General features: G+C 57.6%; 99 protein-coding genes, 7 pseudogenes and 1 riboswitch (1 of these 107 running past the window's edge). Of the genes and pseudogenes, 40 read left to right on the forward strand and 66 right to left on the reverse strand.

What is annotated here, in order from left to right; translation table 11 throughout:
* The 6 genes and pseudogenes from ACFOFO_RS01920 to ACFOFO_RS01945 form a co-directional block, all read left to right on the forward strand.
* Nucleotides 1–320 (forward strand): annotated as a pseudogene (locus ACFOFO_RS01920) (hypothetical protein); the annotation flags it as partial.
* A 290-nt stretch (nucleotides 321–610) separates the two neighbouring features.
* Entirely contained in the window at nucleotides 611–769 is a 159-nt protein-coding gene (locus tag ACFOFO_RS01925; protein WP_390322959.1) for a DUF3309 domain-containing protein, read from the forward strand.
* Between the two features lie 35 nt (nucleotides 770–804).
* Nucleotides 805–1,290, forward strand: a complete 486-nt coding sequence (locus tag ACFOFO_RS01930; protein WP_390330691.1) for a CHRD domain-containing protein — start codon at nucleotides 805–807, stop codon at nucleotides 1,288–1,290.
* Between the two features lie 421 nt (nucleotides 1,291–1,711).
* Nucleotides 1,712–2,176, forward strand: a complete 465-nt coding sequence (locus ACFOFO_RS01935; RefSeq protein ID WP_390330693.1) for a ProQ/FINO family protein — start codon at nucleotides 1,712–1,714, stop codon at nucleotides 2,174–2,176.
* A gap of 648 nt (nucleotides 2,177–2,824) precedes the next feature.
* The gene (infA, locus tag ACFOFO_RS01940; RefSeq protein ID WP_390322954.1) at nucleotides 2,825–3,088 is read left to right on the forward strand and encodes a translation initiation factor IF-1; all 264 of its coding nucleotides are present in this window, start codon (nucleotides 2,825–2,827) and stop codon (nucleotides 3,086–3,088) included.
* A gap of 15 nt (nucleotides 3,089–3,103) precedes the next feature.
* Nucleotides 3,104–3,421, forward strand: a complete 318-nt coding sequence (locus ACFOFO_RS01945) for a hypothetical protein (RefSeq protein WP_390322952.1) — start codon at nucleotides 3,104–3,106, stop codon at nucleotides 3,419–3,421.
* Nucleotides 3,422–3,996: 575 nt separating this feature from the next.
* Here the strand turns inward: ACFOFO_RS01945 and ACFOFO_RS01950 are convergent.
* The 14 genes from ACFOFO_RS01950 to ACFOFO_RS02015 form a co-directional block, all read right to left on the reverse strand.
* Nucleotides 3,997–4,998 carry a pyridoxamine 5'-phosphate oxidase family protein gene (locus ACFOFO_RS01950; protein ID WP_390322951.1) on the reverse strand — a complete coding sequence of 334 codons (1,002 nt, stop codon included), beginning with the start codon at nucleotides 4,996–4,998 and terminating at the stop codon, nucleotides 3,997–3,999.
* A gap of 90 nt (nucleotides 4,999–5,088) precedes the next feature.
* Entirely contained in the window at nucleotides 5,089–5,727 is a 639-nt protein-coding gene (locus ACFOFO_RS01955; RefSeq protein WP_390322949.1) for a glutathione S-transferase family protein, read from the reverse strand.
* Nucleotides 5,728–5,834: 107 nt separating this feature from the next.
* Nucleotides 5,835–6,398, reverse strand: a complete 564-nt coding sequence (locus ACFOFO_RS01960) for a TetR/AcrR family transcriptional regulator (RefSeq protein ID WP_390322947.1) — start codon at nucleotides 6,396–6,398, stop codon at nucleotides 5,835–5,837.
* Nucleotides 6,399–6,688: 290 nt separating this feature from the next.
* Nucleotides 6,689–6,814: a hypothetical protein gene (locus ACFOFO_RS01965; protein ID WP_390322945.1), complete on the reverse strand. Its 126-nt coding sequence runs from the start codon at nucleotides 6,812–6,814 to the stop codon at nucleotides 6,689–6,691.
* 2 nt (nucleotides 6,815–6,816) lie between these two features.
* Nucleotides 6,817–7,653, reverse strand: a complete 837-nt coding sequence (locus ACFOFO_RS01970; protein ID WP_390322944.1) for an HDOD domain-containing protein — start codon at nucleotides 7,651–7,653, stop codon at nucleotides 6,817–6,819.
* Between the two features lie 104 nt (nucleotides 7,654–7,757).
* The gene (locus ACFOFO_RS01975) at nucleotides 7,758–8,492 is read right to left on the reverse strand and encodes a glutathione S-transferase (protein WP_390322942.1); all 735 of its coding nucleotides are present in this window, start codon (nucleotides 8,490–8,492) and stop codon (nucleotides 7,758–7,760) included.
* A gap of 20 nt (nucleotides 8,493–8,512) precedes the next feature.
* Entirely contained in the window at nucleotides 8,513–9,724 is a 1,212-nt protein-coding gene (locus tag ACFOFO_RS01980; RefSeq protein ID WP_390322940.1) for a beta/gamma crystallin-related protein, read from the reverse strand.
* A 128-nt stretch (nucleotides 9,725–9,852) separates the two neighbouring features.
* Entirely contained in the window at nucleotides 9,853–10,185 is a 333-nt protein-coding gene (locus ACFOFO_RS01985) for a cytochrome C oxidase subunit IV family protein (protein ID WP_390327957.1), read from the reverse strand.
* An 8-nt stretch (nucleotides 10,186–10,193) separates the two neighbouring features.
* Nucleotides 10,194–10,904: a heme-copper oxidase subunit III family protein gene (locus tag ACFOFO_RS01990; RefSeq protein WP_390330695.1), complete on the reverse strand. Its 711-nt coding sequence runs from the start codon at nucleotides 10,902–10,904 to the stop codon at nucleotides 10,194–10,196.
* 25 nt (nucleotides 10,905–10,929) lie between these two features.
* On the reverse strand, nucleotides 10,930–11,580 hold the full coding sequence (locus tag ACFOFO_RS01995; protein WP_390322938.1) for a cytochrome c oxidase subunit 3 family protein: 651 nt from the start codon (nucleotides 11,578–11,580) through the stop codon (nucleotides 10,930–10,932).
* Nucleotides 11,577–13,331, reverse strand: a complete 1,755-nt coding sequence (gene ctaD, locus ACFOFO_RS02000) for a cytochrome c oxidase subunit I (RefSeq protein ID WP_390330697.1) — start codon at nucleotides 13,329–13,331, stop codon at nucleotides 11,577–11,579. The genes ACFOFO_RS01995 and ctaD overlap by 4 nt, the downstream gene beginning before the upstream one ends.
* On the reverse strand, nucleotides 13,321–14,586 hold the full coding sequence (locus tag ACFOFO_RS02005) for a c-type cytochrome (protein ID WP_390322936.1): 1,266 nt from the start codon (nucleotides 14,584–14,586) through the stop codon (nucleotides 13,321–13,323). Before ACFOFO_RS02005 ends, ctaD begins: the two co-directional genes overlap by 11 nt.
* Before the next feature lie 120 nt (nucleotides 14,587–14,706).
* The gene (locus tag ACFOFO_RS02010) at nucleotides 14,707–15,210 is read right to left on the reverse strand and encodes a hypothetical protein (RefSeq protein WP_390327955.1); all 504 of its coding nucleotides are present in this window, start codon (nucleotides 15,208–15,210) and stop codon (nucleotides 14,707–14,709) included.
* Between the two features lie 230 nt (nucleotides 15,211–15,440).
* Entirely contained in the window at nucleotides 15,441–17,228 is a 1,788-nt protein-coding gene (locus tag ACFOFO_RS02015) for an ABC transporter ATP-binding protein (protein ID WP_390322934.1), read from the reverse strand.
* A gap of 248 nt (nucleotides 17,229–17,476) precedes the next feature.
* Here ACFOFO_RS02015 and ACFOFO_RS02020 point away from each other — a divergent pair.
* Nucleotides 17,477–17,683, forward strand: a pseudogene (locus ACFOFO_RS02020) (flavin reductase family protein); the annotation flags it as partial.
* A gap of 167 nt (nucleotides 17,684–17,850) precedes the next feature.
* Here ACFOFO_RS02020 and ACFOFO_RS02025 read toward each other — a convergent pair.
* Nucleotides 17,851–19,557, reverse strand: a complete 1,707-nt coding sequence (locus tag ACFOFO_RS02025) for a methyl-accepting chemotaxis protein (RefSeq protein ID WP_390330698.1) — start codon at nucleotides 19,555–19,557, stop codon at nucleotides 17,851–17,853.
* Between the two features lie 692 nt (nucleotides 19,558–20,249).
* Between ACFOFO_RS02025 and ACFOFO_RS02030 the strand changes: the two genes are divergently transcribed.
* From ACFOFO_RS02030 to ACFOFO_RS02040, 3 genes and pseudogenes are all read left to right on the forward strand, one after another.
* Nucleotides 20,250–21,176, forward strand: coding sequence for a DedA family protein/thiosulfate sulfurtransferase GlpE (locus tag ACFOFO_RS02030; protein ID WP_390330700.1), 927 nt, complete (start codon nucleotides 20,250–20,252; stop codon nucleotides 21,174–21,176).
* Between the two features lie 121 nt (nucleotides 21,177–21,297).
* On the forward strand, nucleotides 21,298–22,032 hold the full coding sequence (locus tag ACFOFO_RS02035; protein ID WP_390322932.1) for an SDR family oxidoreductase: 735 nt from the start codon (nucleotides 21,298–21,300) through the stop codon (nucleotides 22,030–22,032).
* Between the two features lie 190 nt (nucleotides 22,033–22,222).
* A pseudogene (locus tag ACFOFO_RS02040) lies at nucleotides 22,223–23,856 on the forward strand (amidase).
* 71 nt (nucleotides 23,857–23,927) lie between these two features.
* Here the strand turns inward: ACFOFO_RS02040 and ACFOFO_RS02045 are convergent.
* Nucleotides 23,928–24,260: a hypothetical protein gene (locus ACFOFO_RS02045; RefSeq protein ID WP_390330701.1), complete on the reverse strand. Its 333-nt coding sequence runs from the start codon at nucleotides 24,258–24,260 to the stop codon at nucleotides 23,928–23,930.
* A gap of 10 nt (nucleotides 24,261–24,270) precedes the next feature.
* Here ACFOFO_RS02045 and ACFOFO_RS02050 point away from each other — a divergent pair, with 10 nt between their 5' ends.
* Together ACFOFO_RS02050 and dbpA are read left to right on the forward strand one after the other, a co-directional pair.
* On the forward strand, nucleotides 24,271–24,417 hold the full coding sequence (locus tag ACFOFO_RS02050) for a hypothetical protein (protein ID WP_390330702.1): 147 nt from the start codon (nucleotides 24,271–24,273) through the stop codon (nucleotides 24,415–24,417).
* 150 nt (nucleotides 24,418–24,567) lie between these two features.
* Complete coding sequence (gene dbpA, locus ACFOFO_RS02055) at nucleotides 24,568–25,998, forward strand: ATP-dependent RNA helicase DbpA (RefSeq protein WP_390322929.1); 1,431 nt, start codon at nucleotides 24,568–24,570, stop codon at nucleotides 25,996–25,998.
* Nucleotides 25,999–26,213: 215 nt separating this feature from the next.
* Here dbpA and ACFOFO_RS02060 read toward each other — a convergent pair whose 3' ends face one another.
* Nucleotides 26,214–27,164: a Tim44 domain-containing protein gene (locus ACFOFO_RS02060; protein ID WP_390322927.1), complete on the reverse strand. Its 951-nt coding sequence runs from the start codon at nucleotides 27,162–27,164 to the stop codon at nucleotides 26,214–26,216.
* Nucleotides 27,165–27,372: 208 nt separating this feature from the next.
* Between ACFOFO_RS02060 and ACFOFO_RS02065 the strand changes: the two genes are divergently transcribed.
* Nucleotides 27,373–27,897, forward strand: coding sequence for a YgjP-like metallopeptidase domain-containing protein (locus ACFOFO_RS02065; protein ID WP_390330704.1), 525 nt, complete (start codon nucleotides 27,373–27,375; stop codon nucleotides 27,895–27,897).
* 162 nt (nucleotides 27,898–28,059) lie between these two features.
* Here the strand turns inward: ACFOFO_RS02065 and ACFOFO_RS02070 are convergent, their stop codons facing one another.
* From ACFOFO_RS02070 to ACFOFO_RS02085, 4 genes are all read right to left on the reverse strand, one after another.
* On the reverse strand, nucleotides 28,060–28,461 hold the full coding sequence (locus ACFOFO_RS02070) for a chromate resistance protein ChrB domain-containing protein (protein ID WP_390327953.1): 402 nt from the start codon (nucleotides 28,459–28,461) through the stop codon (nucleotides 28,060–28,062).
* Nucleotides 28,462–28,632: 171 nt separating this feature from the next.
* Nucleotides 28,633–29,217 carry a superoxide dismutase gene (locus ACFOFO_RS02075; protein WP_390327951.1) on the reverse strand — a complete coding sequence of 195 codons (585 nt, stop codon included), beginning with the start codon at nucleotides 29,215–29,217 and terminating at the stop codon, nucleotides 28,633–28,635.
* 80 nt (nucleotides 29,218–29,297) lie between these two features.
* Nucleotides 29,298–30,479 (reverse strand): chromate transporter, encoded by a 1,182-nt coding sequence (locus ACFOFO_RS02080; protein WP_390322925.1) that lies wholly within the window; start codon nucleotides 30,477–30,479, stop codon nucleotides 29,298–29,300.
* Nucleotides 30,480–30,488: 9 nt separating this feature from the next.
* Entirely contained in the window at nucleotides 30,489–31,466 is a 978-nt protein-coding gene (locus ACFOFO_RS02085; RefSeq protein WP_390322923.1) for a chromate resistance protein ChrB domain-containing protein, read from the reverse strand.
* Nucleotides 31,467–31,865: 399 nt separating this feature from the next.
* Here ACFOFO_RS02085 and ACFOFO_RS02090 point away from each other — a divergent pair, with 399 nt between their 5' ends.
* From ACFOFO_RS02090 to ACFOFO_RS02100, 3 genes are all read left to right on the forward strand, one after another.
* Entirely contained in the window at nucleotides 31,866–32,492 is a 627-nt protein-coding gene (locus tag ACFOFO_RS02090) for a LamG domain-containing protein (protein WP_390330705.1), read from the forward strand.
* Nucleotides 32,493–32,521: 29 nt separating this feature from the next.
* Nucleotides 32,522–33,700 carry an MFS transporter gene (locus tag ACFOFO_RS02095; protein WP_390327949.1) on the forward strand — a complete coding sequence of 393 codons (1,179 nt, stop codon included), beginning with the start codon at nucleotides 32,522–32,524 and terminating at the stop codon, nucleotides 33,698–33,700.
* Nucleotides 33,701–34,323: 623 nt separating this feature from the next.
* On the forward strand, nucleotides 34,324–36,531 hold the full coding sequence (locus ACFOFO_RS02100) for a YgiQ family radical SAM protein (RefSeq protein ID WP_390327946.1): 2,208 nt from the start codon (nucleotides 34,324–34,326) through the stop codon (nucleotides 36,529–36,531).
* A 373-nt stretch (nucleotides 36,532–36,904) separates the two neighbouring features.
* Here ACFOFO_RS02100 and ACFOFO_RS02105 read toward each other — a convergent pair whose 3' ends face one another.
* Nucleotides 36,905–37,639, reverse strand: a complete 735-nt coding sequence (locus ACFOFO_RS02105) for an rRNA pseudouridine synthase (protein ID WP_390322919.1) — start codon at nucleotides 37,637–37,639, stop codon at nucleotides 36,905–36,907.
* A 195-nt stretch (nucleotides 37,640–37,834) separates the two neighbouring features.
* On the opposite strand from ACFOFO_RS02105, the gene ACFOFO_RS02110 reads away from it, so the two are divergent.
* From ACFOFO_RS02110 to ACFOFO_RS02140, 7 genes are all read left to right on the forward strand, one after another.
* On the forward strand, nucleotides 37,835–38,860 hold the full coding sequence (locus ACFOFO_RS02110; protein ID WP_390322918.1) for a M14 family zinc carboxypeptidase: 1,026 nt from the start codon (nucleotides 37,835–37,837) through the stop codon (nucleotides 38,858–38,860).
* On the forward strand, nucleotides 38,857–39,669 hold the full coding sequence (locus ACFOFO_RS02115) for an alpha/beta fold hydrolase (RefSeq protein ID WP_390322917.1): 813 nt from the start codon (nucleotides 38,857–38,859) through the stop codon (nucleotides 39,667–39,669). Before ACFOFO_RS02110 ends, ACFOFO_RS02115 begins: the two co-directional genes overlap by 4 nt.
* A gap of 209 nt (nucleotides 39,670–39,878) precedes the next feature.
* On the forward strand, nucleotides 39,879–41,069 hold the full coding sequence (locus tag ACFOFO_RS02120; protein WP_390322916.1) for an efflux RND transporter periplasmic adaptor subunit: 1,191 nt from the start codon (nucleotides 39,879–39,881) through the stop codon (nucleotides 41,067–41,069).
* 3 nt (nucleotides 41,070–41,072) lie between these two features.
* Complete coding sequence (locus tag ACFOFO_RS02125; protein ID WP_390330706.1) at nucleotides 41,073–44,294, forward strand: efflux RND transporter permease subunit; 3,222 nt, start codon at nucleotides 41,073–41,075, stop codon at nucleotides 44,292–44,294.
* A 322-nt stretch (nucleotides 44,295–44,616) separates the two neighbouring features.
* Entirely contained in the window at nucleotides 44,617–45,213 is a 597-nt protein-coding gene (locus ACFOFO_RS02130) for a cation diffusion facilitator family transporter (RefSeq protein ID WP_390322915.1), read from the forward strand.
* Nucleotides 45,214–45,522: 309 nt separating this feature from the next.
* Nucleotides 45,523–46,392, forward strand: coding sequence for an oxygen-dependent tRNA uridine(34) hydroxylase TrhO (trhO, locus tag ACFOFO_RS02135; protein WP_390322914.1), 870 nt, complete (start codon nucleotides 45,523–45,525; stop codon nucleotides 46,390–46,392).
* Nucleotides 46,376–47,320 (forward strand): pseudouridine synthase, encoded by a 945-nt coding sequence (locus tag ACFOFO_RS02140; protein ID WP_390327944.1) that lies wholly within the window; start codon nucleotides 46,376–46,378, stop codon nucleotides 47,318–47,320. The genes trhO and ACFOFO_RS02140 overlap by 17 nt, the downstream gene beginning before the upstream one ends.
* Nucleotides 47,321–47,343: 23 nt before the next feature.
* On the opposite strand, the gene ACFOFO_RS02145 is transcribed toward ACFOFO_RS02140, so the two are convergent.
* The 7 genes from ACFOFO_RS02145 to ACFOFO_RS02175 form a co-directional block, all read right to left on the reverse strand.
* A complete protein-coding gene (locus ACFOFO_RS02145) occupies nucleotides 47,344–48,660 on the reverse strand; it encodes a DUF445 domain-containing protein (RefSeq protein ID WP_390330707.1) in 1,317 nt (438 codons plus the stop codon).
* Between the two features lie 323 nt (nucleotides 48,661–48,983).
* The gene (gene dusA, locus ACFOFO_RS02150) at nucleotides 48,984–50,027 is read right to left on the reverse strand and encodes a tRNA dihydrouridine(20/20a) synthase DusA (protein WP_390322912.1); all 1,044 of its coding nucleotides are present in this window, start codon (nucleotides 50,025–50,027) and stop codon (nucleotides 48,984–48,986) included.
* Nucleotides 50,028–50,534: 507 nt separating this feature from the next.
* Nucleotides 50,535–51,182: a SorB family sulfite dehydrogenase c-type cytochrome subunit gene (gene sorB, locus ACFOFO_RS02155; RefSeq protein WP_390322911.1), complete on the reverse strand. Its 648-nt coding sequence runs from the start codon at nucleotides 51,180–51,182 to the stop codon at nucleotides 50,535–50,537.
* A 9-nt stretch (nucleotides 51,183–51,191) separates the two neighbouring features.
* On the reverse strand, nucleotides 51,192–52,445 hold the full coding sequence (sorA, locus tag ACFOFO_RS02160; RefSeq protein WP_390330708.1) for a SorA family sulfite dehydrogenase catalytic subunit: 1,254 nt from the start codon (nucleotides 52,443–52,445) through the stop codon (nucleotides 51,192–51,194).
* 394 nt (nucleotides 52,446–52,839) lie between these two features.
* The gene (locus ACFOFO_RS02165) at nucleotides 52,840–54,354 is read right to left on the reverse strand and encodes an AMP-binding protein (protein ID WP_390330710.1); all 1,515 of its coding nucleotides are present in this window, start codon (nucleotides 54,352–54,354) and stop codon (nucleotides 52,840–52,842) included.
* A gap of 75 nt (nucleotides 54,355–54,429) precedes the next feature.
* The gene (gene sauS, locus ACFOFO_RS02170) at nucleotides 54,430–55,839 is read right to left on the reverse strand and encodes an acylating sulfoacetaldehyde dehydrogenase (protein WP_390330712.1); all 1,410 of its coding nucleotides are present in this window, start codon (nucleotides 55,837–55,839) and stop codon (nucleotides 54,430–54,432) included.
* Between the two features lie 209 nt (nucleotides 55,840–56,048).
* The gene (locus ACFOFO_RS02175; RefSeq protein WP_390330714.1) at nucleotides 56,049–57,359 is read right to left on the reverse strand and encodes an MFS transporter; all 1,311 of its coding nucleotides are present in this window, start codon (nucleotides 57,357–57,359) and stop codon (nucleotides 56,049–56,051) included.
* Between the two features lie 543 nt (nucleotides 57,360–57,902).
* Here ACFOFO_RS02175 and ACFOFO_RS02180 point away from each other — a divergent pair.
* From ACFOFO_RS02180 to ACFOFO_RS02200, 5 genes and pseudogenes are all read left to right on the forward strand, one after another.
* Entirely contained in the window at nucleotides 57,903–58,796 is an 894-nt protein-coding gene (locus tag ACFOFO_RS02180; protein WP_390322908.1) for an IclR family transcriptional regulator, read from the forward strand.
* 734 nt (nucleotides 58,797–59,530) lie between these two features.
* Nucleotides 59,531–60,478 carry a YeiH family protein gene (locus tag ACFOFO_RS02185; RefSeq protein WP_390330715.1) on the forward strand — a complete coding sequence of 316 codons (948 nt, stop codon included), beginning with the start codon at nucleotides 59,531–59,533 and terminating at the stop codon, nucleotides 60,476–60,478.
* A gap of 29 nt (nucleotides 60,479–60,507) precedes the next feature.
* Nucleotides 60,508–61,839 carry a D-amino acid dehydrogenase gene (locus ACFOFO_RS02190; protein WP_390322905.1) on the forward strand — a complete coding sequence of 444 codons (1,332 nt, stop codon included), beginning with the start codon at nucleotides 60,508–60,510 and terminating at the stop codon, nucleotides 61,837–61,839.
* A gap of 48 nt (nucleotides 61,840–61,887) precedes the next feature.
* Nucleotides 61,888–61,983: riboswitch (TPP riboswitch) on the forward strand.
* Between the two features lie 211 nt (nucleotides 61,984–62,194).
* On the forward strand, nucleotides 62,195–62,992 hold the full coding sequence (locus ACFOFO_RS02195) for a thiazole synthase (protein ID WP_390327942.1): 798 nt from the start codon (nucleotides 62,195–62,197) through the stop codon (nucleotides 62,990–62,992).
* 23 nt (nucleotides 62,993–63,015) lie between these two features.
* Nucleotides 63,016–63,108 (forward strand): annotated as a pseudogene (locus tag ACFOFO_RS02200) (thiamine phosphate synthase); the annotation flags it as partial.
* A gap of 97 nt (nucleotides 63,109–63,205) precedes the next feature.
* On the opposite strand, the gene ACFOFO_RS02205 reads toward ACFOFO_RS02200, so the two are convergent.
* From ACFOFO_RS02205 to ACFOFO_RS02215, 3 genes are all read right to left on the reverse strand, one after another.
* The gene (locus ACFOFO_RS02205; RefSeq protein WP_390330716.1) at nucleotides 63,206–64,927 is read right to left on the reverse strand and encodes a cobaltochelatase CobT-related protein; all 1,722 of its coding nucleotides are present in this window, start codon (nucleotides 64,925–64,927) and stop codon (nucleotides 63,206–63,208) included.
* A gap of 2 nt (nucleotides 64,928–64,929) precedes the next feature.
* Nucleotides 64,930–65,910, reverse strand: coding sequence for an AAA family ATPase (locus ACFOFO_RS02210; RefSeq protein WP_390330718.1), 981 nt, complete (start codon nucleotides 65,908–65,910; stop codon nucleotides 64,930–64,932).
* A gap of 174 nt (nucleotides 65,911–66,084) precedes the next feature.
* Nucleotides 66,085–66,903, reverse strand: a complete 819-nt coding sequence (locus tag ACFOFO_RS02215; RefSeq protein ID WP_390330719.1) for an IclR family transcriptional regulator — start codon at nucleotides 66,901–66,903, stop codon at nucleotides 66,085–66,087.
* A gap of 165 nt (nucleotides 66,904–67,068) precedes the next feature.
* Here ACFOFO_RS02215 and xsc (ACFOFO_RS02220) point away from each other — a divergent pair.
* From xsc (ACFOFO_RS02220) to ACFOFO_RS02240, 5 genes and pseudogenes are all read left to right on the forward strand, one after another.
* Nucleotides 67,069–68,843: pseudogene (gene xsc / locus ACFOFO_RS02220) on the forward strand (sulfoacetaldehyde acetyltransferase).
* 205 nt (nucleotides 68,844–69,048) lie between these two features.
* Nucleotides 69,049–70,053, forward strand: coding sequence for a phosphate acetyltransferase (gene pta / locus ACFOFO_RS02225; RefSeq protein ID WP_390322904.1), 1,005 nt, complete (start codon nucleotides 69,049–69,051; stop codon nucleotides 70,051–70,053).
* A gap of 34 nt (nucleotides 70,054–70,087) precedes the next feature.
* Nucleotides 70,088–70,846 (forward strand): TSUP family transporter, encoded by a 759-nt coding sequence (locus tag ACFOFO_RS02230; RefSeq protein ID WP_390322903.1) that lies wholly within the window; start codon nucleotides 70,088–70,090, stop codon nucleotides 70,844–70,846.
* Nucleotides 70,847–70,913: 67 nt separating this feature from the next.
* On the forward strand, nucleotides 70,914–71,783 hold the full coding sequence (locus ACFOFO_RS02235) for an NAD(P)-dependent oxidoreductase (protein ID WP_390330721.1): 870 nt from the start codon (nucleotides 70,914–70,916) through the stop codon (nucleotides 71,781–71,783).
* Between the two features lie 827 nt (nucleotides 71,784–72,610).
* Entirely contained in the window at nucleotides 72,611–73,558 is a 948-nt protein-coding gene (locus ACFOFO_RS02240; RefSeq protein WP_390330722.1) for a YeiH family protein, read from the forward strand.
* 414 nt (nucleotides 73,559–73,972) lie between these two features.
* Here the strand turns inward: ACFOFO_RS02240 and ACFOFO_RS02245 are convergent, their stop codons facing one another.
* From ACFOFO_RS02245 to ACFOFO_RS02320, 16 genes are all read right to left on the reverse strand, one after another.
* Complete coding sequence (locus tag ACFOFO_RS02245) at nucleotides 73,973–74,110, reverse strand: hypothetical protein (RefSeq protein WP_390322901.1); 138 nt, start codon at nucleotides 74,108–74,110, stop codon at nucleotides 73,973–73,975.
* 68 nt (nucleotides 74,111–74,178) lie between these two features.
* A complete protein-coding gene (locus ACFOFO_RS02250; RefSeq protein ID WP_390322900.1) occupies nucleotides 74,179–75,120 on the reverse strand; it encodes an electron transfer flavoprotein subunit alpha/FixB family protein in 942 nt (313 codons plus the stop codon).
* A gap of 243 nt (nucleotides 75,121–75,363) precedes the next feature.
* The gene (locus tag ACFOFO_RS02255; RefSeq protein ID WP_390322899.1) at nucleotides 75,364–76,113 is read right to left on the reverse strand and encodes an electron transfer flavoprotein subunit beta/FixA family protein; all 750 of its coding nucleotides are present in this window, start codon (nucleotides 76,111–76,113) and stop codon (nucleotides 75,364–75,366) included.
* Between the two features lie 116 nt (nucleotides 76,114–76,229).
* Entirely contained in the window at nucleotides 76,230–77,426 is a 1,197-nt protein-coding gene (locus ACFOFO_RS02260) for a 3-oxoadipyl-CoA thiolase (protein ID WP_390322898.1), read from the reverse strand.
* Between the two features lie 75 nt (nucleotides 77,427–77,501).
* On the reverse strand, nucleotides 77,502–77,933 hold the full coding sequence (locus ACFOFO_RS02265) for an acyl-CoA thioesterase (protein WP_390330724.1): 432 nt from the start codon (nucleotides 77,931–77,933) through the stop codon (nucleotides 77,502–77,504).
* A 176-nt stretch (nucleotides 77,934–78,109) separates the two neighbouring features.
* Nucleotides 78,110–79,297: an acyl-CoA dehydrogenase gene (locus tag ACFOFO_RS02270; RefSeq protein WP_390330726.1), complete on the reverse strand. Its 1,188-nt coding sequence runs from the start codon at nucleotides 79,295–79,297 to the stop codon at nucleotides 78,110–78,112.
* A gap of 39 nt (nucleotides 79,298–79,336) precedes the next feature.
* On the reverse strand, nucleotides 79,337–80,857 hold the full coding sequence (locus ACFOFO_RS02275; protein ID WP_390330727.1) for a 3-hydroxyacyl-CoA dehydrogenase: 1,521 nt from the start codon (nucleotides 80,855–80,857) through the stop codon (nucleotides 79,337–79,339).
* Nucleotides 80,858–80,881: 24 nt separating this feature from the next.
* Nucleotides 80,882–81,286 carry a RidA family protein gene (locus tag ACFOFO_RS02280; protein WP_390322896.1) on the reverse strand — a complete coding sequence of 135 codons (405 nt, stop codon included), beginning with the start codon at nucleotides 81,284–81,286 and terminating at the stop codon, nucleotides 80,882–80,884.
* A 56-nt stretch (nucleotides 81,287–81,342) separates the two neighbouring features.
* Complete coding sequence (locus ACFOFO_RS02285; RefSeq protein ID WP_390330729.1) at nucleotides 81,343–81,777, reverse strand: acyl-CoA thioesterase; 435 nt, start codon at nucleotides 81,775–81,777, stop codon at nucleotides 81,343–81,345.
* A 13-nt stretch (nucleotides 81,778–81,790) separates the two neighbouring features.
* Nucleotides 81,791–82,966 (reverse strand): acyl-CoA dehydrogenase family protein, encoded by a 1,176-nt coding sequence (locus ACFOFO_RS02290; RefSeq protein ID WP_390322895.1) that lies wholly within the window; start codon nucleotides 82,964–82,966, stop codon nucleotides 81,791–81,793.
* 9 nt (nucleotides 82,967–82,975) lie between these two features.
* Nucleotides 82,976–83,830 (reverse strand): enoyl-CoA hydratase family protein, encoded by an 855-nt coding sequence (locus tag ACFOFO_RS02295; protein ID WP_390330731.1) that lies wholly within the window; start codon nucleotides 83,828–83,830, stop codon nucleotides 82,976–82,978.
* 11 nt (nucleotides 83,831–83,841) lie between these two features.
* A complete protein-coding gene (locus ACFOFO_RS02300; protein ID WP_390322894.1) occupies nucleotides 83,842–84,414 on the reverse strand; it encodes a MarR family winged helix-turn-helix transcriptional regulator in 573 nt (190 codons plus the stop codon).
* Between the two features lie 10 nt (nucleotides 84,415–84,424).
* Nucleotides 84,425–85,207 (reverse strand): SDR family NAD(P)-dependent oxidoreductase, encoded by a 783-nt coding sequence (locus tag ACFOFO_RS02305; protein ID WP_390330733.1) that lies wholly within the window; start codon nucleotides 85,205–85,207, stop codon nucleotides 84,425–84,427.
* A gap of 2 nt (nucleotides 85,208–85,209) precedes the next feature.
* On the reverse strand, nucleotides 85,210–87,591 hold the full coding sequence (locus ACFOFO_RS02310) for a bifunctional salicylyl-CoA 5-hydroxylase/oxidoreductase (protein ID WP_390330734.1): 2,382 nt from the start codon (nucleotides 87,589–87,591) through the stop codon (nucleotides 85,210–85,212).
* Nucleotides 87,592–87,775: 184 nt separating this feature from the next.
* Entirely contained in the window at nucleotides 87,776–88,945 is a 1,170-nt protein-coding gene (locus ACFOFO_RS02315; RefSeq protein WP_390322893.1) for an ABC transporter substrate-binding protein, read from the reverse strand.
* Between the two features lie 64 nt (nucleotides 88,946–89,009).
* On the reverse strand, nucleotides 89,010–90,641 hold the full coding sequence (locus ACFOFO_RS02320) for an AMP-binding protein (RefSeq protein WP_390322892.1): 1,632 nt from the start codon (nucleotides 90,639–90,641) through the stop codon (nucleotides 89,010–89,012).
* A gap of 320 nt (nucleotides 90,642–90,961) precedes the next feature.
* Between ACFOFO_RS02320 and ACFOFO_RS02325 the strand changes: the two genes are divergently transcribed.
* From ACFOFO_RS02325 to ACFOFO_RS02340, 4 genes are read left to right on the forward strand one after another with little or no spacing between them, the layout of a single operon-like run.
* A complete protein-coding gene (locus ACFOFO_RS02325) occupies nucleotides 90,962–91,882 on the forward strand; it encodes a branched-chain amino acid ABC transporter permease (protein ID WP_390322891.1) in 921 nt (306 codons plus the stop codon).
* A gap of 12 nt (nucleotides 91,883–91,894) precedes the next feature.
* Complete coding sequence (locus tag ACFOFO_RS02330; RefSeq protein ID WP_390330736.1) at nucleotides 91,895–92,854, forward strand: branched-chain amino acid ABC transporter permease; 960 nt, start codon at nucleotides 91,895–91,897, stop codon at nucleotides 92,852–92,854.
* Nucleotides 92,851–93,618: an ABC transporter ATP-binding protein gene (locus ACFOFO_RS02335; RefSeq protein WP_390322890.1), complete on the forward strand. Its 768-nt coding sequence runs from the start codon at nucleotides 92,851–92,853 to the stop codon at nucleotides 93,616–93,618. The genes ACFOFO_RS02330 and ACFOFO_RS02335 overlap by 4 nt, the downstream gene beginning before the upstream one ends.
* Nucleotides 93,615–94,325, forward strand: a complete 711-nt coding sequence (locus ACFOFO_RS02340; protein WP_390322889.1) for an ABC transporter ATP-binding protein — start codon at nucleotides 93,615–93,617, stop codon at nucleotides 94,323–94,325. The genes ACFOFO_RS02335 and ACFOFO_RS02340 overlap by 4 nt, the downstream gene beginning before the upstream one ends.
* 145 nt (nucleotides 94,326–94,470) lie before the next feature.
* Here ACFOFO_RS02340 and ACFOFO_RS02345 read toward each other — a convergent pair.
* Together ACFOFO_RS02345 and ACFOFO_RS02350 are read right to left on the reverse strand one after the other, a co-directional pair.
* Nucleotides 94,471–95,147 (reverse strand): IS6 family transposase gene (locus ACFOFO_RS02345; protein ID WP_390330760.1). Its coding sequence is split into 2 segments (ribosomal slippage): nucleotides 94,471–95,093 and nucleotides 95,093–95,147, totalling 678 coding nucleotides; the frame shifts between segments, so codons are not numbered across the junction.
* A complete protein-coding gene (locus ACFOFO_RS02350) occupies nucleotides 95,040–95,279 on the reverse strand; it encodes a hypothetical protein (protein WP_390330762.1) in 240 nt (79 codons plus the stop codon). Before ACFOFO_RS02350 ends, ACFOFO_RS02345 begins: the two co-directional genes overlap by 108 nt.
* An 8-nt stretch (nucleotides 95,280–95,287) precedes the next feature.
* Here ACFOFO_RS02350 and ACFOFO_RS02355 point away from each other — a divergent pair, with 8 nt between their 5' ends.
* Entirely contained in the window at nucleotides 95,288–95,620 is a 333-nt protein-coding gene (locus ACFOFO_RS02355; protein ID WP_390322888.1) for a YiiD C-terminal domain-containing protein, read from the forward strand.
* A gap of 264 nt (nucleotides 95,621–95,884) precedes the next feature.
* Here the strand turns inward: ACFOFO_RS02355 and ACFOFO_RS02360 are convergent, their stop codons facing one another.
* From ACFOFO_RS02360 to ACFOFO_RS02380, 5 genes are all read right to left on the reverse strand, one after another.
* Complete coding sequence (locus ACFOFO_RS02360) at nucleotides 95,885–97,492, reverse strand: carboxylesterase/lipase family protein (protein ID WP_390330738.1); 1,608 nt, start codon at nucleotides 97,490–97,492, stop codon at nucleotides 95,885–95,887.
* A gap of 471 nt (nucleotides 97,493–97,963) precedes the next feature.
* On the reverse strand, nucleotides 97,964–98,140 hold the full coding sequence (locus tag ACFOFO_RS02365; protein ID WP_390322886.1) for a hypothetical protein: 177 nt from the start codon (nucleotides 98,138–98,140) through the stop codon (nucleotides 97,964–97,966).
* A 152-nt stretch (nucleotides 98,141–98,292) separates the two neighbouring features.
* Nucleotides 98,293–99,525 (reverse strand): MFS transporter, encoded by a 1,233-nt coding sequence (locus ACFOFO_RS02370; RefSeq protein ID WP_390322885.1) that lies wholly within the window; start codon nucleotides 99,523–99,525, stop codon nucleotides 98,293–98,295.
* 38 nt (nucleotides 99,526–99,563) lie between these two features.
* Complete coding sequence (locus tag ACFOFO_RS02375; protein WP_390322884.1) at nucleotides 99,564–101,060, reverse strand: carboxylesterase/lipase family protein; 1,497 nt, start codon at nucleotides 101,058–101,060, stop codon at nucleotides 99,564–99,566.
* 84 nt (nucleotides 101,061–101,144) lie between these two features.
* Nucleotides 101,145–102,224 (reverse strand): porin, encoded by a 1,080-nt coding sequence (locus ACFOFO_RS02380; protein ID WP_390322883.1) that lies wholly within the window; start codon nucleotides 102,222–102,224, stop codon nucleotides 101,145–101,147.
* Nucleotides 102,225–102,567: 343 nt separating this feature from the next.
* Here ACFOFO_RS02380 and ACFOFO_RS02385 point away from each other — a divergent pair, with 343 nt between their 5' ends.
* Nucleotides 102,568–103,515, forward strand: a complete 948-nt coding sequence (locus tag ACFOFO_RS02385) for a LysR substrate-binding domain-containing protein (protein WP_390330740.1) — start codon at nucleotides 102,568–102,570, stop codon at nucleotides 103,513–103,515.
* A gap of 64 nt (nucleotides 103,516–103,579) precedes the next feature.
* On the opposite strand, the gene ACFOFO_RS02390 is transcribed toward ACFOFO_RS02385, so the two are convergent.
* The 10 genes and pseudogenes from ACFOFO_RS02390 to xsc (ACFOFO_RS02435) all read right to left on the reverse strand — a co-directional run bounded on the left by ACFOFO_RS02390 (nucleotide 103,580) and on the right by xsc (ACFOFO_RS02435) (nucleotide 113,990).
* Nucleotides 103,580–103,690 carry a toxin-antitoxin system HicB family antitoxin gene (locus ACFOFO_RS02390; protein WP_390322881.1) on the reverse strand — a complete coding sequence of 37 codons (111 nt, stop codon included), beginning with the start codon at nucleotides 103,688–103,690 and terminating at the stop codon, nucleotides 103,580–103,582.
* A gap of 265 nt (nucleotides 103,691–103,955) precedes the next feature.
* A pseudogene (locus ACFOFO_RS02395) lies at nucleotides 103,956–104,255 on the reverse strand (DDE-type integrase/transposase/recombinase); the annotation flags it as partial.
* Nucleotides 104,256–104,544: 289 nt separating this feature from the next.
* A pseudogene (locus ACFOFO_RS02400) lies at nucleotides 104,545–105,001 on the reverse strand (methyl-accepting chemotaxis protein); the annotation flags it as partial.
* 235 nt (nucleotides 105,002–105,236) lie between these two features.
* On the reverse strand, nucleotides 105,237–106,676 hold the full coding sequence (locus ACFOFO_RS02405) for an amino acid permease (RefSeq protein ID WP_390330741.1): 1,440 nt from the start codon (nucleotides 106,674–106,676) through the stop codon (nucleotides 105,237–105,239).
* A 335-nt stretch (nucleotides 106,677–107,011) separates the two neighbouring features.
* Nucleotides 107,012–107,827, reverse strand: coding sequence for an ABC transporter permease subunit (locus ACFOFO_RS02410; protein WP_390327938.1), 816 nt, complete (start codon nucleotides 107,825–107,827; stop codon nucleotides 107,012–107,014).
* A gap of 43 nt (nucleotides 107,828–107,870) precedes the next feature.
* Complete coding sequence (locus ACFOFO_RS02415; RefSeq protein WP_390330742.1) at nucleotides 107,871–108,689, reverse strand: taurine ABC transporter ATP-binding protein; 819 nt, start codon at nucleotides 108,687–108,689, stop codon at nucleotides 107,871–107,873.
* Between the two features lie 89 nt (nucleotides 108,690–108,778).
* Entirely contained in the window at nucleotides 108,779–109,798 is a 1,020-nt protein-coding gene (gene tauA / locus ACFOFO_RS02420; RefSeq protein ID WP_390327936.1) for a taurine ABC transporter substrate-binding protein, read from the reverse strand.
* A gap of 121 nt (nucleotides 109,799–109,919) precedes the next feature.
* Complete coding sequence (locus ACFOFO_RS02425; protein WP_390330743.1) at nucleotides 109,920–111,359, reverse strand: NAD(P)/FAD-dependent oxidoreductase; 1,440 nt, start codon at nucleotides 111,357–111,359, stop codon at nucleotides 109,920–109,922.
* Between the two features lie 37 nt (nucleotides 111,360–111,396).
* Nucleotides 111,397–111,813 (reverse strand): nuclear transport factor 2 family protein, encoded by a 417-nt coding sequence (locus tag ACFOFO_RS02430; protein WP_390322879.1) that lies wholly within the window; start codon nucleotides 111,811–111,813, stop codon nucleotides 111,397–111,399.
* A gap of 356 nt (nucleotides 111,814–112,169) precedes the next feature.
* Nucleotides 112,170–113,990 (reverse strand): sulfoacetaldehyde acetyltransferase, encoded by a 1,821-nt coding sequence (gene xsc / locus ACFOFO_RS02435; protein ID WP_390322878.1) that lies wholly within the window; start codon nucleotides 113,988–113,990, stop codon nucleotides 112,170–112,172.
* Between the two features lie 94 nt (nucleotides 113,991–114,084).
* Here xsc (ACFOFO_RS02435) and ACFOFO_RS02440 point away from each other — a divergent pair, with 94 nt between their 5' ends.
* Nucleotides 114,085–114,396 carry a hypothetical protein gene (locus ACFOFO_RS02440; RefSeq protein WP_390322877.1) on the forward strand — a complete coding sequence of 104 codons (312 nt, stop codon included), beginning with the start codon at nucleotides 114,085–114,087 and terminating at the stop codon, nucleotides 114,394–114,396.
* 512 nt (nucleotides 114,397–114,908) lie between these two features.
* Here the strand turns inward: ACFOFO_RS02440 and gap are convergent.
* Nucleotides 114,909–115,343: the end of a type I glyceraldehyde-3-phosphate dehydrogenase gene (gene gap / locus ACFOFO_RS02445; protein ID WP_390322876.1), read on the reverse strand. 576 nt of this gene lie beyond the right edge of the window; the window shows 435 of its 1,011 coding nt (coding positions 577–1,011); its start codon lies off the right edge, out of view — the gene reads right to left on this strand; the stop codon is at nucleotides 114,909–114,911.

Raw genomic sequence — 115,343 nt, forward strand, 5'->3', positions numbered from 1 at the left:
AAGCCCAGTACAAAAATACCCCCAAAGCGCACATGAAGGCGCGCATTGCCGCGGCAGATGCAGACTATTCGGTGGCCAAAGAGAAATGCAAAGCCCAAAGCGGTAATGCCAAAGACGTCTGTATCAAAGAAGCCAAGGCAGTGCACACCAAGGCAGTCGTCGACGCAAAATCCAGCCAGAAAATCAAGGAAGTGAAATCGGACGCGACGCAGGATAAGCGCGATGCAGACTACAAAGTGGCGATCGAAAAATGCGACGCTTTGGCCGGCCCTGCCAAGGATGGATGCGTTGCCGAGGCCAAGTTGAAATATGGCAAATAGGTCTGCGTAAAAACCTGGCCGATCGCTGATTTTCTGAAAAAAACTACCCGGCCCGGCGGGCGGCGATAGGCGGGCCCGATGTTCGCTGCCCGTTGCGCTGCTCCCATTGGGAACGACTGCAGAATCGGTATTGGCGATGCCTGGTGGGCTGTTACTTGTTGGCCTACATCGTCTATCGCGTAAGTTGTTTTGTCTGCTGGCTCGTACGGTTCCATTAGTGCCATGTATTCCGCCGTAAAAAAAATGCCGATGAGCTGCTGTCGGCAATCCAATAAACATAGGAGGCTCACATGAGTATCGGAACAATCCTACTAATCATCCTGGTCCTGATCCTGATCGGCGCGCTGCCGAGCTGGCCCCACAGTCGAAGCTGGGGCTATTATCCAAGCGGGATTGTTGGAATTGTGGTCGTGATTCTGCTCATCATGCTGCTGACGGGTCGGCTCTGAAGCCGGCGCACTCTTTTCAACCTAGGAGGACGCACATGAATACCATGTCGAGAAAAATGATGCCTGTCGTATTGAGCGTGCTGACCGTCATGGTGGCGGCAGGCTGCGCCTCGAAAGCGGGCACGTCGGATAGCGACAAGGCGCCAGCCATGTCGGATAGTAGCAAGATGCAAGGCATGACCGCCATCAAACTGGACGGCAGCCATGAAGTTCCACCGGTCAACACCACCGCCACTGGCAATGGCACGATTACGGTGTCAGCAGATAAATCGGTACGTGGCAGTATCATGACCACAGGCATCGAAGCGATGGCCGCCCATATCCACCAAGGCGCTGCCGGCGCCAATGGCCCGGTCATCATTCCGCTGACAAAAGGCGCCGACAACTCATTTGCTGTTCCGACAGGCGCGGTACTGACCGATGCGCAATACGACAGTTATATGGCAGGCAATCTGTACGTCAACGTCCACAGTGCAGCCAATCCGAACGGCGAAATCCGGGCACAGTTAAATCCGAAGTAAGCATGATCGTGCTCTGTTACGGTTATCAGGCTATTTCGAAATGGACGAGCATAATGGCCGTTATGGAAGCTTTTCATAACGGCCAACTGCGAAGGTTCGAATGAGCATTTCAATGACTGGTGGAGTCACTACACAGTTGAGGGACGGTTGAGGGTTAATCCGTAGATCAGTAGTTCACCGTCACCGTGATGGTGTCCGCATAGGGACCCGCTGGCGTGTTCTGGCCGGCGGTAGCCCGCCATAGACCGGGTAGTCGCGTACCACGGTCAGTAAACCCAGCAGATAGCCGAGTGTGCTGATCTGCGTCACATCACCGCAGCGCCTTTGTTGAATGTCCGTTTAGAGTCCAACAGGCACTCATGTTCGCGGTATGGAGCGGCTCCGTGATATCCTCAGTCCCTCAAATGCCAGATTATTGTTGATGAATACTGCCAATCCTACTCCCAGCCCTTTCCTGTCCGCGCGCGCACTGCTCAAGGAATTTCAAGAAAAATTCGCGGTTTTTCGCGAGTGCATGCCACTGGCTATTGGCATCGACAAGCAGCTGATCGCGCAGCTCCCGGCGCTTGATCGCAAGGCGCTGCGGACTGCGTTGGGAATTCATACCAACTCATTGCGATATCTGAAGGGAATGGCCAAGGCGACAGTCAGATTTGACCTCGACGGCAACACCGCGGGCGAAGTCACGGAAACGCATCGCACCCATGCTTCCACGACACTGCAAGAGCGCATCAAGAAAGATGCCGAGCGGCGCAAGGCCCAGCGTAAGGAAGAAGATGCTCAGCGTAAAGCCGAAGATGCTCAACGTGAAGCAGATCAGGCCGCACGCCAACGCAGCGAGAAGTTGAACCAGCTCACTGCGAAATTCTCTCGCCGCGGCAGCTGATTCGGCATGCCGAGGAAGGCATGACTGTCGTCATGCCAAGCGGTGGCTTATCGATCAAGGGTGTAGGTTCGCCACTGGCTCAGTTCCGACAGCAGTCAATTAAGCGCGCCATCTGAAGGATCTGTCTCATCACACCGTATCGTTCAGATCGCCGGCAAGCTCCGTATCGCACGAACGCGTTGTTGGCACTGGACCGGCCGCCCCTTCCAGTTCGTGGACCAGAGCCGGCACTGCATGTCGGTCACGGACAAGTTTCACGGCAACCGCTGATCGCTGTCGCCATTGACGCCATCCGTAGGGTCGATTCCGGTTATGCGGTATACTGAGGATTCGCTGGGCAGATTCCTCTTTGTCAAATTGGTCGTTAGCCCGCGAATCTTTCACCGTCTTCAGTCGCACGCATGTTGGAGCCTCAAGCGTGCTGACCGGTCCCAATGTCTACCGTCGTGCAATGAGGGTGCGCTAATGCGGCCCCTTAAAAGCTCTCTATTTCTGTCCAGCAGACGAGGCATGCGACGAGAGCGAAATCGTAGCGACCTGCTCGCAGGCCGGCTTATCCTCCACGGGTCACAAACAAGCTCAATGCACAATTGCCGCTTGTGGCCGCTTGCTTCGGCAACGGCAGCCCCCTTTATATGGAAATGAATGATGGCTAAAGAAGAACTTCTTGAAATGAACGGCCTTGTTGCCGAAGTGCTTCCGGATTCTCGCTTCCGCGTGAACCTTGACAATGGCCACCAGCTTATTGCCTACACGTCAGGCAAGATGCGGATGAACCATATCCGGATCCTTGCGGGAGACAAGGTGACACTTGAGTTGTCTCCATACGATCTGAGCAAGGGACGCATTACTTTTCGCCATATCGAGCAGCGCGGGCCGGCTAATTCGGGGCATCAACGTCGCCGGTATTAATGTGAGGCAGGCATCATGATCAAACAAAGCGACATGATGATTGACCGTTTGGCGGGTGCCGAGGCCATATCCGCAAAAGCTAAGGCTATCGGCATGGATCATGACGTGGTTATCTCTGAATGCGTCTGGGACATAGGGGAAGACCTCGGACACGAGCATGCTCACCGGCTCGATCTCATCACCGCAACCAAGACGGTACGGCTGTATTTCCCCGATCTGGAGTTAACTGGATCGGCTAACGCGTCACGCGCCAAGCGGACGGAAGACCGGCTGCAACGGGCGGTTGCCCAAATATTGTCGCGCTCTCCGCTACCAACCTATACCTACCAATAACGCAATCAGCCCGAACCATTGCCGCGCCTCCTTAATTGCAAGGCTTGTCAAGGCGGTCGCAGGGTTGCGGCATGGGAGCGCTCAAATCCGAGTTAATACTCCTTAACTCGATGCCAATCACCGCAATTAAAACGCCGGGATATTTCATATACTGGCAAGAATCTGGCCTGATGCGTGACTAACTGGCGGCCGACAATCGTCGCAAATCAGCCGCGGGTGCAGTGGCATCGGCGCAATCTCCAGAGTCGGATGGTGGTGACGGACGGAGTGCGACCTCCCGTAGACAGCCCGGCGGGTGGCGTGTCGCCTGCCTGAGACCTGGCTGAAAAAACTGAAGCGGTCAGTCGGCGCAGCGAGCTGCAAAAATATACTGTATATAGCAGTATGTAAGATGCGCCGTATGTAATTGGAAAATTTACATATACTCCTACTTAAATCCGAATTTAGGATTAAAGCAGCGGCGCCCAATGCGACGACCTGGTGATCGTCCCTCGGCGTGATACTTGCGTCACGCCATTCTTACGCCGTGCTTCCTCTTTGCCTGCCCCTATTCCAGACTTGCCGGCGTGCCACCTTTATTCCTGCCACGGCCCGGTAGCATCGAGCACCGGCGATTGCTGCGGCGCCGACCACCGCAGCGGCAGTGCGCCATCAACCCGAATCGATTGCAGCACGTGAAAGCGCAGCACCCGTTGCGCGCCGGCGTAGCGGCTCAGCTCGGCGCCGTCCCAAATGATCTCGACCCGCCCCGACAGGTACAACACATCGCCATTGCTGAAATCGATGAATAGCAAACCAGCGCGTGGATCGAGCAGCAGATTGCCAAGCGTATTGAATAAATAATTCCCGACGAAATCAGGAAAGCTCAGCGTCCGCTCGTCGTCGATCCGGACGAAGCCCGGCTTGCCGCCGCGGTGCGACACATCGGCACCGGCACGGTCGGCGCTTGCGCCACCGCCGTCGTCGGGTTTGCGCCGATCTCCTGCTTGGTAGCTGGTCGCGATGAACAGCGTGTCGGCCACGGCGACGATGGCCTGCGCCCGCGCATCCAGCCGGTCGCTGCGTGCTACCGGCTTCGGCGCGGCAATGTGCGCCAAACCCTCGGTAAGCACGGTGTCGCGCTGCTGGATGTACTTCGGACAGTTGCCAAAGCTCTCCAGCACCCGTACTGACCAGCCGTCGGGATCGCGCCGTTCGACCGTCCCGTTCATCCGATTGCGGCGGCGCGTGTGCAACTCGATGCCCAGCAGGCCGATAGCCGCGCCTTCGGCCAGATTCTGGTTCAGTGGATCGCCGAAACACGGCTGTGCAGTGATCCGCAAATGTGCCGGATCCGGCGATTGCAAGAACCCCGGTGGTCCGACCAGCATCGATGCCCAAGGCTGCCCTTGCGCATCGAGCGAGGCCACCACCACGAATGGCAACTGCGGGAAAAACTGGCGGTGCTGCTCCGGCATGCTGGCGCGAATCACCTGCCGTCCGATCGCCTCCATCCGCTCACGTACGCCGAGCCGGGTTTGAATGCTGATCTCGCCCGGATGGAACGGGGAGACCGTGTGTGTGGTATCTGTTTCCATGACATGATTCCTTCCGTTCGATTCAGGTTTATCCGCAGCGGATTGCAAGTGAAACTACCAACGAAATGTCGTCCATCAGCCCTGCCGCGTTCAGGCTGCCAGGCCGACCCTGGTCACACACATCGGTACAAAACCGGGCAAGGCTTCGATCCGCGCGATCCACGCCAGAACCTGCGGATACGCGTCGAGGGCAATGCCAGCTTCCGGCGCATGCGACAGATAGCTGTAGCAGGCGACGTCGGCGATGCTCGGCCGTTGCCCGGTCAGGTAAGGGGATTGTGCCAGCAACTGGTCGAAGATCGCGAGCAGACGATGAGCACGGGCCTGCACCGTTGCATGATCGAACGGGGCGCCGAAAATATTCGCTACACGGGCGGCGGCGACGCCGAACGCGATATCGCCGGCCGCAATCGACAGGAAGCGCTGGACCTGGGCAGCGCCTTCCGGCGTGCGCGGCAACCAGCTTTCATCGCCGTACTTGGTCGCCAGATACACCAGGATCGCGTTCGAGTCGGACAGGGTGACATTACCGTCCTCGATCACTGGAATCTGGGCAAAGATATTCTTGGCCAAGAATGCTGGCTGCTTATGCGTCCCAGCGGCCAGGTCGACGTCGATCAGCGTGGCCGGCAAGCCAAGCAGGGACAAAAACAACTCGACGCGGTGCGCGTGACCGGAGATTGGATGGCGATACAGGAGGATCGGTGCCGCTGGTTTTACGGTGCTCATGGCGATGCCTTTGCTGGTGAATGAATCGATTGATGTCAGGCTCATTTCTGTACCGAACAATCGGTACAATAATCATTTAAAAAAAGACTGTCAATCAAATTGAAGAATTATTTTTCGGTGCCCAGCACACGATCCGGCAACTCGGCCAGCACCCGGCGAAACGGATCGCTTGACGCCAGTCCGCGCGACACGATCAGGGCCCCTTCGATCGCGATCAGCGCGTCTTCGCCACGCCGCGCCGCCTCTGCCGGCGACGCGCCGGTCGACGCGGCGAGATCGGTGATGGCCTGAATGAAAGCGCGGTTAGTCTGGCGCAAACGGTCCTGAAATAGCCGCGCCGCGTCGCCGACACTGAATACATCCAGCAGACAAGGCTGGCGTCCATCTGCGTAAAAGCCGGAAATTTTGGCGCCAAAATCGGCCAACCGCTGGCGCGCGCTGCCCGGTCCGGCCAGCGGCCCGAGGATGTCGCCCCCCATCAGGATGCCGAGCCGGTCCAGCGCGGCGTTGGCCATGTCTTCTTTACCCATCGGGAAATGGTGGTACAAGCTGGAGCGACCGAGTCCAGTGGCCTCCGACAACTTGGCCAGGCTGGCGCCTTCATAGCCTTCGCTACGGAACACCGAAATGATTGAATCGACCATGTCGTCACGCGTCTGATTTATTGCCATAAGGATTTACTGTACCGATTGTTCGATACCAATATGGTAGCCGGTCGGCGGCGATCGCACAAGAAAACGTCGGCTGTGCCCGCTGGCCCAACGCACCGCTCACCGGGTTTTTGATAAAACAGGACAACTCGCCGCATCAAATGACAAGGCCGGCATCAGTCTTGATCTGATGTCGAATGGAATCCTGGCCCGGCGATTGATCAGCGACAAGCAGCGGTCGACGATCCGTTATGGCGTGGATCTGCGCAAGAACAGTTCGGAATCATCCGGATCGCCTGCGCCGCATGACCTCACGGTAGATGCGAGGCGTCGGCGCCGAGGCAGGCGGAGAACAGCAGCAGCAGCAGCAGCAGCAGCAGCAGTAGCAGTAGCAGTAGCAGTAGCAGTAGCAGTAGCAGTAGCAGTAGCAGTAGCAAGCCTAAGCCAGTAGTGCCGACGTCAACGACTTCACCTCGTCGGCGGACTCTTCGAGGATGCTTTGCATGGTCCCCTCGCCCACCGCGTAATCGATGGTTGACGCCGATTCCTTGCTGGTGGCACCGGCGCGCTGGTGCAAGGGCGACGCTACCGGCGCCAGATCGTTGGCCAACAATAATGTGTCGCCCAGCGTTTCCGGCGGCAGCGCCAGAAAGCCGTACCACAGCGATTCCACCGCCGACATCACCGCATCAGGTACGGCCAGTTTTTGCAACACGGCGCGGCCGATGTCAGCTTCGCCATTATCGACCCAATCGTCCGGATCGCTGTCCAGCAAGCCGGGAAATTGTTCCGCGCGCGACAGCAGGTAAAAACCGCCGACCTCATGCACGATAGCGGCAAACATTGCGGTTTCCGGGTCGAGATGGGTGACCCGGCGCGCGATCACATGCGCCAGCGCGGCGACGTGGGCGGTATGCTCCCATAACTTTGCTGCTTTCGCGCGCAATGCCGGATCGGTAATCTTGCTGCTGAACTGGCGCACCACCAACGACGCCGCCAGCGACTGCATGGTTCGAAAACCGAGACGCATCACAGCCGTACGGACATTGGTAATCTGGTCGCCGGAGCGGTTGTAGGCCACCGAATTGGCAATTGCCACGGTCCTTGCCGCCAGCAGCGGCTCGGTCAACACCAGCTTGGCGGCGGTCTCGATATGGCAATCGGGGTCGTCCAGCGTGCGCTGAATCTTGAGTGCGGCGTCAAGATTCGTAGGGAAAGTCAGCTCGCCCTGGCTAGCTTGCGCGGCGATACTCTTGATGGCGTCAGATCGGTTCATGCAATAAATTATACCCGCGCTTTACCGAATTGACTGTGGGCAATAGTGCACAATTTGCGTCGATTTAGTTGCCGCTAACACAACATGCGCAACATACGCAATGATCACAATGGTTGATCCAGTTCCGGGTAGTGCCGGAAAATTCCCTGCTGATTGAAAGCTATGCGGCGTTTGGATGCCAGATAGGCTGCAATCCGCGGCCGAATCGCGACCCGGTCATGCAAGTCGAACAAACCCCGATATTGCGGGGCCAGGCCAGTCATCAGCCGCGGAAACGCATAGCGCAGGCCGGCGATCAGCTGAAACACCGACAAATCGACATACGACAGCCTGGCGCCGACCATATAGCTGCCACGGCGCGGGTTGCGTTGCAGCACCTGCTCGAAATAGTCGAGAAATTTCGGCAGGCGTTGCTCGCGAAAATCAGCAGTGCGGCGCCTGGCTTCCAGTTTCTGGTCTTCGTAATACAGGCCGCTGGCGATCGGGTGATGCGTATCGTGAATCTCGTTGATCAGATCGGCCAAGGTCAGCTGCAACTGGTGGGTCCAGATGCGCCCGGCTTCTGCCCGTGGCGCCAACCCGAGTCGCGGGCCCAGGTATTGCAGGATGTTGGCGGTCTGACCAATCACCAGTTCGCCCACCTTCAGGTAAGGCGGCGCGAACGGCGGCCGCTCAATGGTGGCACCGTCAAGCCAGCGCATCAGCGCCGGCATGCCCATGCCATGACGGGCCGGTAATCGCGCGACATCGACATAATCGGCGCCGGCCTCCTCCAGTGCCAGCCGGACAAACTCGCCGCGGCCCTGAATCGATGGCCAGTAATACAGTTCATAGCGCATACGCTACGCTCGGGCCGCCGTCATTCGACGCGTCGCAGCGACGAGATCTGGTTGGACAGTCCGCCGATGCCGGCATAGCGACCCGGCCCGAACACGCTGCAACGGCCGCCGAAGCCGTCATCGGTGCACAGCTCCCACTGCCCCGAATAGACGATCAGCGATGCCGTGCGGTCGTTGAAACCGACGCTGTTCAGATTGGGTATATCCTGCCGCGCGCTCAAACGGTCGCCGCCGAAATTGGTCGCGCTGAACAATTCGATATCGGCGCGCCCGGCCGACGCTCGATTGACCACTGCCGGTTGCCCCGACGCGACGCGGATGGACGAAATTGTGCGATACAGCGCCGGTTCCAGACGCCGGTATCGACCCGGTCCGAACACCCGGCATTGGCCGCGGAAATACGACTCCGAGCAGAATTCCCAATAACCGCTCTGGATCTGCAGCGACGCGCCAGCGTCATTGAAGCCGGTCGGTCCCAGATCGACTACATTGCCCGATATTGCGATGCTGCGGCCCCGCAAAGCGTCGTCGGCGTACAGTACGACCGGCGCATCGTCGTCGCTGTCATGTGCGCGCCAACCGCCGCCGTGTACCGGGCGCCGCTCATCTCGATCGGGCATCATGCGCGCCGACGAAACGCTGCGATTCAGGCCGTAACCCAGGTCCGGATAGCGGCCCGGCGCATAGGTATGGCAGTTGCCTTGGTAACCGGCATCGCTGCACAGCAACCAGGTGCCTTCATGGACTACGATACTGGATGCGCTGTCATTGAAACCGCTACCATCCAAATTGCTGGCATCGCGATCCAGTCGGATCGAACGGCCCCCGAAGCCGGGCTGGCCGAACAACTCGATCGCACCGCGGCCGCGGTTGGAGCTTCCGCTCGCGGTATCGCCTCGACCAACCGGTCCGGTAGTACCAGCTTCGCGCACCGACGAGATACTGTCGTTGAAATTCGGATCGAGGTTGCGGTATTCACCGTGCTCGAAGATGGCGCAGTGCCCCCTGAAGTCGACGTCGCTACAGACTTCCCAGCGGCCGGAGCGGACCACGATGCTCGAAGCCGTGTCGTTGAAACCGACATCCGACAGATTCGGCGTGTAATCGCGCACGCTGACCTGACGGCCGCCGAAACCGCTATGTTCGAACAGTGTAATTTCTGCCGCCTGGGTTACCAGACTCAGCGCCGCGAGCGCCAGCAATCCCGCGATCTTGCCCAGTTTTTTTGTCATATCAGCTTCCTCCCGATTTGCCCGGTCACCACGACCACGCCTTGAGTGCATCACCGCTAATGATACTCAAACCGGAACATCTACGGCGGTTCTTCCCGCCCATGCAAGCAAGGCCACGGCGCGGCCAATCAGCGGAAAAACAGCAAGCGCGTAGCCTGGGTGTAATCGGCCTCGGTCACCATCAGGCCCATCAGCACCAGCAGGCACAGCGGCGGCACCAGGATCGCATACACCAGCGCCAGCCGTTCCCATGCCATGTGCATGAACACAGCGATGATCAAGCCGGCCTTGAGCAGCATGAACAGCAGGATCAGGGACCAGCGCAAATAACCGTGAAAATGGAAGTAGTCGACCATATACGACATCGTACTGAGCACGAACAACAGGCCCCAGATCTTCAGATACAGACTGATCGGGTGGTCTTGCTGGTGCCGGGATGGTTGCGTGCCGGAGGATTCCATGTGCGACCTCACCATAGGTAAAAAAGAGCGAAGATGAATACCCACACCAGATCGACGAAGTGCCAGTACAGCCCGACGACTTCGACGATGCGGTAGCCAGAACCTTCATAGCGGCCGCGCATCATCCGTATCGCGACCGTCAGCAGGGTGATCACACCGGCGGTGACGTGCAGGCCGTGGAAGCCGGTGATCATGAAGAAACTGGAGCCGAATTGCGGCGCGCCGATCGGGTTGCCCCATGGCCGTATGCCTTCATGCAGGATCAGCTTGCTCCACTCAAATGCCTGCATGCCGACAAAAATTTCACCCATCACGGCGGTCACAAACATCAGCGTGGCGGCATTGACACGGTCGCCCCGGTTGGCACAGTGGACCGCCATCGCCATCGTGCCGCTGCTGCTGATCAGCACGAAAGTCATCAGCGCAATCAACAGCAGCGGCACCTCGGCGCCGCCGATGTTGAGGCTAAATACCAGGCTGGCATTGGGCCACGGCACCACCGTAGCGGTGCGCACCGTCATGTAGCCGATCAGGAAGCAACTGAAGACGAAGGTGTCGCTGACGAGGAAGATCCACATCATCGCCTTGCTCCATGGCACCGCGAACGCCTCGCGGTCGGATGACCAGTCCTTGACCATACCGGACCAGCCGGCGACCGGCACGACGGTGCCGGGTGGCACATGTGGCGACGGCGTAGTCGGTGTAGCCGGTGTAGCCATATCTCCTCCGAACCGGGTCATGATGTCAACGCGTACCGCAAATAGTGCGTATCAATTCCGGCGTCACCCACCCCAATGCCCCAAACAACACGATCCACACCACCAGCAGGAAATGCCAGTAGCGCGCACACAATACGGTCAAACGCGCGATCCGCGCCGGCTCGGCATTGCGCCAGGTTGCGCTTACCGTCATTGCCCAGCCGACCAGGCCGCCGGCGACGTGCAATCCGTGCATCGCCGTCAGCAGGTAAAAAAAGCTGCCGGCCGGATTGCCGTTCGGTCCGACCTGCCCGATCAGCAGCACACGCCATGCCCAGCTTTGCACGATCAGGAACGCCAATGCGCACGCGCCACCCGCCAGCAGCAAGCTGCGGAAATGGCTCCCACCAATTGTGCCCGGCGTCCGGGTCGCGACACTGGCGCGCTGCAGGACGATGCTGCCGGCCAGCAGCAATGCGCTGCTGAGCCACAACTGCCACGGCAGCGCGATCGGCGACCAGTCGCTGCTGTCCATCCGCATCAGATAGGCTGCAATGAACAGCGAAAACAGGCTGCTGGCGACGCCGATGAAGACCCACAGGCCGATGTCTCCGGCCGAGCGACCGTGCCCGCGATCGGGCCTGGGCTGAGTCGGGGTCCGAGCCGGCCCGGACGGCAGCGTCACGAAAGGATTCATGGCATTACCTCCGTTCCGACGTATGCCTGCGGTTCCAGGCCACCCTCCTCCGGCGGCGCATTCTGCGCAATGAAGTCCTGCCGTGCGCCCGGCACGCTGTAGGCATAGGCCCAGCGATGCGCCACCGGCAGCACCGGCCCCCAGTTGCCGTGGCCGGGCGGCGTCTGCGGCGTCTGCCACTCGAGCGAAGCGGCGCGCCACGGGTTGCCGTCGGCAAGTTTGCCGCGGAAGGTACTCCACACCAGATTGAAGACAAACAGCAGTTGCACTACGCCGACGATGATCGCGACCACGGTGATGAAGGCGTTCATGGTCTGCGCCGAGGCCGGGATGAACTGGTAATTATCGAAATTGTAGTAACGCCGCGGCATGCCGAGGATGCCGAGGTAATGCATCGGGAAATAAATCGCATAAGTGCCGAGAAAAGTGACCCAGAAATGGAACTTGCCGATCCGGTCGTCCAGCATGCGGCCCGTGACTTTGGGAAACCAGTGATAGATGCCGCCGAACACCACCAATATCGGTGCCACGCCCATCACCATATGAAAGTGTGCGACTACGAAATAGGTATTCGACAAGGGAATGTCGACACTGACATTGCCAAGAAACAGTCCGGTCAGGCCGCCGATCAGGAAGGTGCTGATGAAGGCCAGCGCAAACAGCATCGGCACCGTCAGATGGATATCGCCGCGCCACAACGTCAGCAGCCAGTTATAGACCTTGATCGCAGTCGGGATCGCGATGATCAGCGTGGTGGTAGCGAACAGGAAACCGAAATACGGATTCATGCCGCTGACGAACATGTGATGCGCCCACACCACCACCGACAGCACGCCGATCGACAGAATCGCCCATACCATCATCCGGTAGCCGAAGATGCATTTGCGGGCATGCACGCTGATCAGGTCGGATACGATGCCGAACGCCGGCAGCGCGACGATATAGACTTCGGGATGACCGAAAAACCAGAACAGGTGCTGAAACAGCAGCGGGCTGCCACCCTTGTAATTGGTCGCTTGCCCCATCGTCACAAGCGCCGGCATGAAGAAACTGGTGCCGAGCGTACGGTCCATCAGCATCATCACGCCGCTGACGAATAACGCCGGGAACGCCAACAGCGCCAGGATGGTCGCCACAAAAATCCCCCACACCGTCAGCGGCATGCGCATCAGAGTCATGCCCTCGGTCCGCGCCTGCAATATCGTGGTCACGTAATTGAGGCCGCCCATGGTCGTCGCCACGATAAAGATCACCAGCGACACCAGCATCAGGATGATGCCCCAGTGGTACCCTGGCGTTCCGGCCAGAATCGCCTGCGGCGGATACAGCGTCCAGCCGGCACCGGTCGGGCCGCCCGGCACGAAGAAGCTGGCCATCAGCACCACCACCGACAGCAGATAGACCCAGAAGCTCAGCATGTTCAGGAACGGGAACACCATGTCGCGCGCGCCGACCATCAGCGGGATCAGGTAATTGCCGAAGCCGCCCAGAAACAGCGCGGTCAGCAGATAGATCACCATGATCATGCCGTGCATGGTGACGAATTGATAGTAATGGGTGGCGTCGATAAAGGCGAAGCGACCGGGAAATCCCAGCTGCAGGCGCATCAGGTTCGACAGCACCAGACCGACCAGTCCGGCGAGGATCGCAACACAGGTATACTGGATCGCGATCACCTTGTGATCCTGGCTCCAGACGTATTTCAGCCAGAAGCTCTGCGGGCCATCGTGGGTGTCGTGGTCAGCGTACATGGACTTCCTCCTTCGGCGGCGCAACGGTGACGCGCGCCGGCTGCGATGGTGCGGACTGCGATGGTACGGACTGTGCCGCTGCCGGCGCGGTGGTAGCGTTGGTGCCAACCGCGCGGATATAGGCAATCAGGGCGGCCAGCTCATCGTCACTCAGCGCGATCAGCGGCATCATCGGTGCGAATCCCTTCACCACCCGCGACTGCGGGTTGCGAATGAAGTCTTTCAGATACGCATCATCGACCAGTGCGGTCGAGCCATCGGCCATGGTCTCGGTCTTGCCGAACAGACCTTTCCAGGTCGGCCCCACACTAGCACTGCCATCGACCGTGTGGCACGCGATGCAGCCCTTCGACTGCGCCAGCGTCTTGCCGCGTGCTGCCTGCGGATCGAGCAACACGACATTGGCACCAGCCGCCTGCATCCGTGTCATGGCAAAGGTCGGCTGCGCCGCCAGCCAGCGCCTGAATGCAGCTTCACTTTCGACCACCACGTAACCGCGCATATTGGCATGACCGATACCGCACAATTGTGCGCACAGCGCTTCATACCTGCCAGGCTTGGTCGGCGTGAACCAGAACGAGGTCACCATGCCGGGTACGATGTTTATCCGTGCGCGAAACGGCGGCACAAAAAAATCGTGCAACGTATCATGCGACCGCAGCAACAATTTGACCGGCTTGTCGATTGGCAGATGGACTTCATTGCCATTGATCAGGATATCGTCGTGGCCGGCGGGATCGTCCGGATCCAGGCCGAATGGATTGGCTGCACTCACGAAGCGGACATTGCTCAGTCCCAACTTGCCATTGTTACCGGGGAAGCGATAGCGCCATTGCCATTGCTGGCCCACCACTTCCAGCACCAGCGCATCGCGCGGCGCCCGAATGTAGTCCGCATACACGAACAAGCCCGGCGCCAGCAGGGCCATGATGGCGACCGCCGTGCCGCCGGTCAGCCAGCGTTCCAGCGTCCGGTGTTCCGGAATATAGGCCGCAGCATGCGGAGCAAAAGTCTCGGCAGCGCCCGCAGCGCGATGCCCTGCGAGCGGCGTGTGGCGTCGATGAAAGCGCAGCAATGTGTAGATGATGAACAGATGGATGCCGACGAAAAAGATGCCTGTGATCACCAGGGTGATCGTCAACGTGTCATCCATTGCGCGCCAATTTGAGGCCAATGGGGTGGCCCACCAAGGACTGACGAAATGAAACAGCAGCGCGCCCACGACGATGACAACCAGCGCGACAGCCATAGACATATCGACCTCTTTTCAGTAGGCGAATCAGTAGGCGAAACTCTCAGAAGCGACACACACCAGATCGCCTGAGCCGTTCAACGGCTCCGGCGATGTTCGATGCCCGGCGCAGTGATGGCGCAGTTATTGTGCCGCCCCGCGACGTTCCAATTGGTGATACATCAGCGCGGCAACAATACCGAAGATCAGGTGTGTTGCCAATGCGGCCCAGCCACGCATTTCGACAAACCACGGGAAGACGTTGACCATGCCATAAAAATTGAACAGGTACAGGACCAACCCGAATATCGCGCCCACCAGCGTCAGCATGCCGGCACTCGAATCGAAATGGAACGGGGCGATGATCGCAGCCAGAACCAACGCAAAAATGATCCCTAGGACATAGTGCGTAACCAAGGCTGTTGCAACGATGGCGACGTCAAAACCGCTCGATTGCAGAGTGTCCCGTCCCATCACGATGGCGGCCACCATGTGCGACGTGCTCCATTGATCGGTGCCAAGCACCAGGCTTGACCAGATCAACTCCAGCACCATGACAACCGCACCAGCGACGAAGCCGCCGACAGCCGCCGCAGCCCAGTCCGGAAGACGATGCTCCCAGCGATGAGAATGCATATGAAGTTCCATACCCACCTCCTGAAATGCGACGACAGCAAACAAATTGCTGCCAGCCGACGCCGCCGTAGCAAAATTGCTACGGTACGCGGCCAATTTCAGTGTAGAACAGTTTTAACGACATGCAAGCGGGCGGCACGACTTGTTGATTCGAAGCAAATTGGTCGCCGTCCGCCTATACGGGCGCGTCACATTCTAGTTCAAGCCTCGCAGGGCGGTCGCAGCGTGAAATCACCGATCCCTTAGTGCATCGCATAAACCGGCTCCGTTGCCGCCATCTTCTCACCGGTCTGCAGCCGCCACAGGCTGGCATACGTGCCATTACGATTCAGCAATTGCTCATGGGTGCCGGATTCGACGATCTTGCCATGCTCCATCACGTGGATCATGTGTGCGTGGCGCACCGTCGACAGCCGATGTGCGATCACCAGCGTGGTGCGACCCTGCGAAATCACGTCCATCGAGCGCTGGATCGCCGCTTCGGTCTCGTTGTCGACCGCGCTGGTGGCTTCGTCGAGCACCAGGATCGGCGGATCTTTCAGGATCGCGCGCGCTAGCGCCAGCCGTTGACGCTGGCCGCCGGACAATTTCTGGCCGCGCTCGCCGATCTGCGTGTCATAGCCTTGCACCAGTCTTTCGATGAAGTCGTGCGCCTCGGCGGCGCGCGCCGCCGCGATCACCGCTGCGCGCGGGACGCCTTTGACACCATAAGCGATATTGTCGGCGATCGTGCCGTCGGTCAAAAATACGTCCTGGCTGACGTAACCGATGTTGCGCCGCAAGTCGGACAGATTGAGCTGCTGGATATCCTGGCCATCGAGCCGGATCGCGCCCGATGTCGGCTGGTAAAAACGCAACAGCAACTTGACCAGCGTGCTCTTGCCGGAGCCGGTCGCGCCGACAAAGGCCACCGTTTCACCGGCGCCGACGGTGAGGCTGACGTTCTTCAGGGTCGCCGTCGCGCCATACGCAAACGACAGGTTATCGATCGCCAGCGCACCGGCCACGCTGCCGTCCGGTAAATGCGCGCCTTCGTACGGAATGGTCAGCGGCGTCGCCAGCACGTTCAGTACGCGTTCGATCGACGCCATCGAGCGCTGGTACAGGTCGGCGATATCGGCCAGTCCGGTCAATGGCCACAGCAGCCGTTGCGTCAGGTACACCAGCACCGAGTAGCTGCCGACGCCGATCTCGCCGTGGGTCGCCATCCAGCCGCCATACACTAGCGTGGCGACGAAGCCGGCCAGGATCGCCATCCGGATCACCGGCGTGATCGCGGCCGACAGGCGGATCGCGCGTGCGTTGCTGTTGCGGTAATGGTCGCTGGCGGCGCGGATGTGCTCGGCCTCGAACTCTTCCGCGGTGAACGCCTTGATGGTGGCGACGCCGAGCAGGTTATTGTTGAGCCGGCCATTGATCACGCCGGCCGCCTCGCGTACTGCGGCGTAGCGCGGCGCCAATCGCTTCTGAAACCAGAACGTGCCATACAGGATCAAGGGCACCGGCAACAGCGAGATCAGCGCCAGTTTCGGTGCCAGCGCGAAGAACACGGCACCCACCATGATCGACGAGCACAACACCTGGAGGATGCTGTTGGCGCCGCCGTTCAGGAAGCGTTCCATCTGGTTGATATCATCGTTCAGCACCGACATCAGATTGCCGGTACTCCTGCGTTCAAAATACGACAGTGGCAGCTTCTGCACATGCCGGTAAGCATCGAGTCGCAAATCGTGCTGCAAGGTTTGCGCCAGATTGCGCCATTTGACTTCATACAGGAACTGGAACAGCGACTCGCCGCCCCAGATCAGCACGGTCAGGATACCGAGCAAGCTCAGCTGCTGCATGGTGTCGATAATGCCAAAGCGCGCCAGAAACGAAGCCTGTTTGTTGACCACCACGTCCACCGCAACGCCGATCAGCACCTCCGGCAGCACATCAAAGAATTTATTGACGCACGAGTACAGACTGGCGGTATAGGCATCGCGCCGGTACTGGCGCGCATAGTTGAAAAGGCGGGAAATCGCTTGCATGATGCCTTCAGGAAAGAGGATTAGCCATGCATTTTAATGGAGCGGTCGATGTTGTGCGGACGGGCGGGCGACCGTAAGCACCGGATCGATGGCGTCGGCCGGCCTTCGACCGATCGGGCAGCTGCAGCTTCCTCACCCATACTCCACAGAATTATGTGCAGAACCCATCATATTTTGTTGGGAATAAGCGCATACCCAAAGAAAATCATTAGATTAGTCATGAATAGTACGAAGAAGTAGCGTGATCCATCCTGGCAAATGGCGAGCCGAACCGCATCGATCCGGACAAATGGCGGCCGCTGATCGTGAGCTTTCAGAAATTTTACGGCCTCGCACCGGATCAGCTGCACGATTCGAGGCTGTCGCAGATACGGGAATCGTCATATCGCAGCCCTGATGTCGACCGAGCGCGCGAGGTGCGCGGCGCGGCCGCCGTGTTGTCGGATGCGGCTTGAAGCCGGTGGGAATAGCGGCCAGCGTGCATGTCAGAGGCGAACGTGGAAGTGACTCCCGTCCCTACAGGAAGCCACTTCCCGGATTCATTCTAGAGGCACCGATTTGGGGGCGCAGTTATCGACCAAAGTGTCCGCACGACAAAGGCGATGCCCGAAATCGAGGCGGCTTAGAATTCTTCCCATTCTTCGCGATGCGCCAATTTGAGACTGGCACCCTTCCGGGCGTTGTTCGTACTGCCCGACTCAATCCGCCGTCTGGCAGGCAATGGCGCGCTCGGTTTGACCAGGGCGACATTTTTTGGGGGGCGTGGTGCCGCCATCGTTTGCCGAGCGTCGAGCTTGAATACGCTGACCACCCGGGACAGATTGGTGGCCTGATCCCGCAGGCTCTCGGCTGCTGCAGCCGCCTCTTCCACCAAGGCCGCATTCTGTTGCGTTACTTCGTCCATTTGGGCGATCGCCTGGCTCACCTGTTCGATCCCCATGCTCTGCTCCCGACTCGCGGCCGTGATCTCGCTCATGATGTCAGTTACCCGTTTGACGCTTGCCACTACCTCGTCCATGGTGGCACCGGCCTGCCCCACCAATTTACTGCCAGCCTCGACTTGCTCCACCGAGTCCCCGATCAGGGCCTTGATCTCCTTCGCGGCCGACGCGCTGCGCTGTGCGAGATTGCGCACCTCGGTGGCGACCACCGCAAAGCCTCGTCCCTGCTCTCCCGCCCGTGCCGCTTCCACGGCGGCATTCAATGCCAGGATATTGGTCTGGAACGCGATGCCGTCGATGACGCTGATGATATCGACAATTTTTTTGGCGGATTCGTTGATCAAGCCCATCGTGTCAACCACCTGCGATACAACGGCCCCGCCCTTGACCGCAACGTCGGACGCGGACACCGCCAGTTGATTGGCCTGCCGCGCGTTGTCGGCATTCTGTTTCACGGTGCTGGTCAGCTCTTCCATCGACGACGCGGTTTCTTCGAGCGAACTGGCCTGCACTTCGGTGCGCGACGACAAATCAAGATTGCCGCTGGCAATTTGGCTCGACGCGGTGGCGATGGTATCGGTACCGGTGCGCACTTCGCCGACGATTCTTACCAGGCTGTCGTTCATGTTTTTCAACGCCTGAAGCATTTGCCCTGTTTCATCTTTCGATTTAACGACAATGGTGCTGGTGAGATCGCCATCCGCTACGCGGCGCGCAATGGCGACCGCTTCATTCAACGGACGCGTGATGTCGCGTGTGGCCAACGTGCCCAGCACGATACTGATCGCGGCTGCCAGAAGCGCGAGGGTCAGTACCAGCATGCGGGTTTGACTTGCCTGTGCATCCGCTTCCTTTCCCGCTGCTTCCATCAGGCCGGACTGGAACTCGATCAGATTGTCGAGTACATCGAAATAGGCCAGCTGAATCGGACGCAGTTCTTTCAGCAGCACGGTCTTGGCTTCGTCTTTTTTGTCTTCCTTTGCCAGCGCGATGAAGGCCGCCCTTCGCGTGAGGAATCGTTGTCTTACGTCGATCAGTGCCTTAATATCCTCTCTACCTTTTAGCGTGGTAATCGACTTGTCCAATTTGTCGATCGACTCGGTGATGATGCGCGAAGCCTCATCAATGTTAGCAAGCTCCTTCTTGATCTCGTCAGCATCCGTCATCAACAGGATGTTGCGCATGTTGCGGGCCGTCTCGTTCAATTCGTCTTTGATCTTGTGCGCAAGCACCGTCTTCGGATAGCGGTCCGCATTCATCAGCCTGATGTCCTCGCTCAAGCCTCCCACCCTGGTGTAGGCGATGGTTGCCAACATAAGCAGCAACGCGATGACAGCGCCAAAGCTCAACATTAACTTTTGGCCAATCCTTAGATTTTTGATGTTCATTTTAGTTTTTCTCTGTCGGCAAGATAAGGTTGTGGATCTGATTCGTCACGTGCTCGGGTGGCGATCGTTTAGCATTCCAATTTCGGTACCGGACATCTCTGCCAAGATAATGTTGTGCTGCGGCAATGCTGCGCCACTTTTCGAAAATTTGATCATGAGATTAGCGCGTATTCCGCAAAATACAACGGACCGAAAGGCGTTTTCCATTGATGGAATGGCAATAGCAGCTGGATGATGTGTACGTCTTGGCAAGTCGATGAGCGCGAAATAAATTAATGCTGCAACGCAGTCTTTTCGCGCTACCGTATCGCGCGTCTCCTTGCGATCCCCCTGGCCAACATACGCTTACCGACGGTACCGCCCCTGGGGAATCGGGACTTTGCTGTTTTTTTTGCGCTGTTTATTGCCAGCACTCTTCAACCAAGTTCTCTGAAATGTCGGACAATGTGCAGGAAATGCACAGCAGAAAACACCGGCGAGACACGGCGCTCGTCGTTGGGTGACTTGTCCGGAACCTTGTCTGATTTCGCACCGACAGCATTGGGTGCTATGGATATTGAAGTGGAATATGGAGCGCTAGTATGTCGCGCTGATGAATGGTCCGTTGCGCCCCTGCCCTCCACCGACCCACCAGGATGTCATCCCGAGACCCAGCGCAGGCAGACATGCGCGGAAAAGCGCAGCGAAATCCGATGACCTATTTATTTCACCTGATCGAGCAGTACGGCCTGATTCTGGTATTTGCCAACGTCCTGCTGACCCAGCTCGGTGCACCGCTGCCGTCATATCCGACCCTGGTGATAACCGGCGCCATGCTGAATCGGGGCGACTATTCGGCACCGGTGCTGCTGCTGACCGCGGTCGGCGCGTCGCTGATCGCTGACCTCACCTGGTTCACGGCCGGGCGGCTGTATGGTCGCAAAGTCATGTCGACCCTGTGCCGGATCTCGCTGTCGCCGGATTCCTGCGTGCGCCAGACCGAATCCATTTTTCTGCGTTGGGGCGCTCCATCACTGTTGGTCGCCAAATTTATTCCCGGTTTCGCATCGGTCGCCAGTGCATTGGCGGGAACGGTCGGCAGCACCAGCCGCCGCACCTTTGTGTTGTTTGACGGGATCGGCGCTGCGTTGTGGGCCGGGACCGCAATTTTTCTCGGATCATTATTCAGCGCTGCTCTGGAGGATTTGTTGCAGCTGCTGGAATCGCTGGGCAAATGGGGCGGCATCCTGTTGGGCGGTGCATTGGTTATTTTCATCGCCTCCAAGTGGTGGGAGCGTTACCGTTTCTTGCAATCCTTGCGGATGGCGCGCATCAGCGTGGCCGAACTCGACCAGTTGATGCAACGCGGGGAGACGCCGGCCATTGTCGATGTCCGTTCGTCGCTGTCACAGCAGGATGGCCGCATACCCGGCGCGGTGATGCTTTCCCTGCACGACATGGCAAACGCAACACTTGAAGTGCCGACCGATGGCGAGGTGATCGTGTATTGCGCCTGTCCGAACGAGGCATCGGCCGCGGTGGTCGCCCAGCACCTGATGCGGCGTGGCTATAAGCGGGTCCGGCCGCTGGCCGGTGGCATCGACGCGTGGATCGCTGCCGGCTATCGCGTGGAATCGTGACGCCAAGGGGCGATCGACATGCACCGCGAAATCGCAGTCGTCGCATCGGCGGCCGCGGCCGCTATCGTAGTATTGCGAGTGACGACCATCTTGCTACCCACTTCCGAGCCTGAATCCAATGATGAAAGCCATCGTAACCGGACACAGCCGCGGCCTCGGCGCAGCGATTGCCGCTGAGCTGCTGGCCCGAAATATCCGCGTACTCGGACTAGCCCGGCGCAGCAATGTCGCGCTGGGGCAAAGGTTTCCGGCCATGCTGGAACAGCTCGAGCTGGACTTGTCCGACTCGGCTGCCGTTGCGCTCTGGCTGGCCGGCGACGCCTTGCGTCAGTTCCTGTCCGGCTGCGAATCCGTGCTGCTGATTAACAATGCGGGCAGCCTGCAGCCAGTCGGACCGATCGCGAGTCAGGATTTGCTCGCAATTGCGCGGACCGTCAGCTTGAATGTGGCGACGCCGATGATGCTTGCCAGCGCGGTAGCGGCTGCCAGCATTGACGCTGGCGACAGGCGCATCGTGCATGTGTCCAGCGGCGCCGCTCGCAACGCCTACCCCGGCTGGAGCATCTATTGTGCGAGCAAGGCCGCCCTCGACCACCACGCCCGTGCGGCGACGCTGGACCAGACGGCGGGTCTGCGCATTTGCAGCCTGGCCCCCGGCGTGATCGATACCGACATGCAGGCAGAAATCCGCGCCAGTGCATCCGAACTATTCCCGCTGCGCGAGAAATTCGACGCGATGAAACGCAAGCGCGAACTGTCGAGCCCCCACGATACGGCCCAACGCCTGGTGGATTATCTGCTCAGCGAGCAATTCGGACAGCTGGCCGTGGCGGACCTGCGGCTGCTGACGCCGTAACAGGCGCGTGCTGGCTGCCCGCGGCAATGCACGATGACGGAGGGATCGCGCTGCCGGCGCAAGCACGCTTGCGCACTGACTTGGGCTTGACAAACGCAACTGCATGCCGCTCTGGTTAAGGCGCGTATTTTCCACTATGGTGTGGGCTTTGTTACCCTCTGCCCAACCCAATTCAGTCCGGATATATTCGATGAATCGTCGCGATTTTGTGCGTATTGGTGTTGCTTCCGCCGCCGCATCCGCCGGCACATCGGCCAGTGCAGCCACCCATGTCACGCAGGCCGGTAAGGCCAGACACGCGGGCGGCGCCCAAACACTGATCCTGGAGGCCGGCGTGCTGCAATTGCAGGCAGCCATGGCAGCCGGCAAATTGAGCGCACAGATGCTGACCACGATGTACCTGACGCGCATCGACGCGATCGACAGGAACGGGCCGCGGCTGAATTCGGTGATCGAGCTCAATCCCGATGCGCTGGCGATTGCCGCCGATCTGGATCGCGAGCGCGCCAGCAAAGGCGCGCGCGGGCCACTGCACGGGATTCCGGTTCTGTTGAAAGACAATATCGCGACCGCCGACCGGATGAGCACCACCGCCGGTTCATTGGCGCTAATGGGAATCAAGCCGGCCCGTGACTCGCATGTGGCGGCGCAACTGCGCGCCGCCGGTGCCGTGATTCTAGGCAAGACCAATCTGAGCGAATGGGCCAATATGCGCTCGCCGCGCGCTACCAGCGGCTGGAGCGGACGCGGCGGACTCACGCTCAATCCTTATGCGCTCGACCACAACACCAGCGGTTCCAGCTCCGGTTCGGCTGCTGCGGCGGCGGCCAGCCTGGCGACGCTGACGGTCGGCACCGAGACCGATGGCTCGATCGTGTCACCGGCGTCGATCTGCGGCCTGGTCGGGATCAAGCCGACGCTGGGCCTGGTCAGCCGCAGCGGCATCATTCCGATTGCGCAATCGCAGGATACCGCCGGACCGATGACGCGCAGCGTCACCGATGCGGCGCTGTTGCTGTCCGCGCTGGCTGGCGTCGATGCACGCGATGCCGCCACGCAGGGCAGCGCCGGCAAGCTGGCCGATTATTCCCGCTGTCTGGACAAGGATGGTCTGAAGGGCGCGCGCATCGGCGTCGCGCGTAATTTTTTCGGCAACAACGATGAACTCGATGCGGTGATCGAACAGGCCTTGCTGGTACTGAAAGCGCAAGGAGCAATCCTGATCGATCCGGTCGAGATTCCGAATGTCAGCAAGTACCAGGAGTCCGAGCTGGAAGTGCTGCTGTACGAATTCAAGGCCGGCATGCAAAGCTATCTGGCCGGCTATGCACCCGGCGCGCCGATTGCCAACATGGCCGACGTGATTGCGTTCAATCTGAAGCAGCACACCGGGAGCTGGCGCATTTTGGCCAGGAATTCCTGCAACGCGCGAATGCCAAGGGCGGGTTGGACAGCAAGGAATATCTGGACGCGTTGGCGACCAATCAGCGCTATGCGCGGACCGAAGGGATCGATCAGGTGATGCAGGCGCATCGGCTCGACGCGCTGGTGGCGCCGACCGGCAGTCCAGCCTGGCTGACCGACTTCATCAATGGCGACCATGCGGGCGCGGGCTTTTCGACACCGGCCGCGGTGGCCGGTTATCCGCATATCACGGTACCGGCGGGTTCGGTGCACGGCTTACCAGTCGGCTTGTCGTTTGGCGGTGCCGCCTACAGCGAGCCGATCCTGATCAGGCTGGCGTATGCGTATGAACAGGCCAGTCTGCAACGGCGTGCGCCGACGTTTCCACATACCGTGTCGACGCGGCTGATGCGCGCTTAAGGCTGCCGGCACCGCGCGATCAGGCGGTCGTCCTGGCCGCCGTCGCAGGGACGGCGCTCACTGCCCCGACCCTACATTCCCACTGCCCGCCTGCTACGCTTGTGCGCCAATTCCGGGCGCGACTTATTTCTCTGTTCAAAAATGGTTTTCGCATCGTGCTCGGCCCGCTCCTGAGTCCGCATCGTGGGCTCTTCGTCGTGCCGCGCAAAAAAGTTGTCTGCCTGCGCCCGCATCACATGCTTGATCGCGGCGACGTCACTCAAGTCATACAATTCGGTGATCAATGTGGTGACTTCATCCAGGTATTCTTCATAGGTCATTATTTCATTCCAATCCAGTTGACGGTTTGACGGCAGATCGACGGAGAAAAGTGCCGACCCTGCGAGCTCGATAGCTACGGCCAAAGGTGTATTGATGAAAAAAGATGCAACGCGCGACGACATCATCGACGCAGACGGTCTGGCATTTGGCGCAAGCTCGGCACAGATGCGTTACGCTCGACTTGGCCAGTATATGCAATTTCCTGTTGTTGAACCGTGGAAATTGATTTACGGCAAGTAGAGTATATGACCAAGGTGCTATTCTACGCCAATCCGAAGGCCTTGTTACAAATCCAACCATAGCCGCCGCGCTCGCATTGCCATTGTGTCATGATGGCTCGATCGCGCCCCGCCTGTTAGACTGCCCTCCCCTTTACGCCGGTCCGTCAAAATGAATTCCACCCCTGTTTCCAGTTCCGACTATCCTGCTTCGAGCTCTTTCGAGAGCCTGCCGCTACCGCCGGCATTGCTGACCAATCTCGACCAGCTTGGCTACCGGCAAATGACCAGCATCCAGGCGCAGAGCCTGCCGCTGATACTGGAGCGGCGCGACCTGATCGCGCAAGCCAAGACCGGCAGCGGCAAGACCGCCGCATTCGGCATCGGGATGCTGGCGCGGCTCAATCCGAACTGGTTTGCGATTCAGGGGCTGGTGCTGTGCCCGACGCGCGAGTTGGCCGATCAGGTCGCCAACGAATTGCGCCGGCTGGCGCGCTTTGCCGACAATATCAAGGTGCTGACGCTGTGCGGCGGCGCACCGATGCGGCCGCAGATCGCGTCACTGGAACACGGCGCCCACATCGTGGTCGGTACGCCCGGCAGGATTCGCGACCACATCTCGCGCCAGACCATCGATCTGTCGACGGTGCAAATGCTGGTGCTGGACGAGGCCGACCGGATGACCGATATGGGATTTTATGAAGAGATCAGCGGCATCGCCAGTGCCTGCCCGACGCGACGACAGACCCTGCTGTTTTCCGCGACCTATCCTGACGACATCCGCCGCGCCAGCGCCGAATTCCTGCAGCAGCCGGCCGAGGTCAAGGTCGAGGCCCAGCACAGTGCCAGCCGGATCGAACAGCGCTTTTACGAGATCGGCTTCGACCAGCGCAACGCTGCCGTGGCGCAATTGCTGCGCCATTTTCAGCCAGTCTCGACGCTGGCGTTCTGCAATACCAAGGTGCAATGCCGCGAACTGGCGGCCGAGTTGCGGGCACAGGGTTTTTCTGCGCTGGCCCTGTATGGCGAACTGGAACAGCGCGAACGCGACGAGATCCTGGTGCTGTTTGCCAACCGCAGCTGTTCGGTACTGGTGGCGACCGATGTCGCTGCGCGCGGTCTGGATATTACGACGCTCGACGCGGTGATCAATGTGGATGTGTCGAAGGACACCGAGGTGCATATCCACCGCATCGGACGCACCGGCCGCGGTGTCGATTCCGGCTTGGCGCTGAGCCTGTGCGCACCGAACGAAAAGAAGTGGGTCAAGCTGATCGAGGACTATCAGCGCGGGCCGGTCGGCTGGTTCGATCTGGCCGAGGTAACAGCCGGAGCAATGGAGGTGCCGGCGGCGCCGATGGTGACCTTGTGCATCATGGGCGGCAAGAAGGACAAGCTGCGTCCCGGCGATCTGCTCGGCGCGCTGACCGGCGACGCCGGCCTGACCAAGGAGCAGGTCGGCAAGATCAATGTGTTTGAATTCATGACCTATGTCGCGCTCGACCGGCGCATCGCGCAGCAGGCGTTTGATCGCTTGTGCGGACGCGGTGACATCGGCAGCATCAAGGGCCGCGGCTTCAAGATGCGCTTTATCGACGCCTGACGCTGTGGGGGTGCGAGGCGGTAGTACCAAACCGCATCTGTTCAACGTTGGGGGCGCATTGGCGCGTTGTTGCTGCCAAATCGCATCGTACCGCTAAAAAAACCTCCCGCGCTGCACTGCGGGAGGCGAGGCCGTGCGCTAACACGGAGAGAGACAGCAATACCAGGCCGTGCCGATGCGCGATCAGTTGCACATCGGATCGGGCAATCGAGGGGTCAGGATAGAGACTGGATGCCGGCCAGAATCCAGCCGCCCTGGCCGCTGGTCGGCTTGGACAGATTCCAGACTTCGGCGAACGGTACCGGTGCTGCATGTTCGTCTTCGCGGACCATGCCGCTGAACTTGACGCTGGCCAGATAATCGCTGCCGATCGTTTCGATACCGAGCAGTTCCGCATCCAATGCCACCACATCGGTCACATTGGCGATGGCACCGCGTTCCTGCAATTGCAGCCGCAGCTCGCCGAACATTTCAGGCGTCGTAAATTCGCGGATGTCGTTGATATCGGCCTTGTCCCACGCCGCTTGCAGCCGGATGTAATAAGTCTTGCTGTGGCGCAAAAATCCGGGCACGTCAAAATCAGCCGGAATACCCCACGGTGCCGCGTTGCTGGCAGCGGTGCCAGATGCCAGCGGCAGCGATTGCAAGGCGCTCGGCTGGGCTTGCGGCTCCAGGCGCGAACCGATCACCGAGGTCGATGACGCCGGCGCGACGCCTGCAGTGCTATAGGCGTTCGCGAATCCCGCTGCGGCCTGATTGCCATTCTTGCGGTTCTGAAACATGCGGAACGCAAACAAGGCCGCCATCGCCAGCAAACCGATCATCAGCATGCTGCTCAACATACTGCCCATCGCGCCGCCCAGACCGAGGCTGGAGAACAATGCGCCCAGACCGAGGCCGAGCAAGGCGCCGCCCAGCATGCCCTTCCAGCGGCTGGGCGGTTTTGCCGCAGCGGCCGCAGTGGCGCCTGCCGCGGCGGCCGGCGCAGCTTGCGCGCTATTGGTCGCGGTATTGGCCTGACTCTGTTGCAGCGGCGCCTGGCGCGACACATTTTGCGACTGCTTGCCGATCGAGCCGCCACCGCCCATGCGCCGGGCTTGTGCCTCCGGCAGTACGAGCGACATCGCAGTCACTGCAAGCATGAGGGTGAGCAAAAATTTTTTCATGGCAACTCCTAGAGTGGGTTCTGCAGTGCAGGCCGAGCCTGCATCGCCCCGGTTCCGAGACGACCAACAGATGGTAGCCAAATCCTGGCTATTGAAAAATGGAAGATATTTGAATAATTACTTCGCAAAAACAGAAGTGTTGATTTACCTGCAATTTCCAGGTTCATGCCACAATCGCGCTTTTCCAGCGTAACAACACTTAATTTCCATGCAAGCACTGAAATACCTGTCCGGCTATTCGGATCACCTGCAACAGCAAGTGCGCACCCTGATCGCGCAGGAACGGCTGTCGGCGCTGCTGTTAAAAAAGTATCCGATGCGGCACCAGATCCGCACCGACAAGGCGCTGTATGACTATGTGATGGAGTTGAAGAACGCCCACCTGCGCGGCGCCGAACCGATCAGCAAAGTCACGTTCGACAGCAAGATCCATGTGATCCAGCATGCGCTTGGTCTGCACACCACTATCTCGCGCGTGCAAGGCGGCAAGCTCAAGGCCAAGCACGAAATTCGCATCGCCGGTTTGTTTCGCGAGGCGCCGCCGGAATTTCTGCAGATGATCGCGGTGCATGAACTGGCGCACCTGAAGGAAAAAGAACACAACAAGGCGTTCTACAAGTTGTGCGAGTACATGCAGCCCGACTATCACCAGGTCGAGTTCGACCTGCGACTGTATCTGACCCACCTGGACCTGTTTGGCGCGCTGGCATGGGCCGGGTCTGAGCCGGTCTAGCCCTTCTGCGAGGCAGCAATTAGCGCCTGAAACCGTCGACCATCATTACCGTGCTGCAAGTCTGTTTAAGGCCCTATACCGTTCGACCAGGACGATGCGCGGGCCAGTCAATTTATTGTTCACGAACATGATGCTCCTAAAGGCCGATGGCGGGGAGCAGCGTTAGCTCATTTTCGGTGGCCACTTGTGCGTTTCGGCCTGACAGTGCTGGCACCAGGCGTACAGCGCGTCGTACATCACCACACCGTGTTTAAGCGTCTCATGATCATCGGAAAACGTTTGCGATAGCCCAAGCGAAAGTGCATGCAGCCCTGGCGATTGCGGTGTCAGATCCAGCTGCGACGTATCTGCACCGCGAACGATGACGGCCAGTTGCTGCAAAGCCGGATCGGTAAGGCCGTATTTTTTGAGGAAGGCATCGAAGCTGCACAGATCGCCATCGTGCGACATCTCCACGCCGGGAATATCGTAGGGAATCGCGCCGGTCTCCTCGGCGACCTTGAGCACGTCCTGCGCCGACACATAGAGAAATTCCGGTTCCTGGTCGATGAAACGCGCAATCAGTCACGGACAGGCAATGCGGTCGATCTTCGGACGTTCACGGGTGACCCATTTCATGGGTTGACCTCCTCTTTGTTAATCTATCAGGTTTGCCGTCAAGCGTCCAAGCGCACAGCAGACCGTGATCCATCCCGCGGCACGCGGTGCGTTCCACAGCCGGCAGTGGCACACCGATCAGTCAATCTGTCCACACCTTGCATAACGTTCCCCCACTTTGGCCCAGTGGATGTTCTGCATAAAGGCATCCACGTACGCTGCCGCTTTCGCGCCATAATCGATGTGATACGAGTGCTCATACATGTCGAGTGCGAGAATCGGCGTGGCGCCGGCGAGCGTGTGCGCATGGTCGCAGGCCCACTGGTTGACGAGCCTGCCATCGCGCGGCGAATATGTCAGCAATACCCACCCCGAACCGCCACCCAATGCCTTGCCCATGGCGGTGAATTCCGCTTGCCAGCGCTCGACGCTGCCGAAATCCTTTGTGATGGCTGCGGCTATGTCACCTTGCAAGGAGCCAGGTTCACCGAGGCTGTCGAAATACACTTCATGCAGAATCATCGAATTGGCAGCAATTAATTCTTCACGCTTGAGGCCGTTCAACACGAACACTGGGGCAGCCGCTACATCAAGGGCGGCGAGTTGCGCGCTAATGGCGTTGAGCCGCTTTACCGCGCCGCCGTAATTGTTTTCGTAGTGACTGACGATCAGTTTTTCCGACAGGCCTGGAAGTTTGGCGGGATCGCATGAGAGTGGCTTCATCTGATACGTTGCGGTAGATGGGGTCGTCATGGTAATCCTCTCGTTTCGTTCGATACATGCCGAAGGCACAATGCCGCGGTTTAGTGCTTCAATAGCGGATAAATGATCAAGCCGAGCACCGCCGCCGCGGCGACGATGACCGGTTCCTGCAGCTTCTTGAATTTCCACAGCAGCGCGACCGTGATCACAGCGATCAGCGCAGTGGGAATGTCGATGATCGATCGCTTGGCGATCACAATCACCGACCCGGTGATTGCGCCAATCGCCGCAGCGGTAATGCCATCGACAAAGGCGAGCATGCCGGGCACCTTGCCGTACTTCTTGAAATACGGTGCCGCGATCACAGTAACCAGGAAACACGGCAGGAATGTTGCGAGCGCTGCGATCGTGGCACCGCCCAGGCCGGCAATCAGATAACCGATGAAACCGACGGTGATGACCACCGGGCCGGGGGTAATCATCGCGACGGCGACGGCGTCGACAAACTGCTTTTCGGTCAGCCAGTGATGTTCGGTAACCAGGCCGCCATACAGGAATGGGACGATGGCCAGGCCCGAGCCAAACACGAAGGCGCCGGCCTTGGTGAAATACACCCCAATCTGCACCAGCAAGGAGGCGTCCACACCACCGAGCCAAGCGCTTGTCATCGGTAGTTGCGTCAGAGCGGCAGCATTGAGACTGCTTTTGTTGAGCCATTTCGGCGGTGCGCGCAAGAACCAGACCAAGACGCCCGATGCAAGGAACAGCCACGCCATTTCGGATTCGGTGATTACAGTAACCGCAACGAGCAAAAGATAAATCGCCCACAGCAATTTGTCCTTGCGCACGCTTTTGACAGTCAGCTTCTGCGCACTGATCGCGATGATGCCGATGACAGCAGCACCCACGCCGTAAAAAACAGCTTGCATCCACGGCAGCCCGCCAAAATGCAGATAGGCCCAGCCTAGCGCGACCACCATCAGAAAAGAGGGTAGGACGAAGGCAATGCCGGTCAGCGTCGCGCCGAGCAGCCGGTAATGCACGAAACCAAGATAAATGCCCAATTGGGCCGCCAGCGGCCCGGGCGCGAGCTGCGACAATGCGAGCCCTTCCTTGTAATCTTCGTCGCTGATCCAGTGACGGGCATCGACCAGGTCACGGCGCATATAGCCGACCAACGCGACCGGGCCGCCGAATCCCCATGTGCCCAGCTTCAGAAAGTAGAGGGCGAGTTGCCACAAGGTATAGGTTGGTTTCGATACGGTTTGTTTGGCAGTCTCCATGCGTTCTCCCTAGCGTTTTGTTTGCGAGGTTTGCGGATCATTGGAAAAATGCGCGTACAGCGAATCGAGTACGACGCTGATCTCCGCTAACAGTTGGTCGTCGTCGACCGTGCGTTGACGCGCACCGGCCAGCATCGCTTCGAAGCCATTGGCTTCCGGCACGAAACCATTGCCTACGTCGAGCACATGCACCATCGCACCAAGTCGAAACAAGCCGCGATCTGCTTCCAGTCCAAAACTGGCGAGCAATACCTCGAAGCTCACGCGGTCCCCAATATGGGTGAATGCCGCGCCGTCGAAATCGAAACCTAACGCGTCAGCCGGGCAATGCTCAGGAGAGTCCAGCCAAAGGAAGCGCGCTTCTCGATCGATAAAGCGCCGAATCAGCCATGCGCTGGCCACCCGATCTACCCAGAGACGGCAACGAGTCGCCCAGGTGCGTCCTTGGTAATCGCTTATGTTCCGGCGCGCAATCGGGGCACTCACCGCGTGCGGCTCGTCAGGAGACAAGATGCTGTCCGCTGCATTCACAAAATCGATCCAGACTACTTCTGCCTGCGTACTAGTGTCGGCAGGAAAATAATCAATTGCGCGAACTGTTTCGTAGTCACGGCGCAGCTTACGCATCAATTTTGTAATTTCCTGTGGCGTCAATCCCGTCAAGGTCTTGCGGGCCTGTGAGATGGCCTGAAGCAGTTCGGCATAGTCACCGTTGCGGTCGAACAGAGATCGATAGGCTTCGTTCTCCTCTTCGGACTGGCCATGGACAGTCAGCAGCCAGGCGCTTCCCCCTTCGCGCATCGTTTCGGCAGATAAATCGCTAAACGCCTGCTGTAGGTGCGTGCGGTGAGGAAGCAGGTAAGCGCCGTCACGTAACGAAGCACAACCGAGCGATTTCAGTGCGCGCCAGATGCGCATGCGCGCTGTAGCGCCATTTGTTGGCAAACTGATAACCAACAGCAGCCATTGCGTTGTTTTGTGATCCATGAATCGAATTCTATATTACTGTCCTTGTATTTACAAATTTTGTAGACTAATTTATTAAACAGTCATAACTGATAGCTGCATCGATGATGGAGGTGGCTATGGGTGCATCAAAGGACAATGAAAAGCCACCGAACACCCGCAAAGTAGGCATCGGAAAAATAACTGCATCAGTGCTGGCTGCGGCAAGGATAGTCGGGACCGGGGTTTTTAGCGCCTTGGGGCAGCGTTGCGGGAATTGCGTATTTGTTTGAAGGGATTATTGGGTTGGGCAAGGGCAAGGGCAAGGCCGTGGAACTGGCAGGGGCCGTCAAAACAGCATTGGCTGTGCAAGCCGGCGTGCGTCGATAAGCGGGCACGGCAGGCTTGGACGGGCATGCAATCACATTTCAGGAAAATCGAATGAAGCCTACTTTAGTTGCCGCCAGTCTTTTTGCCGTCGCAACGTGCGCATTGTCGGAAACAGTCAATTTTGACACCGACGCAGTCGGCCATGCACCGTCTGGCTGGACGTGCGGCACAACCGGGAAAGGCCTGTTTCGCTGGACGGTTGAAACCGACGCATCCGCACCAAGTCGCCCCAACGTGTTGAAACAATCAGGCATTGCGACATTCCCCTGGTGCGTAAAAAACGACATTGCAATCGCGGATGGCATGGTCGAAGTCAAGTTCAAGCCAATCTCCGGCAAGGAAGACCAGGCAGGCGGGGTGGTCTGGCGCTGGAAGGATGGGAACAATTATTATGTTGCGCGGGCCAACGCGCTGGAAGGCAATGTGTCGCTGTATCACACGACCAATGGCTCCCGCCAGACGATCGAGTACAAGGATGCGCCGGTGGCGCCTGCTGTTTGGCACACGTTGCGGGTTGAGTTCAAAGGGAGTGCGATTCAGGTTTCCCTCGATGGAAAAACGTATATCAACGTCAACGATAGCCATATTGCCGGCGCCGGCAAGGCTGGCGTGTGGACCAAAGCGGATAGCGTGACGCTGTTCGATGACTTCACTTACGCTACTGCTTCGGGTAAGTGAATTCGCTAGTTCTTTCCCGTCTGTTATGGGTGCGAGGCTTGCGGGCATTCGCCGACGGCTACGTCAGCTTGCTGCTGCCGCTTTATCTGCTCGCATTGGGAATGCGGCCGTTTCAGGTTGGGATGATCGCCACCGGCACGTTGTTCGGCTCCGGCGTATTGTCGCTTTTGGTCGGACTCTACGCTTACCGTTTTACCTCCCGCATGTTGTTGCTGATGGCAGCGCTGCTCATGGCGGGAACCGGTTTTGGTTTTGCGGCTGTCACCCATTTCTGGCCTTTGCTGGTGATCGCCATCGTTGGAACATTGAATCCTTCCAGCGGCGACGTCAGTGTCTTCTTGCCGCTTGAACATGCGGTGCTCTCTGGTGCAGTCGAGGAGCGCCAGCGCACCACCCTGTTCGCTCGCTATAGCCTGATTGGCGCGCTGGCGGGCGCATCAGGCGCGCTCTTCGCCGGCGCTCCCGACGTGATGGTTGCGACATCAAGGTTTGGCATGAAAACAGTGCTGCAATCGATGTTTATCCTGTATGGCTTATTGGGATTAGTATCGGCGCTGATTTATTCCACGCTGCCCCGAGAGATCGGCATAGGCGATCGGAAAGCGCCGGCTGCGCCGTTACAGAAATCGAAACGCATCGTCTATATCCTTGCAGCTTTATTTAGCCTGGATGCGTTCGGAGGTGGCTTTGTTGTGCAGTCTATGGTCGCGTTGTGGCTTTTCGAGAAATTTCAGCTTTCCACCACGGTCGCAGGAGTGATCTTTTTCTGGAGCGGGGTATTGACGGCCTTCTCATATCTGGCGGCCAATCGTATTGCCGATCGATTCGGGCTCGTGAATACGATGGTGTTTACGCACTTACCCTCCAGCCTGTTCCTGATTCTCATTCCTTTGATGCCGACGTTGAGCCTGACAATCATCATGCTGCTTGCGCGCAGCGCGTTGTCGCAAATGGACGTCCCGACCCGTAGCTCCTATGTCATGGCAATCGTGCAGCCCGGAGAGCGCGCCGCCGCGGCAAGCATCACGTCGGTTCCACGGAGCCTGGCGTCAGCGGCGAGCCCGCTGCTTGCCGGTTATTTACTGGGGGTGTCAACCTTTGGTTGGCCATTGGCGATCGCAGGCGTTCTAAAAATTATCTACGATTTGCTATTGCTTGGCATGTTTCGGGATATACGGCCACCGGAAGAAAGCGACCAAAAGCACTAATCGATGCTGCTGATCGGGCACAAGCGAGGACCGCTGCCGCGCGATGATATGGCACGCGGCGTTTGCCTGTTTTCATTGGACTTATCTTGCCTTCTGCTTCGAAGGGGACGGTGCCGATTCGACCAGCACCAAGTTGCAGTTTTCCGAGAAAAATATACTGCTGCCAGTATTTTTAAAGGCCGAATGAATTCTGGCCCGCTACCATTGTTTTGCACTGATACTCCCCTCGCATTTACTGCCACCCGGATGGCTACGGCACCGTTGGCCGGAACGCGCGTAACAAATAGCGCCCACGCCGAACCAATACCGACCGCAATGGTCTGCCCCTGCCCTCACACCCAGCAGCGCCAAGTTGCCGGCCGCCAATACCGATTGGCCGACAAAATCGCACAAACCACCCGGAATTAGTCCAAAACTGCCCGCAAACATCGCACTCGATCCCGCAACACGGTATACTGTCGGCCTTCCCTGCTCGCTACGCCCCGCGCCCGCCTTCTGACGGAGCAGCACTGGCGTTTTTTCATTCACGCCGGTAACCAAAGTCCATGACCTCATCGCCCAAAAACCTGTTTTCCTATCCCCGCCATCGGGCCGCAGCGGTCAAGCCGGCGCCTTTCCTGCCGATGTCGCGCGCCGAAATGGATGCGCTCGGCTGGGATAGCTGCGATGTGATCCTGATCACGGGCGATGCGTATATCGACCATCCGAGCTTCGGCATGGCACTGGTCGGCCGGCTGCTGGAGGCGCAAGGCTATCGCGTCGGCATCATCAGCCAGCCGGACTGGCTGTCAGTCGATGCATTCCGCGCGCTCGGCCGGCCCAACCTGTATTTCGGCGTGACCGCCGGCAACATGGATTCGATGGTCAATCGCTATACCTCCGAGCGCAAGATCCGCTCCGACGATGCGTACACGCCGAACGGCGAGCCGAACAAGCGTCCCGACCGCGCCGTGGTGGTGTATGCACAGCGTGCCCGTGAAGCGTATGCGGATACCAACGTCGTGATCGGGAGTATTGAGGCAAGCCTGCGCCGTATCGCGCATTACGATTACTGGTCGGACAAGGTGCGGCGCTCGGTGCTGCCCGATTCGAAGGCCGACATCCTGATCTTCGGCAATGCCGAACGGGCGCTGGTCGAGCTGACGCATCGCGTCGCCGCCGGCGAGCCGATCAAGTCCATCCGCGATCTGCGCGGCACCGCCTTCATGGTGCCGTCCGGCTGGAAACCGGGCCCCGACTGGGCCGAAGCCAACTCGACCCGGGTCGACACCCCCGGCCGCGTCGAGGCGCATCCCGATCCGTATGAAATGAAGGACAAGGCAGCGGCCAGTTGCGCCACCAGCGATGGTGCCAACGGCGGCGGCGCCGAACCGGTGGCCAAACCGGTGCTGATCCTGTCGCGCGAAGAGCGCCAGGCCGCGTTGCGCGAGATCCGCGACAAGACCGTGGTGCGGCTGCCGTCGTATGAAATGGTCAGCACCGACCCGGTGCTGTACGCTCATGCGTCGCGCGTGCTGCATCTGGAAGCCAATCCCGGTAATGCGCGCGCGCTGGTGCAGGCGCACGGCGAACGCGACGTCTGGCTCAATCCGCCGCCGCTGCCGCTGGCGATGGACGAGATGGACGGCGTGTACGACATGAATTACGCGCGCGCGCCGCACCCGATCTATGGCAAGGCCAAGATCCCGGCCTGGGACATGATCCGCTTCTCGGTCAACATCATGCGCGGCTGCTTCGGCGGCTGCACCTTCTGCTCGATCACCGAGCATGAGGGCCGCATCATCCAGAGCCGTTCCGAGCCGTCGATCCTGCGCGAGATCGAACTGATCCGCGACAAGACCAAGGGCTTCACCGGCACCATTTCCGACCTCGGCGGCCCGACCGCCAACATGTACCGGCTGGCCTGCAAGGACAAGAAGATCGAGGAATCCTGCCGCCGCCTGTCCTGCGTGTACCCGACCATCTGCTCCAATCTCGGCACCGACCACAGCAAGCTGATCCAGCTGTATCGCAAGGCGCGCGCGATCCCCGGCGTCAAGAAGATCCTGGTCAGCTCCGGCCTGCGCTATGACCTGGCGGTGCGTTCGCCCGAATACGTGAAGGAGCTGGTCACGCACCACGTCGGCGGCCTGCTGAAGATCGCGCCCGAGCATTCCGAAACCGGACCGCTGTCGAAAATGATGAAGCCCGGCATGGGCGCGTATGAAGAATTCAAGAAATTGTTCGACAAGTTCTCGAAGGAAGCCGGCAAGGAGCAATACCTGATCCCGTACTTCATCGCGGCCCATCCCGGCACCACCGACGAAGACATGCTGAACCTGGCGCTGTGGCTGAAGAAACACGATTTCCGCCTGGATCAGGTGCAGAACTTCATGCCGACCCCGATGGCGCTGGCGACCACGATGTATCACACCCGCAAGAACCCGCTGCGCAAGGTCACCGCAGATTCGGAAGCGGTCGAGACGGTGCGCAGCGGCAAGATCCGCCGCCTGCACAAGGCCTTCCTGCGTTATCACGACCCGGCCAACTGGGACATCCTGCGCGAAGGCTTGCACCGGATGGGGCGCGCCGACCTGATCGGCAACGGCGAGCAGCATCTGGTGCCGCGCGCCACGCCGGGAGTGCTTGGCAATGGCGCAGGCAAGGCCGGCTTCGATCGCCAGAAAGAAACACCGACGGTCAACCAGTTGGCGAAGAAATTCGGCCAGAACAAGCCGCGCGCCGGTGCGGCGGTGCAGCGCACGCCGGTTTCACGTGCGGCGCCTGTGCGTGGCCCGGCCGCGCCGGCGCGCAAGGGTGGGGCGACGGTCGCACGCAGCGGGCGGAAATAGGCGAGACGCAATACTGATCAGCGCGAATCAGTACTGGTCGGGTGTTCGTCCGACCTTGCCGCCACCGAAGCCTAACAACATTCAGCCCATCCATCCTTAGATACGTCGTCCCAGCGCACGCTGGGACCCAGCGTCGTTTGCCGCACATGGCGACGAAGATTCGCAGTAATACATCCGACACGATCTAAAGGATTAAAGGACACGCTCGGTGCGTATAGCGTCCCCCAGCGACGAACGCCTCTGGGTCCCAGCGTTCGCTGGGACGACAGGCTACCTATTTTTGACTGAAGTCCCGATCCCCACGCCGGCAGTCGGATCGCCTCTAGTTAGCCATCAGCACACACGCTGATGCAATAGCGGCACAACGCCCACATCAAAACCGCTCATACCCCAGCAAATACCGCCACTGCCCCACCGCCAAACTGGCCATCGGCACGCGGCCGATGCGGATGCGTTTCATCGCTTGCACGGTCAAGCCGACCTTCTCGCACATATGCGGAATCAGCCCGCGCGGCGGCGTCTTCAGTGCGAAGCGCAAGCGGGTTTCGTTTTGCCAGCTGACCTTGATTGGGGGCAGCGGCTTGCCATTGAAACTCAGCCCGTGATTCAACAACGCCAAGCCGTCGGGCACCAGGTCGCCGCTCACTTCGACGATGAATTCGTGCTCGACGCGGGCCGCATCATCGATCAGCTTGCGCGCGATCTGCCAGTCCTGGGTCAATACCAACAGGCCGCTGGCACGCGCTTCCAGCACATCGGTCAGCTGCAGCCCGGTCACATGACGCTTCAAGAAACGCAGGCCGGAACGGTCGTCGGCGGCCAGGCTGTCCGGTTGAATCAACTGCAGCGCCGCGCTGATGCCATCGGCGTCCGGCAACACCGATAGATCGGCCGGTTTGTGCAGCAAGATGGTGACCGGCGCGATCGGATCGGGGCTGGCACCGGGCAGCAGGTCGACCCGTTGACCGGGCTGCAGCCGGTAGCCGGGCTCTTCGATCACGCTGCCGTCGACCTGCACCCAGCCGCCTTCGATGTAGTTCTCGGCTTCACGGCGCGAGCAGGCGATTTGTTCGGCGAGGTGTTTGGCAAGGCGTACGGAGTCTGTCATGGTGGCGGGGTGGGTTGGAGTGGACTGGATCGAAGGCGGATATTGTAACCGGCGGGTGCTCGCGGCCGTCTCCTATTGCGAGACCCGGGGGCCGAATTTATTGCAATGTCATATTTGGATGACTACCGCGTGCTATGGTTTCCAATTGAATTGGCACATTCGCTGCCGGTTCATTCCTGCTCAATCCATGACGCGATGACCGCACCTAGGCTGCCCGAACTGCTGGAACTGGAACGCCTGATCGAGGAAGGCGCGGCCGATCTGGACGTGCGTATCGCGTGCGAAGTGAACAGCCGCGGCGAGCGATTGCCGGTGTATGCACTGGCGCTCGGCAATCCGAGCGCGCAGGTGCCGGCGGTTGGCTTTTTCGGCGGCGTGCACGGGCTGGAACGCATCGGTACCCAGGTGCTGCTGGTGTATCTGCGCAGCCTGCTGGCGCGGCTGCGCTGGGATCATGTGTTGCACCAGCAACTGGCGACGGTGCGGCTGGTATTCATGCCGCTGGTCAATCCGGGCGGCATGTCGCAATCGACGCGCTGCAATCCGCAGGGCGTCGACCTGATGCGCAATGCGCCGATCGACGCCCTCGACCAGGTGCCGTTCCTGCTCGGCGGCCAGCGCCACAGCCCGCGGCTGCCATGGTATCGCGGCGTGGCCGGAGCGCCGATGGAGGCGGAGAACCAGGCAGTCTGCCGCATCGTCGAGGACGAATTGCTGACGCGCCGCTTCAGCCTGGCGCTCGATTGCCACTCCGGGTTCGGGCTGCGCGACCGGATCTGGTTTCCGCATGCGCACACCACGACGCCGATCCGGCATCTGGCCGATATCAACGCGCTGGAAGACTTGTTCAGCCAGACCTACCCGAATCACAATTACCTGTTCGAGCCCCAGAGCCGGCAGTATCTGACCCACGGCGACCTGTGGGATTACCTGTATCTGAAGGCCACCGAAGACGGTCAGCGCGTGTTCTTGCCGTTCACGCTGGAGATGGGCTCGTGGCTGTGGGTCAAGAAGAATCCGCGCCAGTTGTTGACGCGCCAGGGCCTGTTCAATCCGAAACCGGTGCATCGCCTGCAACGGGTGCTGCGCAGCCATCTGGTATGGCTCGATTTTCTGGCACGCGCCGCCTGCGGCCATGAACGGTGGCTGCCGTCCGGCGCGGCCCGCACCCATCATCAGCAACAGGCGTTCGCGCGCTGGTATCCGGACGCGCTGTTATGACGAGCTGGGTCCTGCTGCGCGGCCTGATGCGGGAAACCCGCCACTGGGGCGAATTTCCAACGTTCTTGCGCGACATGTGCGGCGACGACGCGATCGGGCTGGTGACGCTCGATCTGCCCGGCAACGGCGGCCGGCATCAATTACGCAGCCCGCTGCGGATCGCACAAATGACCGACGATTGCCGTGCTCAATTACGGCAGCGCGGCATCGCCCCGCCCTACCGGCTGCTAGGGCTGTCGCTCGGCGCGATGGTGGCGGTCGACTGGTGCACGCGCTTTCCGGGTGAATTGCAAGCCTGCGTGTTGATCAATACCAGCCTGCGCCCGTTCAGTCCGTTTTACCACCGACTGCGGCCGAGCAATTACTGGACGCTGTGCGCACTAGCGCTGCGCCGTGACGCCGCCCTCCAAGAGCGACGCATCCTGCACCTGACCAGTCGCGATGGCGACGCAGACTCCAGCAGGCACAGACGCATCCTCATAGAATGGATAGGCTATCGGCAGCAATACCCCGTCACGCGCCGCAACGCGCTGCGGCAACTGCTGGCCGCTGCGTGTTTTTCCGCGCCACGCCACAAGCCGGACGTGCCACTGCTGATCCTCGCCAGCTTTGGTGACCGGCTGGTCGATCCGCGCTGTTCGCAGCGACTGGCGGCATGCTGGCACACCACGCTGATCATGCATCCCGACGCCGGTCATGACCTGCCGCTGGACGCCGGCCGGTGGGTCGCGGCACAAATCGACGGCTGGCTGGCGGGCCAGGTTTGGGACCAGACCGCGGCACCATCCGTATCGGTCAGAACGCCATGACTATTGGGGTCGGACGTCCATGACAATTTCAATTCGCCAAGCAGGTCAAGGGCGCTAGCAGATTGCGGTTGACCGCATCAATTATCCTGCCTTGCCACTCGGAAAATGGTCGTTGACACTGGATCGCGGGCTCATGGATACTTTGCGCCTTGCGGTCGCATGTCCCCTATCTCCACCGCCCAAAATAACATCGCTATCGGGAGCTCACAATGCTGCGCCAAACCCTACTTGCTGTCGCCGTTATGTTATCGCTTGCCGCCTGTAGCAAGGGCCTCAAGAGTGCAGACGGCGTCGACAAAAATGCGCGCGCCAGCGCATCTGCCAAGCTGCTGATTGCGGCGGAAGACCTGCTGACCGTGCGCACCAACGCGCTCGGTTCCGGCCCCGTGATCACCGGTTCGGTACAGCCCGAGCGGCGCGCCGACCTGCGCGCCGAAGTGTCATCGGTGGTGCTGCAGGTGTTGAAGGAAAACGGCGAGAGCGTCCAGAAAGGCGATGTGCTGGTGCGTCTGGACGATACCTCGATTCGCGACAGCCTGGCCTCGGCCCAGGAGGGCGTACGGGCATCGGCGCAAGCGCTGGATCAGGCCGAACGGCAGCTGCAACGGCTCAAGACCCTGCGCAACTCCGGCATGGCGTCGATCCAGCAGCTCGACGATGCAGAAACCCGCCGCAACAATGCACAGAGCGACCTGTCGGCAGCCAAGACGCGCGCGGTGCAGGCCCGTCAGCAATTGCAACGCACCGAAGTGCGCGCGCCATTTGCCGGCGTGGTCAGCGAACGCAAGGTGTCAGCCGGCGATACCGCGCAGATCGGCAAGGAACTGGTGAAGGTCATCGACCCGACCAGCATGCGCTTTGAGGGGCTGGTATCGGCTGACAAGATCAGTAGCGTCAAGATCGGTCAAGCGGTCAACTTCCGCGTCAACGGCTACGCTCAGCAGGAATTTTCCGGCAAGGTCAAACGGGTCGATCCGGCCGCCAATGCCACCACCCGCCAGGTTGAAGTGCTGGTCGGCTTTGCCGACGGCAATCAGCCCGGCGTGTCCGGTTTGTACGCCGAAGGTCGGATCGAGGCCGGCAGCACGCCGACCCTAATGATTCCGGACGCGGCCCTGGTACGCAACGGCGACAAGACCTTCGCGTGGCGCGTCGCTGGCGGCACCGTCCAAAAAATCAGCCTCGTCCTCGGCGAACGTGACCAGCGACGCGGTGATTACGTGGTCCGCAGCGGCTTGGCCGAAGGCGACCAGGTGCTCCGCAACCCGGGCTCCAGCCTGAAAGACGGCCAGAAGGTCGAGGCTGCGAATGGCGCCGCTCCTGCGCCGGCAGCGGCGCCGGCCGCAGCGACCGTGACTGCCGCTGCGTCCGGCACTGCCACCGCCACCGCGGAGAAATAGACCATGTTCCTGTCTGACTTCAGTATCAAGCGTCCGATCGCGACGATCGTCGTCATCATCGCGCTGATGTGCCTGGGTTTATTGGCGCTCAAGAAATTGCGCGTCAACCAGATTCCCGACGTGCAGCAGCCGGTGCTGGTGGTCAGCGTGCCCTATCCGGGCGCATCGCCCGAGACGGTGGAACGCGAGGTCATCAACCGCATCGAAAAATCGCTGCAGAGCATTTCCGGCGTCTACCAGGTCCGCTCCACCGCCAGCGAGAGCAACGCCAGCATTGTTCTGATTTTTAATTTCAACAAGAACATGATCGAAGCGTCGGACGAGGTGCGCAATGCGATCGCGTCGGTGCGTTACAAGCTGCCCACCGAGATGCGCGAACCCATTCTCGAGCGTGTCGATCCGTCGGAACAGCCGATCATGCAGCTGGCGCTGTCGTCCAAGACGCTGAGTCATGCCGAAATCTCGCGGCTGGCGGAAGACGAGCTGTCAGATAAATTCCGCGGCATCGACGGCGTCGCCACGGTCAGCGTCGGCGGCTCGCTGAAGCGCGAGCTGAGCGTGCTGTTGCGTGCCGAGAAGCTGCGTGAATACAACGTATCGATCACCGATGTGGTCAATGCGCTGCGCAACCAGAACACCACGGCCCCGGTCGGCAAAATCCGCGGTGCGCTCGATGAACAAAGCATCCGGCTGGTCGGTCGCATCGAATCGCCTGCCGAGTTTGAAAAAATCGTGATCAAGCGCCGTGGCGATGAAGTGGTGCGGCTGTCCCAGGTCGCCACCACTGCCGACGGTTTCGCCGAACTAAATAGCGTCAGCCTGCGCAACGGCCGCCCGAACGTCGGGATCTCGATCACCCGTGGCCGCACTGCCAGTACCGTCACGGTCGCCAACAAGGTGCGCGACATGGTTGCCGAGGTCAACAAGACCATGCCCAGCGGCACCAAGCTGGAAGTGACCCAGGACGGCGGCAAGGATGCGCAGAGCAACCTGAACAACGTGATCGAATCGCTGCTGTTCGGTGCAGTGCTGACCATCCTGGTGGTGTATATATTCCTCAATTCCTGGCGCTCGACCTTGATTACCGCGCTCAGCCTGCCGACTTCGGTCATCGCCGCCTTCATTGCGGTCTGGCTATCCGGCTTCACGCTGAACTTCATGATCCTGCTCGCGCTGTCACTGGCGATCGGCGTGCTGATCGACGATGCGATCGTGGTGCGTGAAAATATCGTCCGTCACATGCAACTGGGCTCCGATCGCCGCACGGCAGCCATCGAGGGCACGCGCGAAATTGGCTTGGCGGTTGCCGCCACCACCTTCTCGATCATCGCGGTGTTCATCCCGGTGGCGTTCATGCCCGGCATCTCGGGCGAATGGTTCCGTCCGTTCGCGTTGACCGTCGCCAGTTCGGTACTGGTCAGCCTGTTCATTTCGTTCACCCTCGATCCGATGCTGTCGGCTTATTGGGGCGACCCGGTGGGTCATCACCTGGAACCGAAACGCGGCCTCAGTCTGTTGCTGTCGAGATTCAACCATTGGTTCGACCATCAGGCCGACCGCTACGGACGCGTGATTGCGTGGGCCTTGCATCATCGCAAGTGGATGGCCATCATCGCGGTACTCAGCCTGGTTGGTGCACTGTTATTGCATGTCAAGTTTGGCGGTTCGAGCTTCATGCCGGCGGCCGATAATGGCACCCTCGCGATCGACGTCCGCACGCCATCCAGCGCCAGCCTCGAATACTCGCGACTGAAAGTGGAAAAGGCCGCGGAACTGGCACGCACGCTGCCGGAGACTGTCGCCACCAATAGCCGTGTCAATGCCGGCGGCGGCCGCGTGTATGTCGATATCGGCAAAAGCACCGATCGCAAACGCTCCGCCATCGAGGTCGCAATCGCTCTGCGCAAGTTGATGGAGCGTATTGTCGGCGCCGAATATGTGGTGCTGGACGACTTGAACAACGGTGCCCGCAAGCCGGTGCAGATCCAGTTCTCCGCCCCGGATTCGCGCAAGCTGATGGAGATCGCCACCGCCTTCATGGAACAACTCAAGCAAGTCGACGGCGCAGCCGACGTTGGCCTGTCCGAGCAGGAGCCGAAGGACGAGTTGAAGATCGAACTCAATCGCGGACTTGCCAATGCACTCGGGATTTCGGCCGGCGATGCGGCGCAGGCTCTGCGGGTCGCATTTGCCGGCGTCGAAGTGGGCGACTGGGTCGACCCGACCGGCGAATCACGCGACGTCGCCGTGCGCCTGCATCCGGATGACCGCGTCAGCGCCGAGAATATCGAGCATCTGCCGATTGCGGTGACAGGCAGCAATATGATGGTGCCGCTGGATCAGATCGCGACCGTCACGATGGGCAAGGGGCCGGCGCAAATCCAGCACATGGACGGCAAGCGCATGATCGCGGTGTCGGCCAATGCGCAAGGACGTGCGTCGGGCGAAGTGACCACCGATGCGATGAAGATCGCCAAGGCGATCGACTTCCCGCCGGGCTATGGCATTGCGCTGGGCGGTGCGGCGCGCGACCAGAAGGAACTGTTCACCGAGATGCTGATCGCGCTGGTGATGGGCATCGGTCTGATGTACCTGATCTTGGTGATGCAATTTGGTTCGTTCACCGCGCCGGTGGCGGTGATGCTGTCGCTGCCGCTGAGCCTGATCGGTGTCGTGATCAGCCTGTTGCTGACCAAGGGCACGCTCAACCTGATGAGCTTCATCGGCGTCATCATGCTGATGGGACTGGTCGCAAAAAACGCGATCCTGTTGCTCGATTGCGCCCGCAAGCATGAGGCCGAGGGCCATGGGCGCGAAGAGTCGCTGATGTATGCCGGCCGCATGCGTCTGCGTCCGATCCTGATGACCACCTTCGCGTTGATCGCCGGCATGATGCCGGTCGCGATCGGCATGGGCGAAGGCGGCGAATTCTACCGCCCGCTGGCAGTCGCGATCATCGGCGGCACCATCACCTCGACCTTGCTGACCTTGCTGGTGGTACCGACCTTCTACGACAGCATCGAGATCGCCCACGATCGCATGCTTGCCAAGTTCCATCGGCGCGACGCGCGCTGGAATTCGATGGTCGCGTTCGCGCTGACGTTGATCGAAGCGTTGCTGACACTGACGCTGGTCAGATTCGTGTATCGCCACCTGAAGAAACTGGTGATGCTGGTTGTGGGCCGTGGTTCAAGAGCAGCGCGCCCGGCGGTCGAATCGCAATAATCGCTTGATAATAAAAAAAAGGACCGCTCCAAACCTAGCCTATCGCTTAATCTGTTGATAAATGCAGTTTGATTTGCCAAAATACCCTTGCGAGTGAGCAACTTACAGGGGCATTTTCATGTCAGCTCTTCCCACCGAAGATGAAAGCGGTAAGGTTTTACCGGATAAGTCTCCGCCATTGGCAGGGGCAACCCCTGCAATGCGATTAGGATTAGCCTCACACCTAGTAGAGTTCGATGAGCTGCTTGGAATTGATTAAGTCCTTAGACGGGGTATCGAAATGGGTAGTTGCTGCGAGGATAAAAGCTGCGAAGTCACGGCGATGCGGGAAAGTCATGGGCGCGTGCTATGGATTGTGCTCGCCATCAATGCGCTAATGTTCGTGGTAGAGGGTTGGGCTGGCCTTGTAGCGCATTCGACCGCATTGATGGCCGACGCGCTGGATATGCTTGGCGACGCATTGGTCTACGGGTTCAGCCTCTTTGTCTTGGCGCGCTCGACACGGTGGCAGGCCGGCGCTGCCTTGGCAAAAGGCGGATTTATGCTTGTGTTCGGCCTTGGCGTGCTAGGCGAAGCAACCTACAAGGCCTTTAACCCGATTTTGCCCAGCGTACAAATGATGGGAGTCGTCGGAGGAGCGGCTCTCGCAGCAAATCTGGTGTGTTTCTTCCTGCTGTATCGGCATCGCAGTGACAACCTCAACATGACCTCGACTTGGCTTTGTTCTAGGAACGACCTTATTGCCAATCTTGGCGTATTGCTTGCCGCAGGCGGCGGCTATGCCTTTCACTCGCGCTGGCCAGATACCCTAATCGGCGCGATTATCGCAGCTCTCTTTCTCAGCTCCGCGCTTAGCGTACTCCGGGAATCGGTCAAACAGCTACGGAGCCCTACCATTACCGCGTTAAAACGGATTTAGTTTAGTTTTTTAGTTTAAGAGGGCTTTATCGAACCTTGCCGTTAACTTCCTTTGCCCCAAAAACAAAGCCCCTTGGAAATCCAAGGGGCTCAAAAATCAAACTTCAGCGGAAAAAGCCGTCACCAGGTTAAGCGATAGGCTTGGCTCCAAGCGGTCTTTTTTCGTCGTCAATGTTGCCTCGTTTCAAAACCAGCCATCGTCTCCCAGCGCGCGCCATCAGACATCGGCGGGCGGTCCCCTGCCAATCTGGCAATATTGCCGGACCGACATTGCATCCGTCGGTTGAATTCTGCGACAATTCGGCTGACCATGACACCGATTACCCGCCGACCAGAACCAACCGCCCAGCTCGACCCTGGCGCACTATTCCATATCGCCTTCTACAAGTTTGTCGAGCTGAACGATCCCGACGCGGTGGTCGCACGTCTACGCGAGCTGACCCGGCATCTGCTGGGCAGCATCCTGGTGGCGACCGAGGGTATCAATGGCGTGCTGGCCGGCACTGCGGCCGCGCTGGATGCGTTTCAGCAGGCACTACTGATTGATCCCTGCTTCGACCATCGTTTTGCCGGTATCGTGTTCAAGCGCAGCGCCTGCATCACCAAGCCGTTTGGCCGGATCAAGGTCCACAAGAAAAACGAAATCGTCGCGCTCGGCGTCAATGGCGTCAGCCCGGTTAACACCAGCAACCATACCGGCACCAATGTCAGCCCGCAGGAGTGGCGCAGGCTGATCGCCGAGGACGATGTGGTCGTACTCGATAACCGCAACAGCTTTGAGTACCGTCTCGGCAAATTCAAGTCGGCGATTGATCCGCAAGTGGCTAATTTCCGCGACTTCCCGCAGTACATCGCCGACCATGCCCCTGCCTGGCAAGCCGCCGGCAAGCGCGTGGCAATGTATTGCACCGGCGGCATCCGTTGCGAGAAGACCAGCGCCTGCCTGCACGACCTGGGCATCGAGGTGTACCAGCTCGACGGCGGCATCCTCAACTATTTCCAGTCGATACCAGATGCGGAACGGGACTGGGAAGGCGAATGTTTTGTGTTCGACAACCGCATCGCGCTCGACACTCGACTGCAAGAGACCGACACCACACCGGAACAGGTGTACGAAGACGAACCGGATGGCGAGTGGCGCCTGCAACGGGCTCGGCGGCTGGATGCGGCGGCGGATTAAAGTGTCCTTTAAGACGTCCATTAGGCCGTTCGTACCACCCAGCAGGAACGGGGTCGGCTGCAGTTGCATCGCGCTGACCAAAGGACCGTGGCTGCGCGTGCTCGACTTTCTGGCAGATCGCTTCCCCGCGGTGCCGCGCGCAGAATGGCTGCGGCGCATGATGGACGGCGAGGTGCTGGACGCGGATGGCGCACCGGTGCCACCGGATCGGCCCTATCGGCCGCACGCCAAGCTGTACTACTACCGCAGCCTGCCACCTGAAACCCGCATCCCGTTTGATGAAACAGTGCTGTTCCAGGACGACTATCTGGTGGTGGCCGACAAACCGCATTTCCTGCCGGTCACGCCGTCGGGTCGCTATCTGCAGGAAACCCTGCTGATCCGTCTGAAGCGCAAGCTTGGCATCGATACGCTGACGCCGATGCATCGCATCGACCGTGAAACTGCCGGCCTGGTGCTGTTCACGGTGCAGCCGCACACGCGCGACGCTTATCAGTCGCTGTTTCGTGACAAGGCGGTGCGCAAGACCTATGAAGCGATCGCGCCCTCGCGCCGGGATTTGGGGCTGCCGGTCCGGTATGCCAGCCGCCTGATCGAGAGTCCGTCGTTCATGCAAATGTGCGAGACGGACGGCTTGCCGAATGCCGAGACCAGGATAGAACTGCTGGAAGTCAAAGGCGCCTTGGCGCGCTACCGCCTGCTCCCTGTCACTGGCCAGAAGCATCAGCTGCGTGCCCACATGAACGCGCTCGGCATCGCTATCCTGAACGACCAGATTTATCCGCACTTGCTGCCCGCGGCAAGCGGCGACGGCGGCGACCCCGATTATGGCAAGCCGCTGCAATTGCTCGCCAAATCGGTCACATTCACGGATCCGATTTCAGGTCAATTGCGGCAGTTCGAGAGCGCGCGACAGCTCGATTTCTAGCCGCTCTTGCAAACTCGGCAAACTCACAGGAATAGAAACAAGCCGTGCAGTATCAATCCGATCAACCCGCCCACCAGCGTGCCATTGATGCGGATGAATTGCAGGTCGCGCCCGATGCTCAATTCCAGTTCACGCACCAGTTCACTGTCTTCCCATTTTTTCACCGTGCTGGCGATGTGGTGGCTGATGGTCTCGCGCAAATCAAACACCAGCGCGCGCGCGGCGTCGGCCATGTGCTGGTTGACACTGTCGCGCAGCTGCGGATTATCGGTCAGCCATTGTCCTAGCTGCCCCGCACCCGCGGCAATCTTGCGGCGAACCGCGGAATCATCGCGCGCCAGATCGTCCCGCAACCATGTTTTCAGTTGATCCCACAAGCCGTCGATGTACTGCGCCACCAGTGGTGCGCTCAACAACTGGTGTTTCCATTGCGCAATTCTGGCGTGATAGGCGGGATCGTGTTTCAGGTGTTCGATGAATTCAGTCACCGTGTCATCGAATTGGCGGCGGCGCGGATGTTGCGGGTCGTCGCTGATGTCGTGCAGCCAGCGGTTGACGCCGGCGACCAGCGACGCGGCGATTTTCTCGCTCAGTTCCTCGGTATTACTGACCACGCCGACCATCCTGAGCATGGTGGGATATTCGCGCCCTGCCACTTCGAGGATCATGCCGGCCAGGACCTTCTGGTTGTCGGGATCATCCAGCAGTCGCGCACATCGGCGCAAACCGGCGTCGAGCAGGGCCTGGTGCCGGTTATCCTCGGTCAGCGTATCGAGCAGACGACCAGCCAGGACGCCGACGTCAAGCTGCTGCAGACGTTGCGCCACGGCGCTGCGCAGCAGCTGGCGCACCTGCAGATCATCGATGAAATCGAGCGCGCCGACAAAAACCGCCACCAGCTTGTCGGCCAGTAGCGCGGCATTGGCGCCGCGCGTCAGCCATGCGGCGATCTTCAAGGTCGGATTGAACTCGCGCACTTTTTCGACCAGCACCTCAGTGTCGAGAAATTTGTCACGTACGAAGGCCGCCAGATTGTCGGCGATCCGTTCCTTGTTGCGCGGAATGATCGCGGTGTGCGGGATTGGCAAGCCGAGCGGATGTTTGAACAACGCGACCACTGCGAACCAGTCGGCCAGCGCACCGATCATCGCCGCCTCGGCAAACGCCGCCACCCAGTCCCAGGCATGGTGGCCATGCCGGCTGCGCGCCAAGATATACAGCGCCGCCACCAGCAGCAGCAAGCTAGTGGCAAACAGCCTCATATTGGCGAGTGCCTGCTTCTTGTCGATATTTTTCATTTGTGTTGTGAGGTTGTGCGAGGGCCCGATTGGCTTGGCCATTGTATTCTGCGGCGCCGGCAACGATGATGCGGCTTGTGGTCAAGGCGCTTACTTCAGGCGGCTCACCTCAAACGCTTGATGTCACGCGGCTCGCGGCCTGCAGAGGGGGCTTGCGGCTAATCGCGCGCCTGATTGTGCAGCACAATCGAGGGTCGCATTTTTCGGTTCCCCTTAGGGGCGAAAAAAAAGCCCGCAAGCGATAACGCTGCGGGCTAAATCCAATACTTTAGGAGTTTGGAGGAGACAGACGCACTATATCGCGCTGCAGCATCCGCGTCTGCTTTATTGTCCTGATAATAGGTATTCGCCAAACGAATAATGTATCAATCTGCTGCGAGCGCAGCCGGCATTCTGGCCAGCGCTTCCAGCAACAGCGCCGGATCCCCGCTCGCCAGTTTTTTGGAATCGGACAAGGTCTGCCGGAAATGACGCGCTCCCGGCAGTCCCGTCATCAGGCCCAGCATGTGGCGCGTGATGCTGTTCAGCCTCAGGCCGCCGCCAATGGCATCGGCAGCGCCCTTGCCGTAGCGCTGCAGCTGGTCGCGGATATAGGGCAGCATCGCATCGAGCACTTCGGCGCGCGATTTCGGCGAGCCTGGCTCACCGTAATAACGGGCGTCGAACGCCGCCATCAGATACGGATTGTGATAGGCCTCGCGGCCGAGCATCACGCCATCGACCTGTTGCAGATGCAGGTCGATTTCTTCCAGTGTCTTGATGCCGCCGTTGATGATGATTTCAAGATCAGGAAAATCGCGTTTGAGCCGGTATGCGTAGTCGTACTTGAGCGGCGGGATTTCACGGTTCTCCTTCGGGCTCAAGCCTTTCAGGATCGCATTGCGCGCATGCACGACGAAGGTACGACAACCCGCATCGGCGATCGCACCGACGAAATCGCGCACAAAGTCGTACGATTCGCTGTCGTCTATGCCGACCCGGTGCTTGACGGTGACGTCGATCGACACGGCATCGCGCATCGCCTTGACGCAATCGGCCACCAGTTGCGGCTCGGCCATCAGGCAGGCACCGAATGCACCCTTCTGCACCCGTTCCGACGGGCAACCACAGTTCAGGTTAATCTCGTCATATCCCCATTGCTCGCCGAGTTTCGCACTCCTGGCCAGATCGGCCGGTTCGCTCCCGCCCAATTGCAATGCAAGCGGATGTTCGACCTCGTTGAAGTCGAGATGGCGCGCAACATCCCCAAACAGCAGCGCGCCGGTGGTCACCATTTCGGTATAGAACCAGGTGTGGCGCGTGATTTGACGATGGAAGGTACGGCAATGGCGGTCGGTCCAGTCCATCATCGGGGCCACGGATATTCTACGACCAGGTTTTATTGGGATTTCCCCTATGACGACAGGCATGTTTGAATTCTCGAATCTTACTTAAACTTAACTGGAACTATCCCATTTTGCGGCCCCATTCCGGAGGCGCATGGCTTCCATCGGCAACGACGTACCGGCTGCGGACATATGGCGCAAGGGGCATAAGTCTATCAGCAAATCGTTTTACACCAAGGGCATGGCGCAAGAGTGGTCACACCGGCCACTGTCCATGATAGCGAGCCCTTACCCAAGCTGCTGCACGGTAGCGAAACACCGGTGTGGGGCGATTCGGCGTACATTGGTCAACACGAGGCAGTTAGCAAAATGGCAACGCGCTCACTCGTTCATGGTGGGTGGCAAATTGCTGCGCCTTCAAGAGGCGAAACGCGCCCCACGTGCGAAACATCGCACGGGGATGCCGTAAATCCGGCGCTCGCGTGCCGGATTCAACTTGAATGTCGCCGTCTTGAAGGCGCATTGTCGTTTCAAAGAATTTGTTTCATCGACATCGCAATTGCGGGGAATTTATTGAGACGGTTGTTCAGATTATTGCGACAACACATAACGTGCCAGCGTCTGCGCATCGGCTTCGCGTAACTGATCAAATGGTGGCATCGGCGCTGGTCCCCATTTCCCGGCGCCGCCCGCGCGTATATTGCGTGCTACCTGGACAAGGGCATCGGGTTTGCCGGCGTACTTCGCCGCCACTTCCTTGAACGCCGGACCGACTACCTTCTTATCAATCGCATGACAGGCCATGCAATTATTGGCTGTGATCAGTGCCTGCGCGTCGGTGGGGCCAACAACTGGCGCAGCGGGGGCGGCTGTTGCACCGGTCGACACCTTTTGCGCGACTGGTGCAACTGCCGTTCGCTCGGCGCCGTAAGTCTTGGCCAGGTAATCCACCATCGCCGGCACCTCGTCGTCCGGGAATTGTGCGCCAAATGGCTTCTTCATTTTCTTGACCGTGGCCTCCCAGTAGCCGCGCGGTGAGGCTGGCGGCTGTGATTGCACATACTGTGCCGAATGGCAGGTCATGCAGTTGCGCTGTACCAGTTGATAGCCCGGTAGCTGGCTCGGTCGATATGTCGCGGTTTCCGGAGGGAGCTGAATATCCAGCGCAAGAACCCCGCCTGTGAAGAGTGCCATCGCGAAAAACAAGATGCCGCCAGTGATCTTATTATGCGTGTTCATATTGGTCTCCTAAGCAGCAAGCACGCGGGTGGACTCGACGACATTGCGCATGTACCCCATTGGATTCCACAGCGCGGTCATGGGCTGGCTCTGGCCGATGCGGTTGACTGCGCGTACTTTCAGATCGTAGGGTCCCTTGCGCTGCGGTTTAAAGGAGGCAGTCCATTCACGGAACGAGTATTTGCCCAAGTCCTTGCCTAGGCGTGCGGGGTGCCAGCTGTTCCCGCCATCAGACGAAAACGCGACTTCGGTAATACCATAGCCGCCATCGAAGGCGATGCCGCGCACTACCGTTTCCCGACCGACTTTTACCTGCGTACCCTCCGCCAGGCTGGTGATAAACGAGCGCACGTTGAAGCGGTTGATCGGCGTGGTTTTGGTCGGTGCCGTACCCGGCTCGATACAGGCGCAACTGTTATCGGGTATGCGATAGGCAGTACTCATCCAGAAGCCATCGAATACCTTGTCAGTGACGGTAATATCGGTTACATGCTTAACCCAGTAGGTTCCGTAATACCCTGGCACGATCAAGCGTACTGGATAGCCGTTCAACAACGGCAGATCGGCGCCGTTCATTTGCCAGGCCAGCATGACTTCGCCGTCGAGCGCATGATCGATATTGAGCGCCTTGACGAAATCGGGGCCGTCGCCCACCGGCGGCTTGTCGAGACCGTTGAAAGACACCTGTACCGCGCCGGCCTTGATGCCGGCTTTCTCCAATACTTTTTTCAGAGGCACACCGGTCCAGCGCGCATTCCCCATGGCGCCGTTGGACAACTGACCACCGTTGGCGCGTGGAGTGAAGTGCCCACGACTATTGCCGGAGCACTGGTTGACAGCAATCAGTTCCACCGCATCGGCCATTTGTTTGAGCTCGGCGAGCGTCAATTCGAGCGGTGTATTGACATTCCCCCCGATGCGCAGCCGGTAGCTTTGCGCATCGATCGACGTCGGAATGCCGCTCCAGTGATAACGCACGAAAAACGCGTCATTGGGGGTCAGCACACCCTCATTGAACACGGCAAACGGCGTCTCAAGTTGCGGTGGACGACTGGTCAGGACAATCAGAGGCCGTTTCTGCGGAAACGCGATCAGTTCACGCTCGCCATTCTCGAACGACAGCGTCACGCTACCGGGGTTAGCTGCCAATGCCGCTAGTGCCGTACTACCCAGCGCCGACGCCGCGCCCAGGGTACTGGCTTGTATGAGAAAGGCGCGCCGTTGTGCTGTGTGCGCGGTGAGCGCTTGGGGAGTCTTTGCCATTCTTGTCTCCGTTATCGGTGTTCGGATTGATTAGCGTGTTATCGATTGGAAATTAGTATCGCGCAATCTTGCTTTATTGCATTGGTCATCACTGCCTTCGTTGCATCAGCGAATGCATCACCTGCCATGGCGATGATCGTGCCCGGTGTCCCCTCCCTGTCCTATAGCGCACTCGATACCTTACCCAGGGGTGCTATCGCAGTCTCGTTGGCGCCACCCGTCGGATTGGTTCTTAAACTGGCAACCGACTATTTCTGGCCGGTGACATCCTCACTATAGACGGTATGCGACGTCAGTTTCAAGCGCGACACTTCCACGGCATCGACCACGCCAAGTTTGCGTGCAACGATGAAACCTGAGCGCTGCGCGAAGGGCTGAATCCGTTGATCAGCGGCTAACCTGCCGCTGTTTCCAGCAACTTGAGGCGTTGCACCTTGCCTGACGGCCCTTTCGGCAACTCGGCCTGGAAACGGAACAGCTTGGGCGTCTTGTAGGCTCCGAGTTCATTCTGGCAAAACGCTCTGAGTTCATCCTCGGAGCATTGCTCGCCAGCCTTGAGCACGACGCACACCATAATCTCCTGACCGTAATGCTGATCCGGGATGCCAACGGCGGCGGCCTCAAGCACCGACGGGTGCTTGAGCAGTGCCTCGTCGATCTCCCGCGGTGCAATGTTTTCACCCCCCTTGATGATCAGCTCCTTGATCCGGCCGGTGACGAACACGAATCCATCCTCGTCCAGGTGGCCGAGGTCACCGGTGTGAAGCCAGCCTTCGGCCGTCATGGATCTGGCGGTCTCTTCCGGATTCTTGTAATACCCTTTCATGACGTTCGGCCCGCGCACCATGATTTCACCGGTTGCGCCGGATGGCAGGCTATCTCCTTCCGGATTGATGATCTTGGCCTCATTACCAAAAGCTTGCCCCGGGCTGCCGATCTTGCGCTGCGCAGATTCGAGCGGATTGGTGAAGCACGGCGCCGCGGTTTCCGTGAGACCCATGGTTTCAATCACGCCAATTTTGAACCTGTCTTCAAAAGCACGATGCTGGCTGGGCGGCAGCGGAGCGGAAGCCGAACGGCAGAAGCGGACGCGGCTGAGATCCAGATCATTTTTCGCCGCTTCCTGACCATTCAACAGGTATGAAATCATGGTCGGAACCAGGTTGATCCAGCTACACTGATACCGCGCCACCAAGCTCCAGAAATTCGAGACACCAAACCGATGCGGCAGAACCAGGCTACCACCATGCACCAATGGCGCTGTCGCAGTCACGATCTGGGCATTGATATGGTATAGCGGCAGGGAAGCCATGACCCGGTCTTGCGGCCCCAACTCGTGCGCGGCGGAAACGAACTGCCCGCCCGACACGACCGACCGGTTGGTCAGTACCACGCCCTTCGGCTTGCCGGTGGTGCCTGAGGTGTACATCATCAGCGCATCGTGCTCCTCGCTGACGGGTGGCATCTCTGCGATGCGATCCGGCGCAGCGATGAATTCCTCCGCATCGACATCACACACAACGATTTGAATCTCCCGCGCCACATTGACCAGCGCAGCATTGAGGCGTTCCAGCTGGTCGGGCGTGACGAATATGATCGTGGCATCGCTATGGTTCAGTACATATTCGAGCTGTGATGCTTGTGCCAGCAAATTGAGCGGGGTCACGCAAAAGCCGCCATACATGGCGCCGATGAACAAGCGACAGGTTTGGTAGCCGTTGTGCATCAACAGCGCCACTTTCTCCCCAGGCCGAATCCCGCGCTCGACCAGATAGTGCGTCAGCTTGCGGGAGGCTTTCTGCAGGCCACCGAACGTCATGCGTAATTTCGGTTCCGGCGCAATCAGATAGACCGCATCAGGCCGTTCCTTAGCCTGAAAATCGACATATTCACGAATCGTGCGCAACATGGTTTTGATTCCTAAAATCAGTACAATTCATCAAAAGAATTCTGCCCGGTGTGCTCCGGAATGCTGGATCATTGATTAGCTGTATTTGCGCAGATATTCACCGAATATTTCCTCTTCAGACGGCATGCGTTCCGGGATCCTGCGCACGATGCGGGTGATGTTAAGGTAGTGCTTGTAATTCATATTGTCGGAAAAATTATTCCCGCCCCATGTGCCGCAGCCCATCGAAAGTGAAAACGGCAGGCCGTTTTCGAAGCTGCCTCCGGTCGCAAAACAATGGGCCTGATTGACGATGACGCGGCACACCGGCAACTCGTTGCCAAGACGCAGCACATGTTCATCATCCGAGGTATGTATCCCCACCGAATGTCCCGCGCCCTGATAGCGATACACTGCATTGACTACCTGGCAGGCATGATCAAAGTCGTGCGCGCGATACACAGTCAGCACCGGGGAAAGTTTTTCGCCCGAGTACGGGTACTCCGGACCGGTCCCGACTTCCTCGACCATCAGAAACTTGGCCTGTGCAAAACGCGACCCGGTCAGTCCGGCCAGTGATGCGATCTTGGGGGCGAGCTGCGCGGTCACGGCGGCGTCCAGTTTGCCTCTAGGCCACATGGTTTCTTGCAGCCGGCGCTTCTCTTCAGGATTGAGCAAGACACCGCCGGCTGCGATCAGCTCGGCGATGGCCGAGTCATATACCGAATCAAGAATGACCACGCTGTTTTCGGACGAACAGCTGGTTGCGTTATCGAAGGTTTTCGAGCTGCTTATTTTTTGCGCCGCCTCACGCAGATTGGCAGAACTATCGATGATGACGGCGACGTTGCCAGCGCCCACCCCGAATGCAGGCGTGCCGCTGGCATAAGCCGAGCGGATATTATTTTGTGAGCCGGTCGCCACCACCAGGTCAGCCTGGCGCATCAATTCCTGAGTCCCCTCCTTGGTGATCGGCGCAGGCAGGTATTGCACCAGGTCCAGCGGTGCACCGACTTTTTTCAGCTCGGCATGGATGTAAGCCACCAGGGCAGCACAGGTGCTCAGTCCTTTGGGCGAGGGTGCAATGATGACCGCGTTGCGTCCCTTGAGGGCATTGATCACCTTATTGGCAGGTGTTGCCGCCGGATTGGTCGAGGGTGTGATTGCCGCGACTACGCCCACAGGGCGTGCAATCTCTACCAGGCCGCGTTCTGGATATTCGGCAATGACGCCGACGGTCTTGACATTTTTCAGGTCACGCAACAGACCCAGTGTCTTGCGGTAGTTTTTCAGGATTTTGTCATCGACGTTTCCCAAACCGGTATCGTGCACGGCCATCTCGGCCAGGGTCCGGTTGCGTTCCGGTTGCATGATTGCCCAGCCTGCTGCGGCTACCACATCGTCTACCTGCTGTTGCGAATAATGCTCATAATCGCGCTGCGCTGCTTGCGCCTTCCTGATCAGATCAGAAACCATCTCTGTGGCAGCTGCCGGATTAGTTTTCATGTGGTTCTCAATCGACATTTTTCATCTCCATCCATGCATTGTTTTTAACTCGACCCGGAAACACTTGATTTCGCGGGCTGCTATTCTCACCCCCTCGCTCTGGCTGAGCGACGGGGTGAGAGAATCCGGTTCCAGCCATATTCGTTGCGGATCCCGATATCAGGATTGCCGCATCCGGGCCATGCGCCCTACCGGGCGCATGGCATCGGTTATTTAGCGATAAGCGTTCGCGCGATCCCCCCGTTGAATGACGGCGCCTCCGGCGGCGCCTCCTTCAGCTTGTTGGTCGGATCGATCCACAGCGAGCAAATTGCTGCGACCCCCAATAGCCCGGCTGAAATCAGGAACGGCACTTCATAGCTTCCGGTCGTTTGAATCAGGTAACCAAACGCCACTGGCGAGACCATTCCTGCCACCCCGAAGCCGGTGTTCATCATGCCGCCCGCAGTTCCCGCAAACTTGCCGGCAATGTCGAGCGGTAGGCTCCACAACACGGCATTGGTCAATTCCAGGAAGAAGAACGATGCGGCCAGCAGGGCGACTGCGGTCACTGGAGTCTCTGTATAGATTGCCGGCATGATGAAGGCCAATGCCCCTCCCAGCCCGACCACCAGCAAAGTGCGGCGCGCCAGCTTGAGGTTTCCAGTCTTCTTATAGATATAGTCGGAAAGAATGCCACCCAGCGTGTCGCCGACAACACCGGCGAGCAGCGGCAGCGCCGTGAACAATGCAAGCTGCTTCATGTCAAACCCGCGCGCATCCTTGAGATAAGAAGGTAGCCATGTCAGGAACACCCAGAGCGACCAGCCGTAGCAAAAGTCCACGAAGGTGACCAGCCACATCCGTTTGATCATCTCTTTCCAGGGCGTTTTTCCTGCCGCCGCCTTTTTCATTTCAGCCGAATTGACGCCGATCTCCTTCATCTCCGCGGGCTTGACCCATTTATGCTCGAGCGGCGTATTGCGGTACAGGAAAACGAAGAAACTGGTCCAGACCAGGCTGATCGCGCCAAGGATGATGAAGGATTCGCGCCACCCGTATGCGGCGACAATGACGAGCACGATAGGCGGCGTCACAGCACCACCCAAACGGGCAAAGCTATGCGTGATGCCTTGGGCAAAGCCGCGCTCCGTCGCGGGCATCCAATAAGTGAAGGAGCGCGTCGCCGCCGGAAATGCGCCGCCCTCGCCGATCCCCAACAGAATGCGGAACATGATCAGCGACCACAGGCCCCATGAAAAACCGCAAAGAATCGTCGCGATGGCCCAGATCGTACTGAGGATGCCCAATACCAGGCGCGGGCCATATTTATCGGCAAACCATCCACCCAGGATTTGCATGGCAGCGTACGGATAAGCGAAAGCCGAAAAAACCAGGCCCAACTGGGTCGGCGTGAATCCCATCTCTTGCTTCAGCATCGGGGCAATGATCGAGATGTTGACACGATCTATATATGCGATGAAATACATCAAGCACATGAGACCCAATATTAGATGTCTGACTTTCAAGAACTTTTTCATGTCTCCGCCTTATCGTTGTAAGTGGTAATCATTACTTTGTACGGCTTACGGCCATCTTGCCGTTTGTAAAGCTGCCGGTAACAGCTGATTGGCGCCCGTATTGCCGACCAGCTATTGTTGTTGACTCTTGTATTTCGGTTTCTTACACCTTCCTTCAAAAAAAATTGCATCAAGGGGGGTCGACATTCATGCTGTTTGGCAGGACGCCAACTATGTCGTGATGCTGCGCTGTGCTGGCTAGAGAAAATTGGCGGCTGACATCAGCCAAGCTTGCGAGTAGTCGCGCCACCCTGCGAGAACATCAAGTTTTCCCGCACGCTTGCCTGATTGCCCATGCCGCACTCCTTTGCACCCCAGATTCACAAACAAAACGAAACGGTGCATTTCGTTTTTTTAAATATACTTTGCACTTAATCGAATTGCAAGGAGAAATTCTTGAATTGAAATGCACGATTTCAATAAATGAAAAATCGCACTCTGCGAACTTGTTGCAGAATTTGTAATCTGCGACAATGAAACGAGAAATTTCGAAATGTGAAGCTTATGAAGAACAATGAAAAGCAATCAGGTTCGGCGGCATTACGGGCGTTCACCGTATTGGAAGCGGTGGTCCGCGCCGACAAGTCGGTTTCCCTGGACGATGTCGCATCGGCCTGCGGTCTCCCCAAGCCCACGGTCTACCGCGCTCTGGTCATGCTGGAACAGGCTGGAATGCTGTTGCGGGAACCTGTCAGCAAGCGCTATACCGCAGGCGCCAGGTTATCGACGTTTGCGCTGGACGTGCTGAAAAACTCCATCGTCCGGGCCCCGGCCCACATGATTCTGCAAAGGCTGGTGGACGAAATCGGGGAAACCTGCAATGTCTCCATGTTGGACGGCAACGCGATGGTCTATCTCGATCGGGTGGAAACCCCGTCGCCGCTGCGCCTGAATCTGCAGCCAGGGTCGCACGTGCCACTGCACTGCACCTCCAGCGGCAAATTACTGCTGAGCCAACTGTCGCGCAGCCAGCGCCAAAAACTGCTCGGCAATGGGCCGTTGCAGCGTTGCACCGTCAACACGATCACGGATGTGTCTCTCCTGGAGCTAGAACTCGAACGCTTCACGGTGGACAGGGTCGCCACCAACAACGAGGAGTTTCACGTCGGCATGATCGGTGTGGCGGTCCCGATACTGGACAGGAATGGCCGTACCTGCGCCTCGCTAGCGGTACAGGCGCCGGTGGTCCGCATGAGTTTGGAACAGGCATTGCAGCACGTCGCCAGCTTAAGGCTTGCAGCACAAGCCCTGTCGGATGCCTATTTCGGGGAAGCACCCAGCGCGCCGGACACGGAAGTAAATGCGCAGCTTGCGACCACCGACAGCAAAGCGCCTGGCCCAAAACGCACCCGTTCCGGCACGACCCGATCGGCCAAGAATGCCGATTTGTCGCACTAACTGTCAGCTAAAGGATTCGTTACCACGGAATCTTCAGCCCCACTCACGACGCCAGCAAGTCGACACATACCCGGATTTTCTGGCAAGAAATAGCGCAAAATAATTTCTCCGACAGGCTTGTGGCCTATCCTGCTGAGGCAATGAAACCCCTTCTGCTGGGCAATCGTATTTGCTCGTATTCATGGCGCAAAAAACGGCGCGCATATTCAGCGTCTTCTCAAACAGCGCGTTGGACAACAGCGGTTCTCTGCTTCTTTTTGCATTCCCGGAGCACCGCCCTGCCATGCAGGTGAAACTCGTCGATCTCAGTTCTTAACGCCATCCGCGCATTCTGGCCAGCGTTGCAGCAGGGTTTGGCCAACCGTGCCGGGCGAATGCACTCGGCGCCTGGCTATGCTTCACCCAACCAATTCGGGGGCACAACGCGCAGCCGGGATGTCCCTGCACCAGTCCCAAAGATGCTCAGGTCGAGCCAGCGACACAAATATAGATTATTCGGAACATTTTGTTTCAAAATATCGAAAAATCTATTTACAAGCGCCCTCTCTAGTGTATTATCCAAAAAACGAGATGAATCACATCAATATTTGAAATATATTTCATTTTTGAGTTCCCCAATGAAAACACAAACTGCAATCGCGTCACGCGTATCCGACAAGGACATTCTCTATCTATCATCTGCGGTTGCCATCTGGCGTCCCAGCGCCGTGCGGCGAAATTGGCCAGGCGTGGCCGTGGCGACTGCAATTGCATTGTCCGCGTCGTTTATTTCGATGAATTATGGCGGGCCGCAACTGTTATATGCCTTGTTTTTTGGCCTGGCATTTCATTTCCTGTCCCAGGATCCGACGTGCCAGCCCGGAATCGAGTTCTGCAGCAAGGTATTGCTGAGAACCGGCGTCGCATTATTGGGAGTACGCATCACACTGGCGCAAATCGTGTCGGTCGGGATTGCGCCGTTGGCTATCGTGATTGGCGCTTTGCTGGCAACGATAGGATTCGGGTATCTACTGTCGAAGTGGCTGAAACGCCCGATCGCGGAGGGTTTGCTCTCGGGCGGTTCGGTCGCGATTTGTGGTGCGTCAGCGGCGATGGCGATTTCCGCAGTATTACCACAGACCAAGGAAAACGAAAAATTCACATTGCTGACGGTGGTCGGTGTCACCAGTCTGTCGACCATGGCAATGATCGTGTATCCGCTGCTGGTAAAATTAATCGGCCTCGATGCGACCGAAGCCGGCGTGTTTATCGGCGGTACCATCCATGACGTTGCGCAAGTCGTCGGCGCCGGTTATCTGGTGTCTAACCACACTGGCGACGTCGCAACCTTCGTCAAGTTGACGCGGGTCGCCTGCCTGGTGCCGGTAGTGCTCGGCCTGTCGATCGCGTTCAAGACCAAAAGTGGTAAAACGGAATTCGATGCACCGCCGCTGGTGCCGTTCTTCCTGATCGGCTTCGTATTTCTCGTCATCGTCAATAGCATCGGTTTCATCCCTCACCAGGTCGGCGGCTGGATCAGTGACGCATCGCGCGCTTGCCTGGTGACCGCCATTGCTGCGCTGGGAGTAAAGACTTCATTCCAATCATTGGCATCGCTGGGCTGGCGGCCGGTCATCATGCTGGTGATGGAAACGATATGGATCGCGGTGCTGGTGATCGGCGCGCTGCTGCTGAGCCGGTAACACCATCCCTGCGGATAACGGGAGACCCCATGAAAGTCATCGTGTTAGGCTCCGGCATCGTAGGTACGGCGTCCGCCTGGTTCCTGCGCAAGGCAGGCCATGAGGTGACGGTACTCGAACGGCAGCCCGGCGTTGCGCTGGAGACCAGCTTTGCAAACGGCTGCCAGATCTCGGTGTCGCATGCGGAACCGTGGGCAAATCCGCATACCCTGCTCAAAGTGTTGAAATGGCTAGGCCGTGAGGATGCGCCATTGTTGTTCCGGCTTCAGCCCGATCTGCTGCAATGGAAATGGTGCCTGCACTTTCTGCGCGAGTGCATGCCGGGTCGCGTCGACGACAACATCCGCCAGATTGTCGCGATCGCGGAATACAGCCGCCAGACCTTGCATGCCGTCCGTGTCGAAACCGGTCTCGATTACGATTGCCTGACACGCGGCATCCTGCATTTCTATACCGACCAAAGAGAATTCGACAAGTCGCTCGCGGCCGCGGCATTGATGCGCGAACTGGGTTGTCCACGCAACCCCGTCAGCACAGACGAAATCTTGGCGCTGGAACCAGCACTGGCTGGCATGCGCGACCAGATTGTCGGCGGCGACTTCACTTCAACCGATGAATCCGGCGACGTCTACAAGTTCACGGTCGGCCTGGCTGCAAAAGCGGCCGAAGCCGGTGTACAGTTCCGTTTCAATACCACGGTCACGCGCTTGCTCTCTGAAGGCAGCGGCGCTGGTATGCAGATTACCGGTGTCGAAGTGATCGATGCAAACGGTCGGCACCGGACGCTGCAGGCTGACGCGTTCGTGGTGGCGCTCGGCAGTTTCTCTGCGCCGCTGCTGAAGCCGCTCGGCATCGAGCTGATGATCTATCCCGGCAAAGGCTATTCCGCCACTTACCGGATCATCAATGCACAAGCCGCGCCGACCGTATCGCTGACCGACGACAGCCACAAGCTGGTACTGTCGCGCCTGGGCGACCGCCTGCGCGTGGCCGGAACCTGCGAATTGAACGGCTACACTCGTGAACTCAACCCAGCGCGCTGCGATGCCATCACGCGGCGCGTTCGCGCGTTGTTTCCGGGTGCTTGCGACTACGACAACCCGACCTACTGGGCCGGCTTGCGTCCGCTGACACCGTCGAACGTGCCCTATATCGGCAAGACGAAATTCGCCAACCTGTTTTTGAACACCGGGCACGGCACTCTGGGCTGGACCATGGGCTGCGGCTCCGGACGCGCGATTGCGGATATCGTTGGCGGCCGTCAGCCTGAGCTTGATTTTGCATTTACCGGAATGCCGCGTCGGGGGTCCGCACAAATGGGCCACGGGTCTTGCAAGAGCAGGTCCGCCATGAAGCACTGAACATCGCAGGTGAAATTGGAATACCCCATCTCCCTGAAGGAGGTGGCGCCGCAAAGCTAGGGGTCCTGACTGAACCAGTCGGGTGAGAAATACCCTTGACCTGATCTGGATAATGCCAGCGTAGGAAAGCAGACTTGTCGTAGTTCGTACTGTCTTCCTTCTTGTTGCTGGCCGCCAAAGAGCAACGAACCTATAAGGAAGCACTATGAACGCCAATCCAAAATTCCTGTCCGCTACTGCTACGGTAGACGAGGCGGCGGTCCAGCCCTTGCCCAATTCCGGCAAAGTGTATATCACGGGTTCGCGCCCGGATATCCGCGTGCCCCGATGCGCAGAACAAACAGAGAAAATAGAAATGAATTCTGCTGAAAGTACGCAAGAAAATTTAACGATCGCCGGCAAAACCTATGGCTCACGGCTGCTGGTGGGAACCGGAAAATACCGCGATTTCGAGGAAACACGCGCCGCAATTGAAACCAGCGGCACCGAAATCGTCACCGTCACCATCCGGCGCGTCAACATCGGCCAGGATGTCGACGAACCGAATCTGCTGGACTTCATCCCGCCGTCAAAGTACACGATCCTGCCAAATACCGGCGGCTGTTATAACGCGAAAGATGCGGTGTACACCTTGCAACTGGCACGTGAATTACTCAACGGCCACAAGCTGGTCAAGCTCGAGGTGCTGGGCGACGAGAAGACGCTGTTTCCCAACATGCCGGAGACCTTGAAGGCGGCCGAGACGCTGGTGGCGGACGGCTTCGACGTGATGGTGTATTGCAGCGACGATCCGATCCAGGCCCGGATGCTGGAGCAGATCGGCTGCGTCGCGATCATGCCGCTGGCGTCCTTGATCGGCTCCGGCATGGGCATCCTGAATCCGTGGAACCTGTCGCTGATCATCGAACAGGCCACCGTACCGGTGATCGTCGATGCCGGCGTCGGCACCGCGTCCGATGCGGCGATTGCGATGGAACTCGGTTGCGACGGTGTATTGATGAACACCGCGATCGCCGGTGCGCGGGACCCGGTCCGGATGGCGCGTGCGATGACGCTGGCGGTGCAAGCCGGACGCGACGCCTACTTGGCGGGCCGCGTTCCGAAACGCTTCGCGGCCTCGCCGTCGTCGCCGATGGCAGGGCGCGCGACCTGAATCACGCCATGGAAGGAGTAACGATGAACGGACTGTATATTGTCACGCCGGACTGGGACGACACGCTGAAGCTGCTGGCGGTCACCGAGCAGGCGCTGCTGGGCGGCGCCTCCATAGAACACACGACGCTGATCGGCAGCGTCAACTCGTGTTCTGGATAGGCGCGCAACATATATGGCCGCCCCACTGGTCAGAGCGGGCATAGTTGGCGCCTTACTGACGACCACGGGCACCGATCAACTGCGCGATCTCAAGCAATAGCGCATTGTTAAGCGAGTGCGGAAGATCGGTGGCCAGGCTGCGGCTGTAATACGTGCTGAGATCGAGGCCAACACCTAGTCCGCAAATCTCCACCTCACCGCGGTGTTCCTGACGCGCCACCACTTGTTTCAAATGATTGGCAAGATAGAACTCGTCATTTGCCAGGTTGGTTGCGCTATCCATCGGGCAGCCGTCGGAAATGACGACCAGAATCCGTCTTTTTTCGTTACGCAGTTGCAAGCGCCTGCAGGCCCAGTCGACCGCCTCGCCGTCGATGCCCTCGCGATACAAGTCGGCTTTCAAGAGCGCCGTAATATCGGGCCGGGCACGCCGCCATGTCTGGTCTGCACTCTTGAATACCATGTGCAGCAATTCATTGAGCCGGCCCGGATTTTTGGGGGATCTGGCACGCATCCAGTCGCGCTGGACCCGGCCGCCGTTCCACGCGCCGGTGGTAAAGCCCAGCACTTCACTGCTGACCCCGGCCTGTTCCAGCGCACGCACCATAACATCGATCAGGATGGTGATTGATTCCGCGTGTGTCTTCATCGAGCCTGAGCAGTCGACCAGAAAGCTGACCAGGCAGTCGGCATCGGGCTTGTGCTGCTCCTGACGAAACAGGCGGCGTTCGGCCGGCGAAGTGATGAGCTGCGCCAGACGACGGCCATCGATATAACCATCTTCTTCGCCAAATGACCAGCCGTCGCGTTGCGGCACGGCCAGCAATATCATCAAGCGGCGCGCCAGGCGCGGAATGTTGATGCCCAGTTCGGAAATGCGATGGTCGATTCGGTCCCGGTATTCCCGTAACAGCGCCTTGCGTACTAGTGAGCCAGCCTCTGCCTGCCGATCGTATTGGGTCGAAAAGACCGCATAACCGTGTTCCGCATCGTCCAGCACCTTGCTTTGGCCGGTAGCCGCGACGGCAATGGTGTCGCTTTCGTCACTGTCAAAGTGCAGCAGCAGCCTGAATGCAGACTTGGCGTCGTCGCCCTCGCTGGATTTTTGGTTGTCGCCCTGTTCGGTGTCGGCAGAACGAATCATCTCGCCGACAATGCCGGCGATCGAGCGCGCGTGGCGCGCGTAGGCCGACTGATCGCCGCAATTGCGACGTATGCCCAGCAGATCCTTGCCCAACATGGGCGCGATCGCGGCACGGGTGCTCTCGATCAGGTCTTCGGTTTTTTCAAGGACCGGTTGGCCAGTGAGGCGCGACCAGCAGATCTGGAAAACGGTATACAGCAGGATGCCGGAAGCGCTGTCGGTCAGGCCGGACTGATGGAATGCATGCGACCAGGCAGAAAACCGATGGTGCAGGTTCTGTGTCATTCCCGGCATGGTCTGGGGCACCATGGTTTCCACGCGTAATTGCTCCAGCAATTCGAACACCAGCCGTTCGACCGGATCGGTGGGACAGAATTGGCGATGCAGCACCGGGTCGGTGTATTGCAATCGCAACGCGATGCTGTCTGCGGTACCCCGAAACGAGGAAAAATCGTCCTGTTCCGGGTCGGGTTGGAGGTGTGGCGCATGCACCGGGAATTGTCGTTGCCCTTTATGCAGACGCTGCCCCCGGTAATGAACGTCCGCCTCTCCGCTCAGCGCGCGAATGATGGCAGCGCAAAGGTCTTCGACTTTCTGCTGCTGGCGCGTCCTGTCATGGGCCGTGCTCATCACTATGCGCCTCGGAGCTCGCTCAGGTGTGATTCCGTTAATTCTTCGCCGAAGCAACGTTGAAAGTACTCAGCGACAATAGTACGCTCGGCCTCATCGCACTTATTGAGAAAGGAGAGCCGGAACGCCAAGCCGGTATCGGGGAATATCTCGCAATTCTCGGCCCAGGTGATCACAGTCCGGGGCGACATCAGGCAAGACAAGTCGCCGGCAGCAAAACCCTTGCGGGTGAGTTCGGCGACAGCCACCATTGATGCGACCAGCTTGCGTCCCTGTTCATTGCCCAAACTCGGCACGCGCGCCTGTACGATCGCGACCTCTTCGGTGGCGGGCAAGTAGTTCAGCGATGCCACGATATTCCAGCGATCGATCTGGGCGTGATTCAGGGCCTGGGTGCCGTGATACATGCCATTGAGATTGCCCAGGCCAACGGTATTGGAGGTAGCAAAAAGCCGGAAAAATGGGTGTGGATGGATCACTCTATTCTGGTCGAGCAGGGTGAACTTGCCATCTCTTTCCAGGATGCGCTGGATCACGAACATCACGTCGGGCCGGCCCGCGTCGTATTCATCGAAGATCAGCGCCAGCGGGCGTTGCAGCGCCCACGGCACGATGCCCTCCTGAAACTCGGTGATTTGTTTTTCCTCGCGTAGGACGATGGTGTCTTTCCCGACCAGGTCGAGGCGACTGATATGCCCGTCCAGATTGACTCTGACACATGGCCAGTTAAGGCGCGCGGCAACCTGCTCGATGTGCGTCGATTTGCCGGTTCCGTGCAGTCCCTGCACCATCACCCGGCGGTTACGGGTAAAGCCGGCCAGAATTGCCAGCGTGACGTCGGCATTGAAACGATAAGCGCCATCGATATCCGGCACATGATCATCGCGCTCGCGAAATGCCGGCACCATCAGATCCGAGTCGATACCGAATAGCGTTCGAATCGACACCATGTGATCCGGCTTCAGATGCGTCAGCTCTGTCACGATAAGCTCCCGTCGAGCAGCGAAGCGCGCGCCACCGGTGCAAATTGCGTGACATCGATCCGGAAATGGCGATCTGTCTTGTGCGGTGCCGGCAAGGTTTGCGCGCACAGAGTGAACAAATGGGGAAATAAATGGGGAAATATCGGCACGTCTTGATCCTGTATGGTCTGAAGTCTATGGCTTGTCATCCGATGGCGGTAAGGTATCGGCTTCAATCGCAGCGAGCGCCTGGGCTGCCCGCTGCAATGCAGGCAGAAAATGCAATGCCTTTTCATGCGTCAGGCGCATGATCGGCGCCTGTATCGCAACTGCCAGATTGGAGCGACCGGTGGCGGAAGGCACCAGTACCGCCACGCACAGCAAACCAGGCAGGAATTCCTCATCATCGATTGCATAGCCGTTGCGCCGCACAATTTCCAGTTCCTGCTCCAGCTTGATGGGATCGTCTTCCGTCTTGCTGGTGTATTTGGTCAGCGGCATATGCGCCAGCAGGCGGCGCCGCTGCGCCGGGCTCATCTGGGCTAGAAACAGCTTGCCGCTGGATGAGCAATGTGCCGGGACCCGGGATCCGGAATGCAAGTAAAAACGCAATGGCGCAGCTGTTTCCATCCGATCCAGATACACCACTTCACTACCTGTAAATGCGGTGAGATTGCAACTCTCGCCCACCTCTTCCACCAAGTGACGCAGTACGGCATGACGCGCGCCGTGGTAAGTGTTATTGATTAGCAAGTTCGACGCCAAACGGCGCAGGCGCACGCCGGTACTGTAATGGCGGCCGTCACCTTCCCTGTGGAGTACACCCACGCTTTCCAGCTGTTGCAGCATCCGGTGCAAGGTCGGCTTGGGCAAACCGGTCTCCTCGACCAGCCCCTGGAGCGAGAAAGTCTGATCCTTTTCAGCGATCACTTCCAGCAGCGAGAACAGCCGCATGGTCGGCGTATCACCATCAATCTTGTCGTGCTTCGGAATATGTTCAGGCATCGCATTCATAATGTTCCAATATGTGGATATTTCATTTTCAACTTCAAATTGTACCGATATTTTGAGAATTCAGTTGACATTTGATTTATCAGGTCGTAAATTGTAATCTATCTTAAATATTGGAACTCACCGTACCATTTTCAATAACTCTATCACATCAGGAGACAAAATATTATGACCGATCATGTACAAGGGGCGAATCGCACGGTAACCGTTGGCCTGCAGAAGATGACCCCGTCCGAAGCGATGGTGGAAACCCTGGTGGCCAACGGCGTGACCGACATGTTCGGCATCATGGGGTCGGCCTTCATGGATGCGATGGATATTTTTGCGCCGGCCGGCATTCGCCTGATTCCGGTGGTGCACGAACAGGGTGGCGGCCACATGGCGGACGGCTACGCGCGCGTGTCCGGGCGCCATGGCGTGGTGATCGGCCAGAACGGCCCCGGCATCAGCAATTGCGTCACCGCCATTGCCGCCGCGTACTGGGCCCACAGCCCGGTAGTCATCATCACCCCGGAGACCGGCACCATGGGCATGGGCCTGGGCGGTTTCCAGGAAGCGAACCAGTTGCCGATGTTCGAAGAGTTCACCAAATACCAGGGGCATGTGACCAACCCGGCCCGCATGGCCGAGTTCACCGGCCGCTGCTTTGACCGCGCGATGTCGGAAATGGGCCCGACCCAGTTGAATATCCCGCGCGACTACTTCTACGGTGAAATCAAGGCCGAGATCCCGCAGCCGAGCCGTCTGGACCGTGGCCCGGGCGGCGAGAAGAGCCTCGACGATGCCGCCGCACTGCTGGCGGACGCCAAGTTCCCGGTCATCATCTCCGGCGGCGGCGTGGTGATGGGCGATGCGATCGAAGAATGCAAGGCCCTGGCCGAGCGCCTGGGCGCACCGGTCGTCAACAGTTATTTGCACAACGATTCGTTCCCGGCCAGCCACCCGCTGTGGACCGGCCCGCTCGGTTACCAGGGGTCCAAGGCGGCCATGAAGCTGATGGCGCAGGCCGACGTGGTGATCGCGCTCGGTTCGCGCCTGGGGCCTTTCGGTACCTTGCCGCAACACGGCATGGATTACTGGCCGAAGAATGCCAAGATCATCCAGATCGATGCCGATCACAAGATGCTGGGCCTGGTCAAGAAGATCTCGGTCGGTATCTGCGGCGACGCCAAGGCGGCCGCGACGGCGCTGACCCAGCGCCTGGCCGGCAAGACGCTGGCGTGCGACGCCACCCGTGCCGCGCGGGCAGCGACGATCCAGGCCGAGAAGGATGCCTGGGAGAAGGAGCTCGATGGCTGGACCCACGAGAAGGATCCGTTCAGCCTGGACATGATCGAAGAGCAGAAGCAGGAAAAAACGCCGTTCGGCGGCACCTACCTGCATCCGCGCCAGGTGTTGCGCGAACTGGAAAAGGCGATGCCGGACGATGTGATGGTATCGACCGATATCGGCAACATCAACTCGGTGGCCAACAGTTACCTGCGCTTCGAGAAGCCGCGCAGCTTCTTTGCGGCGATGAGCTTTGGCAATTGCGGCTATGCGTTCCCGACCATTATCGGCGCCAAGGTGGCGGCACCGCACCGTCCGGCGGTGTCGTATGCCGGTGATGGCGCCTGGGGCATGAGCCTGATGGAAACCATGACCTGCAGTGGGGTGCGGAGAAGAAGAACCAGGTGGACTTCTATAACCGCCGCTTCGTGGCCGGCGAACTGGAGAACCAGAGCTTTGCCGGGATTGCGAAAGCGATGGGGGCCGAGGGCATCGTGGTGGACAAGCTGGAAGACGTCGGACCGGCGCTCAAGAAAGCGATCGACCTGCAGATGAACCAGGGCAAGACCACCATCATCGAGATCATGTGCACCCGCGAGCTGGGCGATCCGTTCCGCCGCGACGCCCTCTCCAAGCCGGTCCGCCTGCTGGAAAAATACAAGGACTATGTCTGAAAATTGCATGCTGAAATGCACTAATCGGTAATGTGTACATCCCCGTACGTCCTCATGAGGCGTTGATTGCCGGAGCCGAGGTGCAAATCGCACTGAACGGTTCCGGCAATTTTTTTACCAGTGGCTGCACTGCCTATTCCTGTCGCTGCCGGACCGCATGGACAGCCCACCTGCTTTCTGGAAATTCACTTAGGAGCAAACACTCATGCAAGCCCTTCACCGCATCATCGAGCAGGCGTGTACTACCCCCAAAAAGATTGTACTGTGCGAAGGGGAAGATCCTCGCGTGCTACAAGCGGCGGCACGCGCCAGTCAGGAAGGGATCGCCGACATCACGGTCGTCGGCGATCGCGCCAAGATCCACGCGCTTGCCAGCGATCAGGGGATCGATCTAAGCCGGATTGAACTGCTCGACCCGGTCAATTCGGAATACACCGCGGATTTTGCCCAGGAGTTGTTTGCCTTGCGCCAAGCCAAAGGCATGACTCTGGAAGAAGCCGTAGCCAGGGTGCTGGACCCGCTCTGCTACGCCAACCTGATGGTGCGGCTCGGCTATGCCGACGGCTCGGTCGCCGGCGCCGTTCGCACCACCGCTGACGTGGTGCGCAATGCGATCCAGATTATCGGGGTAAAACCGACATTCAAACTGGTCTCCAGCTTTTTCTTGATGATGTTTTGCGAGCCTTTCCAGTCCTTCACGGGTGGCCTGATCTTTTCTGATTGCGCGCTGGTGGTGGACCCGACTGCAGAAGAACTGTCCGAGATCGCCATGGCCGCAGCCGACAGCGCGCGTCACCTCCTGATGGAAGAACCGCGGGTAGCAATGCTGTCGTTTTCAACCAGCGGAAGCGCTCACCATGCATCGGTCGACAAGGTGGTCGCCGCAACCAAGCGGGTAAAGGAGCTACGCCCCGGACTGGCGATCGATGGCGACATACAGCTCGATGCTGCGCTGGTGGCTGAAATTGCGCAGCGCAAGCTCAAGGAATCGGCGGTCAAGGGCAGAGCCAATGTGCTGATTTTTCCGAATCTGGATGCCGGCAATATTGGTTACAAGATGGCCGAGCGCGTCGGCGGCGCGGTGGCGATTGGACCATTGCTGCAAGGCTTGAAGAAGCCCGCCAACGACCTGTCGCGCGGTTGCAGCGCCGAGGATATCTTTAACGTCATCGCCGTCACGGTGGTGCAGGCGCAAACGGTGCACCATTGAAAAACACTGCCGCCCGCCGGACGGCAGTAGCGTGATGCACATGCATATACTCATCCCGTATCTGGCGGTGATCGCGGTCGCCACCTATTTCCAGACCGTCACCGGTTTTGGCTTGGGGATGATAGTAATGGGCGCGGCAAGCGGCCTGGAACTGGTTCCGGTAGCAACGATAGCGACCACCATTAGTCTCCTTTCGCTTGTCAATTGTGCGGTCGCGCTGCCCGGTACGCTGCACCATATCGATTGGCGCACCGCACGTACCGTGATCTACGGCATCGTGCCGTCGGTGATCGGGGGCGTGTTGCTGCTCAACTATCTGGGCGGTTCCGCGTCCCATGTCCTGAAGCTGCTGTTGGGGCTGGTCATCATCCATGGCGGCATCAGCGTCATGCTGAAAGTCACTCCCGACGAGCAGCCCTTGAGCAACGGCAGCTTCTTTTTCAGCGGTTTTTTTAGCGGTCTATTCTCTGGCATGTTCGGCATTGCCGGCCCGCCACTGGTGTATCAGTTCTATCGCCAGAAGATGGATCTGGTCAGCATCCGCTACAGCCTGATATTCCTGTTTGCCGTCACCGCCGGCATCCGTACGCTGTTCGTCGCCAGCCAGGGCGGACTCAGCCCGGAAATCGTGGCCCTCAGTCTTTCCGCATTGCCGGTGGTGGGCTTGGCTACGCTAGCGGGCAAACGTTATCCACCGCCATTGCGCTATCGCAGCATGCAATGCATCGCCTTTGCGGTGCTGATTGGAATCGGCTTGTCGTTGATGGTATCGGCCGCACAAAAACTGCTCTAGCGCCGACCGGAATCTATGCCACAATTTCAACCGGCAGATTGGATTGACCAATAACAAGGGGCTAAAAATGGCAAAAGTGGCATTTATTGGATTGGGCGTCATGGGCTTTTCCATGGCCGGGCATCTGGCAGCACGAGGTCATGCTGTGACGGTATTCAATCGCACACCGGCACGTTCGCAGTCGTGGCTGACAACGCATGCGGGGCGCAGCGCGGACACGCCGGCAGCGGCAGCGGAAGATGCCGAATTCGTGTTTACCTGCGTCGGCAACGACGCCGATCTCTTCCATGTGACACTGGGCCCGGACGGCGCGCTGGCACGCATGCGCCCGGGCAGCGTCTTGATCGACAACACCACATGCTCTGCCGAGGCGGCGCGCAAGCTAGACCAGGAGGCCAGCAAGCTGGGCATACACTTTCTGGATGCTCCCGTATCGGGGGGCCAGGCTGGCGCCGAAAATGGCAAGCTCACCGTGATGGTGGGCGGCGATGCAGAGGCATTCGCACGGGCCGAGCCGATCATCGCGTCCTATGCGCGCGCGGTGGTGCATATGGGCTTCGCCGGATCGGGGCAGCTGACCAAGATGGTGAACCAGATTTGCATTGCCGGAATGGTGCAGGCGCTGGCCGAAGGCTTGGCATTTGCTAAAAACGCAGGGCTGGACGGCGAGCGCGTGATCGATGCCATCTCCAAAGGAGCGGCGCAATCGTGGCAGATGGAAAACAGGGGGAAAACCATGCTGGCATCGCAATTCGACTTTGGCTTCGCAGTCGATCTGATGCGCAAGGATCTGGGTATCTGCCTGGAAGAGGCGCAACGCAACGGCAGCCAGCTGCCCGTCACCAGTCTGGTCGACCAGTATTATGCGGAAATACAAAAACTCGGTGGCGGAAATCTGGATACCTCCAGCCTGATGATGCTGGTGGATCGCCACTGAAATACGTACTGCGACTGGAGCGACCATCTTCAGTTGCAGGATCGTATCACCGGCGGCGGCCCGGCTTCAGCCCTGGCTGCGACCGCCCGCCTCGCCAGTGGCGGGCGCGGCGCAATAGGCAGCCGGCAGCCCGCCTGCCCTGCTCGCCTAAGCGGCTCTTGATCTGCAATCGCTGTTTTGCGCCGTAGCGTACCGAAAATCACCTTCGGGCAGATTTTACAGTGAGATAAATACTGGGGCGTGTATTTTTTAAGGGCCGCAATTACTATGCGGAAACATGGCGATTATTGCATATACTCCCTCCTCATCTGATATGGGTTAGCTAATATGCGACACTTCCGAATCCGCCCGCAGTGATCATCTCGTATTAGCAGGCAATTTTCAGCCTGAACCCGTCCGGCATCGCCACTCTCCCATACACACAAGCATTGAATTAACGCGTTATCGGAACAATTTGTTTCGATAACCATTAAAAAACATGTTCCCGCTCCCAATTACTGGTATATTATTAAATAACGATATGATTTGTATCGTTTTTTTATGAAATGCGCTCAAGCCTGATCGTTGGACGCATGCGAACGATGCGCGACTTTCTGCTGGCAACAGCGAAACGCGGGTCTGGCGGTCATGCGCATGAGGGCTGAGGTATTTCAGGTTAGTAAATTTCCGCATCTCAACCGGTAAGATCGACCTGACTCACAGCATGAAAAAGCATGCGTGTTGGTCCGCTCGCCCAGTGGGTCTTTATTATGCGCATCCCTTACTTAGCTTCCGTCGTCTCCACTTGGCATCCACATGCTGTCCGGCGGAACTGGCCAGGTGTGGCAGTGGCGATTGTCATCGCGATATCGGCAACCTTCATTTCCGCCAGTTACGGCGGTCCGCAATTACTCTACGCACTGTTCTTCGGCCTGGCATTTCACTTTCTGTCGGATGAACCAAATTGTCGGCCGGGCATTGATTTTTGCAGCAAAATTTTGCTCAGAACAGGCGTCGCCTTACTCGGCGTGCGCATCACCTTTGGGCAAATAGCATCGGTGGGTGTCACGCCACTGGTAATCGTCGTCTGCGGATTATTGGTGACGCTGGGGTTTGGTTATCTGTTGGCAAAATGGTTGAAGCGCCCGGCAACCGAAGGTCTGTTATCCGGGGGAGCGGTCGCCATTTGCGGCGCATCAGCAGCATTGGCAATTGCCGCTGTTTTACCGCAAAACAAGGAAAATGAAAAATTCACGCTCCTGACGGTGGTGGGGGTCACTACCCTGTCAACCTTGGCAATGATTGTGTACCCGCTGCTGGTAAAACTGTTTGGACTCGATCCCACCGAATCCGGGGTTTTCCTGGGCGGCACGATCCATGACGTGGCACAGGTGGTCGGCGCCGGTTACATAATATCGAACCACACCGGCGATGTCGCGACCTTCGTTAAACTGACGCGCGTAGCCTGTCTGGTGCCGGTGGTGCTGGGTCTGTCCATCGTCTTTAAAAGCAGGGATGGCAAAACCGAGCTGGATGCAGCGCCGTTGGTGCCATTTTTCCTGATTGGTTTTGTCGGGCTGGTGATTGCCAACAGCATGGGATTCATATCGCACGACGTTGGCGGCTGGATCAGCAATGCATCGCGCGCATGCCTGGTGACTGCCATCTCGGCGCTCGGCGTAAAGACTTCGTTTCAATCCCTGGTGTCGCTAGGCTGGCGTCCGGTAATCATGCTGGTAATGGAAACCGTGTGGATTGCGGCGTTCGTGGTAATCGCGCTGATGCTCGCCCGATAATAGACGCGGCACTCTCGCTACAAACGGGATGGGGTAGCGCGCACTGCAGCCAGTGAAAATCACGGCGCACGCAAGTCATCGCATTGGGTGCGGGCATTCCCGGCGCAGCGTTCTCCCGGTTTTTTGAACCACGCAGGGCACGATGTGGCCGTGATTGAACGCCTGCCGGGGGTTGTCGTACTTTTGGTGCAGATTGATACGGTTAGCCCAGAAATTAATCGACGAATCAACAACTTACAGTTTGCATAGAATTTCAAGTTGCTGTGATTTGTAACTCGTTGTTGCACAACGGTTTTTGGTCGCGCTCCGTGTCAATCTGCACCAAAAGTACGACAACCCCGGAAAGCAAGTTTTAGCAGCATGAAGTGTCAACGGAGGTTGCAGTCTTATATGCGGCCTGTTTGCGCAGGCGTTTCATCCTGCTGGCCCTGATGGCAACCGCTGCTCCTCCCGCAGCGCCGATGGATCGACGGTCAGATCAAACAGCGTGATGTGATCCGGCAAGTCGTCGTCAAGGATCGCTCTAACGATGTCTGGTGCCAGGGTAGTCACGTTGACCATCCTATCGAAAATTTGCGACGAAACCTTTATGGGCGGGGCTCCTTGCAAACCTGATCGATTTATCCGAGTTCATCCACGAGTTGCGGCACCAGCTCAAACAGATCCCCGACGATGCCATAGTCCGCTACCGAGAAGATCGGCGCTTCCGGGTCCTTATTGATCGCGACGATGGTCTTCGAGTCCTTCATCCCGGCCAGGTGCTGGATCGCGCCGGAAATGCCGACCGCGACATACAGCTGCGGCGCGACGATCTTGCCGGTCTGGCCAACTTGCCAGTCGTTCGGCACATAGCCGGCATCGACGGCGGCGCGGGAGGCCCCCATCGCGGCGCCGAGATTGTCGGCCAGCGGTTCCAGGATCTTGAAGTTGTCGGCGGAACCCATGCCGCGGCCACCGGAGACGATGACCTTGGCCGCGGTCAGTTCCGGGCGGTCGGACTTCGCGACTTCGCGCTCGACGAACACGGATTGGCCGGCATCGGCTACCGCAGCGACACTTTCCACGGCGGCAGAACCGCCGGTCGCCGCCGAGTCAAAACCGGTGGACCGCACGGTGATGACCTTGACCGCGTCGCTCGATTGCACGGTGGCGATCGCGTTGCCGGCATAGATCGGGCGCTCGAAGGTATCCGGTGCATCGACCTTGGTGATTTCCGAGATCTGGCCGACATCAAGCCTGGCGGCGACGCGCGGCAGGATGTTTTTGCCGTAGGCGGTGGCCGGCGCCAGGATGTGCGTGTAGTGTCCAGATGCGCCACCGGCCAGCGCCAGCACTTGTGCTGCGACATTTTCGGCCAGGCCGTCGGCAAACGCGGGGGCGTCGGCGACCAGCACTTTGGTGACGCCGGCGATGTGGGCGGCGGCTTCGGCTGCTGCACCACAGTGGTGGCCGGCGACCAGCAGATGGACCTCGCCCCCGCATTGGATGGCGGCGGTGACGGTATGCAGGGTGCTTCCTTTTAACGAAGCGTTGTCGTGTTCAGCGATGACGAGTACGGTCATGATGGGTTCCTCATTTGATGGCAATGGAGGCCTAGCCGCCGGTTGTGTTGATTGGTAAGTTATGTCGGACTCAGCGAATGTTCCGCGGTTGTTCAGAGAATCGCCAGCCCAACCGAAGCCGTATCTGCTCTATATCCGGCAACGGTTCGCGGTTGGCCCTGCGTTCGCTCAAACATTCCCTGACTTGCTGCTTGGTTGGTTGATTGATCCTGTCCCTCGCTTTATTCACCATGTTCGAAAGCGTTAAATGACTTTTGCTTCGTTCCTGAGCTTGGACACCAGCGTCGCGACATCCGGCACTTTGATCCCGGCGCTGCGCTTCGGTGGCTCGACCACTTTCAGCGTCTTCAGGCGCGAGCTAACATCGACGCCCAGATCGGCTGGCTTGACGACGTCCAGCGGCTTCTTCTTGGCCTTCATGATGTTCGGCAGCGTCACGTAACGCGGCTCGTTCAGGCGCAAGTCGGTGGTGATGATGGCCGGCAGCGTCAGCGCCAACGTTTCCAGGCCGCCGTCGACTTCCCGAGTGACGGTGACCTTGCCGTCTTCCAGCACCACTTTCGAGGCGAAGGTGGCTTGCGGCCAGCCCAGCAGCGCGGCCAGCATTTGGCCGGTCTGGTTGCAATCGTCGTCGATCGCTTGCTTGCCGAGGATGATCAGCTGCGGTTGCTCCTTGTCGGCCAGCGCTTTGAGCAGCTTGGCGACCGCCAGTGGCTGCAGCTCGGCGTCGGTCTCGACCAGGATGGCGCGGTCGGCGCCGATCGCCATCGCAGTGCGCAGGGTTTCCTGGCATTGCGTGACGCCGCACGAGACCGCCACCACTTCAGTGACCTTGCCGGCCTCTTTCAGGCGCATCGCTTCTTCCAGCGCGATCTCGTCGAACGGATTCATCGACATTTTGACGTTGGCGATATCCACGCCGCTGCCGTCCGTTTTGACGCGCACCTTGACGTTGTAGTCCACCACGCGTTTGACTGGGACCAAGACTTTCATTAACCGCTCCATTTAAAAAAAGCAGGCCTAACTTATAGGCCTGAAAAACAACCTATGGAGACAATAGGCCGTAGAACACTCTAAAATAAGAACTCAAAAAATTCGTTGTTTTCGATCTAAACCCGCTCGATAACAAGTGCAATCCCTTGTCCCACACCAATACACAAACTAACCACCGCGTATCGTCCCGCCGTCCGGTGAAGTTGTCTCGCAGCCGTTAGCACCAGCCGTGCGCCCGAGGCGCCTAGCGGATGACCAACTGCAATTGCGCCACCATTCGGATTGATTCGTGAATCATGGAAGTCGAGCCCAAGAAGTTTTAGACAACCCAGCACTTGTACTGCAAATGCCTCATTAATTTCGATAACGTCCATATCGGACAGTTTCAGTCCAGCTCTTTGGAGCGCTTTCGGAATCGCGTAGGCCGGTCCAACCCCCATTACTCGCGGTTCGACTCCCGTTACTGCGGCAGCAAGCAAACGTGCCATCGGCGCGCGTTTCAATCGCTTGCCACTGGCTTCATTTCCTAACAGTAGCAATGCCGCACCGTCATTTATCCCAGAAGCATTGCCAGCGGTAACGACACCGCTTATATGAAGAGGCTTTAGCTGGCTTAAAGCGCCAAGATCACTTTCCGGACGAGGGTGTTCATCTTTTAAAATGATCTCTCTCTTTTTACGTGTGACGACGGTGGTCGGAGCGATTTCATCGTTAAAAAAATCATCGACGACTGCGCGATGAAATTTCGATTGTGACGATGCGGCAAACCGGTCCGCTTCGTCCCGTGTAAGACCAAGGTCTACAGCTATGTTGTCTGCGGTCTGCGGCATAGTTGGATCACCGTAGCATGCAACAATGTTCGGGTTCGGAAAGCGTGAGCCAATGGTTGAATCGAAAAGATGCAGATCTCGACCAAATGGATTGTCGGACTTGGCAAACACAAACGGCGCTCGGCTCATGCTTTCGACGCCTCCCGCAAGGAATATATCGCCTTCATTTGTTTTGATTGCGCGTGCGGCATCGATGACGGCCGCCAGGCCGCTGCCACACAAGCGGTTGACGGTTTGCCCTCCAACCGAAATTGGCAAGCCAGAGGCAAGTACGGCGTGTCTGGCGACATTACGTGCGTCTTCGCCCGCCTGGTTGGCGCAACCTAAAATCAAATCTTCGATCTCATGGCCATCGATATCCGATCTTGTAATCAGCGCTTGCGCTAACCCCGCTGCCAAGTCGTCTGGACGTATGCGAGAGAGGGCACCGGCATAGCGACCAAAGGGTGTGCGCAAGCCATCGTAGAGATAAGCATTATTCATGCTTCACCTGTCATCGGAAGTTCTTGCGTAGCCGACAATAATTTAGTCTGGAGAATATTCATTGAAATATTTTTGTCAGTTCAACATTGCGAATCGCTGGAGCTGAGTTTGCAGGTCCAGTGGAAGGGGAACCGATTGATTGGTATCCAACGAGGTGGTCATCAATGTTTTACGGGCGAAGACACGCAGTTCATTGTCGGTGTGACAGATCATCTCCAGTGAAAAGGAATTCAAGCCAATTTCGCTCACGCCCAGACCTAACATTACCTTCTCACCCATTTTGCTCGGTGCTTTGAAATCACATTCGAGCTTGACGATCAGCAAGCCTATTCTGCGCTGGCCTATGAATTTTGCGTAGTTCATGCACAGGCATTGATTGAACCAGTCTTCAACGTGCTGGTTGAACAGGACGAGGTACTGCGGAAAGAAGACGATACCTGCCGGATCGCAATGCGAGAACCTGATCAATACATCGCGCTCAAAACTCGGATGTAGATTATTGGACATTCCTTACACTCCACGAAAACGGTACCAATGTCGATCAGTCGCAAAAGGCTCGTCGTCTTGTATCAAACCACTTGCATTCGTTGATTTGCATCAAAAGGGGGCTTCAATCGATTGCAGCCGTCGGTCCGAAGATGATCGGTGAAAAGTCTGTAATCTGCATCCGAGCCGTCGCCAGCTCAATTGGCAAACGCGGCGATCCCGGTCTGTGCGCGGCCCAGGATCAGCGCATGAACATCATGTGTGCCTTCATAGGTATTGACGACTTCCAGGTTGACCATGTGACGGATCACGCCAAACTCATCGGAAATGCCATTGCCGCCCAGCATGTCACGTGCGGTGCGTGCGATCTCGAGCGACTTACCGCACGAGTTGCGCTTCATCATCGACGTAATTTCTACCGCTGCAGTGCCAGCGTCTTTCATGCGACCAAGACACAGGCAGCCTTGCAGCGCCAGCGTGATTTCAGTTTGCATGTCAGCCAGTTTTTTCTGGATCAATTGATTTGCCGCCAGCGGCCGGCCGAACTGCTTGCGGTCGAGCACGTACTGGCGCGCACGGTGCCAGCAGTCTTCGGCCGCGCCCAATGCGCCCCAGGCGATGCCGAAGCGTGCCGAGTTCAGACAAGTGAATGGGCCTTTCAAACCCTCCACATGCGGCATCAGATTTTCTTCCGGCACAAACACCTCATCCATCACAATTTCACCGGTGATCGATGCACGCAAGCCGACCTTGCCATGAATGGCCGGTGCTGATAAGCCTTTCCAGCCTTTTTCGAGGATGAAGCCGCGGATTTTGCCATCGTCGGTCTTCCCCCACACCACGAACACATCGGCGATCGGGCTATTGGTAATCCACATCTTCGCACCGGAAAGCGCGTAACCACCGGACACCGTTTTCGCCCGCGTCTCCATGCTGCCGGGGTCGGAGCCGTGGTTGGGCTCGGTCAGGCCGAAGCAACCTATCCATTCGCCGGAAGCGAGCTTGGGTAGATATTTCTGCTTCTGCGCTTCCGTACCGAATTCATTGATCGGCACCATCACCAGTGACGATTGCACACTCATCATCGAGCGGTAACCGGAATCGACACGCTCCACTTCGCGCGCAATCAAGCCATAACTAACGTAGTTCAGACCGGAGCCGCCGTACTCTGTCGGTATCGTGGCTCCCAGCAGGCCGAGTTCACCCATCTCGCGAAAGATCGCCGGATCGGTCTTCTCGTGGCGGAAGGCTTCCAATACGCGTGGTGCGAGTTTGTCTGCACAATAGGCTTGTGCCGCGTCGCGCACCATGCGCTCATCGTCGGTCAACTGGGTATTCAATAACAGCGGGTCGTCCCAGTGGAAAGAGGCTTTAGCGTGTGCCATGTGAATCTCCTGAATATGTGAACTTGATATGATTAAAAATCAATTGCGTGAATGACGTAACGACAAACCCAATTGCGCACGTCGGATCAACCAGGGACTCGCCCGATAACGCGGGTCACCGGTTGATTGATACAGATTTTTCAATATGATCAGCACACGACGCGCACCGATATGATCCCCCCAAGCCAGCGGCCCGCGCGGATAAGCCAAGCCTAACTCAACCGCGCAATCGAGATCCTCCGGCGTGCAGATCCCTTGCTGCACGATGTCGCAACCGATGTTGACGATGGTGGCCAATACCCGCTGCACGATAAAACCGTAGCTATCCTGCATTAGTGTGACGGCTTGTCCGCTCTGTGCCAACAATGCCTGTGCCTGTTGCGCCAGCGCCTTATCGGTCGCCGGATTGCTCATCAGCGTCAAACGCCCACAGCAATCCGTCAGCGTGTCGATGCCGATCGTTCGCTGTGCATCAAGCCCTTCGCGCGCCACACAGGTGCTGACGTCTTCGCCCAGAGGGGTAACCAAACAGAGCGCCATGGCAGAAGGTTTTTCACCTGTTTCAATGACTGCGCCACAGCGTGTCAGTAAAGCCGATAGTTGTGCCGTGGTTTGGGCATCCGCACTGGCAACCCAGACCGTCCCAGACCATGGATGCACCTGACTATCGGCCGGCCTGGCCTGATCTTTGAGCATCGTGCCATTCTCATATCTGTAGAATCCACGACCACTCTTGCGTCCCAGCAAACCGGCACTCAGACGTTGCGCAGTGATGACACTGGGGCGATAACGTGGCTCCTGATAATACTGCTGGTAAATCGACTCCATCACTGGATGCGATACATCGAGTGCGGTTAAATCCAATAATTCGAACGGCCCCAAGCGAAATCCGGCGGCCTCGCGCATGACTTCATCGACTTGCGAAAAATCTGCTGCGGTCTCTTGGACAATCCGTAGTGCTTCAGTCAGATAGCCCCGTCCCGCATGGTTGACAATGAAGCCGGGCGTATCCTTGGCGCGCACCGGCTTATGGCCAATCCTGATGGCAAAGTCGACCAGGGATTGCGCGACATGTTCAGCGGTGAGTACACCGGAAATGACCTCGACCACCTTCATCAACGGAACTGGATTGAAGAAATGAAAGCCGGCGACTCGCTCAGGATGCGTGGTAGCGGCAGCAATGGCCGTCACCGATAGCGATGAGGTATTGCTCGCAAAGATGCAATCAGGCCCGACAATGACTTCCAGGCAACGCAGCAATTCGCGCTTAATGTCGAGTTTTTCGACGATAGCCTCAATCACGATATGGCAGTTCGCAAAGCCATCCAGCGAATCGAGCGGCACTATGCCATTGATGGCGGCAGCCACCACGGATTCGGCCAACTTGCCCTTTTCCTGTAATTTGCGCAATTGCAGCGCAATGGCATCACATGCATTATCGGCCGCGCCAGCTTGCATATCGTATAACTTGACCTGCACGCCTGCCAGCGCGGCAATCTGTGCGATGCCGCGCCCCATCGCCCCGGCACCGACGATACCCAGGATAGAGGGTGTGTTCATAGGGATAGACTGCATGGCGCGTGCTTATTCAAGTACAAGCGCAGGTACAACTGCAGTCACTTCGATCTCAACTCGCGCCTGATCTTCAATCAGCGCGACTACCTGCACTGCCGTCATGGTCGGGAAATGCCGTCCGATGACTTCTCGATAGGCGATGCCGATTTCCTTGTAGGCTGCGACGTATTCTTTTTTGTCCACCACGTACCAGGTCATGCGCACGATATGTTCCGGCAGGGCATTGGCTTCTGCCAGCACCTCCACAATATTCAGGAGTGCTTGCCGTACCTGACCGGCAAAATTCTCAGTATGGAATTGTCCTTCCCTATCCCATCCGATCATGCCACTGACAAAAATACACCGTCCAGTGGCAGCGATACCGTTGGAATACCCTTTGGCGCGTGCCCAGCCTTGTGGTTGCAGGAAGTCCATGATGTTGCCTTTCTCACTTGATTTATGGTGTGTCATTGTGCTTTTTACTGTGTTTGTTACTGTGTGACGCAAAACCTTGCGATACGGGTGCGCAACGCTTCTGGCAGGCTCACCGCGCTGCGTTTGTGCAAATCTAGCAAAACCAGCACCAGCGTGCAACGCACACGATCTGCGCCGTCCGGCCCCAATAAACGGATGCCTAGAGTGATGGAGGTAGCGCCAAATTTTCGAACTTGCAACTCGGCACACAAGGTCTCGCCAAGTTCACTGGCAGCGACAAAATCGGTCTCGATGTGTACCGTCGGCAAGCCCAGGCCTTGCTCCATGTGCAAGGCACGAAAACTGTGCTCCAAGCCCACCGCGCACCAGTCTTCCACCAGGTTGTTGAACATTTCAAAATAACGCGGATAAAAGACGATGCCGGCCGGATCGCAATCTCCAAAGCGCACCAATATGCTGGTCCTGAAAACAGGGTCAAAGGAAGATGTCATGAGGCCAGCCTGGTCAAACGGAAGGGCTCGTCACCTCACGCAACAATTCGCGTGCGATGATCAATTGCTGTACCTCGCTCGCACCCTCATAGATGCGTAAGGAACGGATCTCTCGATACAGCCGTTCGACCGGTTGTTCGCTGACCACACCCAGGCCACCGAACATCTGGACCGCAGCATCGATCACCTGCTGCGCAGTTTCGGTCGCTGTCAGCTTCGCCATCGCCGCTTCTTTCGTGACGCGTTCACCTTGATCACGCAGCCAGGCCGCACGATAAGTGAGAAGCGCGGCAGCATCGATACCTGTTGCCATTTGCGCCAATTTGGCCTGTGTCAGCTGGAAATCCGCCAAGGTATGACCGAACATCTTGCGTGACGTTGTGCGTTGCAAAGCCTCATCCAGCGCCCGTCGTGCAAACCCGAGTGCAGCAGCGGCCACTGAAGTGCGGAAAATATCCAGCGTCGCCATCGCGACCTTGAAGCCCTGCCCCGGCTCACCCAGACGGTGAGCGACAGGAACGCGGCAATTCACAAACTTGATGCGGGCCAAGGGATGCGGCGCGATCACGTCGATACGCTCGGCAATCTCGAACCCCGGCGTGTCGGCTTCGACGATGAAGGCAGAAATTCCGCGCGCGCCCAGTGCTTCACCGGTACGAGCGAACACCACATACAGGTCGGCGATGCCGCCATTGGAAATCCAGGTTTTTTCACCATTCAACACATAGTGATCGCCGTCCGGTCGCGCCGCACATTGCATGGCAGCGACATCCGAACCTGCTTCCGGCTCGGACAGGGCAAACGCCGCGATCGCATCGCCGCTTGCGACGCGCGGAAGAAATTGCCTCTTATTGGCTTCGCTGCCGAATAGCGTGATCGCACCGGAACCCAGACCTTGCATGGCAAAAGCGAAATCCGCTAAACCGGAATGACGTGCCAGCGTCTCGCGTATCAGACAGACGGCACGTGTATCGATGGCGTCACTGTTGCCACCGTAAGCGATACCACCGACCGCATGTTTAAGCCAGCCGGCATCCCCCAACTGCCGCACAAGATGGCGGCAGGCGGCATCCACATCCTTGTCATGCGGTTGAGAGATATTCCTGCTCGCCCATGCATCCAGTGCATGCTCCAGCGCACGATGCTGCGGGTCAAGAAAGGGCCAGTTCAAATAATTTTTATCTGTCATGATATTTTCTCAATCGCCTTCAAATACCGGCTTTTTCTTAGCAACAAAAGCATGGTACGCACGATGAAAATCGTTGGTTGCCATACAGATGGCTTGCGCTTGCGCCTCCGCCTCGATCGCTTCATCCACCCCCATATTCCATTCCTGCTGCATCATTTTCTTGGTCATCCCATGGGCAAAGGTGGGGCCATGTGCCAGCTCATATGCAAATACCTGGGCATCGGTCAACATCGCTTCCGGTATGCAAAGACGGTTGAAAAATCCCCAGCGCTCCGCCTCTTCACCACCCATGCTGCGCCCCGTATACAGTAACTCTGACGCGCGTCCCTGGCCGATCACGCGCGGCAATAGCGCGCACGCGCCCATATCGCAACCAGCCAACCCGACACGCGTGAACAGGAATGCGGTCTTGCTGCGCTCGGTACCAAAGCGGATATCGGAAGCCAATGCCAGCAAGGCACCTGCACCTGCGCATATGCCGTCTATCGCAGCGATCACCGGCTGCGGACAGGCGCGCATCGCCTTCACCAGATCACCTGTCATGCGCGTAAAAGCCAGCAGCCCTGGCATATCGAGTTTGGTGAGCGGGCCGATGATGTCATGCACGTCACCGCCAGAGCAGAAGTTGTCGCCGGCACCGACGATGACGACAGCCTTCACATCCTCCGCATAGGTCAGGTTACGGAACAGATCACGCAACTCCGCATAGGAATCGAAGGTCAACGGATTCTTACGTTCAGGGCGGTTGAGAGTCAGTGTTGCTACGCCCTCCTTCACATCGAAACGAAAATGCCGTGCCTGATAACGCGACAAGGCATCTCTGTTGCCGGGCAAGTTCTGTGGTTCACCTGGTAAATAACGCATGGCTCTCTTCCTTATTCCCGATCTTCGGCGGTGGGCTCATTCAAATGCTGCTTCACTTGCGACAGCAACCGGATCAATTTTTCTTTATCCTGCCCGGAGATGCCACTCAGCTGTTCCGCAATCCAGCCCTCATGCACGGAGGCCATGCGCTTGAAGGCACGGCGTCCTTCCGCAGTGAGCTTGACGCTGTAGGCACGACGATCCTTTGGATCCGGAACCCGCATCACCAGATTTTCCTGTTCCAACTGATCGGTAATCCCGGTGATATTGCCGCCAGTGACCATCATCCGCTTGGACAATTCCCCCATGCGTAACCCGTCCGGATGACGCTCCAGTTGCGCCATCAAGTCGAAGCGCGGCAAGGTAATCCCGAACTCCGTACGCAAACGGGTACGAATTTCACCCTCAATCAATGCGGTGCAAGACAGCATACGCAGCCACAACCTCAAGGATTGATGATGGTCTTGCGTCAAGCGCGTTTCCATATCAAATACTTGTGCCGATTCCGGTTGCTGCACAGGCGCTTTGGCGTCGCTCTTGCCTGCAATTTTGAGGTCTGGTTTCTTTGCTACTTGCTTTGTCATTTTTAATCCTTCACATTACTTCACCGCCAGCCACCGCCAGCGCTTGTCCATTCATTGCAGCCGACCCAGGCAAACACAGCCAGGCGACGGCATTGGCCACCTCATCGGGTTGCACCAGTCTTTTCTGCGGATTGCGTGCGGCCAGCTCGGCCCGCGCCTGATCCTCGCTGCGCTGTGTTTTGGCAACGATATTGGCGACCGCCTGGCTGACGATATCGGTCTCCGTATAGCCGGGACAGACCGCATTGACGGTAATGCCCTTGGTCGCCAGCTCCAACGCCAGCGCACGCGTCAAGCCGATCACGCCATGCTTGGCTGCGCAGTATGCCGCTACATAGCTGTATCCGGTCAGACCGGCGGTACTGACGACATTCACGATACGGCCCCACCCCGCCTCTAGCATGGCGGGCAGTGCTGCCTGCGTGCAGTGGAATGTTCCGGTCAAATTTACCGACAGCATTTGCTGCCACAAGGCCTCATCAGTTTTTGCGAATGGTGCGGAGCTCGCTTGCCCGGCATTGTTGACTAAAATGTCGATGCGACCAAAACGTTCAACCGCACGCGCAAATGCAGTCGCTACTGACGCCGACGAGGTGATATCCGCCGTGACATAGTCCAACTCACCTGACGCCTTGTGTTCCTGAACGGTCTTGGCCAATACCTCTGCATTGCGTCCCAGCAGCGTCACGCGCGCGCCATGCATCAACAACGCACTCACAATCGCGGCCCCTATCCCACGACCGCCCCCGGTCACGAGCGCGTGTTTGCCTGTCAGCGCTTTATCGGATGACATCCTCAGCCCTCCAGCAGTTTTGCCGCAATCTGTTGCGGTGTCAGACCGGTATTGGCAGCAGCGAGTTGCTTCTCGCGTTCCAGATTGCGCTCCAGCTGCACCTTGGCAGCGTAATATTGCTTGGGCCAGGCGAGATCGAGGTAGCCGATCTTGGCTGCCTCCATCAGCGTCCACGCCGGGTTGGCGAGGTGTGGGCGCGCTATGGCGCACAGGTCGGCGCGACCGGCAGCGATGATGCTGTTCACATGGTCCGCCTCGGAAATCGCGCCCACCGCAATCGTCGCGACGCCGGCCTCGTTCCGCACGCGGTCCGCGAACGGGGTCTGGAACATCCGACCGTAGACCGGCTTCTCCTTCTTGCTGACCTGACCCGACGAGCAGTCGATCATGTCGGCGCCGGCAACCTTGAACGCGCGCGCGATCTGCACCGCGTCGTCGGCGGTGATGCCGCCTTCCACCCAATCATGCGCCGAGATGCGCACCGACATCGGCAAGTGCTGTGGCCAGACCCCGCGCACCGCGCGGAACACCTCGAGTGGATAGCGCAACCGGTTCTCGAGGGAGCCGCCCCACTCGTCGGTGCGCTGATTGGTCAGCGGCGAGATGAACGAGGACAGCAGGTAGCCGTGCGCGCAGTGCAGCTCCAGCCAGTCGAAACCGGCCTCGGCCGCCCAGCACGCCGAGCGTACGAAGTCCTCGCGCACACGGTCCATATCGGCGCGCGTCATGGCACGCGACCAGGCGCTGACGCCGTCGAGGTACTGTTGCGGCGAGGCCGAGATCAGCGGCCAGTTGCCCTCTTCGAGTGGCTGGTCGATGCCTTCCCAGGCCACGCGGGTCGAGCCTTTGGCACCGGCATGGCCGAGCTGGATCGCCATCTTGGCGTCGCTGTTCGAATGGGCGAAGTCGACGATTCGCTTCCAGCCATCGCGCTGCGTCGTGTTCCAAAGACCGGGGCAACCCGGCGTGATACGTGCATCAGCCGACACGCAGGTCATCTCGGCAAACACCAGGCCGGCGCCGCCCATCGCGCGGCCCCCCAGATGCACCAAGTGGTAATCGCCCGCCACGCCATCATCGGCTGAATACTGGGCCATCGGCGAGACTACCACCCGGTTCTTCAGCGTTACGCCGCGCACCTTGAATGGGGTGAACATCGGCGGGACCGGTAGCTGCGTCTGCGCGCGCCGCACACCGGCACGCTCGGCGATCCAGTCTTCGTAGGCCTGGACGTAGCCCTTGTCGCGCACGCGCAGGTTCTCGTGGCTGATGCGCTGGCTGCGCGTCAGGAGCGAGTAGGCGAACTGCTGGGGCGGCAGGTCGGCATAGCGCGCGACGTTTTCGAACCACTCGGTCGAATTGCGCGCCGAGCTTTGAATCTTCAGCACTTCGATGGCACGCACCTCTTGATAAGCGGCCATGACTTGTTCCATACCGGCGTCCCCGTGCTTGTTGAAGCAGCGCGCCAATTCAATCGCGTCTTCCAGTGCCAGCTTGGTGCCGGAGCCGATCGAAAAATGCGCGGTATGCGCAGCATCGCCCATCAGCACCACCGGTACGCGTTTGCCTTGAATCTCGTTCCAATGCACCCATTCTTTGCAGACGATCCGTGGGAATTTGATCCAGATCGCCGAACCTCGCAGATGAGGGGCATTGCTCAGCAAGGGATTGCCGTCGAGATACTTGGCGAACAGTTTTTCGCAGAACGCGATGCCTTCCTCCTGGCTCATTTCGTCAATACCGGCTTTCAGCCAGACGTCTTCGGGAGCCTCGACGATGAACGTGGCGGTATCACCATCGTATTGGTAGGCATGGGCCTGAAACCAGCCATGCTCGGTTTGTTCAAACGCAAAAGTAAAGGCAGGAAACAATTTTTTGGTGCCGAGCCAGACAAAGCGGCATTTGCGCGTATCGATATCCGGCTGATAAGTGGTCTCGTAGCGCGTGCGGACGCGGCTGTTCAGGCCATCACAAGCGATCACCAAATCGGCGTCGTATTCCGCAGCGGCCTTCTGGTCGTCGGACACCTCTGTTTCGAACACCAGCTTGACGCCCAGTTCCAGGCAGCGCTCTTGCAGGATATTGAGCAGGCGTTTGCGCCCGATGCCGCAGAAGCCGTGGCCGCCGGAGGTGATGGTACGCCCTTTGAAATGCACGTCGATATCATCCCAATGGTTGAATGACTGCAAGATCGTGCGCGCGGTTTTTTCGTCGGCATTCACCAGGTTGCCAAGCGTCTGGTCGGAAAACACCACCCCCCAGCCAAAGGTATCGAAGGGACGGTTGCGCTCGATCACGGTGATGTCGTGCGCAGGATTTTGTTTTTTCATCAACAGGCTGAAATACAAGCCGGCGGGACCACCACCGATGCATATGATCTTCATTGCGACTCCTTGTTCCGTTGCTTAACCAACTGATTCAATTTTTAAATTTTTACTCTTTAGCTATTTGGGTCGATGCGTTCCACTCCCCAAAACCCTAGGATGAACTGCCTGAGGACCTCCTCCGTGAAAAGTCTTGAAGCAATTTCCGACCGAGACTTTCGGCCGGAGAGCCTCCCCCCTACACTTATTGCATCTTGCAAGCGGCAGCATAGGCATCGCCATGATTGGAGAACACCGTTCCCAAAGTGCGATTGGTGATGCGGCCTTGACCATCCTTGCCAATCACGCGCAAGTAGTAGTTCTGGATCGGATAATGGTTGTGGTTGAATTTGAATTCACCTCGGACCGACTTGAAATTGGCGGCCTGCAGCGCCTTGCCCAAGGCTTCCTTGTCTTCGATCTTGCCTTTCACGCCCCGTACCGCGGAATCCATCAGCAACGCGGCGTCATACCCCTGGGAGGCGTACAGCGATGGCAGCCGGCCGTATTCCTTAACGAAATCCGCCACAAAGCGTTTGTTTTGCGGGTTATCGATGTCATGCCCCCATTGCGACGCATTAAACATGCCCAACATCGGAGCACCCACTGCTTTGATAATGTCTTCATCGGCGGAAAAGCCGGGACCAAAAAGTTGGGCGCTTTTTGACAGCCCGGCATCGACGAATTGCTTGATAAAATTGATCCCCATGCCGCCCGGCAGGAAAATGTAAACCGCATCAGGTTTCATGGAACGGATCTGCGCCAGTTCTGTTCCGTAATCGAGTTGCCCGAGCTTGGTATAGATTTCGTCGGCGACTTTGCCCTTGTAGTAGCGCTTGAAGCCGGCCAATGCATCTTTTCCGGCCGGGTAATTCGGGGCAACCAAGACGACGTTCTTGAACCCTTTATCGTTGACTTGCTTGCCGACCGCCTCGTGCAGACTATCGTTTTGCCACGCAACATTGAAGAAATACGGATTGCACTGCTCGCCCGCATATTGCGACGGCCCTGCATTGGTACTGATGTAATACGTTTTGGCATTGAATATGGTAGGTCCAACTGCCAGCATCACATTGGAAAACACGATGCCGGTCATTAAATCAACCTTATCTTTTTTTAGCAGCCTATCGACCAGTTGTTTGGCTGCCTCCGGATTTTGTTGGTCGTCGCCACTGATCACCTCGATCGGTAAATTGCCGAACTTGTTATCGAGATGCTTGAGTGCCAACGTGAACCCATCACGTATGTCAACACCCAGACCGGCGCCCGCTCCGGACAGCGTCGTCACCATCCCTACTTTGACTTTATCGGCACCCTGCGCACCCCATGTCGCAGCAAGGGCTAGGAAAAAAGCGAAATAGCGTAGTATTTTCACGGTCAACTCCTTATTGGATAGTTAAGGGCCTCACCAAGCCCTCAGTTTGCAAAACACTCGCCGGTTATTCTTTACCTTGAGGAAGGCCGGCACTCCGTAATTTGTAGCGCTGCAATTTGCCGGCTTCTGTGCGCGGCAGAGACGTGCGAAATTCAATCGAACGCGGATATTTGTACGGCGCAATGCTTTGTTTGACGAAATCCTGCAACTCTTTGATCATCGCCGCAGTTTGCTCGACGCCTTGCTTCAACACCACATACGCTTTGACCACTTGTCCGCGCTCTTCATCGGGGTAGCCGACCACACCGCACTCAGCCACTGCGGGATGTTTCAACAGTGCGTCTTCGACCTCCGGGCCGGCAATGTTGTAACCAGCCGAGATGATCATGTCATCGGTGCGTGCGCTGTACCAAAAATAGCCGTCGGCATCCATCTCATAGGCATCTCCAGTCACGTTCCAGCCGTTGCACACGTAATCCTTCTGCCGCGCATCGGCTAGATAGCGACACCCGGTTGGCCCTTTTACTGCAAGCCGCCCGACGACACCGGGCGGCACCTGGTTGCCGTCCTCATCCAGCACGCAGGCTTGGTAACCTGGAATCGGCTTGCCGGTGGCACCGGATCGAATGTCGTTACCGGCAGCTGAAATAAAGATGTGCAGCATCTCTGTCGCACCGATGCCATCGATCATGGCCAGTCCCGTGGCCTGGCGCCAACTTTCCCGCGTCGCCGCCGGCAAGGCTTCGCCTGCAGAAACGGTTTTTTGAAGACTGGACAGATCGTACTTCGATGTCAGCGGCGCCATCTGGCGATAGAAAGTGGGTGCGGTAAAGCAGATGGTGGCGCGAAAATCCTGCACCGCCTGCAATAGCGATTCGGGCGTGAGTTTTTCCAGCAACACGGTGGCAGCCCCGACACGCAACGGGAACAACAGCATCCCGCCCAAACCGAACGTAAAAGCCAGCGGCGGGGTGCCGATGAAGATGTCATCTGCGTTAGATTGCAGTATGGAGCGCGGAAAACAGTCGCAAATCGCCATTACATCGCGATGAAAGTGCATGGTGCCTTTCGGCATTCCGGTGGTGCCCGACGTGAAACCGATAATGCAAACATCGTCGGCGGACGTATCGACCGCCTCGAAAGCAGCAGGCTTCGTCGCCATCAATTGCTCTAACGCATCGGGCGCGGCATCGTTGAAATACAGGACCCCTTCCAGCGTGGCGGACTGGCTGCGCGCGAATTCCATTTCCGTTTTCAAATCCGCCGCGCAAAGCGCAGCACTGACCTGTGCTTTGTCGATAATCACCGTCAATTCTTTTGCGCGCAACAGCGGCATCGTCGGCACTGCAATGCAACCAGACTTCACCACCGCGAGAAAGCAAGCCGCCATCATGGGGTTATTGGCGCCGCGTAACAGCACGCGGTTGCCCGGCACCAGCTTCAACTCTTCGCGGAGCACATGCGCAATGCGATCGACCTTATCCAGCAATTCCGCATAAGTCCACGTTCCTTGATAACCGTATATCGCCGGGCTGTCGGCATGCCCGGCCCGTACCATGTTATCCAACAACTCCGTCACACAATTCAGCCGGTCGGGGTATTGCAACTCAGGAAAATCGAACAGAAACTGCGGCCATTGCTCATGCGGCGGCAAGTTGTCGCTTGCAAAGGTGTCCACGTAGGCTGTTGCGATCATGTCTGCTCCGGTCAGTCGAGTTGTATTCACGAGGGTGACGTATTGTTGTCAAACGTCAGGAAATATACTTTATACTTAAACTATACAAACCTCAAGTAATTTTTTCGAATCAATGTATCACCTAATAAATTTATGCCGGATGGCTTACAACTTGCCGAAATTGATGTAGCATCGTTTAAGTATAAACTATTTAGATGTCAACTTATTTGAATTGCTCCGAAATCAAGTAGGCTAGTAGTCGCGTGATTTCATTCAGGCGCAAAAAAATAGTTGGCTTCTGACCGATTCGTAAGCACGTTGTTTTTTTGGAAGGAACAGGCATGGATATCACGCTCCTGTTTGAGCACTTATTGAATGGGCTTCAATTTGGCCTGATGCTGTTTTTGCTGGCGGCCGGATTGACTCTGGTTTTTGGCATCATGGATTTCATTAATCTGGCCCACGGTTCGCTGTATATGACAGGGGCTTATTTCGCGGCCACCTTTACGTCATTCACAGGTTCGTTCTGGATCGGCTTGTTATTGGCGATTGCCGCAACAGCGGTGGTAGGGGTAGTGCTGGAAATGTCGGTATTACGTCGACTTTATCGGCGCGATCATATGTCGCATGTGCTCGCCACCTTTGCACTGATCCTGATCTTCAATGAAACCGCGCGCATTATTTGGGGGGCGCAGCCGCTGATGCTCAACACGCCGCCTCTGTTGTCGCAGCCGGTGGAACTGCTCCCCGGGTTCTTCTATTCTTCATTCCGCCTGTTCATTATCGCAACCGGTCTTGCAGTAGCGGCATTGTTGTACCTGATTGTAGTAAAAACACGTCTGGGCATGTTGGTGCGGGCCGGGGCCTCCAATCGTGAAATGGCGACTGCGATGGGGGTCAACATCAAACGTGTCTTCACCCTGCTGTTCGCCTTTGGCGCAGCCTTGTGCGCGGTCGCCGGCGCGTTGCTGGGGTCGATTTTGGCAGTTCAAGTCGGCATGGGTGAAAGCATTTTGATTCCGGCTTTTGTCGTGATCGTGATCGGCGGCATCGGTTCCATACGGGGTGCATTGGTCGGTGCATTGCTGGTCGGCGTGGTCGATACGCTAAGCCGAACACTATTGCCGACCATGCTGCGAGCAATCATGCCACCGGACATTGCCTCCAATCTCGGTCCTGCCCTGGCTTCCATTCTGATTTATGTATTGATGGCTGCCGTGTTGTTCTTTAAACCGCAGGGATTGTTCCCGGCGCGCGGCTAAGGAGTGTCAACTATGAATAGCAAAATGCATCACCCTCTACCCGCTTTTTGGACATGGTTATTACTTGGCCTGCTGGCGACTTTTCCGCTAGGAGCAAACGCATTGGGCCAGGAGTTCTATATCAGCCTCGCCAGCCGCCTGATGATTTTTGCGCTGGCGGCAACCAGCCTGAATCTCATTCTCGGTTTCGGAGGAATGGTGAGCTTGGGCCATGCCGCTTACTTTGGCGCCGGCGCTTACACGGTCGGCATCCTGATGCAATACGGCGTGGTGTCGGCATGGGTCAGCTGGCCCGTCGCCTTGCTGGTGGGCGCACTGCTTGCGCTATTCATTGGCGCAATTTCACTGCGTACCAAGGGCGTGTATTTCATCATGATTACGCTCGCTTTTGCGCAGATGATGTATTACGTCTTTGTCTCGCTCAAAGCGTATGGTGGCGATGATGGCATGAGCCTGGCGGGGCGCTCTAAAATCGGCGTTGACCTCGCTTCAGACACAACTTTTTATTACGTGGTCTTGACCGTATTCGCGATGGCGCTGTTTCTAGTCTACCGCCTCATCAACTCACGCTTTGGCCGGGTGGTGCAGGCGGTGCGCGAAAACGAGACCCGCATGGAAGCGATCGGCTATCCGGTATTTCGTTACAAGCTGGTCTGCTTCGTGATCGCGGGTGCGCTGGCAAGCCTGGCCGGTGCCTTGCTGGCCAACCAAAACATGATGGTCAGCCCGAATCTAGTGCACTGGACGCAGTCTGGCAGCCTGATGGTGATGGTGATCCTGGGCGGAGTGGGTTATTTCTCCGGCGGGATAATCGGTGCTGTTGTCATGCTCATGCTGGAAGAAATTCTGTCCGGCTACACCGTGCACTGGCAACTCATTCTGGGTTTAATTTTGCTCGCTGTCGTACTATTGCTGCCGAATGGTTTAGCAAGCTTGTTTGATCGCTTCACCAAACGTGGGGGAAAAGCATGAGACCGGACAAAACAGAAGCATTACTTGATTTGCAAAATCTGGTGAAGCGTTATGGAGGATTGACGGCGACCGATCGTTTGAATTTGACCATCAACAATGGCGAAATCCATGCAATTATCGGCCCGAATGGTGCCGGAAAAACAACGCTGATTCACCAAATTTCGGGGTCCATCGCACCGAACGAGGGCACCATTGTATTCGGCGGCCGAGACATTACCTCTCTGTCCATGCACGAACGAGTCGCACAAGGATTGGCGCGCTCTTACCAAATCACAAACATTTTCAAGTCTTATTCCGTGCTCGACAATCTGGCGCTGGCGGTACAGGCGCGAACCGGAAGCAGTATGCGATTTTGGAAACAGGCCATCGCAGAACGCGCGATATTCGACGAAGCGCACGTTATCGGAAAGCGCGTCGGGCTGGCTAAACGGATCAAGACCATTGCCGGCAGTCTGGCACACGGTGAGCAACGCCAACTGGAGGTCGGCTTGGCGCTGGCTACCCGCCCCAAAATGTTGTTGCTCGACGAACCGATGGCTGGCATGGGACCGGAAGAATCGGCACGCTTGATTCCGCTGATCGAAAGCCTGCGCTCTGAGATTGCCGTACTGCTCATCGAGCACGACATGGATGCCGTATTCCAGATGGCTGACCGCATTTCAGTGCTGGTTGCCGGCCGCATTATTGCAGCCGGCACGCCAGATGAAATTCGCAACAACATCGAAGTCAAAAAAGCCTATCTGGGCGATGAGGTGGCAGCATGAGCACGATTCTGCGCGTTGACAACATCGAAACCGCCTATGGCGCTAGCCAGGTGCTGTTCGGCATCGATTTCACTATTGAACGCGGTGAAGTCGCCACTTTACTGGGACGCAATGGCATGGGAAAAACCACTACGGTGCGCTCGATTCTTGCCCTCACACCAATCAAACGAGGGACAGTCCATTTTTGCGATCATCGCATCGATACGCTGCCGACCGACCGCATCGCACGGCTTGGGATTGCCGTTGTGCCGGAAGGACGTCATATTTTTCCCAATCTCACGGTCAGGGAAAACATGGTCGCCTTCGCCGACAACCGCAGCAAGACCAAAGATCCGTGGACCCTGGCGCGGGTGTACCAGTTGTTCCCGCGGCTCCAGGAACGGGCCGACAACATGGGCAATCAGTTGTCGGGCGGCGAGCAACAAATGCTGGCGATCGGTCGCGCGCTGATGACCAATCCGCATCTGTTGATCCTGGACGAAGCGACAGAAGGCTTGTCGCCTCTGATCCGAGAGGAAATCTGGAACTGCCTCGGCCAACTGCGTGAACATGGCCAAACCATTCTGGTGATCGACAAATACGTGGAGCGCCTGCTATCCTTGGCGGACCGCCACACTGTCATTGAACGAGGACGGGTTGTTTGGTCGGGTAGCAGCGACCAACTGCACGAATCGCCTGATATCTGGCACCGTTATGTAGGGGTGTAGCCGGAAGGGTTTAGGAGCAGGCGTCCGGCCTGCCCCATCCAACAAATATTGCCAGATAAAAAACCAGCCCAATCAAGCGTTATCGAAACGGGTTCTGTCGCAAATATTTTGATGGAGTGAGCAAAAGATCTGGTTTAGAACACGCTTATGCAGCCAAAGCATAAAACTGCTGAGCAGGCGTAAGATCACCGCCGTCTTGCAATTGGCCCTTGCGAATCATGTGCATGATTTCGATGCCAGCCAAGGTATTTTTGGCCGACCGAAAAGATTTAAAACCGAGCATCGGCCTTATGATGCGCTTGACTGCTCGATGATCCTGCTCAACGATATTATTCAGACACTTGATCTGGCGGAGTTCAATTTCCGGAATGCCTTCAGGGTTGTAACCCTCGATCGCTGCAGTATTGGCCACGCTCTTGTCGATGGTGATTTTCTCTGGAACACCTTGATAGCGGATCGCCTTGGTCAAGAAGCGCGAGGCTGCTTTCTTATCTCGATGGGCAGTCAGCAAGAAATCGATTGTTTGACCCTCTTTGTCGACTGCACGATAAAGGTATTTCCATTTACCCTTGACCTTTATGTATGTCTCGTCCATCCGCCAGCTGACGCACACAGGCCGCTTCCGCCGCACGAAGGCTTGAGCCATTTGCGGTGCGTATTTGATCACCCAGCGGTTGAGCGTGGAATGATCCACCTCTACGCAACGCTCTTCCATCATTTCTTCCAAATTGCGATAACTGATTGGATATGCCACGTACCAGCGTACACCCAAAGAATCACTTCCCGCTCAAAATGACTGCCCTTGAATTCGATCATCGCCATCCCCTGCCTTTTCAAGGCACAGAGATTACTAAGCCAGGCAAAGCCGGTCACGGCGGTGGTAATGGTCTGGCATACGCGTAGCCAGACGGTCTGCGGATTGAACTGCTCCGCAGTCTTTTGCCACTCCTGCAACTGCGCCGTTGGCTCCGAATATCAACCACCAGGATACGGTATTCGGCGGAAGCGTTTCCGCGGTGGCAATTTTATCGACATGGACACTTCTTCATGTTCGCCTGGGATCGGAATGTGCGGGCGGCCAGATCGTTATTTATCGCAATACCATGCTCTATGATCGCCCCATCACCACCGGCTTTACAGCGATCGCAAGCATGCCGGACGCGGACGCCTGGGCCAGGCTGTTGAAGACGCTGAACAGGAAAAAGATGGCCCGCATATCGGTGCCTTCGGTACTTATTTGCGAAGGCCATCAGGTCGGTGCGCTTGAGGGCGAATTCGTTGTCCTGCCGGAGTAAGGATAAGGCGCAGGACGCAACACACCGGTGAAACGCGGATACTGCGCGCCATCGGCCTGGCCGGTACTGATTTGGCGCACGCTCAGGTTGGGGTTCCCGCTCTAACCGCGACGCGCTTAACTATTGACGATTGCAGTGCCACCGCGTGCCCCTCCGGGCACGCGGGACAGATTCTCCTATTGATGAAATGGACTGTCGATGGTACCTCAGGAAAATGCATGGAACCGTATCTGCATATCCAGTCGACTTCCTTGGCAATCGAGATCAGTACAATTTTTGGATCAGATCTAGCCGTGCTTTCCAGGCATCCGGCACGCTTCGCGTTTTTTCTGCGCCATCTGGAGAAAACTCGAGCAGGGTGTCGCTTTTCGTGTCGTAAGCCTGCCATTCCGGACGTCCAATTCCGTTGGGGTTCCCGGTCTTTGCGAACGATACCCAGTAGTCGTTGGCGAGCTTCGCCGTTTGCGCATCCTGCGGCGTCACCGAAGCACCGTAACGCGCATTCAGCGTGTCAAATACAAATGGTAGTTCACTGGCATGCATCGCCCCGTTGAATTGGCTGCGCGCGGCTGCCGCCACATACGAAAACCGATATTCGTAAACCGGTACGCCTTGCGCAGAAAGCGTCTGGGAGACAAAGCGCGCAGGCTCGACCATCATCATATCGCTGGCGATGCGCGCCACGACTTCGCTCACAGTAGAGGTGCCGAGCGGATTGAAGGCTGCCTCCGCCGCCTGACGGTTCGCAGGACCGAAAGGCGCATACGCTTCGTCCATCGTCTTGGCGGAAGAAAAGCCCAAATCCATATTGGTGGCGCCGACCATATACGGTACCTTGTTCGCTTGCCCCGACCGGAAAATATTGCCCGGTTCGTCCACGACAATCTGACCATCGATCATCGCGCTGGCAAAAGTCGGGTCAAAAACGTTCAACAAATTCAAGCTCCCCACTATTTTATCCGCCGGCAGCGCGCGTAGCGCCGCCAGTGCGCTTGCATCCTCGCCGGTAACGCCAAGGCTGCTGGCAAATGTGACGCCAACCTGCTCAGCCGATGGCAACCCGTTGGGACCAGTTTCGCTCAGGCGACGCCCGGGAACGATTCCGTTGCGCCCGCCACCGGATTCGGCGATCGCTTTGTGAAAGAGCCCTTTGGCGAGCGGCGATGTCATCAAGGTATTTACCGACCAACCGCCTGCAGATTCCCCGAATATCGTCACGTTATTGGCATCTCCGCCAAACGCTTCGATATTCCGTTGAACCCAACGCAGCGCCGCGATCTGATCCATGAACGCGTAATTCCCCAACTGGCCGGCCGGGTTCTCCTTGGTTAGCGCAGGATGACCGAAAAAACCGAAGCGGCCGAGACGATAGTTGAAACTGACAAGAACGACACCCTGCTTGGCGAACTTGCTGCCGTCATAAACCGGAGCTGCCGAGCTGCCATTCACAAATCCGCCGCCGTAAATCCACACCATGACCGGTAACTTTTTGGGCGTCACCTCATCGGGGCGCCATACATTGAGTACCAGGCAGTCCTCACTGGGCTCGGTGCCGACCGGCGATGGCGCGGCGTCCCCCTTATAGGGCTTTTGCATGCAATCGTGTCCGTAACTTCCTGCCGCACGAACGCCTGTCCATGCTGCAGGCTCTTGCGGCGGACGCCAGCGGAGTGCGCCGACCGGTGGCGCGGCATAGGGAATGCCCTTGAAGGACATGACTCCGGCCTCGGCAGACCCTTGCAACGGGCCGCTATTGATCAGCGCAACTTTATTCATTGCGAGGGAATCCAGAGCACTACCGCCGCCGCCGCATGCGGTGAGTGCGCCGACAATCATCGTTGAAACGAGTAGTGAGAGGTATTTGTGCTGCATTATTGTCTCCTTGTTTTAGTCAGGCTATATGCGTGCCACCTGGTTGAAATGAACCGTCTCGCTGATGTGAAATGCACGCCTTCGAGAATACGTTCAACGGTCATCCGCCACAGCGCTTCCCGCGTCGTGCGAATAAATTAATTGCTGTTAGGGAAGCCGTGGATAATCCGGGCTAAAACTCGTCGTCGATCAGGCCTGAAGGCAACAGCTCCAGATAAGCCGGCACGGACCAGTAGTCTTCGCTGAAACAGAACATGAGAAAATTAAACATGGGTTGTTCTCCTTTTTTAAAATATCAATCATTTATTAGTCATTCAGAGAATGACCTCTGACGCTGACAAACCCTATCTTGATCAGAAAGAGCCAGTGTAGTGCCTCATAAATAAGCCAACTTATCAAGGCCGCCCGGTTGCTGGGCTTAACAGACTAGTTGCAAGATATCTTGCAAAAAGTCATGCCCGATCAGGTAGCTCAAATGTTAGCAACAGCTTGAAGCACTGCACTAGGAGCGGGTTTAATCTTTTCAGCCGATCCCCATCCCAACTCGCGCCGGATCTGTTCAATGTCGGGCGGTGGCTCAGTTTTGAGTTGACGATGCTTTAGCCAGTCTCTGACTTGCACTTTGCTTGGTTGATTGATCGCTTCCATAACACCATCCATGTTTTGAAAAAACTCCCTCTGGCCGTCGCGCTTTGATTCAGAGACGGCTGGGTAGTCCTACTTCGTTAAAAAAATCAGAGCTCCGTCTCCCTGCCAGGGAGAAGCGTGTGCCCTTATGCTAAATTTGTGACACAGTAGGACTAGTACTGTCTGCGAAGGTAGAAGTCGAGCACACCGACGGCCAACGCCGCAATAAGCACCGGAATGCAAGCGGTCAGAATTATTTCTTTGGCTGGTCTGTCAAGAGATAACAGAATCCCGCCCATTGCCGGGCCGAGAATAGAACCAATGCGTCCGACCGCTGCTGAATAACCTACACCGGTGGCGCGTGCAGCTTCAGGATAGAGCGTTACGGCAAGAGCACTTTGGCCTATTGCGCCCGCCAAAAGACCGACACCAATTGCTGCAATGGTTAGCAACAACTGGAGCCTGTTGAGATCCAGGAAGGTGACACATGCGATGGAAATTGCGCCGAGCAAGGAAGCAAATACTAAAACCCGTGACGCTCCAAATAGGGCGGAAAGCGGCATGAGGAAAATCGCGCCTACCAGACCACCGGCACCAAGACAGGCAGTGCCGATAGACGTTTCGGTTGGGTTGAACCCGAAATTCAGCAACAGGGTTGGCAGCCAGAAATACAGCGCGTACACGGCGACAAAGATCATGAAGGAAAAGCTCCACAACAGCGTGGTGCTGTATGCCAGCACTCCCTTGAAAAGACTGCTGATCGCGGCATCCGACCGCAAGGCAGATTCGCCCGTCTTTTCATGCTTGTTGGAAGGCAAGCCCCACCAGAGAAAGGGGAACAGCAGTACGGGAAGCATGCCGCCTAGCCAGAAGACGGATTGCCAGCCATGGTGTGCAATCAACCGGCCTCCGAAAACGCCGCCTAATGTGCTGCCTAATCCTATGCCGGCGGCCACTGCGACGGCGATCATTTCACGGCGATGCGCAGGGCATTGTTTAGCGGCCAAGGCAACGGCAGCCGGTAACACGGCACCGAGTCCTATGCCCGTAATGAACCGCAAGATGGCAAGAATCGACAACGATCCTGCGAAGCCGGTCATCATCGAGCCAACCGCAAAAAAAAGCACGCTGCACAGGATGACCCACCGACTGCCGAGACGATGCGTCAGTTGCCCGCTCACCATGTAGCCAATGACCGCACCCAGACTTGTGGCAACAAAGGCGGGCGTAAATGCGGCGGGTGGCATTCCCCATTCCCGCGCTAGCGTGGGCACCACAAAACTGATCGACGTCGTATCAAAACCATCGAGGAGTATCGCCAGAAAAGCCAGGATGACAATGCGCCATTGGATTGGCTTGGCTTCTGAACTTATCGCTTGCTGAAGAGAAGGGGAATAGCTGTCCATAGAGAGTCTCGCTTTGGGAATTGTGCAGAAAACCGTTTTCAGGTCGTTAAAGATGGATGCCAGGTTTTACCGGCAAGATCGCCAACGGCACCCGATATCACGTCGAAGCGCATGGTGCCGCGCCGCGTCGGCTCGAAAAGCGGCCATGGCGGTACGCCCGCGTGATTTGGGTCGCCGTTACGTATGAAGGAAATCCAGCTTGCCCGCATCATTGCTGATAGCGCATCGACTTGCTGCATGTTTGCACCAGCCATCATTGGCGCGTCGGCAAATGCAGTGCGCGTACCAAAAACAAAAGGTAGTTCAAGACAATGCGTGGCGGCCAGTTCCTGGTTTGGCGAGGCCCAGTCGAACTGATAGAGGTGTACGCGTCGCCCTGCTTGCGCGGCATGCACCGCCCAGTCCAGTGTGGGTTGCAAAAATAATTGTTCGCCCGCAAAGTCCATGAGTAATTGGGCGGCCGAAGCGCCGGGGCGCTGGGCGCTCAGGCGCGCTACTTCATGTGCCGGAATGGGCGGATGCGTCAAGGCTTGAATCGCCGGATGTTGATAGAAAAAGACATTGGCTTCCTCTCGGGTTGTGCCAATGAGGACATCCAGTTTGGTGGCGGCTTTCTTCAAGGCCGCTGTCATTTGCTGCGATTCAGGAAGGATGGCGCCGTCAGCGATGGGGATGAAAGGCAGTGCGACGGGGTCGCCTGGACCCGCTTGCTGAATGACATGACGGAAGGCTGCCGCCTGGGCATCGAGAATGGCCTTGGTAGATACCTGGCAAGCGTGTTCGCGAGCCTGGGAATCTGTCGGATTAATTCCTAGCGCCTTGAGAAACACTTCGCCTATGCATTCCGCCTTGTCCGGGTCGTAAAGCGTCAGTCCCAAAGGCGCGCTCTGCAGGATTGCCCGATGCGCCAGCGACGGGCGGAAATCCGGTCGCGTTAATAGCAATGCGATCGAATGCGATCCGGCGGACTGTCCCATGACAGTGACTTGATCGGGATCGCCGCCGAAGCTGGCGATGTGCTGCTGTACCCACTCCAAGGCCGCCTGTTGATCAAGCAGTCCGAGGTTGCCGGGTGAAATGCCAGGCGCATAAAGATAACCCAAGGCGCCAATGCGATAGTTGACGTTGACGACGACAATATCGCCCTCGCTAGCCAAACGGCTGCCATCGTACCAAGACAACGCACCGGCGCCGCTGATATAGCCACCGCCATGGAACCAGACAACAACCGGCCTGCGTTGGTCGTCAACACCAGGAGTCCGGACCGTCAGCGTCAGACAGTCTTCATCCTGGGGCAGGTCAAAGTCTCCCATAGCCAGACTCAAACGCGAAGACACCTGAGGCGCAATTGGACCGCGCTCTTGTGCATCACGCACACCGCCCCATGGAGTTGGCGGGAGAGGCGGCGAAAAACGCAGTTTACCTATCGGCGGTGTGGCGTAAGGAATGGCATGAAAAGAGAGCAGACCGGCATGATTTTGTCCGCGCAATTTTCCTGAATCAGTGTCAAGTAGTACTTCTGCTTTGTTATTCATACGTTTGTAGTTGAGTGTGCAATTGCAAGTGGCCGCCTGGCACTGGAAATACAGGCGCCTCAGATCTGGCGGTTTTAGTTAATGCTAAAAGGTATGGCGCAACCCGACTGCCAGGCCATTGCCTCGATTGAGATTGGTCACTTTGTCGTTCAGGTAGACGGCATAGATGTCTGTGTGCTTGGATAAGTTGTAGTCGTATCCAACAGATAGCGTGTCACGCCGGAGATCATCTGTAGCGGTTTGCTGCTTTTTAGTGTGCGCCCAGGACACCATTACCTTGCCCGCACCAACGGGGGCCGAGACACCGAACTGGGAGGTCACGAGCTTGATTTCCGAGGATCCGGCATTTTGCAGCTTGGTTTGAGCCAGCTGCCCAAACAGCTTGAGCAGCGTGAAATCGTACGAGATGGCAGCCTGTACCGTACTGTCATCGGTCGCGGCAAAGCTTGGCCGGGCTGCCGTAATAAGCGGGGCAACAGGTGCGCCGAATGGCAATGACATTTGGCTTAGCTTTTCAAATGCAATGGATGCCGCCAGAGGGCCGGCATCATAGCCAAGGCTGGCGCCGAGGCGCTTGCCGTTAGCGCTGCCTTCACTCAGCGCATAAACCGCCATGCCCGTAAAGCCAGACCATCTCGGCGAGATATAGCCGATGCTGTTGGCCCACGATGCATCGCTGGCGCCGCTGCCTGTCATCATGGGCTGGAGCGCGCTGGGCAGATAAGTGTGCATCACGAATGGCGTGACAGAAGCGCCGCCAAACGGGCCGAATTTGATGGTTGTGAGCCAGTTTGGTGTCGGCAGGCGGCCTAAACGAAGCGTACCCAAACGGTCGTCCGACACGCCCACCCATGATTGACGTTGAAAGAATGTATCGGTATTTCCTCGGCCACTTTCGCCTGTATCGGCGCGAAAAAATCCCTCGAAGGCAAAGGACGCCTTGAGACCGTCGCCCAAGTCTTCGCCTCCTCGTACACCAATGAAAGAGGTCGTCATGTTGCCATTCGCTATGGCGGCAACCCGAGTCTGGCCACTGAGCTGTTGTGAATAGATGCTTAAGTCAACTAGTCCATAGACCTGTGTACTCGATAGGGCATTCGCTTGGCTGGACGCCAAGATATTCGCAAGGCAAACTGCTATGAATGTTACGCGGCTGTGTGGCATGGGTTTCTCATTTGTGAATAGTTCGGTTCGCCTGCTGATCTTCTTGTTCTGATCAACAATGTAGTGGTCATACGGTCCAGCGAGCAATCGTCAATTTCAGAACGCAATGTTTTATTTTTGGGATGCTGGCAGGCACTGAAAAGTGCTCGAAGAATCCGGACTGGAATTTACAGATAGACCCTGCTGTAAAATCGGAAAAGGTGATGAATGAAGGCGGAAGTTTTGTGTGGCTCAACCGAAAGCGTGTCAATGCCGCAAGAAGGGGCCGAACTATGGTGTTGAATTCTAGAAAATGTTGGCATTTGGAAGCAGGTCGAATTGTGGTTATTTCACATGTCGATTCATGATGCGTAATGTAAATACTTTGCCATTTGGCCCCGAACGAATGCGTAAGCTGACCGACGCGGCGAATGATTTGATGCTGCTTGCCGAGGTAATCGACGCAGGAGGATTCAGCGCTGCAAGCGTTCGTACCGGTGTGTCGAAATCGAGGTTGAGCCGCCGCATTTCTGAGCTTGAAGCGCTATTGGGCGTCGCCCTGCTCTTGCGTAATTCGCGTCATTTTGAAGTCACTGAGATTGGGCAACAGCTTTATCAGCACGGGCGATATATTCGTTCTGAAATGAACGCTGCGGTAGCGGCTGTGCACGACAATCAAGCCGAACCCCATGGTAGCCTCCGTATAGCGAGTCCAATAGCGCTCACCTCAATGATCGTAGGTCGTGTGGCGGCCGAATTTGCCCGTGCAAATCCGCGCGTACGTGTATCTCTGAGTACGACTAAAGGTACCGCCGAGTCATTGACAGAACTCTTTGATTTGGTTTTGTTGCCATCTGCGCAGAGTCTGCCCAACTCGGACATGATTGCGCAGCGGCTCGCACTTTCCCCGTATGTATTGGTTGCGGCGCCAGCGGTAGTGAATGCGGCCGACAATCCGGTCAATCCCGCGGCATTGCAGGGCATGGATGCCATAGGCTGGGGCTCGTTGGACGAAACGTCACGTTGGCATTTTATCGGGCCGAACGATCAGCATGCGGATGTCGAGGTCCGTATTCGCTTTTCAAGTGACAACCTCACGGTAATCCGCGAGGCAGCGTTGGCTGGCCTGGGGATCGCTCGTCTGCCGCTCGCGCTATGTCGCGAGGACATTGAACGGAGCACATTATGTGTCATTGCGCCCGGATGGGCACCACCGCCAATGTCTATCTATGCGTTGTACGCTTCACGTCGCCATATTAGTGCTGCAGGAAAGCTTTTCCTTAGCACACTGGCAGAGGCAATTAACATTTGAAGAAATTCCATGAGATGTAGTTCGGGCTTAATCTGACAGGTCATGTTGTTGAGCGATCGCGACTTCAATGGATCGCAACAATAGTCCGCGTAGCGTGCGCTGCCAGTTTCGCACTAGCCAACTGGTTAAGACTAACACCTTGACCTGCTGCCTGCAGCGCGAGAGTGCGGTGCACGACGGATGCCGAACAGTACCGTAGGTCGGGTTAGGTGTAGCGGGGTTTCAAGCGACATGGTGTAGCAGGGGTTTCGTGGGGCATCGCCCCACGCCTGCGTAACAGTATCGCCTTGCAAGGCGATACTCCCTTCGCTTGCCCGCGGAACGGCACAGGCATGCAAGCCTGTGCGCGCCCTGCATGGGCTGCGTAACCCGACGATACCGCTGTGGTTCTGTCGCAAATATTTTGATGGAGCGAGCAAAAACTCTGGTTTAGAACTCGCTTATGCAGCCAAAGCATAAAACTGCTGAGCAGGCGTAAGATCACCGCCGTCTTGCAATTGGCTCTTGCGAATCATGTGCATGATTTCGATGCCAGCCAAGGTATTTTTGGCCGACCGAGAAGATTTAAAACCGAGCATCGGCCTTATGATGCGCTTGACTGCTCGATGATCTTGCTCAACGATATTATTCAGATACTTGATCTGGCGGAGTTCAATTTCCGGATTGCCTTCAGTGTTGTAACCCTCGATCGCTGCTGTATTGGCCCCGCTCTTGTCGATGGTGATTTTCTCTGGAACACCTTGATAGGGGTAATCGTACTTTTGGTGCAGATTGATATGGTTAGATAAGAAATCAATCGGCGAATCAACCACTTACAGTTTGCACAGAATTTTAGGCTGCGGTGATGTGTAACTCGTTGTTGCACAAAGGTTTTTTGTCACGCTCCGTATCAATCTGCACCAAAAGTACGATAACCCCAGTCGGTGCCGCCATGGAAACTGGTTTTGCAAACGGCTGCCAGGCTGCCGCGCGAACTGAACTTTCCACGCAATTCGATCAGCGCAGAAGCGATCATCCGGTGGGCGCCGGCTGGCAGATGACGCGATTGACCTCGCTGATGCGTGTGCTCTGCTTGCGACTGGCCTGCGTGATGGTACTCATGATTGTGGTAACGCGCTCGATCGAACTGATAATTTCGCTCATGGTGCGGCCTGCGGTATCCACCCACTGATTGCCCGCATCCCCTTTCTGCACCGAGTCCTCGATCAATGATTGGATTTCCTTGGCAGCGGCAGCACCGCGCCGAGCCAGATTTCGCACCTCGCTGGCCACCACCGCAAAACCGCGCCCCTGCTCAGCGGCCGCGCCGCTTCGACCGCTGGATTCAGGGCGAGGATATTGGTTTGAAATGCGACATCGTCCATGGCGGCAATGATGTCGGCTATCTTGCGCGAACTTCCTTGATCGCAGTCATCGTCCCGATCACCTGCGACACCACCGCATCGCCTTTGCCGGCGACCGTGGTTGCGGCGATCGCCGGCAAATTATTGTAGTTTCCCGGATCACCCAACGCCGCCGCACATACCCTATTTGCTCGATGATGCCTTGGGCATGAGCCGCCGTACCTGCCATCGCTGACGGGACTGACCGGGATGACAGCAACATTCTGAGGCCTAGCGCCCCAGATCAGAACCCGCCAAGCCCGGCTGCGGCCGCTGCCGTAGCGCCACCCGCTAACAGGTTGCGACGCTGCGGATGGCCTGGGTTCTGCGATAATTTTTTCAATATTGCTGCGTCGTCGTCAAATATTGTTCATCGCTGGAAAAAGGGCGTTCCTTATTTCGACCAAACGATTGCTTGACGAAATACAGCACTACCAGCAAGACCAGGCTGGCCAGACCGAACCAGAGCGATAGCCGCTGCTCCGGCTCGGCTGAAAAACCCATTGCAGCCAGGATGACCAGCATGGCGATAATCGCGAAATAAGTAAGGTAGGGAAACAGCCACATCCGTACCTTGATGCGCTCAGGGTGTTCACGCTCCAGACGGGCGCGAATGCGCAGTTGCGAGATCGCAATCAAGAGGTAGACAAACAAAATGAACGTGCCGTATGAATTGACGATGAATGGAAACACCACGTCAGCAGACACGTATGACACCGCGATCGCTGCGTACGCAAACAGCGTGCTAAACAGAATGGCACGTACCGGCACGCCATTTTTGCTCAACTTCACCAGGGCGGTCGGCGCATCGCCACGACGGGTCAATGCAAATATCATGCGGGATGATGCATACAGACTGGAGTTCAGTGCAGACAAAACCGCGGTCACAATGATCGCGTTCATGATATGTGCAGCATACGGAATCCCCATCCCTTCCAAAGCACTCACGAATGGCGTCGCAATGTCGGATGAGTTCCAAGGCACAATACACACCACAAAAAACAGGGAACCCACATAAAACAACAGCACGCGTGAAATGACCGAGCTGGTAGCGCGGGCGACGGCCTTTGCCGGATCGGCGGTTTCTGCTGCGGCGATGGTCACGATTTCGGCACCGGAATAAAATGCGGTAGCGGCCACGGCGCCACTGAGAACGGGCCCCCAACCGTTCGGCATGAAGCCGCCATGCGTCAGGAAGTGTCCCAGGCTTGCGGGAGTATGGTGCAACATGCCGGTTAAAAACAAGGCGCCCAACGCCAGGAAAATGACAATCGCGACGACTTTAATGGAGGCGAACCAGAATTCAAATTCGCCGAATGATTTCACGGAAAACATATTCAGCAAGGTCATGGCGACCAGCAGAACCAGACTGATGATCCATGGTGCGACATCCGGCAGCCAGAAATTGATCAGTTTCGCGCCGGCGATCGCTTCCAGCGCAACCACCACTACCCAAAAGTACCAGTACATCCAGCCGCTCATGAAACCAAGAAACTGGGAAACCTTAGGCCGATCTTCGAAAGCCAGTCGTGCATATTCGTAAAAGGAACCGACGGCGGGCAACGATGTTGCCATCTCGCCCAGCATGCGCATGATCAAGACGATCAGGCCACCGGTCAAAAGAAACGACAGGATCACTGCGGGCCCTGCGGATTTTGCAACCACGCCGCTACCGACAAACAACCCGGCTCCAATCACCCCACCCAGCGCAATCATCGTCATGTGACGTTGCTTTAGCGTGTGCTGCAAACCACAGGAATTATCTAGTTCATTAATCATTTTCAGTCTCGTCTCGTTTGATTACGGGTCGTGATTTTTGCTTTTACCCACTGATTTTCTATGCTGTATTTGTTACCAGCGACTATGCATGAACATGCATGCGGAACAGGCGCACCTGTGCCGGCCCCACCAGATCACACTTGATAGGAGCGACAGACGCACTCTCACCCTGCGCTCTTCGTACTGGACGAAGGTGCAGGTCATACCACTTCCAACGGAGGATATTCAGGTAGACATCAGAAACTCGAAGAAGCCGGACAAAGCCTGCTCCTTCGAGTAGATCGGAAGGGGGATCCGTGACAGCGGAGCTATCCGGATCACCCTTCCATGCAGTGCTAGACTTTGCCTTTCCATGGCACCAGGACTCGTTCCAGATAGCGCATCAGGAGATCGAAAATGAAGGCGAAAAAGCCGATCACAATAATCCCCATGATGACGACATCACTGGCCAGGAATTCTGACGCACTCAGCACCATGTAGCCCAGACCGCGGGTAGCGGCGACCATTTCACTAGCGACCAGGGTAGTCCAGCCGACACCGATTCCGATCCGCATCCCGGTGAAAATCTCCGGCACGGCGGCTTTCAGGATCACTTGTGTAATTACTTGTATCCGTGTCGCGCCCATCGAGTAAGCAGCATGAATCTGCTCGATCGACACTGAACGAACACCAGAGCGCGCGGCGATCGCCAGCGGGGCAAAAATCGCCAGAAAAATCAGATATACCTTGGAGAATTCGCCAATCCCGAACCAGATGATCACCAGCGGCAAATAAGCCAATGGCGGTAACGGACGATAGAACTCAATCGGTGGGTCGAACAGGCCGCGCGCAACCCGACTAACGCCCATCAGGATACCAATCGGGATGGCAAAAATACACGCCAGAGCAAATGCGCCGAACACGCGCGACAGGCTGGTGGTGGTATGTTCCAGCAGGGTCGAGCCACCGAATCCCACTGTGGACACCAGAATGAACTTGTCGAATACCGCTTTGGGCGACGGCAAAAATAGCGGTTTCACCAGGCCGGTTGCGGTGACCACGAACCACAGCAAAAACAGGGTAATGACGGTCGCTGTTGCAATGGTCTTTGCACTCCCCTGTCCGGGCGCACCAAAGGCTTCGCCGGGTTTTGCCGCCTTCTGAGCGAACATATTGGCCAACAGGCCCTTCTGCTTTGCCTTGCTGACTTTTTGATTAGACATGGCCGCCCCCTATCGCGTGGGATGAACCGCCACGCTCATCACCGTAGATGATGTTCAACACCGTTTCCCGCATTTCGATGAAATCCGGGCTGGATTTGATGGCGCGCGCATTGCGGTGCTCAAGGTAGCGTTTGTTGAAATCAAGCTCGTAGGTATGGGTAATGCGGCCAGGGCGCGGCGACATCACGATCAAGCGATTTGCCAGGAACAATGCTTCGTCTACGCTGTGCGTAATGAAGAAAAACATGGTCTGCGTTTTCTTCCAGATATCGAGCAGCAATTCCTGGATCGTTTCGCGCGTGAGCGCATCCAGCGCTGCCATCGGCTCATCCATCAACAACATCGCCGGTCCGCAGGTCAAGGCGCGCGCGATACCAACCCGCTGCTGCATACCACCAGAGAGTTGATAAATCATGTTGTCATGAAAGTCCTGCAAGCCGACCAGTGCCAGGTTTTTGGCGGCGATTTCACGCCGTTTTTGTTTCGCCACGCCTTGTAATTTCAGGCCGAATTCGGCATTTTCCATCACGTTCAACCAGGGCAGCAGTGCATGCTTTTGAAAAACTACGCCGCGATCGGACCCCGGCCCCTCCACCTTGTGGTCACCGAGCAGCATTTCGCCTTTCGATGGAGAAATGAAACCCGCCATCAAGCTCAGCAGCGTCGTCTTGCCGCAACCGGATGCGCCCAAGGCCACGACGAAGTCACCGCTATTTATCGTCAGGTTGATATTATCCAATGCATGGATTCGCTCCCCTGCGGTCTTTCCCGGATAAATGACACTGACGTTTTTTACATACATATTTTCCATGATCTTTCCTCGTATTCTTATCAGCAACTGCGGATAGTGCCGACCTCCGACTGGAGGCAACACAATCCGCAGCGTGGCGCTTACTTACGTCACTTCAATTTCATTGCTGCTTCCGCATACTTGGAAGTCACGTATTTCCCATAATCTGGCGCTACGGCGTCGATTTTCCCCTCGCCCTTCAAGAATTCCGCCGTCGCTTTCAATGCTTTTGCAACGCCGCCGTTAGTACCACCGCCGAGCCAGGCTGCAGATACTTGCTCCTGAATACTTGGGTAGCCGTACAAGGCAACCGAGGCGGCGACGTCCTTGGCTTCAGCACCGGTCAGTTTGACATTCGCCTTCACTTGTTTTGAATCGACGGTCCAGCTCGCCGGATTGGCCTTGTAATCGGCATCCGCAGCCGCCGCGATCTTCACAAACTTGACCATGAAATCCGAGTTTGCCTCGGCCCATTTACGGTCTGCCGCTATGCCGTCGAATGTCGCTTTGCCTTTTTTGCTGAGTTCTCCCGAGGTGACCATCACCTTGCCGCTCTGCTTCAACTTGCTCAGAGCAGGATCCCATACATAGGCCGCATCGATATCGCCACGCTCCCAGGCCGCCGAGATCTGGTTAGGCTGCAAATTCAACAACTTCACTTCGCTCGGTTTGATACCCGACAGGTCGAGAAAGAACATGGTGTGAAAGTGCGTGGTGGATGCAAAAGGAACGCCAATCTTCTTGCCTTTCAAATCCGCCGGCTTGTTGATCCCGGCGCCATTGCGAACAATCAATGCCTCGGCTTCGTTGATATCGTCCAGCACCCAGAACAATTGCACGTCGACACCGCGACTCACCGCTGCAGAGAGCGGACTGGAACCAATGACGGCGACTTGCACATCGCCTGATGCCAGACCGGTAGCCACTTTTGCGCCAGAATCGAATTTGCGCCAGTTGATCTTGTAGCCGGTCGCCTTCTCGATGTCGCCGCTATCAATAGCCGCAATGAAAGGGCCATTAATGGCTTGATAGGCGATAGTGACCTCTTTCTGTTGCGCCCATGTGCCGCTTGCGGCGGTCATGATACCCAGCGCCAAAGTTGAGCCCACTACCCGTTTGATTGTGTTCATATAGTTGTTCATTGCGTCTCCATCTAGTTGTTATACAAATAAATTATTTGTCAGCTTATGCCACTAGTTTTTATTGTTGAGCTTCAGTCCGACTACGATTGGCCGGAGAGCTTTATTGCAATTACAACACCTCGTCTTTCAGGTGATACCAGCGATACAGGACACTCTGTCCCAAACGACGAAACGGAGCGAAAGCTTGTGATTCGACCATTTCGAGTACGTTAGGAAAAGGCAGCCTGGAACCGAAAATTGGCAATTCGGGGACCCCCTTGTCTCCAGCGATGCGCTGCGCCATGCGGCGTCCAGCCTGGGCCGAGTACATCACGCCATTGCCGCCATAGCCAAGTGCATAAAAGATCGTTTGCATTGGATCAGGTTGCACAATACGCGGCATCATGTCGTGACTGACGTCAACCCAGCCCCACCAGGAATAATCAATTGCGATTCCTGCCAGTGCTGGAAACTTGCGATGCAAGTCGCCAATCAAGAAATTTTCATATTTTTTTTGTGGCGCATCATTGCCGGTGATGGCGCTGCGACTGCCGATCTGCACCCGTCCGTCGGGCATCAGGCGATAGTAATGCCGCAGCACGCGGGTATCCGTGATCACCTGGGTAGTACGGAAATTGCAGGCAGCCCGCTCGGCTGCGGTGAGTGGCCGGGTAACGATGGAATTCGACAGGATCGGCAACAGACGATTCTTGAGCTCGGGATGCAAGCCTTGCGATGTATAGCCGCCAGTGGCAACCGCCACCGCGCGAGCACGCACTATGCCGCCGGGAGTCTTGAGATAGTGCACCCCATTGCGGGTTTCCCAGCCTAGTACCGGGCTTGACGGATGCACCTTGGCACCCAACGCACGGGCTTTCCTGAGGTAGCCGAACGCCAGCTTGCCGGCATGGATGCCGATACCTTCCGGCTCATGCATTGCGCCCATCGCTTCTTTGTCGTCGACGTATTCACGCTTGACGGTATCGGCATCGAGAATGCGCGCATCGTAGTGGAACACTTCGCGCAGCAGCTTGGCTTCTTTTTCCAGTGCCGGCATGACTTTTGCGCGATGCGCAATATACAAGTGACCGCCGGGCTGCGGATCGCAATCGATGTCCTTGATCAGCCCCTTGAAAGTATCCATGGCGTCGCACATTTCCGCGTGCAGCTTGAGCGCGGTGTCCAGGCCATAGCGCTCAATCCATTGCGAACGCTTGAGACGTCCGGAATTGCATTGGGCCTGTCCGCCATTGCGGGTACTGCAGCCCCAACTGACCCGGTTGGCCTCCAGCACGGTAGCCTTGATCCCATGTTCCTGCGCCAGGAAAATCGCACAGGTCAGGCCGGTGAAACCCGAGCCGATGATGGCAACATCCACGTCAATATCATGCGTGATAGGGCCATCGTCCGAGGGCGGTTCGCCGGCGGTGCCGATCCAGTACGTCGGCGCATAATCCCGTCCTTCCCCGGGACTGTCGGAAGCTAGCGGATCGTATGCCGGGTCATACGGTTTCGATGGGCCAGTGCTGTGGCCGGAATCCGGCATCCGCTTGTCGGCAGTTATATCCATGATCGGTTCTCGATTCAGTCGCGATGGTTATATGGACTCAGCTGCCGACCTTGGCGACTGGAGGACGATCCTTGCGGAACGCGTTTTTCACACTAATCTTGCCGTCGCGGAAAGTAAACACGTCCACCATGCGCGCTTCGATCCGGGTGCCGTCGGCCTTGGTGCCACTGAAGGTACATTCCGATACGCCGCGATCGCCGCAGACAAAATGATTGGCGTCGAGCCAGGCAGCATCAGGAAAAGTCTGCCAGGCAAGCTGGAAGCCTGCGCGCACCGCCTCGCGTCCCTCGAAACTCTTGCCAAACAATTCAGTACCGGCGGCAGCGTGGAATACGCAATCGTCCGCCATGAAGCCCATCAGCGCGTCAATATCGTGACGGTTCCAGGCTGCGCCGAAAGCCTGCAGGAATTCCTCGTTCACTTCATTCTTGGTTTGGGGTAGTTGGTTACTCATGTATTTGTCTCGCAATTCAATATTTACAAAAATGGTACTTTATATTCTGAAATTTAATATTTATATGAATTTAACACTGAAAACACGTCATGTCACAAAAATATCTCATAAAACTGTCTATTTCATGTTTTTTTCCGAGATATTTTAGTTATTGCTATCCATGCAACAAAACTCGCAACAATGCACATATAAAAATTTGACGCTACAGGCCTGCCCGGAAGACCGCATACCCAATCAATCGCGGAACTGCAACTCCCGAGCGCGACACACGGCAAGTCGAGAGCCTGCCCGGATGAGAAACAATCAACCATCGCAAGCTCTCTTTGGTGTCGTCGGCTTACCGTTGTATGCCAATGTCAGACATAGTCCTTGTATTTTTCCAGCAGGCGGACCGGCTTGGAAAGGGCATCGCGGCGGAACGGATCGCCCAGCTCGCGGGTGCACATGATCTCGATGATGGTGGTCTTGCCCTCGTTCATCTGCAGGTCGATCGCTTTCTTGAGCGCCGGTCCGACGTCTTCCAGCTTGTCCACCACGATGCCTTCGGCCCCCATCGCTTTCGCAATCCCGGCAAAGCTCTGGTTCTCCAGTTCGCCGGCCACGAAGCGGCGGTTATAGAAGTCCACCTGGTTCTTCTTCTCCGCACCCCACTGCCGGTTATGGAACACCACCGCCGTCACCGGAATGTTGTGGCGCACGCAGGTCATGGTTTCCATCAGGCTCATGCCCCAGGCGCCATCACCGGCATACGACACCGCCGGACGGTGCGGTGCCGCCACCTTGGCGCCGATAATGGTCGGGAACGCATAACCGCAATTGCCAAAGCTCATCGCCGCAAAGAAGCTGCGCGGCTTCTCGAAGCGCAGGTAACTGTTGGCCACCGAATTGATGTTGCCGATATCGGTCGACACCATCACATCGTCCGGCATCGCCTTTTCCAGTTCGCGCAACACCTGGCGCGGATGCAGGTAGGTGCCGCCAAATGGCGTTTTTTCCTGCTTCTGCTCTTCGATCATGTCCAGGCTGAACGGATCCTTCTCGTGGGTCCAGCCATCGAGCTCCTTCTCCCAGGCATCCTTCTCGGCCTGGATCGTCGCTGCCCGCGCGGCACGGGTGGCATCGCACGCCAGCGTCTTGCCGGCCAGGCGCTGGGTCAGCGCCGTCGCGGCCGCCTTGGCGTCGCCGCAGATACCGACCGAGATCTTCTTGACCAGGCCCAGCATCTTGTGATCGGCATCGATCTGGATGATCTTGGCATTCTTCGGCCAGTAATCCATGCCGTGTTGCGGCAAGGTACCGAACGGTCCCAGGCGCGAACCGAGCGCGATCACCACGTCGGCCTGCGCCATCAGCTTCATGGCCGCCTTGGAACCCTGGTAACCGAGCGGGCCGGTCCACAGCGGGTGGCTGGCCGGGAACGAATCATTGTGCAAATAGCTGTTGACGACCGGTGCGCCCAGGCGTTCGGCCAAGGCCTTGCATTCTTCGATCGCATCGCCCATCACCACGCCGCCGCCGGAAATGATGACCGGGAACTTGGCGTCCGCCAGCAGCGCGGCGGCATCGTCGAGGCTCTTCTCGCCGCCCGCGCCACGGTCCAGACGGCTCGGCTGCGGGATCTCGGCCTTGATTTCACCGTAGAAATAGTCGCGCGGGATATTGAGCTGGGTCGGGCCCATTTCCGACATCGCGCGGTCAAAGCAGCGGCCGGTGAACTCGGCCATGCGGGCCGGGTTGGTCACATGCCCCTGGTATTTGGTGAACTCCTCGAACATCGGCAACTGGTTCGCTTCCTGGAAACCGCCCAGGCCCATGCCCATGGTGCCGGTCTCCGGGGTGATGATGACTACCGGGCTGTGGGCCCAGTACGCGGCGGCAATGGCGGTGACGCAATTGCTGATGCCGGGGCCGTTCTGGCCGATCACCACGCCATGGCGCCCGGACACGCGCGCGTAGCCGTCCGCCATGTGGCCGCCGCCCTGTTCGTGCACCACCGGAATCAGGCGAATGCCGGCCGGCGCAAAAATATCCATCGCATCCATGAAGGCCGAGCCCATGATGCCGAACATGTCGGTCACGCCGTTGGCCACCAGGGTTTCCACCATCGCTTCGGACGGGGTCATCTTCTGCAGGCCAACGGTTACTGTGCGATTCGCCCCTTGTACGTGATCGGTCATAATATTTTGTCTCCTGATGTGATAGAGTTATTGAAAATGGTACGGTGAGTTCCAATATTTAAGATAGATTACAATTTACGACCTGATAAATCAAATGTCAACTGAATTCTCAAAATATCGGTACAATTTGAAGTTGAAAATGAAATATCAGCGTATTTTGACGCGATTTTCCCCAGAGAAAGGGAAGAGGCGGGATGCTTTGCATGCCACTGGAGCCCTACTGCGGCCCGCTTTTTCAAGTCGCCTGGCAAGACTCGGCGGCAATGCACCTATTGGCGTGCGACGAAGCCAGCTGTATGAAGTGGTGGTCGCTTTGATGGTATCCAATACCGCAACAGCGGGCGGACGTGAGTCTGCACAAACCTTGTCCTGGCGCAAGGTGGCGTCTACTAGCCCTTCTCCGTGACACCGAAGGATGCAATCGCGATGGCCGCGACCGTCCTGACTGGCCGCAAACTTCATACACGCGGGTAATACCGTTCAGTTAACAACATTTGCTGTTCAGAAGCTTCCTTCGATACGGAACTGCGTTCCTACTCAGGACGAACGGATGTTTGTGAAATTTAAAGGAAACCGTTCGTCCTGAGTAGGGGCAATGCCCCGTATCGAAGGAAGCGCATAAGCATAAAAATTGCTTTAACTGAACGGCGTTATATCCCGGCACATAGTTCCATCGCTGGAACGCGACTGCAGCGATTATTTGCAGAGTATATGCAAACTTCTCGCAATATCATTGCGGAAATCAATATCTCTACAGGCAGTATATAAAATCAAGTCGCAAAAAAAATGCCCCTGCGGCACGCTGTTCGCAACAGCGTGCCGCAGGGGCATTTTGATTTTCAGGCCGAGTAACGGCGCTGGAGCGCTTCAAATACGGCTAGACAGCACCAGCGCCGCACTGCGACATTGCGCGATGGATTACTTCGCGGCCATCAATGCAACGGTCGTGTCGAGCATGCGGTTCGAGAAACCCCACTCGTTGTCGTACCACGAGGATACTTTCACCAAGCGGCCAGAGACCTTGGTCAGGGTCGAATCGAAGTTCGACGAGGCCGGATTGTGGTTGAAGTCGATCGATACCAGCGGCTCGGTCTGGTAAGTCAGGATGCCCTTCAAGGCGCCTTCGGACGCGTCCTTCATGATCGCGTTGACTTCATCGGCGGTCGTGTCGCGTGCAGCGATGAAGGACAGGTCGACGATCGACACGTTGATCACCGGTACGCGGATCGCGTAGCCGTCGAGCTTGCCGTTCAGTTCCGGCAGCACCAGACCGACTGCGGCAGCGGCGCCGGTCTTGGTCGGGATCATCGACTGAGTGGCAGAGCGGGCGCGGCGCAGGTCTTCGTGCATCAC

The sequence above is a fragment of the Pseudundibacterium arcticum genome, from assembly GCF_042646465.1.
Classification (GTDB): Bacteria; Pseudomonadota; Gammaproteobacteria; order Burkholderiales; family Burkholderiaceae_D; genus Undibacterium_A; species Undibacterium_A arcticum.

Excerpts from the sequence above, each read along its gene's own strand:
- ACFOFO_RS01925 (WP_390322959.1), top strand. The coding sequence starts at position 611 with ATGAGTATCGGAACAATCCTACTAATCATCCTGGTCCTGATCCTGATC.
- ACFOFO_RS01930 (WP_390330691.1), top strand. The coding sequence starts at position 805 with ATGAATACCATGTCGAGAAAAATGATGCCTGTCGTATTGAGCGTGCTG.
- ACFOFO_RS01935 (WP_390330693.1), top strand. The coding sequence starts at position 1,712 with ATGAATACTGCCAATCCTACTCCCAGCCCTTTCCTGTCCGCGCGCGCA.
- infA (WP_390322954.1), top strand. The coding sequence starts at position 2,825 with ATGGCTAAAGAAGAACTTCTTGAAATGAACGGCCTTGTTGCCGAAGTG.
- ACFOFO_RS01945 (WP_390322952.1), top strand. The coding sequence starts at position 3,104 with ATGATCAAACAAAGCGACATGATGATTGACCGTTTGGCGGGTGCCGAG.
- ACFOFO_RS01950 (WP_390322951.1), bottom strand. The coding sequence starts at position 4,998 with ATGGAAACAGATACCACACACACGGTCTCCCCGTTCCATCCGGGCGAG.
- ACFOFO_RS01955 (WP_390322949.1), bottom strand. The coding sequence starts at position 5,727 with ATGAGCACCGTAAAACCAGCGGCACCGATCCTCCTGTATCGCCATCCA.
- ACFOFO_RS01960 (WP_390322947.1), bottom strand. The coding sequence starts at position 6,398 with ATGGCAATAAATCAGACGCGTGACGACATGGTCGATTCAATCATTTCG.
- ACFOFO_RS01970 (WP_390322944.1), bottom strand. The coding sequence starts at position 7,653 with ATGAACCGATCTGACGCCATCAAGAGTATCGCCGCGCAAGCTAGCCAG.
- ACFOFO_RS01975 (WP_390322942.1), bottom strand. The coding sequence starts at position 8,492 with ATGCGCTATGAACTGTATTACTGGCCATCGATTCAGGGCCGCGGCGAG.
- ACFOFO_RS01980 (WP_390322940.1), bottom strand. The coding sequence starts at position 9,724 with ATGACAAAAAAACTGGGCAAGATCGCGGGATTGCTGGCGCTCGCGGCG.
- ACFOFO_RS01985 (WP_390327957.1), bottom strand. The coding sequence starts at position 10,185 with ATGGAATCCTCCGGCACGCAACCATCCCGGCACCAGCAAGACCACCCG.
- ACFOFO_RS01990 (WP_390330695.1), bottom strand. The coding sequence starts at position 10,904 with ATGGCTACACCGGCTACACCGACTACGCCGTCGCCACATGTGCCACCC.
- ACFOFO_RS01995 (WP_390322938.1), bottom strand. The coding sequence starts at position 11,580 with ATGAATCCTTTCGTGACGCTGCCGTCCGGGCCGGCTCGGACCCCGACT.
- ctaD (WP_390330697.1), bottom strand. The coding sequence starts at position 13,331 with ATGTACGCTGACCACGACACCCACGATGGCCCGCAGAGCTTCTGGCTG.
- ACFOFO_RS02005 (WP_390322936.1), bottom strand. The coding sequence starts at position 14,586 with ATGTCTATGGCTGTCGCGCTGGTTGTCATCGTCGTGGGCGCGCTGCTG.
- ACFOFO_RS02010 (WP_390327955.1), bottom strand. The coding sequence starts at position 15,210 with ATGGAACTTCATATGCATTCTCATCGCTGGGAGCATCGTCTTCCGGAC.
- ACFOFO_RS02015 (WP_390322934.1), bottom strand. The coding sequence starts at position 17,228 with ATGCAAGCGATTTCCCGCCTTTTCAACTATGCGCGCCAGTACCGGCGC.
- ACFOFO_RS02025 (WP_390330698.1), bottom strand. The coding sequence starts at position 19,557 with ATGAACATCAAAAATCTAAGGATTGGCCAAAAGTTAATGTTGAGCTTT.
- ACFOFO_RS02030 (WP_390330700.1), top strand. The coding sequence starts at position 20,250 with ATGACCTATTTATTTCACCTGATCGAGCAGTACGGCCTGATTCTGGTA.
- ACFOFO_RS02035 (WP_390322932.1), top strand. The coding sequence starts at position 21,298 with ATGAAAGCCATCGTAACCGGACACAGCCGCGGCCTCGGCGCAGCGATT.
- ACFOFO_RS02050 (WP_390330702.1), top strand. The coding sequence starts at position 24,271 with ATGAAAAAAGATGCAACGCGCGACGACATCATCGACGCAGACGGTCTG.
- dbpA (WP_390322929.1), top strand. The coding sequence starts at position 24,568 with ATGAATTCCACCCCTGTTTCCAGTTCCGACTATCCTGCTTCGAGCTCT.
- ACFOFO_RS02060 (WP_390322927.1), bottom strand. The coding sequence starts at position 27,164 with ATGAAAAAATTTTTGCTCACCCTCATGCTTGCAGTGACTGCGATGTCG.
- ACFOFO_RS02065 (WP_390330704.1), top strand. The coding sequence starts at position 27,373 with ATGCAAGCACTGAAATACCTGTCCGGCTATTCGGATCACCTGCAACAG.
- ACFOFO_RS02075 (WP_390327951.1), bottom strand. The coding sequence starts at position 29,217 with ATGAAGCCACTCTCATGCGATCCCGCCAAACTTCCAGGCCTGTCGGAA.
- ACFOFO_RS02080 (WP_390322925.1), bottom strand. The coding sequence starts at position 30,479 with ATGGAGACTGCCAAACAAACCGTATCGAAACCAACCTATACCTTGTGG.
- ACFOFO_RS02085 (WP_390322923.1), bottom strand. The coding sequence starts at position 31,466 with ATGGATCACAAAACAACGCAATGGCTGCTGTTGGTTATCAGTTTGCCA.
- ACFOFO_RS02090 (WP_390330705.1), top strand. The coding sequence starts at position 31,866 with ATGAAGCCTACTTTAGTTGCCGCCAGTCTTTTTGCCGTCGCAACGTGC.
- ACFOFO_RS02100 (WP_390327946.1), top strand. The coding sequence starts at position 34,324 with ATGTCGCGCGCCGAAATGGATGCGCTCGGCTGGGATAGCTGCGATGTG.
- ACFOFO_RS02105 (WP_390322919.1), bottom strand. The coding sequence starts at position 37,639 with ATGACAGACTCCGTACGCCTTGCCAAACACCTCGCCGAACAAATCGCC.
- ACFOFO_RS02110 (WP_390322918.1), top strand. The coding sequence starts at position 37,835 with ATGACCGCACCTAGGCTGCCCGAACTGCTGGAACTGGAACGCCTGATC.
- ACFOFO_RS02115 (WP_390322917.1), top strand. The coding sequence starts at position 38,857 with ATGACGAGCTGGGTCCTGCTGCGCGGCCTGATGCGGGAAACCCGCCAC.
- ACFOFO_RS02120 (WP_390322916.1), top strand. The coding sequence starts at position 39,879 with ATGCTGCGCCAAACCCTACTTGCTGTCGCCGTTATGTTATCGCTTGCC.
- ACFOFO_RS02125 (WP_390330706.1), top strand. The coding sequence starts at position 41,073 with ATGTTCCTGTCTGACTTCAGTATCAAGCGTCCGATCGCGACGATCGTC.
- ACFOFO_RS02130 (WP_390322915.1), top strand. The coding sequence starts at position 44,617 with ATGCGGGAAAGTCATGGGCGCGTGCTATGGATTGTGCTCGCCATCAAT.
- trhO (WP_390322914.1), top strand. The coding sequence starts at position 45,523 with ATGACACCGATTACCCGCCGACCAGAACCAACCGCCCAGCTCGACCCT.
- ACFOFO_RS02140 (WP_390327944.1), top strand. The coding sequence starts at position 46,376 with ATGCGGCGGCGGATTAAAGTGTCCTTTAAGACGTCCATTAGGCCGTTC.
- ACFOFO_RS02145 (WP_390330707.1), bottom strand. The coding sequence starts at position 48,660 with ATGGCCAAGCCAATCGGGCCCTCGCACAACCTCACAACACAAATGAAA.
- dusA (WP_390322912.1), bottom strand. The coding sequence starts at position 50,027 with ATGCCTGTCGTCATAGGGGAAATCCCAATAAAACCTGGTCGTAGAATA.
- sorB (WP_390322911.1), bottom strand. The coding sequence starts at position 51,182 with ATGAACACGCATAATAAGATCACTGGCGGCATCTTGTTTTTCGCGATG.
- sorA (WP_390330708.1), bottom strand. The coding sequence starts at position 52,445 with ATGGCAAAGACTCCCCAAGCGCTCACCGCGCACACAGCACAACGGCGC.
- ACFOFO_RS02165 (WP_390330710.1), bottom strand. The coding sequence starts at position 54,354 with ATGTTGCGCACGATTCGTGAATATGTCGATTTTCAGGCTAAGGAACGG.
- sauS (WP_390330712.1), bottom strand. The coding sequence starts at position 55,839 with ATGAAAACTAATCCGGCAGCTGCCACAGAGATGGTTTCTGATCTGATC.
- ACFOFO_RS02175 (WP_390330714.1), bottom strand. The coding sequence starts at position 57,359 with ATGAAAAAGTTCTTGAAAGTCAGACATCTAATATTGGGTCTCATGTGC.
- ACFOFO_RS02180 (WP_390322908.1), top strand. The coding sequence starts at position 57,903 with ATGAAGAACAATGAAAAGCAATCAGGTTCGGCGGCATTACGGGCGTTC.
- ACFOFO_RS02190 (WP_390322905.1), top strand. The coding sequence starts at position 60,508 with ATGAAAGTCATCGTGTTAGGCTCCGGCATCGTAGGTACGGCGTCCGCC.
- ACFOFO_RS02195 (WP_390327942.1), top strand. The coding sequence starts at position 62,195 with ATGAATTCTGCTGAAAGTACGCAAGAAAATTTAACGATCGCCGGCAAA.
- ACFOFO_RS02205 (WP_390330716.1), bottom strand. The coding sequence starts at position 64,927 with ATGAGCACGGCCCATGACAGGACGCGCCAGCAGCAGAAAGTCGAAGAC.
- ACFOFO_RS02215 (WP_390330719.1), bottom strand. The coding sequence starts at position 66,903 with ATGAATGCGATGCCTGAACATATTCCGAAGCACGACAAGATTGATGGT.
- pta (WP_390322904.1), top strand. The coding sequence starts at position 69,049 with ATGCAAGCCCTTCACCGCATCATCGAGCAGGCGTGTACTACCCCCAAA.
- ACFOFO_RS02230 (WP_390322903.1), top strand. The coding sequence starts at position 70,088 with ATGCACATGCATATACTCATCCCGTATCTGGCGGTGATCGCGGTCGCC.
- ACFOFO_RS02235 (WP_390330721.1), top strand. The coding sequence starts at position 70,914 with ATGGCAAAAGTGGCATTTATTGGATTGGGCGTCATGGGCTTTTCCATG.
- ACFOFO_RS02250 (WP_390322900.1), bottom strand. The coding sequence starts at position 75,120 with ATGACCGTACTCGTCATCGCTGAACACGACAACGCTTCGTTAAAAGGA.
- ACFOFO_RS02255 (WP_390322899.1), bottom strand. The coding sequence starts at position 76,113 with ATGAAAGTCTTGGTCCCAGTCAAACGCGTGGTGGACTACAACGTCAAG.
- ACFOFO_RS02260 (WP_390322898.1), bottom strand. The coding sequence starts at position 77,426 with ATGAATAATGCTTATCTCTACGATGGCTTGCGCACACCCTTTGGTCGC.
- ACFOFO_RS02265 (WP_390330724.1), bottom strand. The coding sequence starts at position 77,933 with ATGTCCAATAATCTACATCCGAGTTTTGAGCGCGATGTATTGATCAGG.
- ACFOFO_RS02270 (WP_390330726.1), bottom strand. The coding sequence starts at position 79,297 with ATGGCACACGCTAAAGCCTCTTTCCACTGGGACGACCCGCTGTTATTG.
- ACFOFO_RS02275 (WP_390330727.1), bottom strand. The coding sequence starts at position 80,857 with ATGAACACACCCTCTATCCTGGGTATCGTCGGTGCCGGGGCGATGGGG.
- ACFOFO_RS02280 (WP_390322896.1), bottom strand. The coding sequence starts at position 81,286 with ATGGACTTCCTGCAACCACAAGGCTGGGCACGCGCCAAAGGGTATTCC.
- ACFOFO_RS02285 (WP_390330729.1), bottom strand. The coding sequence starts at position 81,777 with ATGACATCTTCCTTTGACCCTGTTTTCAGGACCAGCATATTGGTGCGC.
- ACFOFO_RS02290 (WP_390322895.1), bottom strand. The coding sequence starts at position 82,966 with ATGACAGATAAAAATTATTTGAACTGGCCCTTTCTTGACCCGCAGCAT.
- ACFOFO_RS02295 (WP_390330731.1), bottom strand. The coding sequence starts at position 83,830 with ATGCGTTATTTACCAGGTGAACCACAGAACTTGCCCGGCAACAGAGAT.
- ACFOFO_RS02300 (WP_390322894.1), bottom strand. The coding sequence starts at position 84,414 with ATGACAAAGCAAGTAGCAAAGAAACCAGACCTCAAAATTGCAGGCAAG.
- ACFOFO_RS02305 (WP_390330733.1), bottom strand. The coding sequence starts at position 85,207 with ATGTCATCCGATAAAGCGCTGACAGGCAAACACGCGCTCGTGACCGGG.
- ACFOFO_RS02310 (WP_390330734.1), bottom strand. The coding sequence starts at position 87,591 with ATGAAGATCATATGCATCGGTGGTGGTCCCGCCGGCTTGTATTTCAGC.
- ACFOFO_RS02320 (WP_390322892.1), bottom strand. The coding sequence starts at position 90,641 with ATGATCGCAACAGCCTACGTGGACACCTTTGCAAGCGACAACTTGCCG.
- ACFOFO_RS02325 (WP_390322891.1), top strand. The coding sequence starts at position 90,962 with ATGGATATCACGCTCCTGTTTGAGCACTTATTGAATGGGCTTCAATTT.
- ACFOFO_RS02330 (WP_390330736.1), top strand. The coding sequence starts at position 91,895 with ATGAATAGCAAAATGCATCACCCTCTACCCGCTTTTTGGACATGGTTA.
- ACFOFO_RS02335 (WP_390322890.1), top strand. The coding sequence starts at position 92,851 with ATGAGACCGGACAAAACAGAAGCATTACTTGATTTGCAAAATCTGGTG.
- ACFOFO_RS02340 (WP_390322889.1), top strand. The coding sequence starts at position 93,615 with ATGAGCACGATTCTGCGCGTTGACAACATCGAAACCGCCTATGGCGCT.
- ACFOFO_RS02360 (WP_390330738.1), bottom strand. The coding sequence starts at position 97,492 with ATGCAGCACAAATACCTCTCACTACTCGTTTCAACGATGATTGTCGGC.
- ACFOFO_RS02365 (WP_390322886.1), bottom strand. The coding sequence starts at position 98,140 with ATGGAAGCGATCAATCAACCAAGCAAAGTGCAAGTCAGAGACTGGCTA.
- ACFOFO_RS02370 (WP_390322885.1), bottom strand. The coding sequence starts at position 99,525 with ATGGACAGCTATTCCCCTTCTCTTCAGCAAGCGATAAGTTCAGAAGCC.
- ACFOFO_RS02375 (WP_390322884.1), bottom strand. The coding sequence starts at position 101,060 with ATGAATAACAAAGCAGAAGTACTACTTGACACTGATTCAGGAAAATTG.
- ACFOFO_RS02380 (WP_390322883.1), bottom strand. The coding sequence starts at position 102,224 with ATGCCACACAGCCGCGTAACATTCATAGCAGTTTGCCTTGCGAATATC.
- ACFOFO_RS02385 (WP_390330740.1), top strand. The coding sequence starts at position 102,568 with ATGATGCGTAATGTAAATACTTTGCCATTTGGCCCCGAACGAATGCGT.
- ACFOFO_RS02405 (WP_390330741.1), bottom strand. The coding sequence starts at position 106,676 with ATGATTAATGAACTAGATAATTCCTGTGGTTTGCAGCACACGCTAAAG.
- ACFOFO_RS02410 (WP_390327938.1), bottom strand. The coding sequence starts at position 107,827 with ATGTTCGCTCAGAAGGCGGCAAAACCCGGCGAAGCCTTTGGTGCGCCC.
- ACFOFO_RS02415 (WP_390330742.1), bottom strand. The coding sequence starts at position 108,689 with ATGGAAAATATGTATGTAAAAAACGTCAGTGTCATTTATCCGGGAAAG.
- tauA (WP_390327936.1), bottom strand. The coding sequence starts at position 109,798 with ATGAACACAATCAAACGGGTAGTGGGCTCAACTTTGGCGCTGGGTATC.
- ACFOFO_RS02425 (WP_390330743.1), bottom strand. The coding sequence starts at position 111,359 with ATGGATATAACTGCCGACAAGCGGATGCCGGATTCCGGCCACAGCACT.
- ACFOFO_RS02430 (WP_390322879.1), bottom strand. The coding sequence starts at position 111,813 with ATGAGTAACCAACTACCCCAAACCAAGAATGAAGTGAACGAGGAATTC.
- xsc (WP_390322878.1), bottom strand. The coding sequence starts at position 113,990 with ATGACCGATCACGTACAAGGGGCGAATCGCACAGTAACCGTTGGCCTG.
- ACFOFO_RS02440 (WP_390322877.1), top strand. The coding sequence starts at position 114,085 with ATGTCAACTGAATTCTCAAAATATCGGTACAATTTGAAGTTGAAAATG.